We start from the raw sequence: 82,029 nt of genomic DNA on the forward strand, positions 1-82,029 counted from the left end.
GGCGCCGCTCCTTCTGCTTTTGGACGCCGATGGGCCGGGGCACGCCGGAACTGCCCGGCCTGATGCTGGCGCTGGCCGACGGCGGACAGTGCGAGGGCATTGCCTATCGCCTGTCGCCGGAACTGGTGCGCCAGGAACTCGGTCTCCTGTGGAATCGCGAGATGCTGGCGGGTCTCTACAAGCCGCGCTGGGTGCCGGCCAGGCTGCGGGACGGTCGCACCGTCAGCGCCGTGACCTTCGTCGTCGAGACCGGGCATTGCCAGTATTGCGGCGACCTGCCGATCGAGAGGGCGGCCTATCACATCGCCTTCGCCGAGGGTCGTCGCGGCGCCTGCCGCGAGTACCTCCTGAACACGGCCGAGCATGCGCGATCGCTGGGCATCAATGACCCCTATCTCGAGGAGCTGGTTGCCCGTGTCGTCCGCTTGCGGGAGGATCAGGTGCCGGCTGCCGCTTTGGCCTGAACGGGCCACGCACTCGCCTCACGGAAGCCGTCGTACTGTCGATGGTGCGAGGCCGAAGGGCCTGTGACATAGTCACGGCGTGTCCGCTCTCGTCGCCCGCTGGCTCGCGCTGCCGCCAAATTTGCGTGGGATCCTCTGGGTCGCTTTGTCGGGCGTCCTGTTCGCGCTGCTCAACGTCTTCACGCTGATCCCGGCGAAGCATCTCAATCCCTATGTGATGGCCTTCCTGCGCTATTTCTTCGGCGCGCTGTTCCTCGTGCCGATCGTGATGCGATTGGGCCTCTACCGCTCGCTGCACACGAGGCGGCTGCCCCTGCACATCTCGCGGGGCGCCATCCATACGGCGGGCATGATGCTGTGGTTCGTGGCGCTGCCGCTCACGACCCTGGCCGAGATCACGGCGCTGGGTTTCACCGGGCCGATCTTCGTTACGATCGGTGCCGCGCTGTTCCTCTCCGAGAAGGTGCGGCTGCGGCGCTGGATCGCCGTCATGGTCGGCTTCATCGGCGCCATGATCATCATCCGGCCGGGCTTCGGCGACATCCATATCGGCGTCATCTGCATCCTGATCTCAACGCCGATCTTCTCGGCCTCGAACCTGATCTCCAAGGCGCTGGCCCGTACCGATTCGGCGACCACGATCGTGATCTGGCAGAACATCGTTATCGTCGCCTGCGCCCTGCCGTTCGCACTGTGGTTCTGGCAGATGCCACAATGGGGAGACGTCGTCTGGTTCCTGCTGGCGGGCCTGGCCGGTACGCTCGGCCATATCTGTCAGCAACGCGGCTACCAGCTAGCCGACATCACGTTGCTGCAGCCGATCGGCTTCCTGTCGCTGATCTGGAACACGATGCTGGGCTATTTCCTGTTCTTCCAGAAGCCCGACGTCTGGACCTTCGTCGGCGCGGCGGTGATCTTCGCCAGCGCTCTCTACATCTCCCACCGCGAGGCGGTGCGGCGGGCGCAGATCAGGACAGCGGCCGCGAAGGCCGATCCCGAGGCCTGAATTCAGCCGCCGGTCACGCTCATGTGGCGGGGGACGGCGGGGCCGATGTGGCGGCGGTCGATGATGAAATCATGCCCCTTGGGCTTGCGCGCGATCGCCTCGGTGATGGCGCGATCCAGAACCTCGTCGCTCTCGGATGCGCGCAGCGGCGCGCGCAGGTCGGCGGCATCCTCCTGACCCAGGCACATATAGAGCGTGCCGGTGCAGGTGAGGCGCACGCGGTTGCAGCTTTCGCAGAAATTGTGGGTGAGCGGCGTGATGAAGCCCAGCCTTCCGCCGGTCTCCTCGACCGTGAAGTAGCGGGCGGGGCCGCCCGTACGGTAGTCCGTCTCGGTGAGGGTGAAGTGCCGGGCGATTTCGGTGCGGGCCAGCGACAGCGGAAGGTACTGGTCGAGCCGCGCCGCGTCGCCGATCTCGCCCATCGGCATGACCTCGATCAGGACCAGATCCATGCCGCGGCCGTGGCTCCAGCGAATCATCTCGTCAAACTCGCCGTCGTTGACGCCGCGCAGCGCCACGGCGTTGATCTTGATCGCAAGCCCGGCGCGCTGGGCGGCGTCGAGGCCGCGCATCACCTGGTCGAGGTCGCCCCAGCGCGTGAGCTGACGGAACTTGTCCGGATCGAGCGTATCCATCGACACGTTCACCCGGCGCACGCCGATATCGGCCAGTTCCTGGGCGTATTTGGCAAGCTGGCTGCCGTTTGTCGTGAGGGTGAGTTCCTCGAGCGCGCCTGTCTCAAGGTGCTTTCCGAGGCCGCGGAACAACGACATCACATTCTTCCGCACCAGCGGCTCGCCACCGGTCAGGCGCAGCTTCCTGACACCGCGGCGGACGAAGGCCGTGCACAGCCGCTCCAGCTCCTCGAGCGACAGCACCTCCGCCTTGGGAAGGAAGGTCATGTCCTCGGCCATGCAGTAGACGCAGCGGAAATCGCAGCGATCCGTCACGGAGACGCGGAGGTAGGAGATGTGGCGGCCGAACGGGTCGATCATGGCTCTTCGGTTACGGTGACGCCCGGATAATGGGCATGCGGCATACCCCCTGCAAGGGGCGATTCCGGTGCCGAACTGGTCAGCAGCCGAAGCAGATTGTCTACGGTGTCGGCCTCGGCGGCCGGCTTGTCGGTCCGGATGCGGCTGATGCGAGGAAAGCGCATGGCGACTCCTGATTTGTGGCGGGTCGAGCGGGCGATGCCGTCGAAGGCGATCTCCAGGACCAGCTTCTGCTCGACCTCGCGGACGGGGCCGTAGCGGTTGGTCGTGTGGTCGCGCACCCACTTGTCGAGCCAGCGCAGTTCCTCGTCGGTGAAGCCGAAATAGGCCTTGCCGACGGGCGCCAGCTCGCGTCCACCTGCCGCCCCGTCGCGCCAGCAGCCGAAAGTGAAGTCGGAGTAGAAGGAGCTGCGCTTGCCATGGCCGCGCTGGGCGTACATCAGCACGCAGTCTGCGAGCATGGGGTCGCGCTTCCACTTGAACCACGGGCCCTTGGGGCGGCCTGAAAGATAGGCGCTGTCACCGCGCTTCAGCATCAAACCCTCGATCCCGTCGGCCCGCATTTCGTCGCGCTTGGCGGCAAGCTCCGCCCAGTCGGTGAAGGTCACCAGTGGCGAAAGATCGAAGCGCGGCCGCTCCTTCAGGGCGACCCACGATTCGAGGCGGATGCGGCGCTCATCGAACGGGAGGCCACGCAAATCCCGGCCCTCCAGCCACAACACGTCGTAGAGGCGGACATGCGCCGGATGCTCCTTCAGCATCTTCGGCGTCACCGTCTTGCGGTTCAGCCGCTGCTGCAGGTCGTTGAACGGCGCCACTGCGGTCTCGCGGCGCACCAGCAGCTCGCCGTCGAATACGCCCTCGAAGTCGATCGCCTCGATGATGTCGGGAAAGGCACCCGACACATCCTCGCCGGCGCGGCTGTACAGCCGCTTCAGCCCGCCGGATGCGGCGACCTGCACGCGGATGCCGTCCCATTTCCATTCGGCGCGGAAATGCGCCGGATCGAGCGCGTCGAGTTCGGTGCGGTCGATCGGGTTGGCCAGCATCGCGGGCAGGAAGGCGGCACCCGCATTGCTGCTGGGCCGAGGGGCGCCCTGCAGCAGCCAGTCGAACAGCGGCCGGTAGGGGGCCTTCAACCCGTGCCAGACCTCCTCGACCGCATCGACCGGCTGGTTTCCGATGTTGGCGACCGCTTGCTTGGCCAGGCGCGCGGAGACGCCCACCCGGAGCGCGCCGGTCAGGAGTTTCAGCAGCGCCCACCGGCCGGTCGAATCGAGGGCGTCCAGCCAGCGCTTCAGGATCGCCGGCGTCTGGGTGCGCGTGGCCCGCTGCAGCGTTTCGACGACCTCACCCAGCGACGGCGGCGGCCCGGCAGCAGGATCGGTCTCCCAGATCAGAGCCAGCGTTTCGGCGAGGTCGCCGACATAGTCGTAGGAAAGGGCGAACAACTCCTCGCCGATCTTCTCCTGCCCGAAGCCGCGCAGCAGCGCGGGCTTGGCCGACGGGAAGTCGAGCCCACCGGTGAGTGCCGCCAGCGCCCAGCCACGATCGGGATCGGGCGTCTCGCGCAGGTACGTCTCGATCAGCCGCAGCTTGGCATTGCGGGCCGGCTGGAAAGAGAGGGAGTCGAGAAGCCGGGCAAAGGCCTGCACGATCAGGAATCCTCCTCGTCGCGACCCGCCAGGTGCAACGCCTCGGCATCGATGCCGATCCCGCGCGCGTAGTGGACGAGGGCCTCCTCGCGGCCGTGCGTCACCCACACCCGGGACGCGCCGACATCCTTCAGGGTCTGCGTGAGTTCGGGCCAGTCGGCATGGTCGGAGATCACCAGCGGCAGTTCCGCGCCGCGTTGCCGCGCGCGGGCCCGCACATTCATCCAGCCCGAGCACACCGCGGCGATCGGATCGGCGAAACGCCGCGACCAGCGATCGGCGATCGCCGACGGCGGACACAGGACGATGGCGCCCTTGAAGGTCTCGAGGATCGCCTCGGAGACCGGGGCCACGTCGCCGAGATCGACGCCGTGCTCCTGGTAGAGCCTGCACAGGGACATCAGCCCGCCGTGCAGCCAGATGCGCTTTTCATAGCCCGCCTCGCGCAACAGCCGGATGACCCTCTGGCACTTGCCGAGCGCATAGACGCCCACCAGATGAGTGCGCTCGGGGAAGGTGGCGACGGAGCGCAGCAGCTTGCCGATCTCGCCGGCATCGGAGGGATGATGGAAGACCGGCAGCGCGAAGGTCGCCTCGGTGATGAACACGTCGCACGGTACGGGCTCGAACGGCGGGCAGGTCGGGTCCGGCCGGCGCTTGTAGTCGCCCGACACGACGATGCGCTGGCCCCTGTATGCCAGCACTGCCTGCGCCGAGCCGAGAATATGACCGGCCGGCGCGAAGCCGACCTCGACCTCGCCGATGCGCACGCTCTCGCCGTACTTCAGCGCCTGCTGGTCGGTGTCGGGCATGTCCTGGAAACGCGTCCGCATGATCGCGAGCGTCTCCGGGGTGGCCAGCGCCCTGCGGTGGCCCGGTCGCGCATGATCGCCATGCCCGTGCGTGATCACCGCGCGCGGCACGGCGAAGGCCGGATCGACATAGAAGTCGCCGGGCTCGCAATAGAGGCCGCGCGGCGTGGGATAGAGCCACGTACGGGGATTTAGGGTCTCGGTTGCCATGAGCCTTGCTGCATCCTACCCAACAGATATGGGGATTCCCGACCTGTTTACACGCTGGTTCGAGAGTCGTGGCTGGGCGCCGCGGCCGCACCAGCTCGCGCTGGTCGATCTGGCGCGGCGGGGCAGGAGCGCGCTGCTGATCGCGCCGACCGGAGGCGGCAAGACGCTGGCGGGCTTCCTTCCGTCACTGATCGAACTCACCGAGCGCCGGCAGGCCGGCGAGGACCTGGCCTACAAGAAGGGGCAGGGGGAGCTGCATACGCTCTACATCTCCCCGCTGAAGGCACTGGCGACCGACATACGCCGCAACCTCGAACAGCCGCTGGCGGAGATGCAGCTACCGGTGCGCGCGGAGAGCCGGACCGGCGACACGCCGCAGAGTCGTCGGCTGCGCCAGCGCGAGCGACCGCCCGATCTCCTGATGACGACCCCGGAGTCGCTGGCGCTGCTGCTGTCCTATCTCGATGCGGCGAAGTTCTTCGCCTGCCTCAAATGCGTGATCATCGACGAGCTGCACGCCTTCGCGACCAGCAAGCGCGGTCATCACCTGGCGCTCTGCCTGTCGCGGCTGGCGACGCTCGCCCCGCAGGCGCGCTTCGTCGGGCTGTCGGCCACCGTCGCCGATCCACCGGCACTGGCGGAGTTTCTGAACCTTCGCGACGAGCCGGTCGAGATCGTGATGGGCGAGCCGGGCGCGCCGCCTGTCGTGTCGATCATCGATGCGCACGAGCGGCTGCCATGGGGCGGCCACATGGGACGCCATGCGGTGCCCGAGATCTACAACATCATCCGGCAGCACAAGACGTCGATCATTTTCGTCAACACGCGCGCCCAGGCGGAGCTGGCCTTCGACGCGCTGTGGCGCATCAACGACGACAATCTGTCGATCGGACTGCATCACGGCTCACTGGCCGTCGAGCAGCGGCGCAAGGTCGAGGCGGCGATGGCGGCGGGCAAGCTGCGTGCGGTCGTGGCGACCTCGTCGCTCGACCTCGGCATCGACTGGGGCGATGTCGATCTCGTCATCCAGATGGGCGCACCGAAGGGCGTCAGTCGCCTGATGCAGCGTATCGGCCGCGCCAACCACCGGCTCGACGAGCCCAGCCGCGCCATGATCGCACCGGCCAATCGCTTCGAGGTGCTGGAATCACTGGCCGCGCTGGAAGCGGTCGAGGCGCGTGAACTGGACGGCGATCCGCCGCGCCCGGCCTGTCTCGACGTGCTGGCGCAGCACATCGTGGGTTCCGCCTGCGCCCAGCCGATCGATCGCGAGGCCTTCTTCGCCGAGGTCCGCCGGGCGCAGCCCTATCGCGACCTGCCGCGCAAGGATTTCGACGACACGTTCGATTTCGTGGCGACCGGCGGCTATGCGCTCGCGGCCTACGATCGCTGGCATCGGCTGAAGCAGCTGCCCGACGGTCGCTGGATGCTGGCCTCGCTGCTGGTGGCCAAGCAGTTCCGCATGAACGTCGGCACCATCGTCGAACTGCCGCTGATGAAGGTGCGGCTGCGGCGCGGCACGGTGCTGGGCGAGGTCGAGGAGGGCTTCGTGCAGGGGTTGGTGCCGGGCGACACGTTCGTGTTTGCGGGCCGCCTGCTGCGCTTCGAGGGCGTCAAGGAACTGGCGGCGATCTGCTCGCCGGCGACCGGTGGCGATCCCAAGGTGCCGGCCTATGGCGGCGGGCGGCTGCCGCTCTCGACCTTTCTCGCCAACAGGGTGCGCGGCATCCTTCAGGACCCGCTGAAGCATCCCAAGCTGCCGGCCGAGGTGCAGGAGTGGCTGCGTATCCAGGTCTTCCGGTCCATGCTGCCGCCGGCCGACAAATTGCTCGTCGAGGGTTTCCCGCGCGGCGGCAAGCAGTTCCTGGTCGCCTATTGCTTCGAGGGCCGCAACGCGCACCAGACGCTGGGCATGCTGCTGACGCGCCGCATGGAGCGCATGGGCCTGCGGCCGCTGGGCTTCGTCGCCACCGACTATGTGCTGGGCCTGTGGGGCTTGCGGCCGGCCTCGCCGAAGCAGCTCGAGGAGCTGTTCGACGAGGACATGCTGGGCGACGATCTCGAAGCCTGGATGGACGAATCGAGCATGCTGCGGCGCTCCTTCCGCAACGTCGCGGTGATCGCCGGCCTGATCGAGCGCCGCTTTCCCGGCGAGGAGAAATCGCGCCGCCAGGTCACGTTCAGCTCCGACCTGATCTATGACACGCTGCGGCAGCACGAGCCCAACCATATCCTGCTGCGCGCCACGCGCCAGGACGCGGCCTGGCAGCTCGCCGATCTCAAGCGGCTGGGCGACCTTCTGAAGCGTGCCAAGGGGCGAATCGTCTATCGCCGTCTCGATCGCATATCGCCGCTGGCCGTGCCGGTGCTGCTCGAGATCGGCAGGGAACGAGTGCTCGACGGCACCGCCGAGGACGAGCTTCTGGACATCGCCGCGCAGGAACTGATCGACGAGGCGACTCGTCTCTGAAAGGCTCGTCAGTGGAAGTCCCGGCTCTGGATTCGGATCTTGGGCCGGTCGAGGACGATGCGGCTGCGGTCGTACTTTGATTGTTTCGCTGGCTTTTCGGGAACATTCCGGCTCGAACGATGGCGCGTGGCGTTGGCCTCCGCGACTTTCACCCGACGATCGCCGGGATCGCTGCGGGCTTCGTCGCCGCGACCGTTGGCCAGATGGAACAAGTCGATCTCGGAAATCGAATCGAGTTCGGCCGAGAGGTCCCAAACCTCATCCGCGACCAGGTGGATCACCTTGTACTCATCTTCGCCCTGGCACTGGATACGACCGCGCACGCCCATCAGGCGCGCGCCCATCACGATGCGGCGATGGGCGTCGAACACCGTGGGCCAGACCACGAGGTTGGCGATGCCGAATTCGTCCTCGAGGGTGACGAATACCACGCCTGAAGCCGTGCCCGGCCGCTGGCGCACCAGGACGAGACCCGCCAGGGTCAGGAGCTGGCCATTCCTTGCCGTCTTCAGCGTTTCGGTGCTGGACATGCCGCGCCGCGCGAGAGTTGCTCGCAGAAGCTCCAGCGGGTGGGAACGCAACGACATCGAGAAGCTGCTGTAATCGTCGACTACCTGTTCGCCGAGCGTCAGGGCGGGAAGGGCGACGGCGGGCTCGAAGTCGCAGGCTCCCGCCTCCGTATCGAGCAACGGCAGTTGCCCATCGGAGAAGCCGCGCACGGCCCACAACACGTCGCGCCGCGAGAGGCCGAGGGACGCGAAGGCATCGGCACGGGCCAGCGCCACGATCTGCTTCCTGGTGAGGCCGCTGCGCCGCCACAGATCGGAGGGATCGCGATAGGGCCTGTCGTTCCGGCGCGCGACCATCTGCATGGCCGCTTCTTTCGAAAGCCCCGTGACCTGACGCAGGCCGAGACGCAGTGCGCAACGGTTGTTCCGTCCCGGCTCCAGGGTGCAATCCCAGTCGCTGGCATTGATGTCGGGCGGCCGTACTTCGACGCCATGCTCCTTCGCGTCGCGCACGAGCTGGGCCGGCGCGTAGAATCCCATCGGCTGGGAGTTGAGCAGGGCCGCGCTAAAGACCTCAGGGTAGTAGTGCTTCACGTAGGACGAGGCATAGACCAGGATCGCGAAGCTCGCGGCATGGCTCTCGGGAAAGCCATACTCGCCGAAGCCTTCTATCTGCCTGAAGCAGCGCTCGGCGAAGTCGCGATCGTATTTCTTCTCCACCATGCCCTCGATGAAGGGAGTCTTGAACTTGTGGATGGTGCCGTTATGGCGGAACGTCGCCATGGCGCGGCGGAGTTCGTCGGCTTTTTCAGGCGAGAATCCCGCACCGACGATGGCGATCTGCATCGCCTGTTCCTGGAAGAGGGGAACGCCCAGCGTTCTCTCGAGGACTGCCCTGAGTTCGTCCTTCGGATAAACCACGGCGCCAGGATTGGCGCGGTTCTTCAGGTAAGGATGCACCATCCCGCCCTGGATGGGCCCCGGCCGCACGATCGCCACCTGAACGACGAGATCGTAATACTCCCTGGGTTTCAGCCGCGGCAGCATCGACATCTGCGCCCGGCTCTCGACCTGGAAGACGCCGACCGAGTCGGCGCGGCACAGCATCTCGTAGACGTTCTCGTCGGTCGGGCGCATGGCGAGCGACAGTTTCTCTCCGAAATGTCTCTCGATCAGGGCAAAGCTCTTGCTCAGCGCCGTCAGCATGCCGAGCGCGAGCACGTCGACCTTGTAGATATCCAGTACGTCGAGATCGTCCTTGTCCCACTCGACGACGGTGCGCTTCTCCATCGCCGCGTTCTGGATGGGCATCAGCTCGTCGAGGCGGCCCTCGGTCAATACGAAGCCGCCGACATGCTGGGAGAGGTGACGCGGGAAGCCGCACAGCGCCGACGACAGTTCGAGCGCCAGCATGATGCGCGGGTCCATCGGGTCGAGACCCGCTTCACGCACATGGTCGGCCTTCACGCCGCCCGACCCCATACCCCACACCGTGTCAGCCATCACGCCCACCGTGTCGGGTGAGAGGCCGAGCACCTTGCCGACCTCGCGGATGGCGCTGCGGCTCCTGAAGGAGATCACCGTGGCCGCCAGGGCGGCGCGATCGCGGCTCTTCGTCTCGTAGATCCACTGGATGATGTCTTCCCGGCGCTCGTGCTCGAAGTCGACGTCGATGTCGGGCGGCTCGTTGCGCGAGTTGGACAGAAAGCGCTCGAAAAGCACTTCCGTCTCGGCGGGATTGACCGAGGTGATGCCCAGGCAATAGCAGACGGCGGAATTGGCCGCAGAGCCGCGGCCCTGGCAAAGGATGCCGCGATTGCGCGCCTCCTTCACGATCTCATGCACCGTCAGGAAGTAAGGTGCGATTCCCTTGTGGTCGATCAGCGCGAACTCGCGGCGGATCGTGCCGGCCACCTTGTTTGGAACGCCTTCGGGATATCGCCACTTCGCCCCCTCCCAGGTCAGGCGCATGAGCTTGTCTATGGGCGTCTCGCCGCCTTCGTAGACGACCGGATACTGGTAGGTGAGCTGCCGAAGCGAGAAGCCGCAGCGCTTCACGATCTCCTGCGTATGCGCGATGGCGTGCGGATGGCGGCGGAACAGGCGCGCCATCTCTGCGGGGGCCTTGAGATGGCGTTCGGCGCTGGCAAAGCTCCGGAAGCCCAATTCCTCGACCGTGCAGCCGAGGCGAATGGCCGTCACGACATCCTGCAATGCCCGCCGTTCGGGCACGTGATAATGCACGTCGTTGGTCGCAACGAGCTTCACGCAATGCCTTTCGGCAAGATCGTCCAGCAAGGCAAGCCGACGGGCGTCATCGCCGCGATAGAGCATGGACGCCGCGAGATAGCAGCGGCCTTCGAACAGCTCTGCGAGCTTCCGCAGCCGATCGCGAAAGGCCGGATCCTCGGGATTGCGAGGCGGCAGCACGATCGCCAGAAGTCCTTCGGCATGTTCGGCCAGGTCGTCGAGCCCGATATCGCACTGGCCCTTTTCGGTTCGCCGGTTGCCCAGGGTCAGCAGGCGGGACAGGCGCTTGTAGGCGTCGAGATCGGTCGGATAGGCGAGCAGCGAACAGCCGTCGCGCGTTTCGAGACGGCTGCCGACCAGCAGCTTGATCCTGTCGTGCCTGGGATCCTTTGGTTTCTTCTCGTCGCGCGAGGCCGCGAAGGCGCGCACGACGCCGGCCAGCGTGTTGCGGTCGGTGATACCGATGGCGGTATGGCCAAGCTCGATCGCGCGTTCGACCAGTTCCTGCGGGTGCGAGCCACCGCGTAGGAAACTGTAGTTGGTCGTGACCTGGAGCTCGGCGTAGTCCATGGCATCACGGATCGACGAGTTCGTCCACCCGGGCGAGGGGCACGCCGCGCACCGCAATGCCCTCGCTTCGCAAGGCATGGAGGAATTCCTCGTCGGCGCTGACCAGCGGCGCCTGGGCGGCCTCGGCGCAGGCGGCATAGAAGCACTCATGCACCGGTCGGCCGCATTGCAGGGCGATGGCAAGGGCGCGGTTGCGCAGCTGCGGCGACTCGACGAACGCCGAGATGAAAGATGGCAGCGCGATGTTGCGCACGATGGGTTCGGCCTGCTCGACCGTGATCTCGCCGTGCGTCGTCTTCCGCCAGGCCAGTTCGGCGACTCCCGCGATCAGGATGTCGGGGGCGATGACCTCGTGCCGGTTGGCCAGCAAAGAGCGCGCCTGCGGCCGCAGCGGTTCCTCGACGAACCATTTGATGGCGACGCCGGGATCGACGACGACGATCACTTGCCGCCTCCCATTTGAGCGGCGGTCGCGGATGGTGTCATGGCGGCGATGCGGTCGGCCTCCTCCAGTGGATCGAGCACCAGCGGCTGGCCCGACGCGTAGGTCAGCAGGTCGCGCAGGTCGGCTTCGAGCGAGCGGCCCTTGGCGCGCGCGTGGATTTTCAGGCGTTCGATGATCGCGACATCGAGGCCGCGGATGGTGAGTGTGGTGCCCCGTCTGGTCGTTGCTGTTGCGGTCTCCATTTTCCTCTCCCCTTCAGGCGCAGAATCCGTGGAGGAACCAGCGGGCGGTCGGTTGGCCATTGGCGGCGAGCTGGTAAGGCCCGTCGCGGAACAGCCAGAAGCGGCCGCCATCGTCGTCCTCGACGCGGTAGTAATCGCGTACCGGCGGCAGGGTGCCGGCCGGCGGATGAGTGCCGTCGGACCGCGGGCGCCACCATTCGTTGGCGATCCGCTCGGGCCCATCGGCGCGCACGATGCGATGGGCATGCCGCCGCCAGTGGAAGACCGAGGGCGGATCGTCAGGCACGAAGGCGGTGACCTCGACGGGCTCGGGCCGCTGCAGCAGGCGCGTCGGCCTTGCCCCCTTGAGGCTCGCGACGCGGCGCCAGGCGCCCGCCGCGGCTGGCTTCGACGAAACGGGCGCGGCGACCTGCACACGCTCGGGCAGGTGGCTGTCGCGCGTCAGAAGCCGCACGACATTTCCCGCACCCAGCCGCAACGCCAGCCGGTCGGCGAGATCGATCGTACCGTCGACGCCCGAGGCGACGCCGGGCGACTCCTGGTCGGGCAGCGCATCCTGCGTGCCGCTCCAGGCTTCGACCTCGGGTGCCGACAGGATCATCAGCTCGACGCCGAATCCGGGATCGAGCTCACCCAGCCTTTCCTCGAACAGCTTCATCAGCTTCGGGTTGTCGCGGTTGGGCCGGCTGGTGCCGATCGAGGTGCGGTCCACCGACCCGTCGACGCGATAGAGCGCGATCTCGAGCCGGCGCGCGCCAACGCCGGCCTGCTCGAACTGGTGACAGAGGGCAGCCAGCAGGCGGCTGGTCGCGGCGGCGACGTCCTCGGCCCGGCCGATCGGTTCGGCGAAGGCGAGGCGCGTACGGAAGGCCGGTGGGATGCGGCGCGGCTCGATCGGCTCGGCGAGCGTACCCAGCGCCTGGTCCAGGCGATTGAGCGGTTGGTCGCCGAAGCGGCGGACGAGTGGTGCCCGCGGCATGGGATAGAGATCGCCGATGCGGCGCAGGCCGAGCTTCAGGAAGGCTTCCAGGATCGGCGCATCGAGGCGCAGGCCCTCGACCGGCAACGAGGCGAGCGCATCGCGCTGGCCGCGCGACGGGCAGAAGAGATCGGCCTGGCGCTCGGCGAAGCGCGCCAGCGCCCAGGCGGCGCCCGCCGTGTCGGCCATGGCGGCGCGACAGGAAAGGTCACGGCGGGCCAGGCGCGTGACGAGATCGGCCAGCAATGCGCGCTCGCCGTTCTCGCCCTCGCCGAAGAGATGCGTGCAGCCGGTCACGTCGAGCAGCAGGCCGGCATCGCCGCCGAAACCTCCGGCGCTGCACGCCGTCTCGAAGTCATCGGCCAGCGCACTCCCCAGTGGATCGATCGCGACCCAGGGCGTGTAGCGATCGCACCAGCCGGCGATCGTCTCGATCAGGCGGCAGTCGGCCTGGGGTTCGCCCGCCTCGGTGACGAGGTCGGGCAGCAGGGCACGCGCATCGGCCAGCCGCATGCGCGGACGCAGGCCGGCGGCCCGGGCATGCGGATTGACGGCGGCGAGGCGTGGGCAGCCATCATGCCAGACGACGGTGGCGGCGGCCCTATACGACCAGTCTTTCCTGGAAGCGCGCGCCAGACGATCCGTGGAGAGCTTGGGGAACCACAGCGAGACAATGCGTTTCATCGTTCCACTCCAGGAGCCAGGACGGGGTTTCGGCGGCGGACGGCGTGCCGAAGCGGTTGCGCCGCAATTCGAGGCGCCAGCGCGCGGCGCCGACATCGGTGAGGCCCGGCGTCGAGGCCGAGGCGGCGGAGGCGATCCGCCACCGGGTCGCGCATACGCTTTGCGGCGGCGCGGGCTGGGCGCGCAGCAGCAGGGCGGGCACGCCGTTCTTCTCGGCGGCGAGCGACAGGCGGCGGCCGGCCGTGGGATCGGCGGCCCGCGTTTCACCCAGCACGGCGGCGATGCCGGGACAGCGCAGCCCTTCTTCCATGGCCCAGAAGAGATCCTCGTCGCGCTGCGCCGTGACCATCAGCAGGCGCGCCGGATCGAACCAGGCCGACAGCGCGGATGCATAGGGGGCGGCATCGAAGCGGCCGGTCGGGCGGCGGCACCACAGGATCGTGCCCGGCCCGAAGCGACCGAGCAGGTGGGCGGCGAAGCCGAGCGCGGCGCCGTCATGGGGTGCCACGCGACCGGAAGGACCAGGCCCGGCCTCGATCTCGTGCAGGGCACCCGTCAGCAACCCGCCGTCGGGCAGCAGCGCATCGATGGCGGGGATGCCAAGGGGAACCGCGGCCGCTTTGCCGCTTCGACGGGCGCTGTTTGCCCTCTCCAGACGCCTGACCTTTTCCCGCAGGGCAGCGGGGACCAGAGCCGCCGGATCGTTGGCAGCCCTTCGGTCAGGGGAAGCAAAGGCACTCGGGGAAATGACCGGCATCGCCCCCTCGTCGGTCTGATGGATGGGCTGTGGGTTAAATGTTCGTGTTTTGTTCTAGTTCCTTCACAATCGTGAGTCAACGGGACTTAAGGCTGGCATATCGAGTGCATCCGAGGAGAAGCTGCCGTCCTTCCGCAGCGGCTTGCTGCCGCTGCGGGAAGTTCATCTGGCTGGGGAAAGTACAGAGAACGCACAGTGTCAGATCAGGGCGCACCGCCGAATGCCTCTCGCGATGAGCGCAGACAGAGGCGTCGCAGACAGAGGCGTCTCCTGCGACGACAGAGGCTCGTCGCCGACAATTCACTGGATCCCCTCGAATGGCGGGAGCTGCCCTCCATCCTCCATGCGCCCCAGGGGCAAAGGCCTGAATCGCCGATAGAGGAGCCATCGAAACCCGGGAAATGGCTCATCGGTGGACCGATCTCCTTTCACAAGCGGCGCGCGATCCTCTCGCCGGCCGTCGAGGTCATCCCCATGACCGCCGAGCCCATCTCGTCGGCTTTCGTGTCCGGCCATTGCCATCCGACACTGCCGCCCGCCACCCACTACGCCGGTGCGGTGTATCGCGACGACCGCGAGATCGTGCCCGAATTCCTCGAATACGATTCGCTTACCGGACATCGAGTGCCAAGACGCACCAATCCTCCAGTGATTGAGGAGGCCCGCGTCCGGCAAGCCCCTCGGCTTGACGGGACATGCATATACATGGGGCCGCTCTCCGATCATTTCGGGCACTTCCTCTTGGAGTCCATGCAGCGTGCCTGGTATCTGACGAAGGCCGACCGTTCGGCCCTTCTGCTGTTTCACCGGAGAAGCGAACAGGCCAACCTGCCTCCCTTCGCCCGCACCATCTTCGCAGCCCTCGATGTCGACATTGCGCGAATCAGGATCGCCATGAACGACGTGCGAGTCTCGCGACTCGTCCTTCCGGCGTCGCAGTTCTGGCAGGGGATCAAGGCATCGCCCGGAATGGGCATTGCCTTCGACCATGTCAGGGAGAAGATACTGAAGCGTCGGCCGGGCCGGCAACCGACACCGGCCAAGGTCTACTTCAGCCGGAAGGGCCTCTCGCCGGAGAGGACATTCGGCAGATCACGCGCCGTAATCTCGAACGAAGAAGAGGCGGAGGCCCTGTTTCGCAAGCGTGGCTACGAGATCTTGCGGCCCGAGACCCTGCCGTTCGAGGAACAGGTCGCTCTCGTTGCAAACGCGACCCATGTCGCAGGTACCTCCGGTTCGGCTCTGCACCTCATGCTGTTCAACGACAATCCGCGGACCAGGCTCATCGAGTTGCGGACGAAGCCGGCCGTCAATCAGCTCCTGATCAGCGCCATCCGCCCGACCGCCGCTTTCCACATATGGAGTTTGGCGAAAGACAGTTCACGCGAGACGATCATCCTGGACATGGAAGTCGTCGACCGGTCCGTGAGACAAATCGATTGAGATGCTCGTTTCCCTCGCTGATATTGGTGATGGCCGACGGCGGGATCGGCGGCGCGCGTCTCATGGAGGTCCCATGACTCTTCGATTTTCCCTCGCCGCCCTGTGTGTCACCGCTTTCGCCCTGCTGTCAGGACCGGCGCTGGCGCGCTGTTCCAAAAACCTGGTCGAGCTCGGTCCCACCCTGCAGGGACGCGGCGTGCAGATGGCCTCGCTCGACGGGGCGCAGATGGCGGCAGACACGGCGAGCCGCGCCATCATCACCTTCCTCGGCCATGCCAGCTTCGAGATCGACACGCCGCAGGGCGTGCGCGCCATCACCGACTACAACGGACTGAACGGCTTCGGCCGCAAGCCCGACATCGTGACGATGAACAACGCGCATTCCACGCACTACACCGACCAGCCCGAAGAGGGGATCGCCTACGTGCTGCGCGGCTGGCCGAGCGAGGCTGGCCAGACCGAGGCGCGCCACGACGTTTCACTGAAGGACCTCAAGGTCGTGAACCTGCCGACCAATGCGCGCGACTGGGGCGGCGGCTCCGCGCGCATCAACGGCAACTCGATCTTCATCTTCACCATCGGCGATCTCTGCATCGCCCATCTCGGCCACCTGCATCACCGGCTGACCAAGGACCATCTCGACGAGCTCGGCCGCATCGACGTGCTGATGGTGCCGATCGACGGCGCCTACACGGTCGGCCTGCCGGTGATGGTCGAGGTCATCCGGCAGATCCAGCCGCGTATCGTGCTGCCGATGCACTATTGGGGACGCGGCCAGGTCGCGCGCTTCGAGGAGCTGATGGCCGACCAGGACGCGGTCTTCATCTGGCCCGACCGCCGCACCATCGAGGTCGCCCACGACACGCTGCCCGAGAAGCTCACCGTCTATGTCGTCGGCGGCAATGGCGGCGACTGACGTGAAAAGCTAAGCGCCGCGTCCCTTCTCGAAGCCGGCGAGGAACTGGACGAGGTTGCGGCCAAGATCGTCGCCGAGATAGCCGCCTTCCTGGACCAGCACGGTCGGCAGGCCCATGCGGGCGATCTTCTCGGCCATGGCATGGAAGCCCGGTCCGGTGACCTTGAGGCCCTGCAGCGGATCGCTCTCGCTGGCGTCGAGGCCCAGCGCCACCACAAGCGCCGTCGGCTGGAATTCGCGGATGCGCGCGAGGGCCCTGTCGCCAGCTTCGAGCCACGGCCCGTCGGGCGAGCCGAGCGGCAGCGGCAGGTTGAGGTTGAAGCCTTCACCTTTGCCCGCGCCGTGCTCGTGCGCGTGGCCCCAGAAGAAGGGGTAGTAATGGTCCGGATCGGCGTGGATCGAGATGGTGAGCACATCGTCGCGCTCGTAGAAGATGCCCTGTGTGCCGTTGCCGTGATGCACGTCGACGTCGAGGATCGCCACGCGTTCGTGCTTGCTGCGCAGGCGCTGCGCGGCGACGGCGGTGTTGTTCAGGAAGCAGAAGCCGCCCGCCATGTCGGCATAGGCGTGATGACCGGGCGGCCGGCAGAGCGCGTAGGCATGGCTCTCACCCGCCAGCACCATGTCGGCCACGGTCGAGGCGACCTCGGTGGCGGCGAGGGCTGCTTCCCAGGTGTGCGGACCGATCGGGCAGCCGGTGTCGACCTGATGCCAGCCGGCACGGCCGGCCAGAGCCTTCGGATAGGAAGCGTGGGCGCGCGCCGGATGGACGTTCGGCACGACCTCCGGACCCGCACCCGGCAGCTTCGCCCATTCGCGCGCGGCGATCTGCAGGAAGTCGAGATATTCCGGCGTATGCACGGTGGCCGCCGGTGCCGGGCCATATGACCTGGGTGGCAGGATCGTATGGCCCGCTTCGGTCGCGGCGCTCAGCAGGCGCGTCGCGCGTTCCGGCTGCTCGGCACTGCGCTGCTTGGTGCCCCGCACCACGAAGTGCTGCGGATCGTGTTGGGCGTGCTTCTCGGAATAGACGATCTTCACGGAGGACCTCAGGGCGTGGCGATGGCCTTCGCCGACTTCAGCGCGGCGATCTCGTCATCGCTATAGCCCACCTCGCGCATGATCTCGACCGTGTGCTCGCCGATGCCGGGCGACTTCTGCCTCGTCTCGACGGGGGCGGCGGAGAGCTTGATCGGGTTGGCGGCCGACTTCACCGGACCGATTCCGGGATAGTCGATCTCCAGCACGCTGCCGCGCGCCCTGGCGTGCTCGCTCGCCATCACGTCGCTCACCTTGTAGGCGGCGGAGCAGGGCATGCCGGCGGGGATCAGCTTGTCGAGCAACTCGTCGGCCGTGTGCTCCATGAAATAGGCCTCGATCATCGGCTCGAGGATGCCGCGATGGGCGACGCGGCCGGCATTGGTCTGGAAGCGCTCGTCGTCCAGCCAGTCCTTCTTGCCCAGGGCGGTGCAGAGCAGGCGCCAGAAGGCGTCGTTGGTGCCGGCCACGAACACCGACTGGGTCCTGGTCGGGAAGACGCGCAGCGGGCACAGGATCGTGTTCGACGTCCCCATGCGCTCCGGGTTCTCGCCGGTGAGGCCGTGATTGGTGATCCAGTGGCTCATCATGTGCATGCCGACGTCGAACAGCGACAGGTCGAGGCGCTGGCCCCTGCCGGTCTTGATCCGGTGCAGCAGCGCGAAGGCGATGCCGCCGGCACAGGCGAGGCCGGTCGAATAATCGATGGGCGCCGTGCCGACGCGGCACATCTCGCCCTGGTATGGCCCGGTCGCGTCCATCAGCCCGATCTCGGCCTGGATGCAGGGATCGTAGCCCGCCCGCGGCGAGTAGGGACCGGTCTGGCCGTAGCCGGAGATCGAGGCGTAGATCGTCTGCGGATTGACCTTGGACACGGTCTCCCAGCCGAAGCCCAATTTGTCGATCACGCCTGGCGTGAAGGCCTCCATGAACACGTCGGCCTTCTTCACCAGACGCATCAGCACGTCCTTGCCGCCCTCGCTGCGCAGGTCGATCGCCAGGCCACGCTTGTTGCGGTTCATCGACGGCACCCAGGCGCCGCCGAAATGCGGCCGGAAATGCTCGCCGTTCAGCGGCTCGACCTTGATCACGTCGGCGCCCATGTCGCCCAGGATCTGGCCGGCAGTCGGGCCGGCGATGACCTGCGTGAGGTCGAGAACGAGCGTATCGGACAGCGGAAGCATGCGATGAAATTCCTCCTGGGCCTCACCCATGCAAGACGACGCAGGCACGCTCAAGCGCTTCGTTTCGCTGGCTGGCATTTGCTATGGTCGCGGCTTGTCCCGATCCGGAGTCCGTAGCCAATGACCGCCAGCGACCGCCCCAATCTCCGCGTAGACCATGACCGGCTCTGGTCGAGCCTGATGGAGCTGGGCCAGATCGGCGGCACGGAAAAGGGCGGCGTCTGCCGCATCGCGCTGACCGATCTCGACCGCCAGGGGCGCGACCTGTTCGTGCGCTGGGCGAAGGAGGCGGGCTGCACGATCAAAGTCGACCAGTTGGGCAACGTCTTCGCCCGCCGCGAGGGCCGCGATCCGGCCCGGCCGCCGATCATGACCGGCTCCCACCTCGACACCCAGCCGACCGGCGGCAAGTTCGACGGCGCCTATGGCGTGATGGCCGGGCTCGAAGTGCTGCGCGTGCTGCACGATTCCAACTACGTCACCGAGGCGCCGATCGAGGTCGCGGTCTGGACCAACGAGGAAGGCTGTCGTTTCGCGCCCGCGATGGTCGCGTCGGGCGTGTTCGGCGGCGCCTTCACGCTCGAACAGGCCTTGTCGATCAAGGATCGCGACGGCGTGACCTTTGGCGAGGCGCTGAAGCAGATCGGCTACGACGGCAAGGAGCCGGTCGGTGGCCGGCCGATCGGCGCCTTCTTCGAGGCGCATATCGAGCAGGGCCCGATCCTGGAGGGCGAGAAGAAGACCATCGGCGTGGTCACCGGGGCGCAGGGGCAGCGTTGGTACGAAGTCAGCTGGACGGGCATGGAGAGCCATGCCGGCACGACGCCGATGGAGGGCCGGCGCGATGCGCTGGTCGGGGCGGCCGAGTTGATCGTCGAGTGCCGGCGCATCGGCAACCGGCCCAACGGCCGTTCGACCATCGGCGTGATCGAGAGCCAGCCGCAGGCGCGCAACACGATCCCCGGCCGCGTCTTCATGACGGTCGACTTCCGCCATCCCGACGATGCCGAACTGACGAAGATGGACGCCGAGATGCGCGCCGCCGCGGCCGACATCGCCAGGCGTCACCGGCTCGAGGTCAAGATCGAGCAGATCTGGTACTTCCCGCCGTCGCCCTTCGCGAAGGAACTTGTGGATGCGGTGCGTCGCGGCGCCGAACAGGCGGGCTATCCGCACATGGACATCGTGAGCGGCGCCGGCCACGACGCCTGCTACGTCAGTCGCGTCGCCCCGACGGCGATGGTGTTCGTACCCTGCAAGGACGGGGTCAGCCACAACGAGATCGAGGATGCCAGCAAGAGCGACGTCGGCGCTGGCGCGCAGATCCTGCTGCAGGCAATGGTCGAGCGGGCGAACGCGTAAGTGAAATCCAGCGGACTCGTTTCAGTCGCGGCCGCGGCACTGGTCGCGACGATTGCCGGCGTGGGCGGCACGTTGCCGGTCGTGCTGGCCGCGGCGCAGGCGGTGGGGGCGACACCCGATCAGGCAAGCTCGTGGGTATCGGGGCTGGGCCTCGCCACGGCGGCCAGCGCGCTGCTGCTCAGCGTGCGCTACCGCATGCCGATCATCACCGCCTGGTCGACGCCGGGTGCCGCGCTGATCGCCTCGACCTCCGGCGTGCCGAGTTTCGCGGCAGCGGTCGGTGCCTTTGTGCTGGCGGCGCTTCTGATCCTGCTGACCGCCGCGGTGAAGCCGCTCGGCCGTTTGATCGGGCAGATCCCTCCCAGCATCGCTGCCGCCATGCTGGCCGGCATCCTGCTGCGGCTCGTCATGGCGATGGTCGAGCATGTTCCGTCCGCGCCGCTGCTGGTCCTGCCGCTGATCGCCCTGTTCCTGGTAGTGCGCGCCATCTACCCGGCCCTCGTGTCGTTGATCGTCCTGGTGGCTGGTGCGCTGCTCGCCTGGTCGCTCGGCCTCGTGAAACCGCTGCCGCCGATTGGCCTTTCCACGCTGGTCGTGACCGCCCCGGTGTGGGACGTCGCGACCCTGATCGGCCTCGGCGTGCCGCTCTATCTCGTCACCATGGCGTCGCAGAACCTGCCGGGTTTCGCGGTGCTGCGAGGCTCGGGCTACGAGCCTCCGACGCAGCCCATCCTCGCGGCGACGGGCGCGGCGTCACTCGCCACGGCCTTCCTGGGGGCCCACACCTCGAACCTCGCCGCGATCTCGGCGGCGCTGTGCACCGGCCCGGATGCCCATCCCGATCCGGCGCAGCGCTGGAAGGCGGGGCCATTCTACGCCCTGTTCTGGGGCCTGATCGCGCTGTTCGGCGCCTCGCTGGTCGGACTGTTCGGCGCCCTGCCGCCGGCACTGCTGGCCACGGTCGCCGGAACGGCGCTGCTGGGCTCGACGGCCGGCGCGCTGGGCATTGCCCTGGCCGGCGACCAGGATCGTCTTGCGGCGGCGGGCACGCTGGCCGTCACCGTCTCCGGCGTTACCCTGATGGGTGTCGGTTCGGCCTTCTGGGGCCTCGTCTTCGGGCTGCTGATCCTCGGGATCGACCGCCTCACCAAGGCGAAGCGCTAGCAGGCCGTTGGAACGGGTTTTTGCAGGCGCCGGCGGGTAACATCGACCCGTCAGCGGTACCAGGATACCGCAAATCCAGGGTGCGACTCTCGTTTCGTTCGTTTCGTTTGTGGCCCCTGGCGATGCCCGTCCGGGAAGCGCGCGGCGTAGGCTTCGAGCGGCAGGTCGAGAGCCCGGCAGAGGAAGCTGATCGTGTGATAATAACCCGCGAGCGCGATCACTTCCAGAATCTGCGCCTCGTCGAAATGGGCGGCGAGCCCGACCCACGTTGCGTCGCCGATGGTGCGGTGGTCGACCAGGTCATCAACGGCTGCCAGCAGTGCCTGCTCGTCGGCCGACCAGCAGGGCGCATCGGCCGGCCCGTGGACCGTCGCGGCAATCTTCCCCGCATCGAAGCCGACCTTCTCGGCGAAGAAGGCGATATGGACGCCCCATTCGTATTCCGCGCCCAGACGCGCCGTCGTTCGGTCGATCACGACCTCGCGATGGCGCAGCGACAGGGCGCCTTTGTCCAGAAGTCCGCCGGCAAACATCTTCCCGAAGACACGCGGGTTGCGCGCCATGGTCCGCAACAGGACCAGCGGCGCGACGCCCGGAGGCATGGTGCGCGCCAGGGCGGTTGCGATCTCGGACGGGTAAGGCTCGTCGGCGGGTGCGATGCGGGGCATGGCGGGTCTCCAGTGGGTTTGCTACATATTCCGTAGCAACGAGCGATGCGATTCGCTACAGAAAATGTAGTAACGGAGTGTAATAGATGGTGAGGAGGGTGCGCGGCTCGACGACCGGCCGCCCGATCATGGTGCTGCTCGACCTGCTCGGGCGGCGCTGGACCCTGCGCATCGTCTGGGAACTGCGCGACGAGCCAAGGCGCTTCCGCGAGCTGCAGGATCTGATCGGCGCCAGCCCGACCATCGTGAACACGCGGCTGGCCGAGCTGCGCGCGGCGAAGCTGGTCGAGCTCGACGAGACGGCGGGTTACCGGCTCACGGCGCTGGGAAACGAGTTGCTGCGGCTCTTCCTGCCGCTGCATGTCTGGTCGGAGAAGTGGGCGAAGGCGACGGCATAACCGCCGCCCGCCTCATTTCAGGAACGGATTGTCGCTGCCACGGCCCTTGCGCCGGGGTGGGAAGGTCTCGGCGAGATAGTCGAGGATCTCCGTCCGCTCCTCGGCCTTGATCGGTGGCATGCGATGCTTCTCCAGCATCAGGTCGATGGTCGAATCCCAGAGATCGCGCGTCAGGCCCTGGGCCTTGATCAGCGCGACGCCATGGCAGGCCGTGCAGGTATAGAACGTCAGATCGCGGTTCTTGCCCTCGGGCAGGTCCTCGACCGTGTCGTTGTGCGGCGGCGGCTTGCCCTTGTCGGGATCGACGACGGGCGGTGCCGCCGCCACCTTGGGCGCCGGCGGCACGTAGACATGCTGGTCCCTGTGCAGCGCTCCGCCGCGATCGAAGGCGAGCAGCAGGAACGTCGCCGTCAGGCCGATGACGGCGGCGTGTATCACGTTGAGGCGGGTCAAGATTCGACGAGCACCCGGATGCGGTTGATCGGATTGGCGCCGTACCCTTGCGGGTTCCAGTTGGCGGCCTGGAAGGGCTGGGTCACGCCCTTGCTGTCGGTCGCCTTGGCCCACACTTCGTAGTAGCCCGCGGTCGGCAGTTCGATCGAGGCGCTGAAGTTCTGCCAGGCATACTTGTTGGCCGGAGCATCGACCTTGGCGGGCTTCCAGGTCACGCCATAGTCCGTCGAGATGTCGACGGTCCTGATGTCGAAGTCGCCGGCCCAGGCATGGCCGCGCAGGTCGAGCTTGCGCGACGTGAGTTTCGAGCCGTCGGCGGGGAAGGTGATGATCGAGCGGACGGGCATCGATTCCAGGATCGCCATGTCCTTGGCGTCGCCCTTGCTGCCGGGCACGATCGGCGTCTTTGGCACGCGGTAGGAGAAGCCGCCCATGCCGGGACCGTCATGCTCCTTGTCGCGGATCCAGATGCGGTTCAGCCACTTGGTCGACGCTGACGCGGGCCAGCCGGGGATGACGAGCCGGACCGGTGCGCCGTGGATCAGCGGCAGGTCCTGGCCGTTCAGCTTGAAGGCGATCAGCGAGTGTTCCTCCATCGCCTTGGCGATGGGCACGCCGCGCGAGATCGAGGGCTTGTTGGTTTCGCCGGCCAGGGTCGGATCGGCGCCATAGGCACCGGTATAGACGGCGGAGGGCTTGAGGCCGGCGGCCTTCAGCACGTCGGCCAGGCGCACGCCGGTCCACATCGGGCAGCCCGCGCCGCCGTTGGTCCACTGGTTGCCGCGGGCTTCCGGCGTGAAGAAGGAGCGGCCGTTGCCGCCGCATTCCAGCATCAGCTGATAGGTGACGGCAGGGAACTTGCTCATCAGGTCCCCGACCGTGATCTCCATCGGCGTGTTGACCTCGCCGTCGATCTTGACCTTCCACGCCTTGGGGTCGCCCGTGATGTCGGGCACCTGTCCGTTGTTGCGGATGAAGAGCTTGTTGGTCGGTGTGACATTGTCGTCGAGCAGCTCGGCCTGGGTTTCGGCGACGAGCGGCCTGTCGCCCAGCACCGCGAGCTTGGCCTTGCCGTCCATCTCGAGCAGCTTCGGGCCCTTGGCGGCCGCCGGCGCACCTTGCGCGTGCGCCTCGCCGACCGGCGGCAGGGAAGCACCCAGCGATGCACCGACAGTGGCCATTCCGACCCCCTTCAGCACATTACGGCGTGACGGCTTGGACGTTCCGGAACGAAGCATTTTTTCCTCCCTGAGGAGGATTTATTAGCTCAAACTCTGCGCCGCGTCAGCCAGCCGGACAGGATCAGTGCACAGGTCGCGATGGTCACGACGAGGGTCGCGAGAACGTTGATCTGCGGATCGACGCCCAGCCGGACGCTGGAATAGACGCGCATCGGCAGCGTTTGCGACTGCGCGCCGGCGACGAACTGGGTCAGGATCAGATCGTCCAACGATAATGTGAAGGCGAGCAGCCAGCCCGAGCCGACGGAAGGCGCGATTAGCGGCAGGGTGACGGTGCGGAAGGTGACCCAGGGCGTGGCGCCGAGGTCCATCGCCGCTTCTTCCAGCGAACGGTCGAAGTCGGTGAGGCGGGCCTGCACGACGATGGCGACGAAGGCGATGGAGAAGGTCGTGTGGGCGATGGCGATGGTGAGGAAGCCGCGGTCGGGGCCGCCGAAGAGTTGCTCCGAGCCGACGAACAGCAGCAGCATCGAGATGCCCATGACGACTTCCGGCATCACCATGGGGGCGACCACGAGGCTGCCGAACAGGGTACGCCCGGGAAAGCGCGGTGCGCGCGCCAGTGCGTAGCCGGCGGCAAGACCGAGCAGCGCCGCGCCGGTCGCGCTCACCAGGGCGATGCGCAGCGACAGCCAGGCGGCCTCCAGCATCGCCTCGTTGGCGAACAGGGCATGCCACCATTTCAGGGAGAAGCCCGACCACACGGTGACGAGGCGCGATTCGTTGAACGAATAGACGATCACCAGCGCGATCGGCAGGTAGAGGAAGGCATAGCCGAAGGCCAGCATGCCGAAGGCGAAGCGAGCTCGGGCGATCATGTGCGCCGCTCCAGGCTTCGCGCCTGGTTGCGCTGGAAGAGCGCGATCGGTCCGACCAGCAGCACCAGCAGGCAGACGGCGACCGCCGAAGCCAGCGGCCAGTCGCCATTGGTGAAGAACTCGTCCCACAGGACCTTGCCGATCATCAGCGTCTCGGTCCCGCCCAGCAGGTCCGGGATCACGAATTCACCGACCGCCGGGATGAACACCAGCAGGCAACCGGCGACGATGCCGGGCAGCGACAAAGGCAGGGTGACGGTGAGGAAGGCGGCGAGCGGCTTCGCGCCCAGATCAGCCGCCGCTTCGAGCAGGCTGGGGTCGAGCTTCTCCAGGGTGGCGTAGAGCGGCAGCACCATGAAGGGCAGGTAGGCGTAAACGATGCCGAGATGCACGGCCCACTCGGTGCCGAGGATCGTGCCGGGGTTTGACGCGAGGCCGCTCCAGCGCAGGAACTGCTCGATCAGGCCGTTGTCGGCCAGCAGGCCCATCCAGGCATAGATGCGGATCAGGAACGAGGTCCAGAAGGGCAGCACGACCAGCATCAGCAGAAGCGGGCGCCGGTTGGGGGCGGCGCGCGCGATGGCATAGGCCATGGGATAGCCAAGCAGCAGCGCCACCAGGGTCGAGGTCGCGGCGATGCGCAGCGAGGAGAGCCAGGCCGCCAGATAGAGATCGTCGGAGAAGAGCAGCGCGAAGCTCTTGAAGCTGAGCCCAAGTTCGACCGGCGGCACCGAGTCGGGCGCGTAGGTGCCGACGGAGATGGCCAGCACCAGCAGGCAGGGCAGCAGGAAGAAGATCCCGAGCCATAGGAACGGAAGCCCGATGACGAAGCGCACTGTCTAGAGACCTTCCATTTTACAGTGACCCACTTACCTCATCCTGAGGAGCGCCGCGAAGCGGCGCGTCTCGAAGGATGGGCAACAGGCAAGGTGCTCGTTCCGACCCTTCGAGACGCATCGCTGCGCGATGCTCCTCAGGGTGAGGGCGGTGTTGGAGTGCTCGGCTCGATTCAAAATCGCGCATGAGCGCTCTATGCCTCCAGTCTCTGGCCGGCCTCGTCCGACCAGCCCAGCCAGACCGATTGTCCGCGTGCGAAGGCGGCGCCCGCGCTGCGGCTGATGTTCGTCGTCGACACGGTCATCGTGCCGTGGGCGTCGGTCTCGACATTATAGAGCGAGCGGTCGCCCTCATAGGCGACGTCGACGATTCGGGCGGCGACGGTCCGGGGCAGGGCAGGCCGGTCGGCCGACAGCGTGATCTTCTCGGGGCGCAGCGCCATCCAGCCGCCGCCGTCGAGGGCGATTATGTTGGCGATGCCGATGAAATCGGCCACGAAGCGCGAGGCCGGGTGCTCGTAGACCTCGTGCGGCGTGCCGATCTGGGCGATGCGACCGGCGTTCATCACGGCGAGGCGCGTCGCCATCGACATGGCCTCCTCCTGGTCGTGCGTGACCATGACGAAGGTGAGACCGAGTTGCTCCTGCAGGCGCACCATCTCGAAGCGCGTGCCCTCGCGCAGCTTGCGGTCGAGTGCGGCCAGCGGCTCGTCGAGCAGCAGGAGCTTGGGCCGCTTCACCAGCGCCCGGGCCAGCGCCACCCTCTGGCGCTGGCCGCCGGAAAGCTGTGAGGGCTTGCGCTTCGCATGATCCTGCAGATGCACGAGCTTCAGGATTTCCGCGACCCGCTCGGCGATCTCCGGGCCCTTCACCCCGTCGCGGCGCAGCCCGTAACCCACGTTCGCCGCCACATCCATGTGCGGGAAGAGGGCGTAGGACTGGAACATCATGTTCACCGGCCGCCGGTAAGGCGGCACGTCGGTCATGTCCTGTCCGTCGATGAACAGCCGTCCTTCGTCGGGCGTCTCGAAGCCGGCCAGCATGCGAAGAAGTGTGGTCTTGCCGCAGCCCGAGCCGCCCAGCAGCGCGAACAACTCGCCGCGCGCGATCTCGAGGTCGACGCGGTCGACGGCGACGATCGGCCCAAAGCGCCTGGTCAGTCCCTCGATGCGGACGATCGGCCCTGAATTCAATTCAGCGACCCGTCTTCACGGAGGTCCACAGCCGCGTGCGGTCGCGTACCTGTTCGGCCGTGCCGGCGGTGATGGTGTAGAACTTCGCGCGCACGTCGGCCGGCGGATAGATCAGCGGATTCTCCGAAATGTCCTTGGGCAGCAGGGCGAAGGCGGCCTTGTTGCCGTTGGCGTAGCCGGTGAGCGCGCTCGACGCCGCGGCGACCTTGGGCTCCAGCATGAAGTCGAGGAAGCGGTAGGCGTTGGCCTGGTTGGGCGCATCCTTCGGGATCGCCACGACGTCGATCCAGAGCAGCGAACCTTCCTTGGGGATGGTGTAGTCGATCTCGACCTTGCTGGCGGCCTTGGCACCGCGGTCGCGCGCCTGGAAGATATCGCCGGAGAATCCGAAGGCGAGGCAGATGTTCCCGCCGGCCAGGGCATTGATGTACTCCGAGGAATGGAACTTGCGGACGTAGGGCCGGATCGCCTTCACCACGTCGGCGGCCTTGGCGAGGTCTTCCGTCTTCTTGGAATCGGGATCGAGGCCGAGATACTTCAGCGCGGCCGGCAGCACGTCGGTGGCGCTGTCGAGCAGCATGACGCCGCAATCCTGGAACTTCGAGACGACCGCCGGATCGAAGATCATGCGCAGCGAATCGACCGGCGCGTCGGCCATGCGCTTCCTGATCTCGGCGACGTTGTAGCCGATGCCCGTCGTTCCCCACATCCACGGCACGCCATGGGCGTTGCCGGGATCGTACTTGGCCAGCGCCGCCATGATCTCGGGATCGAGGTTCTTCCAGTTCTTCAGCTTCGACTTGTCGAGGGGCAGGAAGATATTGGCCTGCAGCTGGCGTACGAAGAACGGCGAGGCCGTCGGCACCACGATGTCGTAGCCCGACCGGCCGGTCCGAAGCTTGGCGTCGAGGATCTCGTTGCTGTCGTAGGTCGTGTAGTTGACCTTGATGCCGGTATCCTTGGCGAAGTCCTTCACCTGGTCCTCAGCGATGTAGTCAGACCAGTTGTAGACGTTGACCGAGCCCTGGGCGGCGACGGGACCGGCAGCGGCGAGGAGGAGCAAAGAGGCAACGGCAAGCAGACGCATCAGCAACTCCGCAGGATCAGACGCCAAGATACCTGTGCTGCAGGTCCTTGTCCCCGGCCAGGGCCTGGGACGAGCCGACCCACACGACGCGGCCCTTCTCGACGATGTGGTGGCGGTCGGCGAGCGGGATCAGCGCCGACACGTTCTTGTCGATGACCAGGATCGCCTGGCCCTCGCTCTTCAGCCGGCCGAGGCAGGACCAGATTTCCTGGCGGATCAGCGGCGCCAGCCCCTCGGTCGCCTCGTCGAGGATGAGGAGCTTGGGGTTGGTCATCAGGGCGCGGCCGATCGCCAGCATCTGCTGCTCGCCGCCGGAGAGCTGGTTGCCCATGTTGCGCTGGCGCTCGGCCAGCCGCGGGAAGAACTCGAAGACGCGCGCGATGGTCCACGGGTTCGGCCGCGCCGTACGGTTGGCGCTGGCGGCCACGAGGTTCTCGCGCACCGAGAGGTTGGGGAAGATCTGGCGTCCCTCCGGCACCAGTCCGAGCCCGAGCCGGGCGATCCGGAAGGCGGGAAGTCCGTTGACCTTGTTGCCTTCGAACTCGACCGCGCCCCGCCGCGCCGGCATCAGGCCCATGATTGTGTGCACGGTGGTGGTCTTGCCCATGCCGTTGCGCCCCATCAGGGTCACGACCTCGCCGGCATCGATGGCGAGTTCCATGCCGAACAGGGCCTGGCTGGGGCCGTAGAAGGCGTCGAGCTCGCGGACCTTCAGCATCAGGCCATCTCCTCGCCGAGATAGGCCTGGCGCACGTCCGGGTTCGCCCGGATCTCGTTGGGCGTGCCGCTGGCAATGGCACGGCCGTAGACCAGCACGGTGATGCGATCGGCGAGCTGGAACACGGCATCCATGTCGTGCTCGATCAGCAGCATGGCGTGCTTCTGCTTCAGCGCCCGCAGGAAGCCGATCAGCCGCTGGCTCTCCTCGACGCCCATGCCGGCCATCGGCTCATCGAGCAGCAGCAGGGTGGGCTCGCCGGCCAGGGCCATGGCGATCTCGAGCTGGCGCTGCTCGCCATGGCTCAGGGACGAGGCCAGGGTGCCGGCGCGCTCGCCCAGTCCGACTTCCGCGAGCAGGCGGCGGGCGGGGCCGCGCAGCCTCTCGTCGCGGCGCGCGTCGGCGAGGAAGCGGAAGGAATGGCCGGCATGGCCCTGCACGGCCAGCGCCACGTTCTCGAGCGCCGTGAACTCGCGCAACACCGACGTGATCTGGAAGGAGCGGCCGAGGCCCAGCCGCACGCGCGCATGGGTCGGCAGGCGGGTGACGTCGCGGCCGGCGAAGTGGATGGCGCCGGAATCGGGAGCGACCACGCCGGTGAGCTGGTGGACCAGCGTTGTCTTGCCGGCGCCATTTGGGCCGATCAGCGCATGGATCTCGCCCGGCCGGACCTCGATCGACACGTTGTCGGTGGCCAGCAGGCCGCCATAGCGCTTCACCAGCCCCTCGGTGCGCAGCAGGGGCTCAGTCATGGGCTGTTTAGTCATGACGGCGCCCCAGCAGCGAATCGATGCCGCCGCGCGCGTAGAGCGCGATCAGCACCAGCAGCGGGCCGAACACGATCATCCAGTATTCGCCCCAGCCTTTGTGCGCGAGGTTGAGGATGGGTGGCAGCGCCTCCTCCAGCACGAAGAAGGCGATGGTGCCGTAGAGCGGGCCGAACAGGGTGCCCATGCCGCCCAGCACGACGATGACGATGAGGTCGCCCGACTTCATCCACGACATCATGGCGGGCGAGACGTAGGCGCCTTCGTTGGCGAGCAGGATGCCCGACAGCCCGCCCAGCGCACCGGCGATGGTGAAGGCGGCCAGTCGGTAGCGGAACACCGGGAAGCCGAGCGCCGTCATGCGCAGCTCGTTCGACTTCGCGCCGCGGATCACCAGGCCGAAGCGGGAATTGGCGTAGCGGCCACAGAACCACAGGCTGGCGCAGAGCAGGGCGAAGCACAGCCAGTAGAAGCTCGCCTTGTCGCGCAGGTCGATCAGCCCGGGAAAGCGGCTGCGGCTGATGTTGAGCCCGTCGTCGCCGCCATAGGCTTCGAGCCCGCTGCCCACGTAATAGACGAGCTGCGCGAAGGCGAGCGTGATCATGATGAAGTAGAGGCCGCGCGTGCGGAGCGACAGCGCGCCGATCAGGGCAGCCCATGCCGTCGCGGCCAGAAGCGCGACCGGCCACTGGATCCAGCCGCTGGAGATGCCTTCGGCCGACAGGATGCCTACCGCGTAGCCGCCGATCCCGAAGAACATCGCGTGGCCGAAGCTCACCAGCCCGCCATAGCCCAGGATCATGTTGAGGCTGACCGCGGCGATCGACCAGATGACGATGCGCGTGCCGATCGACAGGAGATAGCGCTGGTCGAACGCCTGGGTGAGCAGCGGCAGGACCGCCAGCACCACGAGGATCAGGGCGGTTACGAGCCCACGCGGCGTACGGAGGGCCGCCATCATGTGCGCTGGCCGAACAGGCCGGTCGGCCGCCACACCAGCACCACTGCCATCAGCACATAGACCATCACCTGCGAGATCGCCGGCGCGGCGCTCGAGGCGGCGCTGGAGCTCATGAAGGTCTTGAGGATGTCGGGCAGAAAGGCGCGGCCCACGATATCGATCTGGCCGACCACCATGGCGGCGATGAAGGCGCCCTTGATGGAGCCGATGCCGCCGATGACGATGATGACGAGGGCGAGGATCAGGATGTCGTCGCCCATGCCGATCCGGACCGAGGCGATGGGAGCGGACATCAGTCCCGCCAGTCCTGCGAACACCGCGCCGAGGCCGAACACCAGGCTGAACAGCAGTTCGATGTTGACCCCCAGCGCGCCGATCATGCGGCGGTTGGAGGCGCCGGCGCGGATCAGCATGCCGAGCCGCGTGCGCGCCACCAGCCAGGCCAGCAGGATGGCCACCAGGGCGCCGACGACGATGATGGCGAAGCGGTAGGCGGGGTAGGGCACGCCGGGCAGGATCTCGATGGTGTGGTTCAGAAAGCCCGGCACCGCGATGCTCTTGCCCGCCGGGCCCCAGAGCGCGCGCACCAGCTCGTTGAAGAACAGGATCAGGCCGAAGGTCGCCAGCACCTGGGTGAGATGATCGCGGGCGTAGAGCTTTCGGATCACCACGATCTCGACGGTGACGCCCAGCAGGAAGGTCGCGGGCAGCGCCAGCAGCGCACCCAGGACGAACGAATCGGTGATGCCGATCAGGGTCCAGGCGATGTAGGCGCCCATCATGTAGAGCGAGCCGTGCGCCAGGTTGACCAGGTCCATGATGCCGAGCGTCAGCGTCAGGCCGGCGGCGAGCAGGAACATCAGCAGGCCGAGCTGCACGCCGTTCAGCACCTGGAGCAGCAGATATTCCATCTATTCCGTCACGCCCTAAAACGAAACGGGAGCGCGTTGCCGCGCTCCCGGAATCCTTTCCTCCCCAGATGACTGGGGAGGAACATGATCTCTACTTCATCGGGCACTTGGCCGCGAAGGGATCGACCGCGTCCTTCACGGCGGTGGCGATGGTCTTCACCGTCATCATGCCCTGCGGATCCTTGACCGTTTCCTGGATGTAGAAATTCTCGATCGGGAAATTGTTGTTGCCGAACTTGAAGTCGCCGCGCACCGACTTGAAGTTGGCCTTCTTCATCTCGGCGCGGACCTTATCCTTGTTGGAGAGGTCGCCCTTCAGCGCCTCGGCGGCCGAGGCCATCAGCATGATCGCGTCGTAGCTCTGCGCACCGTAGTAGGACGGATAGACGCCGTGCTTCTTCTTGAAGTCCGCGACGTACTTCTTGTTGGCCTCGTTCGGCAGGTCGTTGACCCATTCCTGGGCGCCCAGCGTGCCCAGCGCGAGGTCGCCCTGCTGCGGCAGGGTGATCGCGTCGATCGAGAACACTTGGTAGAGCGGCACGGTCTTGTTGAGGCCCGACTGCGCCCACTGCTTGACGAACTGAACGCCGTGCGCGCCGGGATAGAAGATGAAGATGCCGTCCGGCTTGGCGGCGGCGATCTTGGTCATCTCGGCCGAGAAGTCCAGCTGGTCGGGCCACTTGGTGTAGTCCTCGCTGACGATCTTGCCCTTGTAGGTGCGCTTGACGCCCGCGAGCATGTCCTTGCCGGCGGCGTAATTGGGGCCGACCAGGTAGAGGCTCTTCACGCCCTTGGTGTTGAGATACTCGCCCATCGCCATCGGCGTCTGGTCATTCTGCCAGGAGGTCGAGAAGAAGTTCTTGTTGCAGAGCTCGCCGGCGATCTGCGACGGGCCCGCATTGGCCGAGACGAGGATCGTATCGCCTTCGTCGACCACGGTCTTGTAGGAGGCCAGCAGGACGTTCGACCAGATGTAGCCGGCGATGAAGTTCACCTTGTCCTGCTGGACGAGCTTCTCGGAGCGGGCCTTGCCGACGTCCGGCTTGAACTGGTCGTCCTCGTAGATGATTTCGAAGGGCTTGCCGCCCATCTTGCCGCCGAGATGTTCCTTGGCGAGCTCGACCGAGCGGCGCATGTCCTCGCCGATCGCGGCCTGCGGGCCCGAGAAAGTGCTGACGAAGCCAATCTTGACCGGGCTCTGGGCCATCGCCGGCAGGCCGAATGCCATCGCCGCCGCAATTGTTGCGGTCCCAAACAATTTGTTATTCATGAGCCGTCGCTCCCTGTTTTCCCTTTGCGCCATAAAAGCGGAAATCCCGCGGCCCAACAATCGCTTAATGGCCGGTCGCAGGGGGCCTCAGCCCCGCAGCTTGAAGCGCTGGATCTTGCCGGTCGCGGTCTTGGGCAGCTCGTCGACGTATTCGACCCATCGGGGATACTTGTAGGGCGCCAGCGTCTTCTTGCAGTGGGCCATCAGCGCGTCGGTGAGGGCGACGCCGGCCTCCCCGGGGCTGCTTCAGGACAACGATCGCCCTGGGCTTGATCAGCCCCTGTTCGTCGGCCTGCCCGATCACGGCGGCTTCGAGGATAGCTGGATGGCCGACCAGGCAGTTCTCGATCTCGACCGGGGAGCACCAGATGCCCCCGACCTTGAGCATGTCGTCGCTGCGGCCCTCGTAGATGAAGTAGCCGTCTTCGTCCTCGCGGTAGGTGTCGCCGGTGTTCAGCCAGCCGTTCACCATCGTCTCGGCCGTCTTGTCGGGCTTGTTCCAATAGTACTTTGCCGCCGATTCCGCCTTGATCCACAGACGGCCGCTTTCGCCCCTGGGGACGGGATCTCCGTTCTCGTCGAGGATGCGGACCTCATAGCCCGGCACCGGCTTGCCGCTGGTCCCGGCACGGAAATCGTCGAGCCGGTTGCCGATGAAGATGTGCAGCGCTTCGGTCGAGCCGATGCCGTCGAGGATGACGGTCCCGGTCCGCTCCTTCCAGCGGCGGAACATGTCGCCCGGCAGGGCCTCGCCTGCCGAGACGCAGGCGCGCAAGCTGGAGAGGTCGCGCCGGGTCGTTTCCAGCACGGCGAGCTGCGCGGCATAGAGCGTCGGCACCCCGTAGTAGATCGTGGGCTTGAAGGTCTCGATGTTGGAGAAGGTCGTGTCCGGCGTGGGGCGGCGATCGTCGAGAACGGCCGTGCCACCGACCCACAGGGGGAAGGTCATGCCGTTGCCGAGGCCATAGGCGAAGAAGAGCTTGGCGGCGGAGTAACAGATGTCCTCCTCGGTGACGCCGAGCACCCGCACACCATAGAGCTCGCTGGTTACCACCATGTCGCGCTGGGCATGGACGGCGCCCTTGGGCCTGCCGGTCGAGCCGGACGAATAGAGCCAGAAGCAGTCGTCGTCAGGGGCGGCAAGCCGGGCCTCGAGGGTGGGTGATGCCTCCGCCATCGCGGTCAGGAAGGCATCGACCGTCATCGCACGCGGGGCCTTGTCCCCGAGCTGTACGAGGGCCGGCTCGATTTCCCCCGAGAACTCGGAGGAATAGACGACGAGGCCACAGCCTGAGTCTTCGATCATGTAGGCATAGTCGGGAGCGCGGAGCAGTGTGTTGGGCGGCACGGGCACGATGCCGGCCTTGATGGCTCCCCAGAAAAGATAAAAGAAGGCCGGACAGTCCTTCACTACCATTAGCAGCCGGTCGGCCGGCTTCAGCCCGAGCGCAAGCAGCGCATTGCCTGTCCGGTTCACGCGATCCGCCAGCTCGGCGTAGGTCACGGTCTCCTGGGCGGTGAGGATCGCCGGCTTCGCTCCGCGCCCTTCGGCCAGATGACGGTCGATGAACGGCACTGCGACGTTGAAACGGGCCGGCAGGGCGACCGCGTGGGCGGGAGAGAAGGAAATGCCTGATGGAAGCGCCATGTCGGGACCCGGGAAGGACTCTTCGGCTCCTTCGATAATGATCGGCGGATGAACTCGCAACGCCTCCGGCGCCTGGACGTTGTGTGGCCGGATAGCCTCGGGATGGAGTTCGATGAAGCAAGGCCCCGCGTTTGTGCTCGCTTCCACTGTACTGCTGGCCGGTGTCGTCGGCGCCCACCTGCTGGCGCCCTTGCCGAATGGCGCGCCTTTGGGGGCGTCGGCCAGAGCCGCGACGGTCCCGGTCAGCCCCGATTCGGTCGCCACCGTGCCCAAGTCGGCCGTCGAGGTTCGCCAGGCTCCGGTGCCGCTGCAGATGCGCGAGCGCCCGCCGGTCAAATTGGCGCCGGTTGTCGAACCGGCGTCCGCAACGCAGCCCAGCCAATCGACGGGACCTTTCGAGGTCGAGGGCGGGGGCTTTGCCAAGAGTGCCATCGAGGCGGACGGTTACAAGGCTGTGAAGAACATCACGCCGGGTCCGGATGGATCGTGGCGCGCACGCGCGTTGCGGGGAAAGACGGAAGTCGTCCTGACGGTGGATCGCGACGGTCGTGTATCGGCGGATTGAGGCGCGTGCGGAGGATGGGCCGCCCGTTCGACGTCAGGTCCTTTTTGTCGAGCGCGGTCTTCTTGTGATCGCACGCAACCTCCCGCGTGGCCCGGCGTTGGACCAGTGTAGCCTTTGACGGTTCCCGTAACCGTTCCTCTCCCCCGAGGGGCTGCAGGAGCCCGCCCTGGTTCACCAGGGCGGGTTTCCTTTACGTGATCGCCCGATCGCGGATGCAAAAGCGCCCGCCCGGAAAGACCGGGCGGGCCTTCGTATGACTCCCGTTCACTTCGCCAGGGCCTAGAATCGTATCGTCACGCCCCGATCGGTGGGGTCGGTTACGCCGTCGCCCGCCTTGACCAATGGCGGTACGGGCGACGGATCGACGGTGATCGCGCCCGCCGGAGCGCCGTGGCGAACAAGCTCCTGCTTGACCGCATTGGCGTATTCGGCGCGGCCCTCGATGCGAACCGGCGACGACCTGGCCGCGTCGGCGGCGCTGCGAATGGTCTCCATGGCCGACGGGGGGACGCGCGACGTGCCCCTCTCCATGAAGAGCATATGGTCGGACTTCGCGACCGGCGCCGCATGGGGCGCCGACGCAAGATTCTGGCTCATGGCCGACAGCGGCACCAGAACAAGACTGCCGATGACGACAGCAGTGCTGATCTTCTGCATGGTCAAACTCCTCGTTTGTGTCCGATCAACGCGAAAGCCACTGTGAAAGTTTCCCGGTAAATGCCAGGAACAGTTCCTCCGGAAATGCGTTATCGCCCAATGCCCTCTCGAACGGCTTGTCGGCCACCGTTTGAACGCGCACCATACGGACAGCCATCGGAAATGAGGGGAGAGCGGTGATGTCGGAGGAAAGAAAGAAGGTGCTGCAGCGCTTTCGGGAGCGGCTCGCACAGCTGGAGTCGGATGCGATTTCGGCGCCGGCGCATTGGCACCTGTTTCACCTGCACAACGCCTTGAACGCCTTGCCGGACGATCATGCCGCCGCCGACTTGCATCTCGACGAGTTCGACCGGGCCGATCTCGCCAAGGAATTTCCCGAGATGGAGGCGGACAAGGCGCCGACCGTCTCCGAAATTCGCTCCCGCTTCGACCTGATCTCGGGCGGAACGCTCTAGCGAAGCCAGTTTGCGCGAGAGGAGCTCGGGCCCGCCATCGGTTCCACGGGCGAGCCCGTTCGCGCGCAGCCCATAGCGGGTCTGCATTGCGAAACCTGTCGAAGCTTTGTACGGTTCGGACGCAGTTGATTGCAGCGAGCCGGCCATGCGCATCGTTGGGTTAGCCGCCGTTCTGGCCGCCCTGATGCCCGGGCCGTCGGCGACGGCCCGAGATATCGTCTCGTCGGATATCTATCCGTCGAGTTTTCCGACCGTACGCGCCACGGCGTACATGGGCGATCTCATTCGCGAGCGCAGTGGGAATCGCCTCGTCTTGTCGAACCTCGGCGCGGACAGCCAGCAGTCTGAAAACTACACTCTGGCCCAGCTCCGCAATGGCAATCTCGACATGGCGCGGATCAACCTCAACACCTTGAACGGCGCGGTGCCGGCCACCCTCGTGCTGACCCTTCCTTATCTCATCCGGTCGAGCGAGCACGAGCGGCGGGTCCTCGATGGGCCGGTCGGGGAGGAGATCCTGGCCTCGTTGGAGAGTACCGGCGTCATCGGCCTCGGGTTCTTCGATGGCGGGGCGAGATCGACCTATGGCACGAAGCCGATCCGCTCGCCGGCCGACTTGCGGGGCGTGAAGTACCGCGTTCAGCCGTCTTCGATCTGGGCTCCAATGTTGCGAGCGCTCGGGGCGGCGCCAGTGCCTATGTCGCAGTCGCGGGTCCCGGCCGCGATGCGCGCGGGTGCCATCGACGCAGCCGATGGAACCTGGTCGACCTTCGTCACCCTGAAGCATCATCGCGAGGCGACGAGCTTCAGCCTGACCGAGCATGCCAGGCCTCCGAGCGTGCTGCTGTTCTCGCGGCGGGTGTGGGACACGCTCTCGCCGGAAGACAAGTCGATCATCCGCACCTCCGCACGCGATTCGATCGTCTTCTATCGGCAGCTGTGGAACGAACACGAGGCGGCAGCCCGTCGTGAGACCGAAGCGGCCGGTGTCCTGATCGTAAGCGACATCGACCATGACGCCTTTGCCAGGGCCTTCGCGCCCTTCCATCCCGCCGCCGTGTCCGACCCCCAGCTCAGGTCGCTGATCGAGCGTATCAGGACCGACGCGCCCTGACCCCCGCGTCAGACCTGCTTGCCCATTCCCTCGTCGCGCCATTCACGGCGCATTCGTTCGATTTCGGTCTCGTTGGGTCGATACGGCGGGGCATCGGGATCAAACCTCGTCCAGCCTTCCGCCCGCCAGGCCGCGACGCGCTGGGTCGGATCGACCGGTCGGTGGATCGACATCAGGCCCTCGATGCGGCCGACCTGATCGTCGGGGACGCGCACCGCGACCAGCGTGCCGCCGCGACGGATCGCTTCGGAATGGATGGCGGCGTGCTCCTCGTCGACGCCGGCGCCGATCAGGGCGCCCATGAGACCGCCTGTGGCAAGGCCCGCGGCGGCACCGACGGCGGTGGCGGCCAACCAGCCTGCTGCGACGACCGGGCCGAGGCCGGGAATGGCCAGCAGTCCCAGGCCCGCCAGCAGGCCGGCGCCGCCTCCAACGACGCCGCCGATGCCGGAGCCTGCGGCCGTTTCCGATATGGCCGGGCCCTCATCATGTTCTGCGCTGACATGCCTATTGGCGATCAGACTCACGTCTGACGAAGGTATGCCGGCCCGCTCGATGGCGATCACGGCGGCCCGCGCCTGGGCGTAGCTGTCATAGAACCGGTGCACCGTTTTCATCGCCAGCTCCTTCCTCGAATCCGGCGGTACAACAGTTGGAGTCGCGTGGAGTTGCCTCGCGAGGCGATACGCGAGCAATCGCACATCCTTCATATGCGCAGATAGTCATCTCCCCTGCATTGGGATCGTCTAGCTTGGGCATGTGATACGACCTTGCTTCTGGCCCTTGCGCCGTGCAGCGGCGCGTCTGGAGTGGTCGCTGCCGGCCCCCTCCCCGCCAAGCAGAGCCGCGCCACCTTTGCCGGTAGGCAACTGGACGCCGCGAGTCGCGCCACCATCGGCCGGCCCGCCGACCTCGCGAGGAGATGCGAACACAAAGCGGCAGATTAATTCAGCACAGACGCAACCTTTTTCTGTTCCGTACGGTTTCTAACGCAGTGTATTTTGGAAGCGATACTAGGCCATGCGCGTCTTCAAGCTTGCAGTCGTACTCGCGAGCCTCATGCTCGGACTGCCGGCAGGGGCGCGGGATTTTACGTCGTCGGATGTCTTTCCTGCCGACTATCCGACCGTTCGCGCCGTAGCCTACATGGCCGACCTGATGCGCGAACGAAGCGACGGCCGCCTCAACCTGTCGAATCTCGGCGCCGACGATCATACGACGGAGAGCTACACGCTGGGCCAGCTCCGCAACGGCACGCTCGACATGGCCCGGGTGAGCCTCGCCGTGCTGAACAGCGCGGCGCCCACCACGGTCGTGCTTACGCTCCCCTATCTTTTTCGCTCGACCGAGCACGAGCGGCAGGTGCTCGACGGACCGATCGGCCAGGAGATCCTGGCCTCGCTGGAGCCTGCCGGTTTCATTGGCCTCTGCTTTTATGACGTCGGTCCGAGATCGACCTATGGAACCAAGCCGGTGCGCAAGCCGGCGGATTTGCGCGGCTTGAAGTATCGCATCCAGCAATCCTCGAACTGGGCGCCCATGGTAAGGGCGATGGGCGCTCAGCCGGTGGTGATGCCATTGTTCCGGGGCCAGGCCTCGATGCGTGCGGGGGTCGTCGACCTGGCCGACGGCAACTGGTCATCCTTCGTCGCTTCCCAGCACCATCGGGCGGCAACGGCCTTCAGCCTGACCCAGCATGTCCGATCGCCCGGCGTGCTGCTCTTTTCCCGGCACGTGTGGGAGACGCTTTCCTCCAGCGAAAAGGCGATCATCCGGGACGCTGCCCGCGATTCGGTCGCCTTTCACCGACGCCTGTGGGACGACCATGAGGCGGCGGCCCGGCGGGTGGCCGAGGCGGCGGGCATCCAGGTCATCAGCGACATCGACTATGCGGGCTTCGCCTCGGTCCTGACGCCGTTGCACGACACACTCGTTTCCGGCGCGCGACTCAAGTCGATGATCGAGCGCATCAAGGCCAGCGGGACGCGCTAGGCGGTGGCCCGGCTACTTGAGAACGTTCCTGAGCGGTTCGCTCGAGAGCTGCATCAACCCGCCGAAAGGCAGGCCGAGTTCCAGGATCAGGTAGAAGGCCGCGGATGCGGAGAGGATGCAGATCGCGATCACGACGAACAATGTCGGATTGGGCGGCGACGATATGCTGAAGATGCCGAAGATGAACATCAGCCAGACGATCAGCACCACGAGAAACGTATTGGAGATCGAATCGGTCGGCTGGGCGAAGAGCGCGAGCTGTGTCTGCTGCAGGTCGGTGCTGATCTGGAGGGCGCGTGCCTGGAGCGCACGCTGCTTCGAACTGGACGGCTGCAGATCCTGCAGCATGTAGAGAACCTCCTCTTCGGGGGCCTTGCTTTCGTCACGCGTTGCACCGCGGGTTGCGGCGTCCTCGCGCCAGATCGCATCGATCATCGGCTGGATCTCGCCGCGCAGGGCCGCCCGTACCGGTTCCGCTTCCGGGCCGTAATGCTTCAGCACGCGGTCGAGTTCGGCGATGTCGGCGGTCAGGCGGCTCACAAGGCCGCTGGTGCGCTCGAACGAGGTGCGGGTCGAGGCGAAGAGCAGCGCCAGGACCAGGGCCGACATGGTGGCGACCAGCGCGATCGAGAGTTTGATGACGTCCTTGGAATCGCCGCTCACATGATGCTCGGGCAGACGGCTCCGCAGCAAGGCGCCGCCGATTGCACTGATGATGATGCAGACGAAGGCGACGGCGGCGAACTGGATAGGACTCAAGACGGACTCGCTGGCGCTGAGATCAGACGGCGCAAGGTGCCTCAGGCTACGTCCGGGACGCAAGCCACAAGCTGGTCACAACCCCGCCGGGCTCCGGTGAGGCACAGTGAACGAGTGCCGCCAACCCCAAGGCGGCCACCCAGCCTCCGTCACACCCGGAGGCTCCCCGGCCCGCCTGCGACCCCAAGCGCAGGCGGGTCTTTTCTTGCGGGGAGCGTCAGTTGAAGCGGACGTACTCGAAGTCGGCCGGCTGGTTGTTGATGCCGCGAGCCGGCGGGGCGATCCAGTGGGCGTACTTGCCGGGCTGGGTGACGGCGGCGCCCATCAGCGACGTGACGTAGGCGCGGTCCTCGTCGGTCGGCAGCCACTTGTCCTTGTTGGCAATCCACTCGGCCTCGCTCAGGACCTTGCCCTCGGGCGAGACGCGCAGGCCCGCGAAGGCGCCGATCTGCCGGTCGAAGGCGCGGTGCGGCAAGGTCATCTCGAACGGGATGCCGGCGCGCTCGATCGTCTTGTTCCAGCGCAGCACGCCCTTGGCGCAGTCGTCGATGTAGTCCTGGCGCAGACGCTCGTTCAGCGCCTGCAGGGCGGGAACCGCCTTCTTCACGATACGCCCATTCTCGACCGAATCGATCTCGTAGGTCGCGTTGGTGAGCAGGTGGTCGTCGTCGATGCGGGTCTCGAGGAAGCGGCCCTTCACACCTTGTGTGTAGTAGTTTGCGGCATTGGTCGAGGCTTCCTGGCCGAACAGGTCGAGCGACACCGAGAAGTGGAAGTTGAGATACTTCTGGATGGTCGGCAGGTCGATGGCGCCGAGGCCGCGCACGTCGTCGGTCTTGTGTTCCTTCATCAACTCGCAGGTGCGCTGGAGGATGCGGCCCACGCCGGTCTCGCCCACGAACATGTGGTGGGCCTCCTCGGTGAGCATGAAGCGGCAGGAGCGGGCCAGCGGGTCGAAGCCGGACTCGGCCAGCGACGCGAGCTGGTACTTGCCGTCGCGGTCGGTGAAGTAGGTGAACATGAAGAAGGAGAGCCAGTCCGGCGTCGCTTCGTTGAAGGCACCGAGGATGCGGGGCTTGTCGGGGTCGCCCGAATGGCGCTCCAGCATCGCCTCGGCCTCCTCGCGGCCGTCGCGGCCGAAATAGGCGTGCAGCAGGTAGACCATCGCCCAGAGATGGCGGCCTTCCTCGACGTTGACCTGGAAGAGGTTGCGCAGGTCGTAGAGCGAGGGCGCGGTCTTGCCGAGCAGGCGCTGCTGCTCGACGGAGGCCGGCTCGGTATCCCCCTGGGTGACGATCAGGCGGCGAAGGGTCGAGCGCATTTCACCGGGCACGTCCTGCCAGGCGGGCTTACCCTTGTTGTCGCCGAAGGCGATCTGGCGCTCGGGATCGCGGTCGGCCAGGAAGATGCCCCAGCGGTATTCCGGCATCTTCACGTAGCCGAAATTGGCCCAGCCGTTCGCGTCGGTGGAGACGGCGGTGCGCAGATAGACGTCGAAGGCCGAGGTGCCGTCGGGGCCCATGTCCTTCCACCAGTCGAGGAAGCGCGGCTGCCAGTTCTCGAGCGCGCGTTGCAGGCGGCGGTCCGAGGAGAGATCGACGTTGTTGGGAATGAGCTGGCTGTAGTCGATGGCCATGATTGCCTCCTTCGAGTCCTGCTTGCCGGAGATCACCTCACCCTGAGGAGGCGCGAAGCGCTCCTCAGGGTGAGGTTGGGGGGTGTTGCATCGCTTCACGCCCGCTTGCGGTCGTACTTGCTCTGCTTGCCGGTGCCGTAGAGTTTCAGGGCGCCTTCCGGACCGGTCGCGTTGGGCCGCTGGAAGATCCAGTTCTGCCACGCCGAGAGGCGGGCGAAGATCTTGGTCTCCATCGTCTCGGGCCCGGGGAAGCGCAGGTTGGCCTCCATGCCGATCAGCCCGTCGGGCGAGAAGCCGGCGCGTTCCTCGACGGCCAGGCGCACCTCGTCTTCCCAGTCGATGTCGTCGGGCGCGAAGGTGACGAGGCCGGCTTCCTCGGCGGCGGCGGCATCCAGCGCCTCGCCGATCTCGCCCTTCAACTCGTCGACTTGCGACGGATCGTGAAGAAAGCGGGTCGCAAGGCGCGTCAGCCCGTTGCCCATCGGATAGGGACCGAAGTTCATGCCGGTGAGCCGCACCGTGGCGGCAGGCAGGTTCGAGCCCTCGAACACGCCGTCCAGCATGTAGGAACGGTCGGCCGCCAGGGCGACCTCGAGAAGCGTTCCGGTGAAGCAGGAGCCGGGCTCGATCAGCGCGATCAGGCTGCGCGAACTCACATCCAGCCGCTTCAGGGTGCGCTTCCAGTACAGCACGATCTCGCGCACCAGCCAGTCGTCGGCATTCTTCGCGAGTACGTCATCGTAGGCCTCGACCAGCGCCCCGTCGCCCTGGCTGGTCAAAACCCAGGTGCCGATCTCGGTCTCGTTGAGGCGCAGATGCATCATCGCGTCGTCGAAGTCGCGGGCCAGCGCCAGCGGCCAGAAGGCGGCACCAGCCGCATGGACGTCAGCCAGAGGCGCGGAGGAGGGGCCATTCAACCGGAACTTTGCCGAACGGCCCTCACGGTCGATCTCGACGGTGAGGTTGGCGTAACGCAGCGTGTCGCCGTCGATCTGCCGTTCCACCGTCGGCAGCGCGATGCCTTTGGCATCCTTCGGACGCGACGACTTGGCCGCCACCTCCTCGGCAATCTTCTGCGTCTGCTCCACCAGCTTCGAGGGCGGAATGAGCTGGTCGACCAGTCGCCACTCGCGCGCCCGCTTGCCGCGCAGGCCTTCGGCCGTGGTGCAGAAGAAGTCGGCATGGTCGCGGCGCACCATGCGCTTGTCGACGAGACGGGTGAGCCCGCCGGTGCCCGGCAGCACCGCCAGCAGCGGCAACTCCGGCAGCGACACCGCGCTCGATCCATCGTCGGCCAGCAGGATCTGCTCGCAGGCCAGCGCCAGCTCGTAGCCGCCGCCGGCGGCGATGCCGTTGATCGAGCAGATGTAGGTCTGGCCGGACTGCGTACTGGCGTCTTCGATGGCCAGTCGCGTCTCGTTGGTGAACTTGCAGAAGTTCACCTTGTGATCGTGGGTCGAGAGGCCGAGCATGTTGATGTTGGCGCCGGAACAGAAGATGCGGTCGCGCTGGCTGCGGATCACCACCGCGCCGATCTCGGGATGCTCGAAACGCAGCCGCTGCACGGCGTCGGCCAGTTCGATGTCGACGCCGAGATCGTAGGAATTGAGCTTGAGCTTGTAGCCCGGCTTCAGCCCGCCCTCTTCGTTCACGTCCATCGTCAAGTAGGCGACGCCGTTCTCGAACGCGAGCTTCCAGTGCTTGTAACGGCTGGGATCGGTGCGGAAGTCGATGGGCGCGGCGGCGGAGTCCATTGGCATTCCCTAATTCTGTAATTCGGTACTGAATTACCTATTTACTTTTCCCGGTGCAAGCGCATTCTATCGCTCCGAATGATTGCAATCCGCCCCGCCGAGCCGGCCGACCTTTCAGCGATATCCGCGCTCGATACCCGCCTGACCGGGCAGGCGAAGGCGGTCTACTGGCAGGACATGCTGGCCCGTTATGCAGGCGGCCCGCCGGAGCGGCACTTCCTGGTCGCCGAAACGTCCAGGGGGGCGCTGGCCGGGTTCATCGCCGGCGAGGTGCGCGCCTGGGAATTCGGACAGCCGCCGGCCGGCTGGGTGTTCGCCATCCAGGTCGATCCCAGGCTGCGGCTGAAGGGGGCGGGCAGTGCGTTGTTCGAGGCGCTGGCCGCACGCTTCAAGGCCCAGGGCGTCACCCATGTGCGCACGCTGGTCGATCGCAAGGACCACCTGATCCTGTCTTTCTTCCGCGCCCAGGGCATGGTTGCCGGGCCGTCGCTGCAACTCGACAAGGAGTTGCCGTGAAGCTCCAGACGGCGACACGGCTCGGCCTCTACGCCATCCTCGAGCTGGCACGCGATCCTGCGCAGACATTGTCCTCGGCCGACCTCGCCGAGCGCTTCGGCGTCTCGACGCATTCGCTGGCCAAGGTCCTGCGCACGCTCTCGGCTGCCGGCTTCGTGCAGGGCGGGCGCGGCGCGACGGGCGGCTATCGCTTCACCGGCAACCGCCGGCGCATCACCCTGATGGACATCGTTTCCCTGTTCGAACCCGCACCCGGAAGCCGTACCCCGGAACCTGGAGAAGACACGGAGATCGGCGGGGCCTTGCAACGGGTGCTGACGGAGATCGACGAAATCGCCGAAGCGACGCTGCGTTCGGTAAGCCTGGAGACTATGCTGCGGCGTCCAACGTAGGGGCTTTCCCATGCTCGTGCGCTTGCTTTGCCTTGGCGTCATCTTGCTGCTCCCCCGTCTCGCCCTCGCGGTCGATCCATGGAACCCGCCCGGCGCGTGCAAGGCCGAAACCTGGAACGACGTCGAGCAATGGCGGGAGTGGAGCAGCCACACGCCACCGGCCAACGCGCGGGGCTGGGCCGAGGAGAAGCGGCGCTATGTAAACAACCGCGACGTCTGGCGGGTGTTCGACCGGCTCTACATCGCGATCTCGGGCGGCAAGGTGCTGACCCTGTCGGACTGCGCGTTCGGCGACGACATGCACTTCTATCTTTACGAGCGCTACGACGAGGCCGGCGAGTTCCATGTCGTTCGAACCCACTTCTACGAGGACAACCTCTACGCGCTGGTGATGCGCAAGACCGGCAGGATCTACACGATCCCGGGCGAGCCGGTCTGGTCGCCCGGCCGGACGCGCTTTGCCTACGCGATCTGCGATCTGCTGAACGGCAGGGAGGAAATGGCCGTGCTCAGCATATCGGACGGTCAGCCGAAGGAGGAGGCCAAGGTCGAGCTCCCCTGTGCCGAGGGCGAATGCAAGCTCGCCTGGGAGAGCGCCGACACGGTCGCCTCGACCTGTACCAAGGTGGGCGAGTCGGACGGCGAGCGTAAGGTCGCACGGCTCAGTCGTCGTGGCGCAAGCTGGACGGCGACCAGCTCGAACAGGTGAGCGGGCATGCGCCGGCTCGCACTGGCCGTGCTGTTGGCCTGCCTCCCGATCACCCTGCCGATCGGCGCGCAACAAGCAGGCTCGCAGCACGCCGGGCATGAGGCCGAATCCTGTGTGCCGAATGGCCAACCCCACTCCGACTACGAGAGCGGGAGCCGGACGATGGAATGGCCGCAGGAAGCGCAGCGCCTGAGGGCCGACGCGCCCAATGTCTCGCGTCACGGCGACCGGCTGCGGCTGGCGATCGATGGCGGCACGGCGATCGAACTGCAGGACTGCCCCTACGGCGACGCCGGCTATCAGTATCTCTACGAGCGCTATGACGATCCCGGTCGCATCTACGTCGTGCGAACGCCGGGCATCGACGATTTTACCTGGACGCTGGTGATGAAGCGCACGGGCCGACTGTTCACGGTCCATGGCGCGCCGGTCTGGGCGTCGGACAAGACGCGGTTCCTGACGGTCGCCTGCTCTCTTCAGCCGGCCCGTGGCACGCTTTCGATCCTCGTGCCGTCGGGCGACGGGCTCGCGACCGAGGCGGCGTTCGAGCTTCCCTGCGCGACCGAGAGCTGCTCGGCGCGCTGGGACTTCCAGTCATGGATCTCGGTCTCCTGCACGCCGCGCGACGATCCCGCGAAGAAGGGCAAGGAATTCGTCCTGATGCGCGGCAACGACGGCAAGTGGAACAGGTTCGGCCGGTAGTCATTGGAGCGCGCCACTTCAGTGGCGCGCTCCAATGAGGTCGCGTCGATCTAAGCCTTGTCCCACCCGTCCCGCGTTTGCGGCAACTTCTTCTTGAGCAGCGCACCGGCCACGACGTTGCGCAGGACCTCGGCCGTGCCGCCGCCGATGGTGAACATGCGGACGTCGCGGGCCATGCGTTCGAGCGGCAGTTCGCGGCTGTAGCCGCGGGCGCCGAAGAACTGCAGGGCCTCGTTCACGATCTGGATGGCGCTCTCCGAGGTGAACACCTTGGCCTGGGCGGCCATCAGCATGTCGGGGAAGCCGCCTTCGCCCGAGCGCGCGGCGTTGTAGACCAGGGCGCGCGATGCCGCGAGCCTGATCGACATGTCGGCGAGCTTCCACTGCAGGCCCTGGAACTCGTTGATCGGACGGCCGAACTGGTGCCGTTTCTCCGACCAGTCGAGCGCCAGCCGGTAGGCGCCGTCGGCGATGCCGAGCGCCACCGTAGCCGCGCCGACACGCTGGCTGTTGTAGGCGGTCATCAGGTCGGCAAAACCCTTCTTCAGGCCGCGCGGTGGGATCACCAGGGAGGAGGGGGGCACGTCCATGTCCTCGAGGTCGATCACCGCCTCGGGGATGCCGCGCAGGCCCATGGTCGGCTCACGCTTGGTGATCTTCAGCCCCTTGGTCTCGTCGCGGATGGCGAGGAAGCCGCCGATGCCCTCGAACTTGCCCTTCTCGTCATAGACCTTGGCGAAGATCAGGTGCAGGCGGGAGACGCCGCCGCCGGTGATCCAGTGCTTGCGGCCGTTCAGGACGTAGCGGTTGCCCTTCTTGTCGGCGCGCGTGGTCATGCCGTTGGCGTCCGAGCCGGCGTCGGGCTCGGTGATGCAGATGGCGGGCTTGTCGCCGGCCAGCACCATGTCGGCCGCCATCTTCTTCTGCTCTTCCGAGCCGTAGGCCATGACCGCGCTGATCGCGCCCATGTTGGTCTCGACGGCGATGCGGCCGGTGACGGCGCAGGCGGACGACAGCGCCTCGATGGCGAGCACGGCGTCGAGCCAGCCCTTGCCCTGGCCGCCATACTGCGTGGGGATCGTCATGCCGATCAGCTTTGCGTCCTTGAGCAATTCGACGTTGTCCCAGGGATATTGCTCGGTGCGGTCGACCTCGGCGGCGCGCCGGGTGACGGGCCCGGCCGCCAGTTCGCGGGCGCGCCCCTGCAGTTCGATCTGATCCGGTGACAGGGCGGACGGGTTCATGAAGACGACCTCAGACGGTATCGATGGTGAAGATGGCGATCGACCCGCTTCGGCCACGGACGGCCGTGCTGCCGAGCGGCTTGAACACGAACTCCGTCCCGCAACCGGCGCACGTCGTCTCCGAAACGAGAATGCTCGTGCCGTGATCCTTGTTCAACTTTTCCAGGCGCGCGGCGAGGTTCACCGTGTCGCCTAGCAATGTGAAACTGAGCCGTTGGCCGGCGCCGACCGATCCCCCAATGACCGCGCCAGTGCTGATGCCGATCCGAGTGACGAAGGGGATTCCGGCCTCGCCGAATTTGCGGCCCGCAACGGCGCGCTGGATATCGATGGCGGCATGGATCGCGGCCGAAGCATGATGGGGGCAGGCCAGCGGCATGTTGAAGGAGGCGAAGAGACCGTCGCCGATGAACGTGTGCACCACGCCACCATGCGCGCGGATGGGAGCGAGGACGGTCTCGAGATATTCGTTCAGCGCCCCGAAAAGCTGGTCCGGAGGCAGCTTCTCGGCGATCGTCGTGAAGCCCGATACGTCGGTGAACAGGATCGTTGCCTCGCGTGTCTCGCCGGCCAGCACGCCGTTGCCGCCGCGCTGCAGGATGGTCGAGGCCACGCTCTCGTCGACATAGCGGCCGAACGTTTCGCGGATCTGCTCGCGTTCGCGCAGGCCCTCGACCATGGTGTTGAACTGGCCGGTCAACTCGCCAACTTCGTCGTTCGAGGTCACGGGAACTCTTACCGACATGTCTCCGCCGGCGACGGTCGACATGGCGCCGGACAGGATGCGGATGGGGCGGAGCAGGGATCGCCAGATGAAGTAGACCGAGACGGCGACCCCCATCAGCGCGATGGCGACGTCGGTGGCTATCTCGAACTGCAGCTTTACGCCGTCATAGCTCAGGAGGTCGATCACGATCGCCGTCATCGGCGCAAGAGAGATGACGAGCAGGGCGATGGCGAGCTTCAGGCGGTAGCGGCCGAAAAACAGCGACAGGTTCTGGCCCGTGCGCCTGAAGATGAAGCCGCAGAGGTCGCCCAGATAGTCGCTTATGACGAAGTAGATGTAGGTGAAGTAGAAGAGCGGCAACACGAGGAGGAGCGCCACGGTATCGGCCAGCGTCTGGCTGGGCAGGGCACGCATGGTTTCGTCCGGCCAGAGATACGGTGCCGTCACCCGGAACCCGACCATCGCCAGGGCAAGCAGCGCCACGCGCGAGGCCGTCAGGATTGGCAGTTGCGTGATCCGGCGCTCCACCTCCTCGAATGGGTGCCGTCCCCCCAAATACTCTTCGATGGGGAGGAAAAGCCGCCGACAGACCAGCGCGTTGACGCCCAGCAGCAGGAACAGGCCAACGGCGATCGACCGTGGCGCATAGGCCCAGGCATCCGCGAAAGCGACGAAAATGCCGGTGAAAGCGACGTCGACCCCGGCCGCCGAGACGGCTCGCAGCAGATAGCGTCGACGCAGGGCGGCGATCTCCTCCGCCGTGGCGACGGGCTTGTCCTCATCTGCCGCGGTCACAGGGGGGCTCCCACGTTGTAGATGACCACGCCGTCGTGATGACCGCGAACGTCGGTCGTACCCAGACGCTGGCAGAAGGCCTCGGCGCCCGCCGCCGCCACCGTGCTTTCGGCGGCCAGGATGCGTGTCCCGAACTTCTTGTTGAACTGCTCGATTCGCGCAGCCACGTTCACGGCATCGCCGAGCAACGTGTAGCTGAGCCGGTTGTCGGTCCCGATCGTGACGCCGATGACTGGGCCGGTGTTCAGGCCGATGCGGGTCGGGAGAGTGAAGTCGCGTGCGAACCGGGCCGTGGAGAGGGCCTGCTGGATTTCGATCGCGGCCGCAATGGCGGCACGGGCATGATCCGGCATCGGACGTGGCAAACCGAAGCTCACGAAGAGCCCGTCGCCGATAAAGCTGTTCACGATGCCCCCATGGCGCTGGATGACCGGTACGACGGTGTGAAGATAGGCGTTGAGGAGGGCTGCGACCTCCCCTGGGGTCGTGCTCTCTGAAAGGCCTGTGAAGCCTTCGATGTCGGTGAACATAAGGGTGGCTTCGGCCGTGGTATCGATGCTGCGCCCGGTATTGCCGCGGTTGGACAGGATCGAGGCGGCGACCGTTTCGCTCACATACTTGCCGAACGTGTCGCGCAGGTAGGCCTTCTCGGCGAGGCCTTCGACCATCTGGTTGAAGCGGCTGGCGGCATGGCCGAGTTCGTCGTCGGAGGTGACGGGCAGGCGGACGGTATAGTCGTTGTCGGCGACCCGGCGCAGGCCGCCGTCCAGCCGCGTGATCGGCCGGGTCAGCGCGTTCGATATCCAGTAATACATGAAGGCGGTGCCGATCGCCGAGGTCGTGATGTCGGACGAGGCTTCGCGGACCAGGCGATCGCCGCTGTAGCTCAGCATGTCGGCGGCGATCAGTACCATGGTCGCGAAGGACACGAAGAGAATCGCGAGGGCCACCTTGCGCCGGAACCGGCCGCCGAACGTTCCGATGTTCACGCCTCTCGTGCGAAAGAGTTCCTCGCACAGGTGATCGAGATAGGCCGCGACGACGAAGAAGGTGAGGACGACGTTGAAGCCGGTGCCGACCGTGAGGTTGGCGATGACGTCGGGCCAGGCGACCTGCTGCAGCGTGGCGCCGAAGGTGATCTCGAGGCGGTGCGAAAGCAGGCGAAGCGCCACCATCGGCGCATACATCACCCCGACGATCGTTGCGGAATGGCGCGGGAGGCGCGCCAGCGAGAGCTCGATTTCGCCGAAGGTTGCACGGCCCTCGATGAAATGCCGGATCGGCCGCATCAGGAGCCAGGCCCCGGCTCCGACGCCCAGGGCGAGGAACAGGGTCGTGATTGCCAGCGACGGGAGTACGACTTCCGGAGCGCTGTTGAGCGCCGAATAGACCAGCACCGAGACCGCGTCGATCAGGAACGGCACCGACATCGCGAGGTAATAGCGATGCACGAGTCGGGCGGGCGACAGATGCGCCGCCGCGTCGGTTGGTGCTTTCATCCGCCGGATATAATGCGGATCGGGACGGAGCGGAATGCCCCGCCCGTCGCAGGCCGGGCGGCTAGACCGTAAGCTCGCGCGCCGTGATGCGGTACTTGAACTTGTCGGGATCGAGCGAATCCAGGAAGCCGGCGCGATTCTCGGCCTGGGGATACATCAGGAAGGCGATCGGATCCCCCTTCGAGCCCGGCAGCTTCACATCGTGCGCCACATTGTAGGCAAGCCAGTTGCCCTCCCATGAGCCGAACAGGGCCCGGCGGGCCGCGACGACCTTGGGATCGGTCATCGCGAGGTTGGCCGGCGGCTCTTCCAGCACGACCTTGCGCACGTCGGCGGGATCGACCGGCGTCCAGCCCGAACCGGTGAGCCAGACCTCGGCGCGGCAATGCTGTGCCTTCGACACGACCTCCGAGCCGGCGCCCAGCGCCTTGAAGCCGAACGCCGACGGCACCACGCGGATGCCATAGACATCGCGCGCCGGCAGCCCGGCCGAGCGGGCGAGGCCGACATAGAGCGCGTTCAGGTCGGCGCACTTGCCGTTCAGGTTGCCGGTCCTGATCATCGTGGTGATGTCGCCGACGCCGCAGCCCAATGTCTTGGGATTGCGGAAGGTGTTGTCGACCACCCAGTCGTAGATCGCGCGCGCCTTGGCGACATCGCCCTGCTTGCCGCGAACGATCTCGTCGGCCGTCTCCTTCACGATGCCGTCGGTCGGCAGGAAGGTGGTCGGCATCAGGTTGAGCTTGCGCTCGGCGTCGCTGAGGGGCGCGGCATTGCCCTGGCCGGGCACGACCGAGCGATTCTGAGCCTGGACCTGGGCGACGACCTCGATCACCGGCGACTGCTGGTCGGCCGACCATTCGACCCGGAGCATTTCCGCGCCGTACTTCGGATCCCGGACACGTTCGACGAGGCGCGCATTGCCCGTCCAGGTGATGGCGCCGGGACGCTGCCAGTCAGCAGCCTCGAAGGTTGGCAGCGGGATCCACGCCCTGGTCGCGCCGGCCGTCGGCTCCACCCGTGTCGTCAGAACGTAGGTGCGCCAGCCCTTCGGCACAGGTGCGTAGGTGGCGGCCTGCGCAGACGCGAGGCGCGGCACGAGACCGATTGCGCCGACGGCGAGGCCGGCCTTGAGCATGTCGCGACGGTTCACTTGGTGTTTCTCCCCATGGGCAATGTCTGCCGGGGAAGGGCGGTCGTCCCGTCGTCGGGAGGAGCCAGCGCCATCCCGGACCGATCCGCGTCGCACGCGACAGCGTCAGTTCCGGAAGGGCCGAGAATTGCAGCCGGCCGTGGCTTGCGTCAACGCCTCAGAGACCGAGATAGGCCTGCCGGACCCGGTCGTTGGTGAGCAGGTCGGCGCCCGCGCCCTCGAGTTCGATGCGGCCGTTCTCCAGCACGTAGCCGCGATCGGCGATGCGCAACGACGCCATCACGTTCTGCTCGACCAGGAGGATGGTCAGGCCCTCCTCGTTCAGCCGGCGCACGATGCGGAACACTTCCTGCACGATGGTGGGCGCGAGACCGAGCGAGGGCTCGTCGAACATGATGAGGCGCGGCTGTCCCATCAGGCAGCGGCCGATCGCCACCATCTGCTGTTCGCCGCCGGATAGCGTCCCGGCCGCCTGGTGCCGCCGCTCGGCGAGGCGCGGGAACATCGCGAAGACGCGCTCGAGGGTCTGCTTCTCGAGCGCCCGGGCGCGCTTGGGCGTCGCGCCCATCTCGAGGTTTTCCAGTACCGAGAGATTGGGGAAGACCTGCCGGCCTTCCGCGACATGGCCGACGCCCGTCTCGCAGACGCGATAGGTGGGCCAGCCCGTTATGTCGGTGCCGTCGAAGCGGACATGGCCGCGGGCCGGCTTCTCGATGCCGTGGATCGAGCGGATCAGCGAACTCTTGCCCGCCCCGTTGGCGCCGACGATGGCCACGATCTCGCCCTCGGCGATTTCGAGCGACACGCCGGCCAGCGCCTGGGCGTCGCCATAGAAGAGGTCGAGGTTCTCGACCTTCAGAAGGGGCGCGCTCATGCCGGCTCCGCCTCGCCGAGATAGACGTCGAGCACGGCCTGGTGGCGGGAGATCTCGGCCGGCGTGCCCTCGGCGATCTTCTCGCCGTAGCTCACCACGACGATGTTGGAGGCCAGCGCCATGACCGCGCGCATCACGTGCTCGATCAGCAGGATGGTGAGGCCGCTCCGCTGGTTCAGCTCCTGCAGGAACGTCACCATGACGTCGATCTCGGTGGGCCTCAGCCCCGCCATCACCTCGTCGAGCAGCAGCAGCTTCGGTTCGGTGGCGAGCGCGCGCGCGACCTCGAGGCGCTTGCGATCGGGCAAGGTGAGGCTCTCGGCCGCCTGGTGCCGGCGATCGTGCAGGCCGAGCTGCATCAGGATGTCGGCGGCATAGGCGCGGGCGTCGGGAAGCGCCGGCCGGCGGTGCAGGGCGCCCACCGTGACGTTCTCCAGCACGCTCAGTCCCTTGAACGGCTTCACGATCTGGAAGGTGCGGCCAACGCCTGCGTCGCAGACGAGGTCGGGCCGCAGGCCGGAGATCTGCCGCCCGTCGAGACGCACGCTACCGCCGTCGGGCCGGTATACGCCGGCGATCATGTTGAAGATCGTGGTCTTGCCGGCGCCGTTGGGTCCGATGAGCGCGTTGATGGCGCCGGCCGGGACATCGAAGGAGACGTCGTGGACGGCGCGGAGGCCGCGGAAGTTCTTGCCGATCGCATCGAGTTCGAGCCGCGCGCCGCTCATCGCCGCTTCTCCCCGAAGCCCAGGCGGTCGGCGATCCACGGCCAGACGCCGGCCGGGCGGTACATCACGATCACCAGCAGGGCGAGACCGTAGAAGATCTGCTTCAGGCCGGAGATGTGGAAGACCTCGCTGAGGTCGGTGAAGATCTCGCCGAGGCCGGTCAGCACCACGGCGCCGACGATCGGCCCGAACAGCGTCCCCAGCCCGCCGATGATCGGCGCCAGGGTGAATTCGATGGAACGGCCCATGGCGAAGGCCGTCTCGGGGAAGAGGTTGTTGTAGTAAAAGGCGTTCCAGACGCCGGCCAGCGCCGTCAGGGCGGCCGAGATCATGATCGCGAACATCTTGCAACGCAGGACCGGCACGCCCACGGCCTGGGCGGCTTCCGGGTCTTCGCGGATGGCCAGCCAATAACGGCCGAGCCGGCTTTCCAGGAGGAGACGGCAGAGCACGAAGGTGCCGGCCGCCAGCGCCAGGATCACGTAGTAGAAGAGCAGCGGCCCGCCGCGCAGGTTCAGGATGTCGGAGGTGGCGTCGACCTTGAGGAAGAGGCCGCCCGAACCGCCGGCCCAGCCCCAGTGATCGAAGGCGATGCGCGTGAATTCGCTGAAGGCGATGGTGAGCAGCGCAAAATAGACGCCGGCCAGCGAGAAGCGGAAGCCGAGATAACCGACGATCGATCCGGCGGCGACGGCCGCCGCGACTGCGACGAAGACGCCGGCCCAGGGGCCGATCCCGTAATGGAAGAACAGACCGGCGGCGATGTAGCCGCCGACGCCGGCATAGAGCGCGTGGCCGAGCGAAAGCTGGCCGGCGAAGCCCATCATGATGTTCCAGGCCTGGCCGACGAAGGCGAAGTAGAGGACCAGGATCAGGACGGAGAGGCCGTACTTCCCGAGCAGCGCCGGCGCCACGAGCAGGAGCACCAGCAGCAGGCCGAGGCCCCACAGCGAGCGGGCGGGCACGCCCCCGGTCAGTCGCGCGAGCAAGCTCATGGACCGCTCTTGCCGAACAGGCCCTGCGGCCGCAGCAGCAGCACCAGGATGAGGATGCCGAAGCTCACCATGCTCTTCAGCGACGGCTGCAGCAGGAGCCCGGCCACCGCCTCGCTGACCCCGATCAGCAGGCCGCCGGCCAGCGCGCCGGTCATGCTGCCGAGACCGCCCACGATCACGATCACGAAGGCGAGCAGCGTGTATTCGGCGGCGAGGAAGGGCGTCACCGGAATGATGGTGATCATCAGTGCGCCGGCGGCACCGACACAGGCCGCGCCCACGCCGAAGGTGAAGGCGTAGAGCCGGCGGACGTCGAGGCCGACGACGAGGGCGCCGAGATTGTTGTCGGCGGCGGCGCGGATCGACTTGCCGGTGCGGGTGCGGGTGAAGAAGAGCCAGAGCAGGCCCGCGATCACCACCGCCATCATTGCCGCGTGAACGCGCACCGCATCGAACACGAAGGGGCCGAGTTCATAGGATTCGAACTGCGAGTCCATCTGCACGCCGCGCGCGTCAGGACCGGCGATGACCAGCGAGACATTGACCAGCAGGATGGCGATGGCCAGCAGCAGCAGGAATTGCTGATGCTCGGGCCGGCCGATGAACGGCGAGATTACCGCGCGCTGAAGCGCGTAGCCCGCGCCGAAGAAGATCAGCGCGATCACCGGCAGGCTCAGCATCGGCGAGACCTGCAGGTATTCGAAGCCCATCCAGGCGAGATACATGCCGACGACCATGATCTCGCCGTGCGCGAAGTTGACCACGCGCATCACGCCGAAGATCACCGACAGGCCGAGCGCCATCAGCCCGTAGACCATGCCGGTCAACAGGCCCTTGGTGATCGCCTGGGCCAGCGAAAGGAGGAAGTCGGCTGTCAACGCGCTAGTCGGCCATCAGGTGCGGCGCTTGTCGTTCCACGGCGGCATCGGGAAGACGAGCGGCGCGGCGGCCGATTCGAGCGGCAGCACGACGGTGGGCTTGCGCTTGAGGTTCTCGACCGCGGTGGCCTTGATGTTGACGTTCTGGCCCTTGGAGTCGAACTGGATCGGGCCGCCGACCATCACATGCTGGTCGATCTTGATCTTGCGCAGCGCCTCCATGAGGTCGCCGGGCTTGGTCGACTTGGCGGCGAGCCAGGCCTGGGCCGCGATCAGGATGCCCTCGAAGGTGAAGCCGCCGTTGAGGTCGAGCTGGTCGTTCGGGAACTTCGCGGCATGGCGCTTCTCGAGCGCCTGGGTCATCGCCGACTTCGGGTCGAGCCACGGTACGTTCGAGATCATGTACTCGCCGTACTTGCCCATGGTCTTGAGGAAGTCCTGTTCATAGAGGCCGGGCGCGCCCGGGTTCAGGACCCCCATCGGTTCCCAGCGCTGCTTCACCATCTCCTGCACCAGCAGCTTAGCGTCGTTCAGGCGGCTGACCGGAAGCAGCAGCTCGGCCTTGGTGGCCTTGGCCTTGGCGACCTCGACCGAGAGGTCCTTGGCGGCAGCGTCGTAGCTGATCGTGTCGACCAGCTCGTAGGGCATGTCGAGCTTGGGGAACAGCGCCTTGATGCCGTTGATCATCGAGGTGCCGAACGTGTCGTTCACGCTCATCAGCACGGCGGTCTTCGGCGTCTTGCCCGAGACCTTGAAGATCTCCTTGTGCAGGGCCAGCGCGCCGGTGATCAGCATCGGCGCCGTCGGGAAGTTGCGCACGACGAACTTGTAGCCCTGCTCGGTGATCTGCGGCGCCGCCGCGATGTTCACGACCAGCGGCACGCCGCGCTGCTCGCAGACCTGGGCGATGGCGATGGTCTGGCCGGAATCGAAGGCGCCGACCAGGATGTGGCAGCCCGCGTCGATCGCCTTCTCGGCCTGGGTGCGGGCGACGTCCGGCTTGGTTTCCGTGTCGTAGTTCACGATCTCGAGCTTCACCGGCATCTTCAGGTCGGCGAACACGTCGTTGGCCACGTCGGCGCCGCGCTTGCAGGCTTGGCCGATCTGCGCCTGCAGCCCGGACGTCGGCAGTAGCAGGCCGACCTTGAGGTTGGCCGGCGCACCCTGCGCAAACGCGTCACGCAGCGGCAGCGGCGCGCCCAGGAGGGCGGCGCCGGCGAGTGCGGACTGCCCGAGGCGTCGACGGGTGAAGGTCTTGCGGCCGGTCATTGCGGCTCCTCCCATGGGTTTTTGCTGGCCGGGACTATAGAGGCGGACTTCTGCGCATGCTAGGTCGGCCGGCATGATCCATAGCCTCGACGACCTCAACAGCGCGACCGCAGGCGATTTCGTGGCCGCCGTCGGCGACACGTTCGAACTGGCGCCGTGGGTCGCCGAAGCCGCGTGTTCCAAAAGGCCCTTCGCGACGGTCACCGCGCTGCACGACGCGATGATGGGCGTGGTGCGCGCGGCGCCGCGCGAACGTCAGCTCGCCTTCGTCTGCGGCCATCCCGACCTCGCGGGCAAGGCGGCGCGGGCGGGGGCGGTAACCGAAGACTCCCGGCACGAACAGGCGAGCGTCGGTCTCGACACGCTGTCCGAGGAGGAGTTCGCCCGCTTCCATCGCCTCAACGACGCCTACAAGGCGAAGTTCGGCTTTCCCTTCATCGTCTGCGTGCGCCGGCACACGCGCGATTCGGTCCTGGCCCAGTTCGAGCGCCGGCTGCGCCATGACGCCGCCACGGAATTCGCGACCGCCCTGCAGGAAATCTCCTTCATCACGCGACTGCGGTTGGCGGCCAAGGTGACGGGGGAGGGGATGCCGCGGGTCAACGGGCGCCTGAGCACCCATGTCCTCGACACCCATGCGGGGCGGCCGGCGGTCGGGATCGCCGTCGAGCTCTACGAGTTCGCCGGTGATCGCGCGCATCGCATCGCAACCGCCACGACCAATGCCGATGGTCGCACCGACGCGCCGCTGATCGGCGGCAAGCCGCTGCCGATCGGCCGCTATGAACTGCGCTTTGCCGTGGGTGACCATTTCCGCAGCAGGGGCATCGAGCAGGGCGATCCGCCTTTTCTCGACATCGTGCCTTTACGGTTTTCCATTGCCGAGCCGGAGGGGCATTATCACGTCCCGCTGCTCTGCACGCCGTGGAGCTATTCGACCTATCGCGGAAGTTAGAGACAACGGAGGAGAACCAATGACGAGCTACAGCGACGTATCCCTGATGATCGACGGCGCCTGGACCAAGGGCGCCAACGGCCGGACGATCCCGGTGATCAATCCGGCGACGGAAGAAGTCATCGGCCAGGTGGCCCATGCCGAGAAGGCCGACCTCGACCGCGCACTCGAGGCCGCCGAGAAGGGCTTCCAGCAGTGGCGCAAGGTCTCGCCGTTCGACCGCTACAAGATCATGCGCAAGGCCGCCGAGCTGATGCGCCAGCGCGCCGACGAGATCGCGACGATCATGACGATGGAGCAGGGCAAGCCGGTGATCGAGGCCAAGGGCGAGACCCTGCTGGCCGGCGACATCATCGACTGGATGGCCGAGGAAGGCCGCCGCACCTACGGCCGCATCGTCCCGGCACGCTTCGAGAACGTCTATCAGCTCGTGACCAAGGAGCCGGTGGGTCCGGTCGCTGCCTTCACGCCGTGGAACTTCCCGATCAACCAGGTGGTGCGCAAGGCCTCGGCGGCGCTGGCCACGGGCTGCTCGATCATCATCAAGGGACCGGAAGACACGCCCGGCTCCTGCGCCCAGCTCATCAAGGCCTTCGTCGATGCCGGCGTGCCGGCGGGCGTCATCCAGCTCGTCTATGGCGTGCCGTCGGAGATCAGCGAGTATCTGATCCCGCATCCGATCATCAAGAAGATCACGTTCACCGGCTCGACCCCGGTCGGCAAGCAGCTCGCGGCCCTGGCCGGCGCGCACATGAAGCGTGTCACCATGGAACTGGGCGGCCATTCGCCGGCCATCGTGTTCGAGGATGCCGACGTCGACCAGGCGGTGAACATCCTGGGCGCCAACAAGTTCCGCAATGCCGGACAGGTCTGCGTCGCGCCGACCCGCTTCCTGGTGCACGAGAAGGTCTATCCGGAGTTCGTCGAGAAGTTCACGGCCTACGCCAGGAACCTGAAGGTCGGCAACGGCCTCGACAAGGACACCCGCATGGGCCCGCTCGTCGCCGAGCGCCGCCTGCACGCAATCGACGGCTTCGTGAGCGATGCCATCGGCAAGGGCGCCAAGGTGCAGACCGGCGGCCAGCGCAAGGGCAACAAGGGCTACTTCTACGAGCCGACCGTTCTCACCGACGTGCCCCTCGATGCCCGCATCATGAACGAGGAGCCGTTCGGACCGCTGGCGCCGATCTCGTCGTTCAAGGATTTCGACGGCGTGATGAAGGAAGCCAACCGCCTGCCGTGGGGATTGGCGGCCTACGCCTACACCACGAACAGCAAGACCATGACCAAGGTCGGCGCCGCCTTCGAAAGCGGCATGGTGTCGATCAACCACCATGGCCTGGCGCTGCCCGAAGTTCCGTTCGGCGGCATGAAGGACTCGGGCTATGGCTCGGAGGGCGGCGTCGAGGCGCTCGAGGCCTACCTGAACACCAAGTTCATCAGCCAGCTCGGCATGTAAAATCACCGCACCGCGCGGCAATTGGCCCTCCTCCGTTTCGTCGGAGGAGGGCTTTTTCGTGGATGCGGCCGCTCTCCGAAACGGCGGGCCAACACGGGCTCGCCTTTTGAACGCGCCGATCTATACGGGTCGCGTATCGATCGAGGAGCGTTAGAATGAAGCGTAGAAATGTCCTGGCTGCCCTGGGTGGCCTTCCGGCCGCCGCCGCGCTGGGTAGCGGTGCGCGGGCGCAGGAAGCCTATCCCGCCCGCCTCGTGAAGATCCTCGTGCCGTTCGGTCCGGGCGGTTCCACCGACATCATTTCGCGCCTGATCGGCAAGCAGCTCGAGACGGTGACGGGCAAGCCGTTCGTCATCGAGAACAAGCCCGGTGCCACCGGCATGATCGGCACGACGCAGGTCAAGAATGCGCCGGCCGACGGCTATACGATCCTGCTGGGCTCGACCAGCACGCTGGCCGCCAACTTTAGCCTCTACAAGACGATGACTTACGAGCCGTCCGATTTCACAACGGTCGCCGTGAACGGCACGATCGGCAACTTCATGCTGGTGAAGCAGGACGCACCGTACAAGACCGTGAAGGAATTCGTCGAATACGCCAAGAAGCAGCCGAAGCCGCTCTTCTCGGGCTACGGCAACGCCTCCTCGCGCGTTCCGGCCGCCCTGTTCGAGGTGACGACCGGCGTGAAGTTCGAGGAGGTCGCCTATCGCGACGCCGTCGCCTCGATCCAGGATCTCAACGCCGGCCGCGTCGACTGCGTGTTCCCCGACCAGGTGGTGGGCGAGAGCTACGTTCGCTCGGGTTACGTCCGCGCGCTGGCCGTGACCTCGAAGGAGCGTTCTGCGCTCTTCCCGGATGTCCCGGCCGTCGCCGAGACCTATCCGGAGTATGTGATCATCTCCTATTCGTGCTTCTCGGTGCGCCGGGAGACCCCGAATGACATCAAGAAGAAACTGAACCGCCTGATCATGGACGCGATCTATGAGCCGGCGGTGCTGGAGAGGGTGAAGCAGCTCGGCTTCCTGCCGCCGCCGAAGGACTGGACGATCGAGCAGTGCGACGCCTTCGTGGCCAAGGAGCGCGAGGATTGGACGAAGTACATCAAGCTCGCGAAGATCGAGGCGCAATAGCGCGCGGTATTGCGCCGCCGCGGATGGCGGCTAAGCTCCCGCCCGAATGAGCGGAATTGCACGGCGAACCCTGCTGGGGGGATTGATGGCGACGGGTGCCGGAGCGGTTGCTCCGGTGCTTGCCAGTGACTGGCCGACGCGCACGGTCTCCTGGATCGTGCCGTTCCCGGCCGGCGGCGGCTCCGACATGTTTGCCCGCCCGGTCGCGGCGCGGGTCGCCGAGGCGATTGGCGAATCGGTGGTCATCGACAATCGCAGCGGCGCCGGCGGCACCGTCGGCACCGCCGTCGCCGCCCGGGCCGTACCGGACGGCTACACGATGCTGGTGGGCGACACCGGCCTCGTCTATGCGCCGACCATCTATCCGCGCGCCGGCTTCGACTTCCTGCGCGACTTCGCGCCCATCGCCGCCTTTGGTCGCGTGCCTTACGCGCTGGTGATCAATCCGGCAAAGATCGGCGCCGCGAACCTCGAAGCCTTCATCGAGATGGCCAGGAAGGCACCGGGCAGCATCGACATCGGTTCGGCGGGCCTTGGCACCGTGACGCATCTCGCCATCGGCCTCTTCGAAGGACGTGCGGGGATCAAGTTGACCCATGTTCCTTATCGGGGCGGCGCCCCGATGCTGCAGGACCTGCTGGCCGGCCAGATCGGCGCCGCCTTCGTGCTGGTGACGGCCGTGGCGGGCTATGTCCGATCGGGCAAGCTGAAGGCGCTGGCCGTGATCAACCGGCGCCGTGATGCGCAGCTGCCCGACGTTCCGACGGCGCACGAGGCAGGGCTGCCCGACTTCCGGATGACCACCTGGTTCGGCTTGTTCGCGCCGATCCGCACACCCGACGCCGTGCTCGACCGCACGCACGCCGCCGTGCAGCGGGCGCTGGGTTCGGATGAGGTGAAGCGGCTCTGGGCCGAGCACGGGGCGAAGGTCGAGCTCGAAAGCCGGGCCGACTTCGCAGACTTCATCGGCCGCGAGGTCGAGCGGTGGAGCCGCATCGCCAAGGCCGCCAACGTCCAGATGGAGTGAGCCCATGACGATCTTGCGGTCCCTTTCTCGCCGGGCCGCCTTGGGCGGCTTGCTGGCCGCGGGCGCGGCGGGATCCGCTACGGCACAGCAATGGCGTCCGCCGCGGCCCATGAACTGGATCGTGCCGTTCCCGCCCGGCGGCTCGAACGACACGTTCGCCCGGCCCGTCGCGGCCCCTGTCAGCAAGAGTCTGGGCCAACCCGTGGTGGTCGAGAACCGCAGCGGAGCCGGCGGCACCCTGGGCGGTATGGTCGTGGCGCGGGCGCGGCCCGATGGCTGCACCTTGCTTGTTGCCAACAGCGCCCAGTCCTTCGCGACCGTCGTCTATCCTGACTCGGGCTTCGACCTGCTGCGCGACTTCGCTCCCGTCAGCAACATCGCCAAGGTTCCCGTCGGACTGGTGGTCAATCCGGCCAAGCTCGACGTCAAGGATCTCGCGGCCTTCCTCGCCGCGGCACGCCAGGCGCCGGACACGATAAACATCGGCTCCTCCGGCCTCGGCACGATGCCGCATCTCGCGATCGAACTGCTGCAGCGGCGCACCGGCATCAGGTTGATGCACGTGCCCTATCGTGGCGGCGGTCCTGCGCTGCAGGATTTGCTGGCCGGCCAGCTCGACGCCACCTTCCAGCCGCTCAGCACCGTGGCTTCCTACGTCCAGTCCGGCAAACTGCGCGCGCTCGCCGTCGCGACCGCGAAGCGCGAGAGCGTGCTGCCCGACGTGCCGACCTTCGCCGAGGCGGGCGTGAAGGATTTCGAGGTCAGCACCTGGTACGGCCTGTTTGCGCCCATGAAGACGCCCGCTGTTGCGCTTGACGCGTTGCACGCCGCCGTCCAGGCGGCGCTGGCCGAGCCGGACATCAAGCTCGTCTGGCAGGAGCAGGGCGCCAGCATCGACCTCGAAAGCCGTCAGGCTTTCGGCGACTTCGTGAAGGCCGAGGTCGAGCGCTGGAGCGCCATCGCCCGAACCACCGGCCTGCCGATGGAGTAGGCGTCAGGTCTGGCCGCCGCCATTCACCTGGATCATCTGGCAGTTGACATAGGCGCCGCCGTCGGAGACCAGCAGGCCGAGCACCGAGCCGATCTCGGCGGGCGTGCCCATGCGGCCGAGCGGAACCTTGGCCATCGTCTCGAGACGATGGTGGTTGGACTCGGCGTCGTCCTCGACATCGGCCGAGATCGGGCCGGGCGAGATGGCGTTCACGGTGATGCCCTTCGGTCCGAACTCCTTGCCCAGCGCCTTCGTGAGACCCCAGACGCCGTGCTTGGCGACGGATACCGGCGCGCGGCCGGCATAGCCGTGCATCGCATTCATGCCGGTGAAGTTGACGATGCGGCCCCAGCCCTTCTTCACCATGCCGGGCAGGCAGGCCTGCGACAGCCATACCGCGGCATCGAGGTCGACCGAGATGACGCGGCGCCAGTCGGCCTCGCTCATATCGAGGAAGGGCTTGGCCGGTCGCAGGGCCGCATTGTTCACCAGCACGTCGACCGAGCCGAACCTGGCGATCGCCTCCCGGGCCATGCGGCGGCATTCCTCGGAGCTGCCGACATCGGCCATGACGACCAGCGCTTCGACACCGAGCGCTGCCGCTTCCTTCGCCACCGACTCACAGGCTTTCCGGTCGGAGGAGCCGTTGATCACGACATCGTAGCCCATGCGGGCGAGCTCCAGCACACAGGCCCGGCCGATGTTTCGGCCTGCGCCGGTCACCAAAGCTGTTCTCCGCGTCGTGGCCATCTTCTATATCTCCCACTTCATTTGTTCAGAGGGCGTGAATGGAGCTGAAGACAATCCTGCTCGGACAGCGCCCGGCGCGAGTCTGGACCGGCGGCACGGGCGAGGCAATCGTGCTGCTGCATGGCGGCTGGGCGGGGGCGGAAGCCTACTGGTCGACCGTAACCGACGATCTCGAACGCACGCATTTCGTCGTGGCGCCAGAACTGCCGCTTGTGCACTCGCGCGAGGGCCTGCCGAGCTTCGGTGCCTGTGCCGCCTGGCTGGCCGAGCTGCTCACCGCACTGGGTATCGAACGGGCAACCTTGGTCGGCAACTCGCTGGGCGCGACCGTCGCCTGGTGCTTTGCCGGCCAGTATCCCGAACGTTCCGCGGGTCTCGTGCTGGTGAACGGCTACCGGCCGCCGGTTTACTCGAAGATGCTGCGCTGGCTTGCGGGCAGGACGCCGATCCGCGCCCTCGCGCGCGGCAACCTGCAGCGCCTGCATTACGGTCCCGAAGTCCTGCCGCTCGCCTTCCACGACCGCGCGAAGATCCCGGCCGAGGTCGCCCGGACGCTGGAGAATTTCACCGCCGCCGACGCCGACCGTGTCCTCGACTTCCTTCTGTCAGGCGAGGAAGCCGTCCCGCCGCCCAAGGGATCGGTGCTGCTGATCTTCGGTGAAGCCGACCGCTCGCCCGTCCTCGACAAGAACGGGGCGCGGAAGATGCGGTTGTCGCTCGAACAGTCGAAGCTGGTGACGATTCCGGATGCCGGCCACCTGCCGCAGGTCGAGCGCCCTGCCGAATTCCTCCGGGCGCTGCGTGGGTACCTGAAGCATTAGTGTCTTTCCGAACAAGCTGGGATCACACCACCAACCTCATGCTGAGGAGGCTGCGGAGCAGCCGTCTCGAAGCATGGGCACGAGCACCGCGTTTGCTGCCCATCCTTCGAGACGCCGTGCAGGCGCGGCTCCTCAGGATGAGGTGGGTGTTTGATCTTCCTGGATCGGAAAGACTCTAGACCGCGCCGCCGGCCTTGAGATCCGCGATCGCCTTTTCATCGTATCCGAGGCCGGCCAGCACCTCGTCGGTATGCTGGCCGAGGTCCGGTGTCGGGTTCAGAGTCTTCGGCTGCGGGTAGTCGGAGAGGTTGATCGGCTGGCCGACCACCTTGATCTCGCCCAGCGCCGGATGGTTGACCGGGCGGGCGATGCCGAGGTGCTGGACCTGCGGTTCGGCGAAGGTCTTGTCGATCGTGTTGATCGGGCCGCAGGGGACGCCCGCCTTGTTCAGCGAGTCGATCCAGTGCGCGCTGGTGTTGGTCTTGGTGACCTCGGCCAGGCGCTCGTTCAGGGCCTTGCGGTTCTGCGAGCGGAGCGCCGGGGTCGCATGCTCGGGATGGTCGATCAGCGCCTGGGCGCCCAGCGCCAGCGCGGCGCGCTTCCACATCTTGTCGCCGGCGGCGGCGATGTTGATGTAGCCGTCGCTGGTGGGGAAGACGCCGGTCGGGATGCTGGTCGGATGGTCGTTGCCGGCCTGCTTCGGCACCTCGCCCTTCATCAGCCAGCGCGAGGCCTGGAAGTCGAGCATGAAGATCTGCGCCTCGATCAGCGAGGTGTGGACCCACTGGCCCTTGCCGGTGCGCTCGCGCGTGTAGAGCGCCAGCATGATCGCCTGGGCGAGCAGGAGACCCGAGGTGAGGTCGGCGATGGGAATGCCGACCCGCATGGGGCCCCGGCCGGGTTCGCCGGTGATCGACATGAGGCCGCCCATGCCTTGCGCGATCTGGTCGACGCCGGGGCGTGCCGCGTCGGGGCCGCTCTGGCCGAAGCCCGCGATCGAGCCGTAGATGATGCGCGGGTTGATCTTCGCCACGGTGTCGTAGTCGACCTTGAGGCGATGCTTCACGTCGGAGCGGTAGTTCTCGACGATGACGTCGGCCTTTTCCGCGAGCTTCATGAAGATCGCGTGCCCCACGGGGCTCTTGAGGTTGAGCGTCATCGACTTCTTGTTGCGGTGCAGGTTCTGGAAATCGAACCCGTGGCGCGCGCCCCCCATCGAATCGTTGTTCTTGCCACCCTCGGACGGGGGCGGCGGCGGTTCGATCTTAATGACATGCGCACCCCAGTCGGCGAGCTGGCGTACGGCGGTCGGGCCGGCACGATGTGCCGTCAGGTCGAGGACGGTGAGATGGGAGAGGGGCAGCGCGGTCATGGCGTTTCCTCCTGTTCCTTAGCGGCCTTTGAAGACCGGCTTGCGCTTCTCCATGAAGGCGCGGCGGCCTTCCTTGAAGTCCTCGCTGTCGAAACAGGCCTCGGCCATCCTGTCGAGCTTCGCGTGGTCCTGCTTCGATTCGGGCTTGGCGATCTCGCGGGCGGCGGCCTTGGCGAGCGCGATGGTGAGCGGCGCGTTCTGCGCGATGGCGCCGGTGATGCCGTCGACCATCGCGTCCAGTTCGGCATCGGCGGCGACGCCGTGCACCAGGCCCATGTCGTAGGCTTCCTTCGAAGAGTACTGCTTGGCGGTGAACAGGAATTCCATGGCGCGCGGCAGGCCGACGATGCGCGAGAAGCGCTCGATGCGCAGGAAGCCGTATCCGAGGCCGAGCTTGGCGGCCGGTACGCCAAAGCGCGCTCCCTCGTTGCAGTAACGCAGGTCGCAGCAGGCCGCGAGGTTCATGCCGCCGCCGATGCAGTAGCCGGTGATCTTGGCAATGGTCGGCTTGGGGAAGTCGTAGAGCGCCTCGTAGCCTTCCTTGGAGATGGCGTCGTAGCGCACCTGCGCTTCGGCGTTGGCGCGTTCGCTTTCGAACTTCGAGATGTCGGCGCCGGACACGAAGGCCTTGCCGCCGCTGCCGCTGACGACGAGGCAGCGGATCTCGGGATCCTGGGCGAAGTCCTTCAGGATGCTGACGAAGCCGTCCCACATGTCGAGCGAAACCGCATTGAGCTTCGCCGGATTGTTGAAGACGACATGGCCCACGGCGCCTTCGCGGCGGCCGATGATTTTCTGTTCCTGCATACCGTCAATCCTTCCAATGAGGTGGCGAATATAGCCTGCGCCGGCCGATTTGAATAAGCTGCCAGCCAACAGGGAGGAATCGTGGCCTCAGTCGAACTGAAGGGCCTTTCCAAGCACTACGGCGCCGCCGTCGCTGTCGACGACGTGTCGCTGCGCGTGGAGCATGGCCAGCTCGTCTGCCTGCTCGGCCCGTCGGGGTGCGGAAAGACCACCACCTTGCGCCTGATCGCCGGTTTCATCGAGCCTTCGGCAGGCGAAATCGAGGTGGGCGGCAAGGTCCTGTCCTCGCCTGTGCGGACGGTGCCGCCCGAGGGCCGCAGGATGTCGATGATCTTCCAGAGCTACGCGCTGTGGCCGCACATGACGGTGGCGGAGAACGTGGCCTACGGGCTCAGGATCCGGAAGCTCGACCGCGCCACGATCGACGCGAAGCTGAAGGCCATCCTCTCGACCGCGCGCCTGGAGGCGTTGGCCGACCGCTATCCCGGCGAACTGTCGGGCGGCCAGCAGCAGAGGGTGTCGCTGGCGCGCGCGCTGGTGGTGGAGCCCGAGACCTTGCTGCTCGACGAGCCGCTGTCCAACCTCGACGCCAACCTGCGCGAGGAGATGCGCTTCGAGATCCGCCGATTACACGACCAGTATCGCTACACGACCGTCTATGTGACCCACGACCAGGCCGAGGCCATGACCACGGCCGATCTGATCGCGGTGATGAACAAGGGCAAGGTGGAACAACTTGGTCCGCCGGAGGAGATCTACGCAAGGCCGCGCTCGGAGTTTGTCGCCCGCTTCATCGGTGGCTCGAACGTGCTCGCAGCCCGGGCAATCGACGACAGCCGTATCTCCGTGGCCGGCGGCGTCCTGCGCACGATAGGGCGCCCACTCGTCGCCAATCGGCCGGTCGCCGTCTCGGTGCGCCAGCACGAGATCGGCATCGCTCTCGAATCGCCGCCGTCGGGCGCGGAGAATCACCTTCACGGCAAGGTCACGCGGCAGGTCTTCCTGGGCTCGACGCGTGACTATACCGTCGCGCTCGACGACGGGACCGAACTGCGTGTGACGGCGCCGCCCGGCCAGAACATTGCGCCGGGTCGATCGGTCTGGCTGCATTTGCCGGCGGAACAATGCCGGGCATTGGCGGAGGAATAACCCATGACGAAAAAACTGACGCGACGCCATGTGCTTGCCGCCTCGACGGCGATGGCCTCGAGTTCGTTCATCACCTCGGTGCGCGCGGCACCACCGGAACCGACCAAGATCTCTCCAGTGCTCATCGACGCGGCGAAGAAGGAGGGCAAGTTCTCCTGGTACACGTCGGTCGACCTGGCGCTCGCCGAGAAGGTCGCCAAGGCGTTCGAGGCCAAGTATCCCGGCATCACCATGAAGGTCGAGCGCTCGGGCGCGGAGCGCAACTTCCAGCGGATCGGCCAGGAGTTCCAGAATAAGATCTATAATTGCGATGTGGTGAACAGCTCCGACGCCGCGCACCTGATCGTGTGGAAGCGCGCCGGAATGCTCGCGCCGTTCGTGCCGGAGGAGGTGGCGCAGTATTTCCCGGCGGCGCACAAGGACCCCGATGGCATGTTCGCCTCGTGGCGCATCACGCTCTGCCCGATCGCCTACAATACGAAGCTTGTGAAGGCCGAGGACGCGCCAAAGTCCTATGCCGACCTGCTCGACCCGAAATGGTTGGGCAAGATCGTCAAGGCCCATCCGGGCTACAGCGGCACCATCATGACGGCGACGCAGCAGCTCAGCCGTGACCTCGGCTGGCCGTGGTTCGAGAAGCTGGCGAAGCAGAAGGTGATGCAGGTCCAGTCGGCGACCGAGCCGCCCAAGAAACTGGCGCAGGGGGAACGCGCGGTTATGGCCGATGGCGGTGAATACGTCGTCGAGGAACTGAAATCGCGCGGCGAACCGGTCGAGATCGTCTATGCGAGCGAAGGCACGCCGCTGATCACCGGGCCCTCCGCGGTCATGGCCAATGCGCCCAATCCCAACGCCGCCCGCCTGTTCCAGGCCTGGTCGATGACGCGGGAGGCGCAGCAGCTCAACATCGACGTCGGCGCGCTGCGCTCGGCGCATCCACAGGCCGTGGACCGCGCCGACATGAAGAAGTTCTCAGACATCAAGACATTGAAGGAAGAGGCGAACGTCGTCGCCGACAAGGCCGACGCGATCAAGGCCCAATACGTCAAATACTTCAAGGTGTAGCCATGCGCCGTCGTCAATTCGTCGCCGCCGCCGCGGCCTCCACCATCCTTGCGCCGCTGGGCGCACGGGTCCTGTCCGCCGCACCGCCGGCGACCGCCATCACGCCCGAGCTGATCGAGGCGGCGAAGAAGGAGGGCAAGGTCACCTATTACACCGCGATGGACCTTTCCGTCGCGGAGCCGATGGCCAAGGCCTTCGAAGCCAAATATCCCGGCATCAAGGTCGCCGTCGAGCGCACCGGCGCGGAGCGGCTGTTCAACCGCATCGGCCAGGAGGTCGGCAGCAACATTCGCCGGGTCGACGTGGCCAACAGCTCCGACGCCGCACACTTCATCGTCTGGAAGCGGCAGGGGTGGCTGGAACCGTTCCTGACGCCCGACATGGCCGAAAACCTGCCGGCGGACCAGCGCGACGCCGACGGCGCCTTCGTCAACCAGCGCACGCATCTGTCGGCCATCGCCTACAACACGAAGCTGGTGAAGCCCGAGGATGTGCCCAAGGGCTTCGTCGACCTGCTCGACCCGAGATACACGGGCAAGCTGGTGAAGGGCCATCCCGGCTATTCCGGTACGATCATGACCGCGACCCAGCAGCTCGCGAAGGCGTTGGGCTGGGAGTATTTCGAGAAGCTCTCGAAACAGAAGGTGTTGCAGGTCCAGTCTGCCACCGAGCCTCCCAAGCGCATCGAGGCCGGCGAGCGCGCTATCGCCGTCGACGGCAGCGACTACCTCTTCTGGATGGCCAGGGAGCGCGGCTCGCCGATCGAGGTCGTTCATGCTGTCGAGGGCACGCCGCAGATCTCCAACCCGATGGCGATCTTCAAGGCCTCGCCCAATCCCAACGCAGCACGGCTGCTGGTCGGCTGGATCATGTCGCCCGAGGGACAGGAATTCATCGTCAACGTGAGCGGCCAGTATCCGGCGAACAAGCTGGTGAAAGCCAAGGCCGGCCGGCCGGCGCTGGCGTCGATCAAGACGCTGCCCGAGGATCCGGTCGCGGTCGAGAAGCAGGCAGACGAGATCAAGTCGCGCTACCAGCGTTATTTCAAGGTATGACGCGCGGCATCGATCTTTCGCGACCGGTCCTCATCGCCGTCGCCGCCCTGCTGGCGGTGATGATCGTGCTGCCGGTCGGCTGGCTGCTGGTCGTCAGCCTGACGGCGAAGGATGGCGGGATCACGTTCGCCAACTTCGGGACCCTGTTCACCGATCCCACCTTCCTCGATCCGCTGATCACGACACTGATCATTTCCTGCTCTGTCAGCGCCATATGCTGCTTCGTCGCGGCGCCGCTCGGCTGGCTGGTGGCGCGCACGGACATGCCGCTGGCGCGTACTATCCGTACGCTGGTCATGGCCTCGCTGGTGACGCCGCCTTTCGTCGGCGCGATCGCGTGGGAGATGCTGGCGGCGCCCAATTCGGGCCTGCTGAACCAGCTCTGGCGGCTGCTGACCGACATGCCGTCCGACGAAGCGCTGTTCGACATCTACAGTCTCGGCGGCCTGATCTTCGTGATCTCCTGCTACACGTTCCCCTACGTCTTCATCCTCGTCGCGAACGCGCTCGACCGCATGCCGGGCGAACTGGAGGACGCGTCGTCCATGCTGGGCGCGAAAACCTGGCAGACCGCGCGGCTGATCACCGTGCCGCTCGCGCTGCCGGTGCTGCTCGCGGGGGCGCTGGTCGCCTTCCTGCAGGCGCTGAACCTGTTCGGCTCGCCCGCCATCCTGGCCATTCCGGCCGGCTTCCACACGCTCACCACGCGCATCTGGAGCCTGTTCCAGTTTCCGCCCAAGCCCGAGCTGGCAGCCGCGGCCTCGGTGCCGCTGCTGGTGCTGACGGTGCTGCTCTTGCGCGCCCAGGCGATGGCGCTCGGCCGGCGCGGCTATGCGGTGCTGGGTGGCAAGTACGGTGCGCCGCGGCCCATCCGCCTGGGCTGGCTGCGCGGGCCGGCTGTCGCGCTGGCGCTGTTCGTGCTGGCCATGCCGCTGTTCCTGCCTTACGCGGCGCTGTTCAACTCGGCCTTCTCGAGGGTCGCCTCGCGCATCGTCGGACCGGAGACGATCACGCTGCACAACGTGAAGTTCACCTTCCTCGAGCTCAGCTCGACGATGCCGGCGCTGAAGAACACCTTCCTGCTGGCCACCGCGTCGGCAACCCTGGGCGCACTGCTGGCGCTGATGATCGCCTACATCGTGGCCCGCAAGGCGGTGCGCGGCTATCGCGTGCTGGGCTTCCTCGCCACCGCGCCGCTGGCCATCCCGGGCATCGTGCTGGGCGTCGGCCTGTTCCTCGCCTATACGCGCCCGCCGCTCGCGCTCTACGGCACCTTGTGGATCCTGCTGATCGCCTTCGTCACGATCGAGCTGCCGGCTGCCTACCAGCAGCTCGGTTCGGCTTTCCATGCCGTGCATCCCGAGCTGGAGGAGGCGGGGCGCATGCTGGGCGCCACGCGTCTCAGGACGCTGGCCGACATCACCGCGCCGTTGCTGCGCTCCGCGGTGATCGCCACCTGGTGCTTCATCTTCGTCGCCACCATCCGCGAGCTCTCCGCCGCCGTGATCCTGTTCACCTCGGAGACCAAGGTCCTCTCGGTGCTGATCTTCGACCTGAAGGAAAGCGGCGACGTCGGCGCCATCGCCGTGCTCAGCCTGACGATGGTCGCGATCACCACCGTCGTCATCGCTGCGGCCAATCGCCTGCATGCGCGGCCGCAGATGCGGCCAGCCTGATCGCGGGTTGCCAATCCGGTGACGAGCGGGCGTAATCGGCCGGAACGGCACGCTCGTGCCGTCGTCGAGGGACAATGCGCCCCTCCCATTCCCTCCAGCCAGAAAGGAAATCCCACGAATGTTCTTTGCGCGCTATTTCCTGATCTTCCTTCTTGCGGGAACGCTGGCGCTGGATTTGCCGCGGGCTTCCGCCCAGCAAATGGTCAGTGTGTCGCGCGAGGAGGTCAACCTGCGCTCTGGTCCGGGCACGACCTATTCGGCGGAATGGGTGCTGGGCAGGGGCTTCCCCCTGAAAGTCGTCGGACGACGCGGCGACTGGCTGCAGGTACGGGACTTCGAGAACGACAACGGCTGGATCCAGCGACACCTGACCGGCAGCACGCCCTATCACATCGTGAAGGTGAAGATTGCCAACATGCGCAGCCAGCCGAACACGAGCAGCCGGATCGTCGGCAAGGTCCTTTACGGCGACCCGGTGAAGACGCTCGAGCGCAAGAGTGGCTGGGTCAAGGTCCAGCGTGACGGAGGGCTGCGAGGCTGGATCTCACGGAAACTGCTCTGGGGCTGGTAGGCACGGCCTTCCGATCCTCAGTCCAGAATCGCGACATCCTCGACCGTGACCGGCTTGGCGAGCAGGCCGAGCGAATCGAGCGTGCTGATCGTCGCTTCCCAGCCGGCGCGGGTCTGCTGGCCGGTGGGCGGACCCGAGAGCTGCTGGGAAACGGTTGCCATGCTGCGGTCGACGTAGCGCGGCGCCAGTCGTGGGAAGATGCGGGAGAAATGCGACGCGGCGTCGGCCGGCCGCTCCCGCACCATGTTGTAGCCTTCCTGCACGGCCTCCTCGACCTTTCTCGCGATCTCGCGCCTGACCGGATCGGCCCAGGCGTCGTCGTTGACGATGAGGTTGAGGCTGTAGGCCTTCACGCCGAAGTCGCTCAGGCGGATCATGGTGATGCGGCGGCCCTCGGCGATCAGCTCGGACGGCGACATCTCGTCATAGTCGATAAGCGCATCGACCTTCTTCTCGACCAGGTCATAGGCATTCCAGCTGACCGTCGTTTCCCTGATCTTGCTGCGGTCGAGCCTGTTGGCGGCAATCAGGGCGCGGAATTCCTCGTTGGTGATGCTGCCCGGTACGAGTCCCAATGTCTTGCCATAGAGATCGCGCGGATGGGCGATGCGGTCCTCGCCTCGCGTGTAGATGACGGTCGGCGTCTTGGCATAATAGACGGCGAGGCTCTTGATCGGCTGTCCCCGCGAGCGGCCGATAGCGGTGGCAATGCCACTCGACGAGCCGATCCAGTATGGCTTTCCCGACCCAATCATCTCCGCCGACGAGATCGCTCCCTGGGTCTCCGAGAAGGTGACCTCGAGCCCGCGGCGCTCGAAGGCTCCCATCTCGCGGGCGAGATAGAAGCCCGCGAAGGTCGGGAGCGCCTTCCAGTCGAGCAGGATATCGACTTTCTGGGCAACATCAGGAACGGTCTGCGCGATTGTCGGCGCCGGAAGTAGCGAAGCGAGAGCACCGGCGAGAACTATGCGGCGGGAAGAGATCATGAAGGTTCCTGGATCAGCCTTGGTCCGTAAGATAGGGGCGGAACATGTCATAAACACGTCCGGAGGTGGGAGCGCTTTCCGCCGGGGCGCGTTCACCGCCGGTGAACAGCCTGTCTTCCTACGGCCGTGTCCGGCGGCTTGTGACCGAGACGGTCGAAGGCTTCATCGACGACGGTGCTCTTAGCCGCGGCGCATCTATTGCCTATTTCACGCTTTTCTCGCTCGCCCCGGTCTTGCTTCTCGTCATTGCCGTCGCCGGCCTCGCTTTCGGGCGGGACGCTGCCGAAGGCGCAATTGTCGACCAGCTGAGCGGCTTGATGGGCCGGGACACCGCGGAGGCTACCCAGGCCATGATCCGCAGTGCCGGCGACCGCACGTCGGGCCTTCTGGCCACGCTGATTGGCGTGGCGACCGTCCTGATCGCCGCCAGCGGTGTATTCGGCGAAGTGCAATCCGCCCTGAACGCGATCTGGAAGACGCAGTCGCGGACCTCGACCATGTCGCGCCTGCTGCGAGCGCGTCTCGCCAGCTTCGGTCTGGTGATTACACTGGGCTTCGTACTGATGGTTTCGCTGGCTCTCAGCGCGGCCCTGACGGCGCTTGGAAAGTTCTTGAAGTACAGGTTTCCGGTCGCCGAATTCGCCGTGCAAGCGACCGATTTCGTGACCTCGGTCGGCCTGATCTCCGGCATGTTCGCCATCATGTACAAGGTGCTTCCCGACACGCCGATCCGCTGGCGCGACGTCGCGGTCGGGGCACTGATGGCCACAGGCCTGTTCGAGGGGGGCAAATACCTGATCGCGCTCTACATCGGCCAGACCGACGTGGCCTCGAGTTTCGGCGCGGCCGGCGCGCTGATCGTGCTGTTGCTCTGGATCTTCTATTCGACCCTGATCTTTCTGCTGGGGGCCGAATTCACCCGGGCGTGGACCCATGTCTATGGATCGCGCTGCGACGATCCCGCAGCTGTTCCGCTGCGGGCCTCTTAGACCGGAGACTCAATGCGCAAGATGGTCGATATCGAGTCGGCCCGGCGGACGGCTCTCGAGCTGTTGGCGAGCGACACCGGAAAGCGCCTGCAGGACCTGTTCGACGAGGCGATCGCGGATCTCCTCAAAAAACACGGACGCCCAACCACGACGTCGGAAATGGTCGCCGCGAGCGCCCGGCGAGAGAGGAAGAAGCGTCGCTAGCTCGTAACGGCGAAGGCGACCAGCAGTGCGAGCGTTCCGCCAAGCCCCAGTAGAACGGCCAGGACCGGGATATGGCCGAGGAAGGCCAGCGCCAGGCATGCGAGCACCAGGGTGACGTGAAGGACGGCAAACAGGACCAGCTTGCTGAAGCTGTGGAAGGTTTCCTGATGCTCGCGCAATTCCTGCGCGGGAATATCGGGCGAACCGAGGGGCGTGGCCATGGCGAACCTGCGTGTTGGTTGATCCTGCGCGGGCAACGCGGGCCCCGATCGCTGCGTTGCTTGCAGCGTGCCTGACGAGACGCCATATCATGGGGACATGAAATCGGTTCTGTCGGCACTGCTCGTGCTCCTCGTCGCGGCCACGGCCTCACCCGCGACGGCCCAATCCTACGAAGACCAGATGCGTCAGGCGGCGGGCGCCTACGAGCGCAAGGACATGGCGACCGCCGTGCGCATCTGGAAGGCGTGGGCCGCCAAGGGAGAGGCCGAGGCGCAGACCCTGCTCGGCGCCATGTACTGGAGCGGCGAGGGCGTGCCGCGCAACCTGAACGAAGCGGCAAGACTCTATCTTGCTGCTGCCAAGCAGGGCTATGCGCGTGCGCAGAACAATATCGGCTTCATGCTGGGCTTCGGCGAGGGCGTCCCGCCGCGTGACGACATCGAGGCCTACAAGTGGATCAAGCTGGCCATCGACGGATACACGGCGAAGAATCAGGACCGGCTGGACCAGGCCCGAAAGGACCTGGCGACCCTGTCTTCCCGCATGAATCCTGCGCAAATCGCCGAGGCGGAAAGGCGCGTTCGGGCATGGAAACCCGTGCCAAAGGTGCGGTAAGGTCTGCGACCACGCGGCGGTCACGAGCGATGCCCCGGCGTCGGCCCTATAAGAAGGACTGAATGAACCGACCCTCGGTCGCTGCGGCTTTTGCCGCCTCATTGCTTGTCGGCGGGATGTCGCAAGGCATCGCGCGCGACCTGCCGTGGGTCGACGAGGCGCATACGACGGATCCCGGTCGAATGGCGGAGCTTCGGGTGCTGGGGGCGGAATTGGCGCCCCTCTACGATCAGCCCTCGGCCGTAGCCGGTCTTCGTGACCACCTCCATTTCATGGAATTGGCGTCGGTGGATGGGCTTCTCGAGCGGAGCGTGGCCATCGAGTTCACGCCCCCACAGCCGCTCATTGCGATCGCCGAAAACGCTGCACCGCCGGTAGCGAGCGGCCCGGTCCCCGAAGCCGTGCTGGCGCAGGGCGTCACTGCCGCAGACAGGATGCTGGGCGACGGCCGGGATGACGAGCGGCTGCAGGCCTATCTCCCGTTCGAGCGCCGGCTGGGCGTCTCCGGGGTGATCTCCGGTCGCTCCTTCGAAGCCTCGGCCGTGGCGGCGGGCGTTCCCGCGCCTGCCATGCTCGAAGCGATGCAGGCCATGGCCCTCTCGGTCGACCTCGAGAAGGAGATGCGCGACGGCGACAGGTTCTATGTCCGCTACGAGCAGACCTTCACCCAGGCGGGCGCCCCGCTCGATGTCGGCCGTGTGCTCTGGATGGAACTGCGCACGCCCAAGGGCGTGATGGCGATCCATCGCTTCCGTGCGCGCGACAACAATGAGCGATTCTGGATGGCGAGCGGACAGGCCGCGATGCCGCCCTCGTTCAGGCTGCCGCTCGATACCGTTTCGATCTCGTCGGGCTTCGGCCTGCGCGCCGATCCTTTCGACCAGCCGCCGCCGCCCTATGGCGGCAAGCCGCAAGGTGCCGGCGGCCCGCAGCGTCCGCCCGGCCTGCCACCCGGCCTGCCGACGGGGGGCGCCACCGACATGCCACGTGCGGGCGTCGGCGCAGGATTTGCCGCATCGCCGGGCGCCTCCGCCTACGGCAGCTCGTCCTATGGCAGCTTCCGGGCGCCGCCGGCTTATGCGCTCTCGGCGCGACCCTCGTCGTCGCGGTCGCTGTTCATGCATGAAGGCGTCGACCTGGTTGCGCCGGCCGGCACACCGGTCGTTGCGGCCGCCGACGGCCTCGTCGTCGGGGCGGCGCCGAACGGGCGCTACGGCAACTGGATCCGCATCGAGCATGGCGGCAAGCTGGCTTCGGTCTACGGCCATCTCTCGGCCTTCGCGGCCGGCCTGAAGCCCGGCCAGATCGTCTCGCGCGGCGACGTGATCGGCTATGTCGGCAGCACCGGCCGCTCGACCGGCGCGCATCTTCATTTCGAGCTTCAGGTCGACGGCAAGCCCGTGAACCCGATCACCCATCCCGAGCTGAAGCGCGCCCAGCTGCGCGGTCCGGATTTCGAGCGCTTCCGCAGGCAGGTGGCGGCAAGTCTTGCCGAACGCGACCGCGAAGCCAGACCGGCTGCCGTTTCAGTCGGCGACTGACCCGGTCGTCTCGCGAGCCTTGATCGCGAAGGCCTCCTCCGGCGACAGGACCAGCCTGCGCCGGCCGACGAGCGCGAACCACGCAATTCCCAGCGCGAACCATCCACCGACGCCGAGAACGCCTGACACGAACACCGGATCGAGCAGCTGATAGACCAGCGTCACGCTGGCGATGACGATAGTGACCGCGGCCCCAGTCACTCCCATGGGCGAGCGATAGGGGCGGGCGAGGCCCGGCAATCGCGCGCGCAGCACCAGGAAGCTCACGGCCTGCAGCAGATAGGAAAGCATTGCGCCGGCCACCGCCATGTTGAGCAGCATGCCCTGGATCACGGCAGCGCCGCGCTCGGCGCCCATGCCGAACCACAGCACGAACATGATGGCGAGGGCCACGGCCGAGCCGGCCAGCAGCGCGACATGGGGCGTCTTGTGGCGCGGATGGGTGATCGACAGGAAGCGTGGGAAATAGCCGGCGCGTGACAGGGAATAGATCTGCCGCCCCTTGGCGAAGAGGATGGTGTGGAAGCTGGCGACCAGGCCGATGCAGGCAACCAGGGCCAGCAGCTTTGCCAACCCGCCGCCGAACGTGGCGCGGAAGCCGTCGAGCAGCGGCTCGCCCGAGCCCGCGAGCTGGAAGCTGCCCGGCGAAACCGACGAGTTGAGCCAGACGGTGAGACCGGCGGACACGAGAAGTGTCAGTAAGCCTGCCACGATGCCGCGCGGAATGTCGCGCGACGGCTCCATCGATTCCTCGGCCGCGAGCGGTAGCTGCTCGATGGCGAGGAACAGCCAGACAGCGAAGGGAAGCGCGGCCAGCGCGCCGTGCAACCCGAAGGGCAACAGCGAGCCGCCGCCCTGGGCAAGCTCCACGGGCTTGCCGTCGGGCCCCGCGCCGATGTTGAGCGCATGGCGGTTGAAGTCGGTAATGGGCAGGGCCGAAATCCAGAACACCGCGAGGCAGGCGAGCGAGGCCAGCGTAACGATGACGGTGACCTTGAAGGAAAGCTCGACGCCGCGGACGTTCAGCGCCACGAACACCGCGTAGCCGGCCACCCAGTAGGCCGGCAGCCAGGCGGGAGGTGTCTCAAACACTCCGGCGAGATAGGTCGCCAGGAAGGACACGATGACGGCCGGCGTCAGCACGTATTCGACGTTCTCGCAGAGACCGGTGACGAAGCCGCCCCACGGCCCCATCGAGGCGCGTGCGAAGGAGTAGGCCCCGCCCGTGTGGGGAAGAGCGGCTGCCATTTCGGCGATGCAGAATACCAGCCCGAGATACATGACGGCGATGATGCAGGCGGCCAACGCATAGCCGCCCCACCCGCCGGCCAGAAGACCGAGGTTCCAGCCCGAATAATGGCCCGAGATGACAGCGCCGACGCCGAGCGCCCACAAAGAGAAGATCCCGGCGTAACGGCGCAGACCGCGGCGGGCGAAGTAGTCTTCTGTAACGGTCTGGTAAGGGGGCAGCGGTAGGTTCATTGCACATATGTTACCGGTGCAGGCCGGTTCTGGACGAGGTGAAAGAGTTGAGTGCCGTCGAAACCGCGCTGCTTGTCCTGGGCGTGATCCTGATCAGCACCGCCGCTGGCGTCCTTCTCCGCCGCAAGCTACCCGAGAAGCACCTGAGCGGCGACTCGAAGGACGTCATCAAGCTGGCGACGGCCCTGGTCGCCACCATGGCGGCACTGGTGACGGCGCTTCTCTTCGCCTCGACCCGCGCCTCCTACGAGGCCACTCACAGCCAGGTCGGCCAGCTCACGGCCAATGTCATCGAGCTCGACCGTCTTCTCAAGGACTACGGCGCCGAAGGCGTGGCGCTGCGGCAAGCCCTGCGCCAGGACGTTGCCGCGATCGTGAATACGATCTGGCGCGATGACGATGCCGTCGCCCTGAGCCCGGCACAGGCTTCGGCGTCGGAAGCCCAGGTCATCACCAGGCTGCGCTTGCTTGCGCCGCACGATCCGGTTCAGACCTCGCTGCAGGCGCGGGCATCGGTGGTGAGCAATTCGCTGGCCCAGATCCAGCTGACGCTCTACGCCCACCCGTCCGACTCGCTCGCCAAGCCGTTCATTACCGTGCTGGTCCTGTGGCTCTGCTTCATTTTCGGCAGCTTCGCCATGTCGGCGGATGCCAATGGCACAATGCTGAGCGTGCTGTTCTTCTGTGCCCTATCGGCGGCCAGCGCGATCTATCTCATCCTCGAACTGGGCCAGCCGTTCGACGGGCTGATGCAGGTGCCGAGCGGGCCGCTGCGGCATGCGCTGGCGCCGCTGTAGCGTGGTAAGGCGGGCCGACGGCACCGCCGCTACCAGGTCATGCGGAATCCGGCGGTGAGGGCGTGGTTGGAATCCTGGCTGGAGATATCGCCCTCGTAGCGGAAGTAGACGGAGGTGGCGTCGGCGATGGCTGTGTTGGCGGAGAGGCCCAGGACGACGCTGTCGCGCTGGGGCGCGGCGCCGTAGGTGGTGAAGGGCAGGGCCGGTGCGCCGACGAACGAGGCGGTGACGGGCCGGCCGGTATCGGCATATTCGTGGCCCCAGCCCAGCTTGAACTGCATCGCCAGCTTCTCGCGCCAGCCGAGGTCCATCGCGCCGCCGAGCTGGGCGCCCAGCACGCTGCGCAGCGAGTTGGTGGTTTGGGAGGCGACGGACAGGTCGAGCGAGCCCGCGCCGGATTCGGTGAAGGCGGCCTGGGTTGCGGTGGCAGCCTGCAAGCGTGCGAAGGGCGTGACGTAGGCTTCCGCGAGGCCGCCGATCTCGAAGCGGTAACCCGTCTCGACCTGGCCGAAGAACAGGTTGGCGCCGGTGCGGCCGTTGGCGGTGCGCGACAGGCCGGGGATGGTGATCTGGCGCGTCATGCGGTTGTCGGAATAGGCATAGGCCGCCAGCCCGTCGACATAGACGGCGTCCCTGGCATAGCTGGCGTAGAGGCCAGCCTGGAACGTGTCCGAGATGCCGACTCCGGAGAAGCCGCCGACCCACTGGCTGCCACTGGTGAAGCCGGCGGTGACACCGACGAGCAGGTCTGGCGTCACGCGCCGGTCGATGCCGGCCGCGAAGCCCCCAAGATTGTAGGTGAGCGTGCCGGCATTGGCGGTCCCGCCGACGACACCGAAACCGCCGAGCGCGCCGCCCCAGGCACCCCACGGCGCCGGGTTCGACGTGTCGCAGGCGACATCGCAGGCCTCGGCCAGGGCGACGCGCTTGCTGCCGCCCGAGGTGCCGCCCACCGTGTTGGCGAAGTTGGTCATGAATATCTGCGTGGTCGCGATGCCGGCTGATGAGAAGGCCGAATAGTTCTGGCCGCTGATCGCGTTCATGGCCGCGACGCCCTGCTGGGCATTCATCGTCGAGAAGGCGCCGAGCACGGTCGCGAAGTCGCCGGTGGCGCCGATGGCGCCGGCGTCGAGCACCGCGCCGACGGCGGCTTGGTTGGACGTCTGGGCCTGGCGGGCGAAGCCGCCAACCTGCAGGGTCAGATAGACGTTGTTGGCGTCGTAGCTGAGGCTCGGCAGCAGGAACGGCAGGCTGGCGGCGGCGAGTGACGTCACCGACGAATAGGTCCCCGTGACGCCGCCGGTGGTGCTGAGGATCGTATAGGTAGTGCGCGGCGCGTAGGGGCCCCCGGAGGACGGCGCCACGAAGACACTGCTGCCGGCCGCGATGGTGGCTTTGCCGGGTGCGCCGCTCACGTCGATCTGGTCGGCCTGCCCTTGAGCATTGGTCTCGACCATGTAGCTGCTGCCGGCGGCCTGGGTGAAGGCTCCGACGACATTCAGCGTTCCGATTGAGTTGCCGGGTGATACGAGGCCTGCACTGGTGAGATTGCCGTTGATGATGCCGCTGCCGGACAGGGCGCCGCCATTGGTTACATTGCCGGTGATCGTACCGTTGTTGACTGTAGTGCCGGTGTTGGTGAGTCCACTCAGGAAGGCCCCGCTGTTGAGGAAGAGCCCCTGGTTGAGAAGCGGTCCGGCGCCCGGCAGTGATGTGAACGTGCCGGCATTGGCCAGCATGGCATTGGCCGCGACCGAGTAGCCGCCCGTCGTGGTGAAGGCGGCACCCGACCGGATGCCTAGGCTGCCGATCATCGTGCCGGTGAGATTCAGGACGCCGCCGTTCACGAACGTCCCGCCGGTGTAGGTAGCGGCTCCGGCAAGAGTCTGGTTCCCGCTGGCGATGGTCAGGCTGCCGCCAGAGCCGGGATAGGAGCCGCCGTCACTCAGCTTGCCCGAGTAGGTGCCGCTGGCACTGGCGATCGTCAAGGCGTTACCGCCGAGCTTCACGTGGCCCGTGCTGGCGCCCGTCAGGGACGAGATGGTGACAGGCGCCCAGGCGCGGGAGATGTCGAAGACGCCGTCGTTGGTCACGCCGCTCGAGGTCTGGATGCTGCCCGGTCCCGAGACCAGCAGGGATCCGCCCGCATTGATCGTCGTCGAGCCGGTGTAGGTGTTCGTGGCGCTCGTTTGGACTTGTCCTCCATTCTGGATGACCATTCCGCCGGGACCTGAAATGACGCCTGCGAGGCCCAGCGGGACGTTTGCACCGGAGACGATCAGCGGACCGTTGGCCGTCGTCGCCAGAGGCGCGTCGGTCACGAAGAATGGCGTATATCCGATCGCCTTGCCTGAAAGGTCGAACAATACCGAGTTCTGCATGAAGAACGGCAGACCGATCGTATTGTGCGTCGTCTCGATATAGTCGGCGGAATACGAACCATTTGGTGGATTCATGTCCATCACCACCGGCTGCAGACCCGGAATGCTGCTGCCGTCCGGCTGCTGGGCCGAGATCGTGACGCCTGTCGGCGGCGCGCCGGCGCCGCTCAGGCTGTGGTTCAATGAGACATTCGTAGTACCTGTGTCGAACAGACCGGGGGCGACCTGCGACTGCGTTCCGCCGGGTCCCGTCACCGAAACCTGGAGATTGACGCCGGTTTCTATGGAAGCGTTGTTTCCCCGCGTCGTGCCGTAGGGATTTGGAAAGGGCGCGCTCTCTTTGGTCCAGGAAATCAGCCCCGGATTGTTCTTCTTGTCGCTCGGCAGGCCAACCGGCACGAACTGACCAAGCATCTGAGGCGTGAGGCCCACTGTCACGCACGGATTGCAGTTCGTGACCTCGACGCCTGCGTTGCCTCGGATCGTCACCAGTGCATTGCCAGTGGGCGGATTCCCATTGCCCGTATTGCCCGGGTTCGACTGGCCGTTCGCGGCCACCACGTAGCCTTGGGCGACGACATTGGGATTGTTGACAGTGATCTGTCCCAGCACGGAGCCGACCGGGATCGGAGGGCCGAGGTAAGAGGTACAGGCCGTTGGAAGCGTGACGGCGGTTGCGCAGCCACCGACGGAGTAGGTGAAATTGCCGGCGCCGAAGATCCCGTAGAAGCCAGGGGCTTCAGGGGCCACCGGATTGGGATTGTCCGGACACGAATAACTCAGAGTGCCGCAGAAATAGCTGGGATAGTTCTGAACCGGGCCTCCATTGCTGTTGTCGGAGGTCACTGCGGTCATCACGAAGCCGCCGCCTGCCGGGGTCTCGAGGGTCGTCGTCCCGCCAGCGGGGTTCTGGAAGCTGAGGGAGGGGATCTGGAGAATGTTGCCCAGATAGCCGCGGCAGCTGCCGGGAGCGCTGGTGGAGCCGTAGCAGAACTGGACGTTGTTGCCGTTGGCGTACGACGAGGCCGGAGCGGAGGTGGTGTAGCTCGAATATCCCCCCCAAGTGGTCGGGTTGAACGCGGCATTAAATCCGGGCGACCCCGTATCGAAAAGGTAAGGCTGCAATGGACCGCCGTTGATGCCGACCTGGATGGCAAGCCGGTACGCATTGTCGCCGAGAGAGGTGTACGAAAGGGGAATGTTCAGCGATTGGGTCGGCATGTACTGGCCGAAGGCCGGGCCATTTGCGCACAACGCCAGAGCGAGGCCGATCAGGCCACGATAGATGGCTTTTAGCATGAGATTCCGTCTCCCCAACGCTGAAACGCTATGGGAAGAAGCTGAAGCACGACAAGATGGTTACTCACCAAAATGGGTCACTGCGCAGCTCATCTTCTCGATTCGGCAAGATGTCGAACGGAGGCCGGCTTGAGGTTCGAAGGAGGCCAGCAATGAATCGGTCCGGCCGCGCGATGGACCTGGCGATGCATCCCGAGGTTTATACGATCGGCCGGATATCGACCGAGTTCTTCCTGCGCGGCTTCGAGGTGTTTGGCCGGGCCCACGATGACGTCCTGGGCGGCATGATCATCATGACAATGCTGGGCGATGCGCTTGCCGACCATGGAGGGAACAAGCCACTGGGAATTCGCGATCTGGCGCGCCGGCTGGATACGCCGTTTGAGACCGTACGTCGTCAGGTTCACAAGCTCGTTCGGAGGGGAATCTGCCATGTGGCGGATGGCGGAGTATGTCTTGCCTCCGCGATGCGTCGCAGCTCGCGTACGAACGCGATGTTGCACAAGATCTATCTGGAAACGGCCCGCATGCTCGACGTGCTGAGGCGGATCAAGATCGGGCATTTCAAGCCGCCGAGATCCTCCAATGCGCCGCGCAACCTCAGCAAGGAGCAGGTTATCATCATCGTGGCATCGATCCGGGTTCTGCTGGCCGCCATGAAGGTCTTGCGGGGCTTCTTCGATGGCGACCTCATGACCGGGTTGGTGTTCACCGCAATTCGGGCCGCCAACGTCAAGCACATCACCAACACCGCGCCCGGCGCCAACCGGGACATACTGCCCGACTCGGATCGGCGGCCGGTCAGCATGATGGCGATCTCGAACTCGATGATGCTCCCTTACGAGACGGTCCGTCGGCACACTGCAAAATTGATGAAGCAGGGCAAATGCGTGCGTGTCGGCCGCGATGGCCTGGTCGTCCCGGCGGCCGCTTATCGCAAAATGACACTGGAAGCCGGCACGGTCGTTCAACTCGTTTTCGATTTCATGGACGAGTTGCGAGCGTCCGGGATCAAGGTTTGACGGGACGCCCGGGGGGCCGGGCGTCCGGCCTCGTGATGACGCCTCAGTCCCAGGCGGCGTCGACGATCTGCCCGGCCTCGGAGAGGACCAGAGTCAGGCGGTTGGGCTCGTAGTCGTAGCTCGGGA

Annotated in this window: 77 protein-coding genes and 1 pseudogene (1 of these 78 running past the window's edge); 33 read left to right on the forward strand and 45 right to left on the reverse strand. The window is 66.4% G+C overall.

Going from position 1 to position 82,029, the window contains the following annotated elements:
* Together Q0Q48_RS19565 and Q0Q48_RS19570 are read left to right on the forward strand one after the other, a co-directional pair.
* Positions 1-464: the 3' portion of a gamma-glutamylcyclotransferase gene (locus Q0Q48_RS19565; RefSeq protein WP_295141269.1), read on the forward strand. The gene continues 229 nt to the left of window position 1, outside the view; only the last 464 of its 693 coding nucleotides appear in the window; its start codon lies off the left edge, out of view; the stop codon is at positions 462-464.
* 79 nt (positions 465-543) lie between these two features.
* Complete coding sequence (locus tag Q0Q48_RS19570) at positions 544-1,470, forward strand: DMT family transporter (protein ID WP_295141272.1); 927 nt, start codon at positions 544-546, stop codon at positions 1,468-1,470.
* A gap of 2 nt (positions 1,471-1,472) precedes the next feature.
* On the opposite strand, the gene moaA is transcribed toward Q0Q48_RS19570, so the two are convergent.
* Genes moaA through Q0Q48_RS19585 form a run of 3 tightly spaced genes read right to left on the reverse strand, consistent with a single transcriptional unit; the run spans position 1,473 to position 5,142 of the window.
* Entirely contained in the window at positions 1,473-2,465 is a 993-nt protein-coding gene (moaA, locus tag Q0Q48_RS19575; RefSeq protein WP_295141276.1) for a GTP 3',8-cyclase MoaA, read from the reverse strand.
* Positions 2,462-4,120 carry a cisplatin damage response ATP-dependent DNA ligase gene (locus Q0Q48_RS19580; protein WP_295141279.1) on the reverse strand — a complete coding sequence of 553 codons (1,659 nt, stop codon included), beginning with the start codon at positions 4,118-4,120 and terminating at the stop codon, positions 2,462-2,464. Before Q0Q48_RS19580 ends, moaA begins: the two co-directional genes overlap by 4 nt.
* Positions 4,121-4,122: 2 nt before the next feature.
* Complete coding sequence (locus Q0Q48_RS19585) at positions 4,123-5,142, reverse strand: ligase-associated DNA damage response exonuclease (protein WP_295141281.1); 1,020 nt, start codon at positions 5,140-5,142, stop codon at positions 4,123-4,125.
* 28 nt (positions 5,143-5,170) lie between these two features.
* Between Q0Q48_RS19585 and Q0Q48_RS19590 the strand changes: the two genes are divergently transcribed.
* Positions 5,171-7,612 carry a ligase-associated DNA damage response DEXH box helicase gene (locus tag Q0Q48_RS19590; protein ID WP_295141284.1) on the forward strand — a complete coding sequence of 814 codons (2,442 nt, stop codon included), beginning with the start codon at positions 5,171-5,173 and terminating at the stop codon, positions 7,610-7,612.
* An 8-nt stretch (positions 7,613-7,620) separates the two neighbouring features.
* Here the strand turns inward: Q0Q48_RS19590 and Q0Q48_RS19595 are convergent, their stop codons facing one another.
* From Q0Q48_RS19595 to Q0Q48_RS19615, 5 genes are read right to left on the reverse strand one after another with little or no spacing between them, the layout of a single operon-like run.
* Positions 7,621-10,941: an error-prone DNA polymerase gene (locus tag Q0Q48_RS19595; RefSeq protein ID WP_295141286.1), complete on the reverse strand. Its 3,321-nt coding sequence runs from the start codon at positions 10,939-10,941 to the stop codon at positions 7,621-7,623.
* A gap of 4 nt (positions 10,942-10,945) precedes the next feature.
* Complete coding sequence (locus tag Q0Q48_RS19600) at positions 10,946-11,386, reverse strand: type II toxin-antitoxin system VapC family toxin (RefSeq protein WP_295141288.1); 441 nt, start codon at positions 11,384-11,386, stop codon at positions 10,946-10,948.
* A complete protein-coding gene (locus Q0Q48_RS19605) occupies positions 11,383-11,628 on the reverse strand; it encodes a hypothetical protein (protein ID WP_295141291.1) in 246 nt (81 codons plus the stop codon). Before Q0Q48_RS19605 ends, Q0Q48_RS19600 begins: the two co-directional genes overlap by 4 nt.
* Positions 11,629-11,641: 13 nt before the next feature.
* The gene (locus Q0Q48_RS19610) at positions 11,642-13,291 is read right to left on the reverse strand and encodes a DNA polymerase Y family protein (RefSeq protein WP_295141294.1); all 1,650 of its coding nucleotides are present in this window, start codon (positions 13,289-13,291) and stop codon (positions 11,642-11,644) included.
* The gene (locus Q0Q48_RS19615; RefSeq protein WP_295141297.1) at positions 13,209-14,048 is read right to left on the reverse strand and encodes a damage-inducible mutagenesis protein; all 840 of its coding nucleotides are present in this window, start codon (positions 14,046-14,048) and stop codon (positions 13,209-13,211) included. Before Q0Q48_RS19615 ends, Q0Q48_RS19610 begins: the two co-directional genes overlap by 83 nt.
* A gap of 582 nt (positions 14,049-14,630) precedes the next feature.
* Here Q0Q48_RS19615 and Q0Q48_RS19620 point away from each other — a divergent pair.
* Positions 14,631-15,491, forward strand: a complete 861-nt coding sequence (locus Q0Q48_RS19620) for a glycosyltransferase family 61 protein (protein WP_295141300.1) — start codon at positions 14,631-14,633, stop codon at positions 15,489-15,491.
* 73 nt (positions 15,492-15,564) lie between these two features.
* Positions 15,565-16,407 carry an MBL fold metallo-hydrolase gene (locus Q0Q48_RS19625; RefSeq protein ID WP_295141303.1) on the forward strand — a complete coding sequence of 281 codons (843 nt, stop codon included), beginning with the start codon at positions 15,565-15,567 and terminating at the stop codon, positions 16,405-16,407.
* 9 nt (positions 16,408-16,416) lie between these two features.
* Here the strand turns inward: Q0Q48_RS19625 and Q0Q48_RS19630 are convergent, their stop codons facing one another.
* Positions 16,417-17,448, reverse strand: coding sequence for a histone deacetylase family protein (locus Q0Q48_RS19630; RefSeq protein ID WP_295141307.1), 1,032 nt, complete (start codon positions 17,446-17,448; stop codon positions 16,417-16,419).
* Between the two features lie 8 nt (positions 17,449-17,456).
* A complete protein-coding gene (locus Q0Q48_RS19635) occupies positions 17,457-18,629 on the reverse strand; it encodes a CaiB/BaiF CoA-transferase family protein (protein WP_295141310.1) in 1,173 nt (390 codons plus the stop codon).
* A 120-nt stretch (positions 18,630-18,749) separates the two neighbouring features.
* On the opposite strand from Q0Q48_RS19635, the gene Q0Q48_RS19640 reads away from it, so the two are divergent.
* The gene (locus Q0Q48_RS19640; RefSeq protein ID WP_295141312.1) at positions 18,750-19,991 is read left to right on the forward strand and encodes a Zn-dependent hydrolase; all 1,242 of its coding nucleotides are present in this window, start codon (positions 18,750-18,752) and stop codon (positions 19,989-19,991) included.
* Positions 19,992-21,155 carry a benzoate/H(+) symporter BenE family transporter gene (locus Q0Q48_RS19645; protein WP_295141314.1) on the forward strand — a complete coding sequence of 388 codons (1,164 nt, stop codon included), beginning with the start codon at positions 19,992-19,994 and terminating at the stop codon, positions 21,153-21,155. It begins immediately after the preceding gene.
* A 50-nt stretch (positions 21,156-21,205) separates the two neighbouring features.
* Here the strand turns inward: Q0Q48_RS19645 and Q0Q48_RS19650 are convergent, their stop codons facing one another.
* The gene (locus tag Q0Q48_RS19650; RefSeq protein WP_295141316.1) at positions 21,206-21,823 is read right to left on the reverse strand and encodes a carboxymuconolactone decarboxylase family protein; all 618 of its coding nucleotides are present in this window, start codon (positions 21,821-21,823) and stop codon (positions 21,206-21,208) included.
* Between the two features lie 86 nt (positions 21,824-21,909).
* Between Q0Q48_RS19650 and Q0Q48_RS19655 the strand changes: the two genes are divergently transcribed.
* The gene (locus tag Q0Q48_RS19655; protein ID WP_295141317.1) at positions 21,910-22,221 is read left to right on the forward strand and encodes a helix-turn-helix domain-containing protein; all 312 of its coding nucleotides are present in this window, start codon (positions 21,910-21,912) and stop codon (positions 22,219-22,221) included.
* Between the two features lie 12 nt (positions 22,222-22,233).
* Here Q0Q48_RS19655 and Q0Q48_RS19660 read toward each other — a convergent pair whose 3' ends face one another.
* The 13 genes and pseudogenes from Q0Q48_RS19660 to Q0Q48_RS19715 form a co-directional block, all read right to left on the reverse strand.
* Complete coding sequence (locus Q0Q48_RS19660; RefSeq protein WP_295141319.1) at positions 22,234-22,674, reverse strand: hypothetical protein; 441 nt, start codon at positions 22,672-22,674, stop codon at positions 22,234-22,236.
* A complete protein-coding gene (locus Q0Q48_RS19665) occupies positions 22,671-23,912 on the reverse strand; it encodes a sulfite oxidase (protein WP_295141321.1) in 1,242 nt (413 codons plus the stop codon). Before Q0Q48_RS19665 ends, Q0Q48_RS19660 begins: the two co-directional genes overlap by 4 nt.
* 29 nt (positions 23,913-23,941) lie before the next feature.
* Entirely contained in the window at positions 23,942-24,733 is a 792-nt protein-coding gene (locus Q0Q48_RS19670) for an ABC transporter permease subunit (protein ID WP_295141324.1), read from the reverse strand.
* Positions 24,730-25,569 carry an ABC transporter permease subunit gene (locus Q0Q48_RS19675; protein ID WP_295141327.1) on the reverse strand — a complete coding sequence of 280 codons (840 nt, stop codon included), beginning with the start codon at positions 25,567-25,569 and terminating at the stop codon, positions 24,730-24,732. Before Q0Q48_RS19675 ends, Q0Q48_RS19670 begins: the two co-directional genes overlap by 4 nt.
* A gap of 194 nt (positions 25,570-25,763) precedes the next feature.
* Complete coding sequence (locus tag Q0Q48_RS19680) at positions 25,764-26,762, reverse strand: ABC transporter ATP-binding protein (protein WP_295141329.1); 999 nt, start codon at positions 26,760-26,762, stop codon at positions 25,764-25,766.
* A 1-nt stretch (position 26,763) separates the two neighbouring features.
* Entirely contained in the window at positions 26,764-27,849 is a 1,086-nt protein-coding gene (locus Q0Q48_RS19685; RefSeq protein ID WP_295141331.1) for a polyamine ABC transporter substrate-binding protein, read from the reverse strand.
* A 16-nt stretch (positions 27,850-27,865) separates the two neighbouring features.
* Complete coding sequence (locus tag Q0Q48_RS19690) at positions 27,866-28,567, reverse strand: ABC transporter ATP-binding protein (protein WP_295141333.1); 702 nt, start codon at positions 28,565-28,567, stop codon at positions 27,866-27,868.
* The gene (locus Q0Q48_RS19695) at positions 28,567-29,319 is read right to left on the reverse strand and encodes an ABC transporter ATP-binding protein (RefSeq protein WP_295141334.1); all 753 of its coding nucleotides are present in this window, start codon (positions 29,317-29,319) and stop codon (positions 28,567-28,569) included. Before Q0Q48_RS19695 ends, Q0Q48_RS19690 begins: the two co-directional genes overlap by 1 nt.
* A 7-nt stretch (positions 29,320-29,326) precedes the next feature.
* Positions 29,327-30,292: a branched-chain amino acid ABC transporter permease gene (locus tag Q0Q48_RS19700; RefSeq protein ID WP_295141495.1), complete on the reverse strand. Its 966-nt coding sequence runs from the start codon at positions 30,290-30,292 to the stop codon at positions 29,327-29,329.
* Positions 30,292-31,206: a branched-chain amino acid ABC transporter permease gene (locus Q0Q48_RS19705; RefSeq protein ID WP_295141336.1), complete on the reverse strand. Its 915-nt coding sequence runs from the start codon at positions 31,204-31,206 to the stop codon at positions 30,292-30,294. The genes Q0Q48_RS19700 and Q0Q48_RS19705 overlap by 1 nt, the downstream gene beginning before the upstream one ends.
* 91 nt (positions 31,207-31,297) lie before the next feature.
* On the reverse strand, positions 31,298-32,434 hold the full coding sequence (locus tag Q0Q48_RS19710; protein ID WP_295141497.1) for an ABC transporter substrate-binding protein: 1,137 nt from the start codon (positions 32,432-32,434) through the stop codon (positions 31,298-31,300).
* Positions 32,435-32,563: 129 nt separating this feature from the next.
* Positions 32,564-32,680 carry a hypothetical protein gene (locus Q0Q48_RS28710; protein WP_366915296.1) on the reverse strand — a complete coding sequence of 39 codons (117 nt, stop codon included), beginning with the start codon at positions 32,678-32,680 and terminating at the stop codon, positions 32,564-32,566.
* A gap of 88 nt (positions 32,681-32,768) precedes the next feature.
* Positions 32,769-34,124: pseudogene (locus Q0Q48_RS19715) on the reverse strand (benzoate-CoA ligase family protein); the annotation flags it as partial.
* Between the two features lie 112 nt (positions 34,125-34,236).
* Between Q0Q48_RS19715 and Q0Q48_RS19720 the strand changes: the two are divergent.
* On the forward strand, positions 34,237-34,689 hold the full coding sequence (locus tag Q0Q48_RS19720; protein ID WP_295141339.1) for a hypothetical protein: 453 nt from the start codon (positions 34,237-34,239) through the stop codon (positions 34,687-34,689).
* 279 nt (positions 34,690-34,968) lie between these two features.
* On the opposite strand, the gene Q0Q48_RS19725 is transcribed toward Q0Q48_RS19720, so the two are convergent.
* Entirely contained in the window at positions 34,969-35,346 is a 378-nt protein-coding gene (locus tag Q0Q48_RS19725; protein ID WP_295141340.1) for a hypothetical protein, read from the reverse strand.
* A gap of 179 nt (positions 35,347-35,525) precedes the next feature.
* On the opposite strand from Q0Q48_RS19725, the gene Q0Q48_RS19730 reads away from it, so the two are divergent.
* On the forward strand, positions 35,526-35,801 hold the full coding sequence (locus tag Q0Q48_RS19730) for a hypothetical protein (RefSeq protein ID WP_295141341.1): 276 nt from the start codon (positions 35,526-35,528) through the stop codon (positions 35,799-35,801).
* Between the two features lie 145 nt (positions 35,802-35,946).
* Positions 35,947-36,915, forward strand: a complete 969-nt coding sequence (dctP, locus tag Q0Q48_RS19735; protein WP_295141344.1) for a TRAP transporter substrate-binding protein DctP — start codon at positions 35,947-35,949, stop codon at positions 36,913-36,915.
* 8 nt (positions 36,916-36,923) lie between these two features.
* Here dctP (Q0Q48_RS19735) and Q0Q48_RS19740 read toward each other — a convergent pair whose 3' ends face one another.
* Positions 36,924-37,532 (reverse strand): hypothetical protein, encoded by a 609-nt coding sequence (locus Q0Q48_RS19740; protein WP_295141347.1) that lies wholly within the window; start codon positions 37,530-37,532, stop codon positions 36,924-36,926.
* A gap of 403 nt (positions 37,533-37,935) precedes the next feature.
* Between Q0Q48_RS19740 and dctP (Q0Q48_RS19745) the strand changes: the two genes are divergently transcribed.
* A complete protein-coding gene (gene dctP, locus Q0Q48_RS19745; protein ID WP_295141348.1) occupies positions 37,936-38,907 on the forward strand; it encodes a TRAP transporter substrate-binding protein DctP in 972 nt (323 codons plus the stop codon).
* A gap of 12 nt (positions 38,908-38,919) precedes the next feature.
* On the opposite strand, the gene Q0Q48_RS19750 is transcribed toward dctP (Q0Q48_RS19745), so the two are convergent.
* The 3 genes from Q0Q48_RS19750 to boxC all read right to left on the reverse strand — a co-directional run bounded on the left by Q0Q48_RS19750 (position 38,920) and on the right by boxC (position 43,056).
* Positions 38,920-39,666, reverse strand: coding sequence for a hypothetical protein (locus Q0Q48_RS19750; protein WP_295141349.1), 747 nt, complete (start codon positions 39,664-39,666; stop codon positions 38,920-38,922).
* 217 nt (positions 39,667-39,883) lie between these two features.
* The gene (gene boxB / locus Q0Q48_RS19755) at positions 39,884-41,302 is read right to left on the reverse strand and encodes a benzoyl-CoA 2,3-epoxidase subunit BoxB (RefSeq protein WP_295141351.1); all 1,419 of its coding nucleotides are present in this window, start codon (positions 41,300-41,302) and stop codon (positions 39,884-39,886) included.
* Between the two features lie 95 nt (positions 41,303-41,397).
* Positions 41,398-43,056, reverse strand: a complete 1,659-nt coding sequence (gene boxC / locus Q0Q48_RS19760; protein WP_295141354.1) for a 2,3-epoxybenzoyl-CoA dihydrolase — start codon at positions 43,054-43,056, stop codon at positions 41,398-41,400.
* Between the two features lie 78 nt (positions 43,057-43,134).
* Between boxC and Q0Q48_RS19765 the strand changes: the two genes are divergently transcribed.
* The 4 genes from Q0Q48_RS19765 to Q0Q48_RS19780 are packed head-to-tail and all read left to right on the forward strand — an operon-like array spanning position 43,135 to position 45,375.
* The gene (locus tag Q0Q48_RS19765) at positions 43,135-43,572 is read left to right on the forward strand and encodes a GNAT family N-acetyltransferase (protein WP_295141355.1); all 438 of its coding nucleotides are present in this window, start codon (positions 43,135-43,137) and stop codon (positions 43,570-43,572) included.
* Positions 43,569-43,964 carry an Rrf2 family transcriptional regulator gene (locus tag Q0Q48_RS19770; RefSeq protein WP_295141356.1) on the forward strand — a complete coding sequence of 132 codons (396 nt, stop codon included), beginning with the start codon at positions 43,569-43,571 and terminating at the stop codon, positions 43,962-43,964. The genes Q0Q48_RS19765 and Q0Q48_RS19770 overlap by 4 nt, the downstream gene beginning before the upstream one ends.
* Before the next feature lie 43 nt (positions 43,965-44,007).
* A complete protein-coding gene (locus Q0Q48_RS19775; RefSeq protein ID WP_295141357.1) occupies positions 44,008-44,673 on the forward strand; it encodes a hypothetical protein in 666 nt (221 codons plus the stop codon).
* 6 nt (positions 44,674-44,679) lie between these two features.
* Entirely contained in the window at positions 44,680-45,375 is a 696-nt protein-coding gene (locus Q0Q48_RS19780; protein WP_295141358.1) for a hypothetical protein, read from the forward strand.
* Between the two features lie 50 nt (positions 45,376-45,425).
* Here Q0Q48_RS19780 and acdA read toward each other — a convergent pair whose 3' ends face one another.
* The 9 genes from acdA to Q0Q48_RS19825 form a co-directional block, all read right to left on the reverse strand.
* Positions 45,426-46,619, reverse strand: a complete 1,194-nt coding sequence (gene acdA / locus Q0Q48_RS19785; RefSeq protein WP_295141361.1) for a 3-sulfinopropanoyl-CoA desulfinase — start codon at positions 46,617-46,619, stop codon at positions 45,426-45,428.
* Between the two features lie 10 nt (positions 46,620-46,629).
* The gene (locus Q0Q48_RS19790) at positions 46,630-48,141 is read right to left on the reverse strand and encodes an adenylate/guanylate cyclase domain-containing protein (protein WP_295141363.1); all 1,512 of its coding nucleotides are present in this window, start codon (positions 48,139-48,141) and stop codon (positions 46,630-46,632) included.
* Complete coding sequence (locus Q0Q48_RS19795) at positions 48,138-49,640, reverse strand: adenylate/guanylate cyclase domain-containing protein (RefSeq protein ID WP_295141365.1); 1,503 nt, start codon at positions 49,638-49,640, stop codon at positions 48,138-48,140. The genes Q0Q48_RS19790 and Q0Q48_RS19795 overlap by 4 nt, the downstream gene beginning before the upstream one ends.
* Positions 49,641-49,701: 61 nt before the next feature.
* Positions 49,702-50,793 carry a transglutaminase family protein gene (locus Q0Q48_RS19800; RefSeq protein WP_295141367.1) on the reverse strand — a complete coding sequence of 364 codons (1,092 nt, stop codon included), beginning with the start codon at positions 50,791-50,793 and terminating at the stop codon, positions 49,702-49,704.
* A 157-nt stretch (positions 50,794-50,950) separates the two neighbouring features.
* Positions 50,951-51,667, reverse strand: coding sequence for an ABC transporter ATP-binding protein (locus Q0Q48_RS19805; protein ID WP_295141370.1), 717 nt, complete (start codon positions 51,665-51,667; stop codon positions 50,951-50,953).
* Entirely contained in the window at positions 51,664-52,395 is a 732-nt protein-coding gene (locus Q0Q48_RS19810) for an ABC transporter ATP-binding protein (RefSeq protein ID WP_295141373.1), read from the reverse strand. Before Q0Q48_RS19810 ends, Q0Q48_RS19805 begins: the two co-directional genes overlap by 4 nt.
* Complete coding sequence (locus Q0Q48_RS19815) at positions 52,392-53,390, reverse strand: branched-chain amino acid ABC transporter permease (protein WP_295141376.1); 999 nt, start codon at positions 53,388-53,390, stop codon at positions 52,392-52,394. The genes Q0Q48_RS19810 and Q0Q48_RS19815 overlap by 4 nt, the downstream gene beginning before the upstream one ends.
* On the reverse strand, positions 53,387-54,268 hold the full coding sequence (locus Q0Q48_RS19820; RefSeq protein ID WP_295141379.1) for a branched-chain amino acid ABC transporter permease: 882 nt from the start codon (positions 54,266-54,268) through the stop codon (positions 53,387-53,389). The genes Q0Q48_RS19815 and Q0Q48_RS19820 overlap by 4 nt, the downstream gene beginning before the upstream one ends.
* 15 nt (positions 54,269-54,283) lie before the next feature.
* Complete coding sequence (locus tag Q0Q48_RS19825; RefSeq protein ID WP_295141381.1) at positions 54,284-55,537, reverse strand: ABC transporter substrate-binding protein; 1,254 nt, start codon at positions 55,535-55,537, stop codon at positions 54,284-54,286.
* Positions 55,538-55,610: 73 nt separating this feature from the next.
* Between Q0Q48_RS19825 and uraD the strand changes: the two genes are divergently transcribed.
* The 5 genes from uraD to Q0Q48_RS19850 all read left to right on the forward strand — a co-directional run bounded on the left by uraD (position 55,611) and on the right by Q0Q48_RS19850 (position 61,099).
* Positions 55,611-56,492 (forward strand): 2-oxo-4-hydroxy-4-carboxy-5-ureidoimidazoline decarboxylase, encoded by an 882-nt coding sequence (uraD, locus tag Q0Q48_RS19830; RefSeq protein WP_295141384.1) that lies wholly within the window; start codon positions 55,611-55,613, stop codon positions 56,490-56,492.
* Between the two features lie 19 nt (positions 56,493-56,511).
* A complete protein-coding gene (locus Q0Q48_RS19835; RefSeq protein ID WP_295141388.1) occupies positions 56,512-57,951 on the forward strand; it encodes an NAD-dependent succinate-semialdehyde dehydrogenase in 1,440 nt (479 codons plus the stop codon).
* 155 nt (positions 57,952-58,106) lie between these two features.
* Complete coding sequence (locus tag Q0Q48_RS19840) at positions 58,107-59,081, forward strand: tripartite tricarboxylate transporter substrate binding protein (RefSeq protein WP_295141391.1); 975 nt, start codon at positions 58,107-58,109, stop codon at positions 59,079-59,081.
* Between the two features lie 46 nt (positions 59,082-59,127).
* A complete protein-coding gene (locus Q0Q48_RS19845; RefSeq protein WP_295141394.1) occupies positions 59,128-60,108 on the forward strand; it encodes a tripartite tricarboxylate transporter substrate binding protein in 981 nt (326 codons plus the stop codon).
* Between the two features lie 4 nt (positions 60,109-60,112).
* Positions 60,113-61,099 carry a tripartite tricarboxylate transporter substrate binding protein gene (locus tag Q0Q48_RS19850; RefSeq protein WP_295141397.1) on the forward strand — a complete coding sequence of 329 codons (987 nt, stop codon included), beginning with the start codon at positions 60,113-60,115 and terminating at the stop codon, positions 61,097-61,099.
* A 3-nt stretch (positions 61,100-61,102) separates the two neighbouring features.
* Here Q0Q48_RS19850 and Q0Q48_RS19855 read toward each other — a convergent pair whose 3' ends face one another.
* Positions 61,103-61,849: an SDR family oxidoreductase gene (locus Q0Q48_RS19855; RefSeq protein ID WP_295141400.1), complete on the reverse strand. Its 747-nt coding sequence runs from the start codon at positions 61,847-61,849 to the stop codon at positions 61,103-61,105.
* 38 nt (positions 61,850-61,887) lie between these two features.
* Here Q0Q48_RS19855 and Q0Q48_RS19860 point away from each other — a divergent pair, with 38 nt between their 5' ends.
* Entirely contained in the window at positions 61,888-62,670 is a 783-nt protein-coding gene (locus Q0Q48_RS19860) for an alpha/beta hydrolase (protein ID WP_295141402.1), read from the forward strand.
* Between the two features lie 175 nt (positions 62,671-62,845).
* Here Q0Q48_RS19860 and Q0Q48_RS19865 read toward each other — a convergent pair whose 3' ends face one another.
* Positions 62,846-64,042, reverse strand: a complete 1,197-nt coding sequence (locus Q0Q48_RS19865) for a CaiB/BaiF CoA-transferase family protein (RefSeq protein ID WP_295141405.1) — start codon at positions 64,040-64,042, stop codon at positions 62,846-62,848.
* Between the two features lie 18 nt (positions 64,043-64,060).
* Positions 64,061-64,849: an enoyl-CoA hydratase gene (locus tag Q0Q48_RS19870; protein ID WP_295141408.1), complete on the reverse strand. Its 789-nt coding sequence runs from the start codon at positions 64,847-64,849 to the stop codon at positions 64,061-64,063.
* 81 nt (positions 64,850-64,930) lie between these two features.
* Between Q0Q48_RS19870 and Q0Q48_RS19875 the strand changes: the two genes are divergently transcribed.
* The 5 genes from Q0Q48_RS19875 (at position 64,931) to Q0Q48_RS19895 (ending at position 70,365) form a co-directional block, all read left to right on the forward strand.
* Complete coding sequence (locus Q0Q48_RS19875; RefSeq protein WP_295141411.1) at positions 64,931-65,998, forward strand: ABC transporter ATP-binding protein; 1,068 nt, start codon at positions 64,931-64,933, stop codon at positions 65,996-65,998.
* Positions 65,999-66,001: 3 nt separating this feature from the next.
* Entirely contained in the window at positions 66,002-67,063 is a 1,062-nt protein-coding gene (locus Q0Q48_RS19880) for an extracellular solute-binding protein (RefSeq protein WP_295141415.1), read from the forward strand.
* A gap of 2 nt (positions 67,064-67,065) precedes the next feature.
* Positions 67,066-68,118 (forward strand): extracellular solute-binding protein, encoded by a 1,053-nt coding sequence (locus tag Q0Q48_RS19885; RefSeq protein WP_295141418.1) that lies wholly within the window; start codon positions 67,066-67,068, stop codon positions 68,116-68,118.
* The gene (locus Q0Q48_RS19890; RefSeq protein WP_295141422.1) at positions 68,115-69,794 is read left to right on the forward strand and encodes an iron ABC transporter permease; all 1,680 of its coding nucleotides are present in this window, start codon (positions 68,115-68,117) and stop codon (positions 69,792-69,794) included. Before Q0Q48_RS19885 ends, Q0Q48_RS19890 begins: the two co-directional genes overlap by 4 nt.
* 118 nt (positions 69,795-69,912) lie before the next feature.
* Positions 69,913-70,365 (forward strand): SH3 domain-containing protein, encoded by a 453-nt coding sequence (locus Q0Q48_RS19895; RefSeq protein WP_295141426.1) that lies wholly within the window; start codon positions 69,913-69,915, stop codon positions 70,363-70,365.
* 17 nt (positions 70,366-70,382) lie between these two features.
* On the opposite strand, the gene Q0Q48_RS19900 is transcribed toward Q0Q48_RS19895, so the two are convergent.
* Positions 70,383-71,351 carry an ABC transporter substrate-binding protein gene (locus tag Q0Q48_RS19900; RefSeq protein ID WP_295141429.1) on the reverse strand — a complete coding sequence of 323 codons (969 nt, stop codon included), beginning with the start codon at positions 71,349-71,351 and terminating at the stop codon, positions 70,383-70,385.
* Between the two features lie 65 nt (positions 71,352-71,416).
* Here Q0Q48_RS19900 and Q0Q48_RS19905 point away from each other — a divergent pair, with 65 nt between their 5' ends.
* Both Q0Q48_RS19905 and Q0Q48_RS19910 read left to right on the forward strand, forming a co-directional pair.
* Positions 71,417-72,340 (forward strand): YihY/virulence factor BrkB family protein, encoded by a 924-nt coding sequence (locus tag Q0Q48_RS19905; protein WP_295141433.1) that lies wholly within the window; start codon positions 71,417-71,419, stop codon positions 72,338-72,340.
* Positions 72,341-72,352: 12 nt separating this feature from the next.
* Positions 72,353-72,544: a hypothetical protein gene (locus Q0Q48_RS19910; RefSeq protein WP_295141435.1), complete on the forward strand. Its 192-nt coding sequence runs from the start codon at positions 72,353-72,355 to the stop codon at positions 72,542-72,544.
* Here Q0Q48_RS19910 and Q0Q48_RS19915 read toward each other — a convergent pair.
* A complete protein-coding gene (locus Q0Q48_RS19915) occupies positions 72,541-72,765 on the reverse strand; it encodes a hypothetical protein (protein WP_295141438.1) in 225 nt (74 codons plus the stop codon). The genes Q0Q48_RS19910 and Q0Q48_RS19915 overlap by 4 nt on opposite strands.
* A 97-nt stretch (positions 72,766-72,862) precedes the next feature.
* On the opposite strand from Q0Q48_RS19915, the gene Q0Q48_RS19920 reads away from it, so the two are divergent.
* Entirely contained in the window at positions 72,863-73,381 is a 519-nt protein-coding gene (locus Q0Q48_RS19920; RefSeq protein ID WP_295141441.1) for a tetratricopeptide repeat protein, read from the forward strand.
* A gap of 62 nt (positions 73,382-73,443) precedes the next feature.
* The gene (locus Q0Q48_RS19925; RefSeq protein WP_295141442.1) at positions 73,444-74,922 is read left to right on the forward strand and encodes a M23 family metallopeptidase; all 1,479 of its coding nucleotides are present in this window, start codon (positions 73,444-73,446) and stop codon (positions 74,920-74,922) included.
* Here Q0Q48_RS19925 and Q0Q48_RS19930 read toward each other — a convergent pair.
* On the reverse strand, positions 74,908-76,404 hold the full coding sequence (locus Q0Q48_RS19930; protein ID WP_295141445.1) for an amino acid permease: 1,497 nt from the start codon (positions 76,402-76,404) through the stop codon (positions 74,908-74,910). The two genes, Q0Q48_RS19925 and Q0Q48_RS19930, sit on opposite strands and share 15 nt — an antisense overlap.
* Before the next feature lie 47 nt (positions 76,405-76,451).
* Here Q0Q48_RS19930 and Q0Q48_RS19935 point away from each other — a divergent pair, with 47 nt between their 5' ends.
* Entirely contained in the window at positions 76,452-77,201 is a 750-nt protein-coding gene (locus Q0Q48_RS19935; protein WP_295141448.1) for a DUF4239 domain-containing protein, read from the forward strand.
* A 29-nt stretch (positions 77,202-77,230) separates the two neighbouring features.
* Here the strand turns inward: Q0Q48_RS19935 and Q0Q48_RS19940 are convergent, their stop codons facing one another.
* Positions 77,231-80,881, reverse strand: coding sequence for an autotransporter domain-containing protein (locus Q0Q48_RS19940; protein WP_295141451.1), 3,651 nt, complete (start codon positions 80,879-80,881; stop codon positions 77,231-77,233).
* 152 nt (positions 80,882-81,033) lie between these two features.
* Here Q0Q48_RS19940 and Q0Q48_RS19945 point away from each other — a divergent pair, with 152 nt between their 5' ends.
* On the forward strand, positions 81,034-81,903 hold the full coding sequence (locus Q0Q48_RS19945; RefSeq protein WP_295141453.1) for a hypothetical protein: 870 nt from the start codon (positions 81,034-81,036) through the stop codon (positions 81,901-81,903).
* Positions 81,904-82,029 lie beyond the last annotated feature (126 nt).

Source organism: uncultured Reyranella sp. (assembly GCF_945957355.1).
In the GTDB taxonomy this organism is placed as follows: Bacteria; Pseudomonadota; Alphaproteobacteria; order Reyranellales; family Reyranellaceae; genus Reyranella.

Bases quoted from the DNA above. Each gene is read 5' to 3' on its own strand.
- moaA (WP_295141276.1), bottom strand. From the start codon at position 2,465: ATGATCGACCCGTTCGGCCGCCACATCTCCTACCTCCGCGTCTCCGTG.
- Q0Q48_RS19585 (WP_295141281.1), bottom strand. From the start codon at position 5,142: ATGGCAACCGAGACCCTAAATCCCCGTACGTGGCTCTATCCCACGCCG.
- Q0Q48_RS19590 (WP_295141284.1), top strand. From the start codon at position 5,171: ATGGGGATTCCCGACCTGTTTACACGCTGGTTCGAGAGTCGTGGCTGG.
- Q0Q48_RS19595 (WP_295141286.1), bottom strand. From the start codon at position 10,941: ATGGACTACGCCGAGCTCCAGGTCACGACCAACTACAGTTTCCTACGC.
- Q0Q48_RS19605 (WP_295141291.1), bottom strand. From the start codon at position 11,628: ATGGAGACCGCAACAGCAACGACCAGACGGGGCACCACACTCACCATC.
- Q0Q48_RS19610 (WP_295141294.1), bottom strand. From the start codon at position 13,291: ATGAAACGCATTGTCTCGCTGTGGTTCCCCAAGCTCTCCACGGATCGT.
- Q0Q48_RS19615 (WP_295141297.1), bottom strand. From the start codon at position 14,048: ATGCCGGTCATTTCCCCGAGTGCCTTTGCTTCCCCTGACCGAAGGGCT.
- Q0Q48_RS19625 (WP_295141303.1), top strand. From the start codon at position 15,565: ATGACTCTTCGATTTTCCCTCGCCGCCCTGTGTGTCACCGCTTTCGCC.
- Q0Q48_RS19635 (WP_295141310.1), bottom strand. From the start codon at position 18,629: ATGCTTCCGCTGTCCGATACGCTCGTTCTCGACCTCACGCAGGTCATC.
- Q0Q48_RS19640 (WP_295141312.1), top strand. From the start codon at position 18,750: ATGACCGCCAGCGACCGCCCCAATCTCCGCGTAGACCATGACCGGCTC.
- Q0Q48_RS19650 (WP_295141316.1), bottom strand. From the start codon at position 21,823: ATGCCCCGCATCGCACCCGCCGACGAGCCTTACCCGTCCGAGATCGCA.
- Q0Q48_RS19655 (WP_295141317.1), top strand. From the start codon at position 21,910: ATGGTGAGGAGGGTGCGCGGCTCGACGACCGGCCGCCCGATCATGGTG.
- Q0Q48_RS19665 (WP_295141321.1), bottom strand. From the start codon at position 23,912: ATGCTTCGTTCCGGAACGTCCAAGCCGTCACGCCGTAATGTGCTGAAG.
- Q0Q48_RS19670 (WP_295141324.1), bottom strand. From the start codon at position 24,733: ATGATCGCCCGAGCTCGCTTCGCCTTCGGCATGCTGGCCTTCGGCTAT.
- Q0Q48_RS19685 (WP_295141331.1), bottom strand. From the start codon at position 27,849: ATGCGTCTGCTTGCCGTTGCCTCTTTGCTCCTCCTCGCCGCTGCCGGT.
- Q0Q48_RS19690 (WP_295141333.1), bottom strand. From the start codon at position 28,567: ATGCTGAAGGTCCGCGAGCTCGACGCCTTCTACGGCCCCAGCCAGGCC.
- Q0Q48_RS19695 (WP_295141334.1), bottom strand. From the start codon at position 29,319: ATGACTGAGCCCCTGCTGCGCACCGAGGGGCTGGTGAAGCGCTATGGC.
- Q0Q48_RS19700 (WP_295141495.1), bottom strand. From the start codon at position 30,292: ATGGCGGCCCTCCGTACGCCGCGTGGGCTCGTAACCGCCCTGATCCTC.
- Q0Q48_RS19705 (WP_295141336.1), bottom strand. From the start codon at position 31,206: ATGGAATATCTGCTGCTCCAGGTGCTGAACGGCGTGCAGCTCGGCCTG.
- Q0Q48_RS19710 (WP_295141497.1), bottom strand. From the start codon at position 32,434: ATGGCATTCGGCCTGCCGGCGATGGCCCAGAGCCCGGTCAAGATTGGC.
- Q0Q48_RS28710 (WP_366915296.1), bottom strand. From the start codon at position 32,680: ATGGCCCACTGCAAGAAGACGCTGGCGCCCTACAAGTATCCCCGATGG.
- Q0Q48_RS19720 (WP_295141339.1), top strand. From the start codon at position 34,237: ATGAAGCAAGGCCCCGCGTTTGTGCTCGCTTCCACTGTACTGCTGGCC.
- Q0Q48_RS19725 (WP_295141340.1), bottom strand. From the start codon at position 35,346: ATGCAGAAGATCAGCACTGCTGTCGTCATCGGCAGTCTTGTTCTGGTG.
- Q0Q48_RS19730 (WP_295141341.1), top strand. From the start codon at position 35,526: ATGTCGGAGGAAAGAAAGAAGGTGCTGCAGCGCTTTCGGGAGCGGCTC.
- dctP (WP_295141344.1), top strand. From the start codon at position 35,947: ATGCGCATCGTTGGGTTAGCCGCCGTTCTGGCCGCCCTGATGCCCGGG.
- Q0Q48_RS19740 (WP_295141347.1), bottom strand. From the start codon at position 37,532: ATGAAAACGGTGCACCGGTTCTATGACAGCTACGCCCAGGCGCGGGCC.
- dctP (WP_295141348.1), top strand. From the start codon at position 37,936: ATGCGCGTCTTCAAGCTTGCAGTCGTACTCGCGAGCCTCATGCTCGGA.
- boxB (WP_295141351.1), bottom strand. From the start codon at position 41,302: ATGGCCATCGACTACAGCCAGCTCATTCCCAACAACGTCGATCTCTCC.
- boxC (WP_295141354.1), bottom strand. From the start codon at position 43,056: ATGGACTCCGCCGCCGCGCCCATCGACTTCCGCACCGATCCCAGCCGT.
- Q0Q48_RS19765 (WP_295141355.1), top strand. From the start codon at position 43,135: ATGATTGCAATCCGCCCCGCCGAGCCGGCCGACCTTTCAGCGATATCC.
- Q0Q48_RS19780 (WP_295141358.1), top strand. From the start codon at position 44,680: ATGCGCCGGCTCGCACTGGCCGTGCTGTTGGCCTGCCTCCCGATCACC.
- acdA (WP_295141361.1), bottom strand. From the start codon at position 46,619: ATGAACCCGTCCGCCCTGTCACCGGATCAGATCGAACTGCAGGGGCGC.
- Q0Q48_RS19795 (WP_295141365.1), bottom strand. From the start codon at position 49,640: ATGAAAGCACCAACCGACGCGGCGGCGCATCTGTCGCCCGCCCGACTC.
- Q0Q48_RS19805 (WP_295141370.1), bottom strand. From the start codon at position 51,667: ATGAGCGCGCCCCTTCTGAAGGTCGAGAACCTCGACCTCTTCTATGGC.
- Q0Q48_RS19810 (WP_295141373.1), bottom strand. From the start codon at position 52,395: ATGAGCGGCGCGCGGCTCGAACTCGATGCGATCGGCAAGAACTTCCGC.
- Q0Q48_RS19815 (WP_295141376.1), bottom strand. From the start codon at position 53,390: ATGAGCTTGCTCGCGCGACTGACCGGGGGCGTGCCCGCCCGCTCGCTG.
- Q0Q48_RS19825 (WP_295141381.1), bottom strand. From the start codon at position 55,537: ATGACCGGCCGCAAGACCTTCACCCGTCGACGCCTCGGGCAGTCCGCA.
- uraD (WP_295141384.1), top strand. From the start codon at position 55,611: ATGATCCATAGCCTCGACGACCTCAACAGCGCGACCGCAGGCGATTTC.
- Q0Q48_RS19835 (WP_295141388.1), top strand. From the start codon at position 56,512: ATGACGAGCTACAGCGACGTATCCCTGATGATCGACGGCGCCTGGACC.
- Q0Q48_RS19840 (WP_295141391.1), top strand. From the start codon at position 58,107: ATGAAGCGTAGAAATGTCCTGGCTGCCCTGGGTGGCCTTCCGGCCGCC.
- Q0Q48_RS19845 (WP_295141394.1), top strand. From the start codon at position 59,128: ATGAGCGGAATTGCACGGCGAACCCTGCTGGGGGGATTGATGGCGACG.
- Q0Q48_RS19850 (WP_295141397.1), top strand. From the start codon at position 60,113: ATGACGATCTTGCGGTCCCTTTCTCGCCGGGCCGCCTTGGGCGGCTTG.
- Q0Q48_RS19855 (WP_295141400.1), bottom strand. From the start codon at position 61,849: ATGGCCACGACGCGGAGAACAGCTTTGGTGACCGGCGCAGGCCGAAAC.
- Q0Q48_RS19860 (WP_295141402.1), top strand. From the start codon at position 61,888: ATGGAGCTGAAGACAATCCTGCTCGGACAGCGCCCGGCGCGAGTCTGG.
- Q0Q48_RS19865 (WP_295141405.1), bottom strand. From the start codon at position 64,042: ATGACCGCGCTGCCCCTCTCCCATCTCACCGTCCTCGACCTGACGGCA.
- Q0Q48_RS19870 (WP_295141408.1), bottom strand. From the start codon at position 64,849: ATGCAGGAACAGAAAATCATCGGCCGCCGCGAAGGCGCCGTGGGCCAT.
- Q0Q48_RS19880 (WP_295141415.1), top strand. From the start codon at position 66,002: ATGACGAAAAAACTGACGCGACGCCATGTGCTTGCCGCCTCGACGGCG.
- Q0Q48_RS19885 (WP_295141418.1), top strand. From the start codon at position 67,066: ATGCGCCGTCGTCAATTCGTCGCCGCCGCCGCGGCCTCCACCATCCTT.
- Q0Q48_RS19890 (WP_295141422.1), top strand. From the start codon at position 68,115: ATGACGCGCGGCATCGATCTTTCGCGACCGGTCCTCATCGCCGTCGCC.
- Q0Q48_RS19895 (WP_295141426.1), top strand. From the start codon at position 69,913: ATGTTCTTTGCGCGCTATTTCCTGATCTTCCTTCTTGCGGGAACGCTG.
- Q0Q48_RS19900 (WP_295141429.1), bottom strand. From the start codon at position 71,351: ATGATCTCTTCCCGCCGCATAGTTCTCGCCGGTGCTCTCGCTTCGCTA.
- Q0Q48_RS19910 (WP_295141435.1), top strand. From the start codon at position 72,353: ATGCGCAAGATGGTCGATATCGAGTCGGCCCGGCGGACGGCTCTCGAG.
- Q0Q48_RS19915 (WP_295141438.1), bottom strand. From the start codon at position 72,765: ATGGCCACGCCCCTCGGTTCGCCCGATATTCCCGCGCAGGAATTGCGC.
- Q0Q48_RS19920 (WP_295141441.1), top strand. From the start codon at position 72,863: ATGAAATCGGTTCTGTCGGCACTGCTCGTGCTCCTCGTCGCGGCCACG.
- Q0Q48_RS19925 (WP_295141442.1), top strand. From the start codon at position 73,444: ATGAACCGACCCTCGGTCGCTGCGGCTTTTGCCGCCTCATTGCTTGTC.
- Q0Q48_RS19930 (WP_295141445.1), bottom strand. From the start codon at position 76,404: ATGAACCTACCGCTGCCCCCTTACCAGACCGTTACAGAAGACTACTTC.
- Q0Q48_RS19940 (WP_295141451.1), bottom strand. From the start codon at position 80,881: ATGCTAAAAGCCATCTATCGTGGCCTGATCGGCCTCGCTCTGGCGTTG.
- Q0Q48_RS19945 (WP_295141453.1), top strand. From the start codon at position 81,034: ATGAATCGGTCCGGCCGCGCGATGGACCTGGCGATGCATCCCGAGGTT.